At 68.4% G+C, this 115343-nt stretch carries 89 protein-coding genes, 2 tRNA genes and 8 pseudogenes (2 of these 99 running past the window's edge); 31 read left to right on the top strand and 68 right to left on the bottom strand.

Features of this window, described 5'->3' with window-relative positions:
* The 3 genes in view from HUX88_RS13835 to HUX88_RS32370 are tightly spaced (at most 28 nt apart) and all read left to right on the top strand, a layout consistent with a single transcriptional unit that may run on beyond the window.
* A protein-coding gene (locus HUX88_RS13835; protein WP_176362135.1) for a methyltransferase domain-containing protein crosses the window boundary here: on the top strand, positions 1 to 2694 show its 3' portion. 477 nt of this gene lie to the left of the window's left edge; the window shows 2694 of its 3171 coding nt (coding positions 478–3171); its start codon lies beyond the left edge, outside the window; it ends in the stop codon at positions 2692 to 2694.
* Between the two features lie 4 nt (positions 2695 to 2698).
* Entirely contained in the window at positions 2699 to 3796 is a 1098-nt protein-coding gene (locus HUX88_RS13830; protein WP_176362134.1) for a hypothetical protein, read from the top strand.
* A 28-nt stretch (positions 3797 to 3824) separates the two neighbouring features.
* On the top strand, positions 3825 to 6821 hold the full coding sequence (locus HUX88_RS32370) for a glycosyltransferase (protein ID WP_229219334.1): 2997 nt from the start codon (positions 3825 to 3827) through the stop codon (positions 6819 to 6821).
* Positions 6822 to 6825: 4 nt separating this feature from the next.
* Here HUX88_RS32370 and HUX88_RS13815 read toward each other — a convergent pair whose 3' ends face one another.
* Positions 6826 to 7389, bottom strand: a complete 564-nt coding sequence (locus tag HUX88_RS13815; protein ID WP_176362133.1) for a PEP-CTERM sorting domain-containing protein — start codon at positions 7387 to 7389, stop codon at positions 6826 to 6828.
* Positions 7390 to 7685: 296 nt separating this feature from the next.
* Here HUX88_RS13815 and rfbF point away from each other — a divergent pair, with 296 nt between their 5' ends.
* Genes rfbF through HUX88_RS13780 form a run of 7 tightly spaced genes read left to right on the top strand, consistent with a single transcriptional unit; the run spans position 7686 to position 13740 of the window.
* Positions 7686 to 8459: a glucose-1-phosphate cytidylyltransferase gene (rfbF, locus tag HUX88_RS13810; protein ID WP_176362132.1), complete on the top strand. Its 774-nt coding sequence runs from the start codon at positions 7686 to 7688 to the stop codon at positions 8457 to 8459.
* Entirely contained in the window at positions 8456 to 9532 is a 1077-nt protein-coding gene (rfbG, locus tag HUX88_RS13805) for a CDP-glucose 4,6-dehydratase (protein WP_176362162.1), read from the top strand. The genes rfbF and rfbG overlap by 4 nt, the downstream gene beginning before the upstream one ends.
* Positions 9533 to 9542: 10 nt before the next feature.
* Positions 9543 to 10868 carry a lipopolysaccharide biosynthesis protein RfbH gene (rfbH, locus tag HUX88_RS13800; protein WP_176362131.1) on the top strand — a complete coding sequence of 442 codons (1326 nt, stop codon included), beginning with the start codon at positions 9543 to 9545 and terminating at the stop codon, positions 10866 to 10868.
* A 7-nt stretch (positions 10869 to 10875) separates the two neighbouring features.
* Positions 10876 to 11493, top strand: a complete 618-nt coding sequence (locus tag HUX88_RS13795; protein WP_176362130.1) for a hypothetical protein — start codon at positions 10876 to 10878, stop codon at positions 11491 to 11493.
* Positions 11490 to 12266 (top strand): hypothetical protein, encoded by a 777-nt coding sequence (locus HUX88_RS13790; protein ID WP_217916323.1) that lies wholly within the window; start codon positions 11490 to 11492, stop codon positions 12264 to 12266. Before HUX88_RS13795 ends, HUX88_RS13790 begins: the two co-directional genes overlap by 4 nt.
* Positions 12267 to 12271: 5 nt before the next feature.
* Positions 12272 to 12838, top strand: coding sequence for a dTDP-4-dehydrorhamnose 3,5-epimerase (gene rfbC / locus HUX88_RS13785; RefSeq protein WP_176362128.1), 567 nt, complete (start codon positions 12272 to 12274; stop codon positions 12836 to 12838).
* Entirely contained in the window at positions 12835 to 13740 is a 906-nt protein-coding gene (locus tag HUX88_RS13780) for an NAD(P)-dependent oxidoreductase (RefSeq protein ID WP_176362127.1), read from the top strand. Before rfbC ends, HUX88_RS13780 begins: the two co-directional genes overlap by 4 nt.
* Here the strand turns inward: HUX88_RS13780 and HUX88_RS13775 are convergent, their stop codons facing one another.
* The 12 genes and pseudogenes from HUX88_RS13775 to HUX88_RS32340 form a co-directional block, all read right to left on the bottom strand.
* Positions 13741 to 14526 (bottom strand): glycosyltransferase family A protein, encoded by a 786-nt coding sequence (locus HUX88_RS13775; RefSeq protein ID WP_176362126.1) that lies wholly within the window; start codon positions 14524 to 14526, stop codon positions 13741 to 13743. It abuts the gene before it with no gap.
* A 21-nt stretch (positions 14527 to 14547) separates the two neighbouring features.
* Positions 14548 to 15915 (bottom strand): HlyD family type I secretion periplasmic adaptor subunit, encoded by a 1368-nt coding sequence (locus HUX88_RS13770; RefSeq protein ID WP_117015362.1) that lies wholly within the window; start codon positions 15913 to 15915, stop codon positions 14548 to 14550.
* Entirely contained in the window at positions 15888 to 18038 is a 2151-nt protein-coding gene (locus tag HUX88_RS13765; protein WP_176362125.1) for a peptidase domain-containing ABC transporter, read from the bottom strand. Before HUX88_RS13765 ends, HUX88_RS13770 begins: the two co-directional genes overlap by 28 nt.
* 170 nt (positions 18039 to 18208) lie before the next feature.
* Entirely contained in the window at positions 18209 to 18904 is a 696-nt protein-coding gene (locus HUX88_RS13760) for a hypothetical protein (RefSeq protein WP_147330534.1), read from the bottom strand.
* Positions 18894 to 19427 (bottom strand): excisionase family DNA-binding protein, encoded by a 534-nt coding sequence (locus tag HUX88_RS13755; protein WP_176362124.1) that lies wholly within the window; start codon positions 19425 to 19427, stop codon positions 18894 to 18896. The genes HUX88_RS13760 and HUX88_RS13755 overlap by 11 nt, the downstream gene beginning before the upstream one ends.
* Positions 19428 to 19544: 117 nt before the next feature.
* Positions 19545 to 25514, bottom strand: a complete 5970-nt coding sequence (locus tag HUX88_RS13750; RefSeq protein WP_229219333.1) for an S-layer family protein — start codon at positions 25512 to 25514, stop codon at positions 19545 to 19547.
* 455 nt (positions 25515 to 25969) lie between these two features.
* Positions 25970 to 30223: a beta strand repeat-containing protein gene (locus HUX88_RS32365; RefSeq protein ID WP_373886789.1), complete on the bottom strand. Its 4254-nt coding sequence runs from the start codon at positions 30221 to 30223 to the stop codon at positions 25970 to 25972.
* Positions 30224 to 30269: 46 nt separating this feature from the next.
* Positions 30270 to 30317: pseudogene (locus HUX88_RS33275) on the bottom strand (hypothetical protein); the annotation flags it as partial.
* A 62-nt stretch (positions 30318 to 30379) separates the two neighbouring features.
* Positions 30380 to 30592 (bottom strand): annotated as a pseudogene (locus HUX88_RS32355) (hypothetical protein); the annotation flags it as partial.
* The gene (locus HUX88_RS32350; protein ID WP_373886795.1) at positions 30520 to 30723 is read right to left on the bottom strand and encodes a hypothetical protein; all 204 of its coding nucleotides are present in this window, start codon (positions 30721 to 30723) and stop codon (positions 30520 to 30522) included. The gene HUX88_RS32350 and the pseudogene HUX88_RS32355, both read right to left, overlap by 73 nt.
* Positions 30724 to 30921: 198 nt before the next feature.
* Positions 30922 to 31005 carry a hypothetical protein gene (locus tag HUX88_RS33270; protein ID WP_373886794.1) on the bottom strand — a complete coding sequence of 28 codons (84 nt, stop codon included), beginning with the start codon at positions 31003 to 31005 and terminating at the stop codon, positions 30922 to 30924.
* A gap of 139 nt (positions 31006 to 31144) precedes the next feature.
* Positions 31145 to 33202: pseudogene (locus tag HUX88_RS32340) on the bottom strand (beta strand repeat-containing protein); the annotation flags it as partial.
* A gap of 466 nt (positions 33203 to 33668) precedes the next feature.
* Between HUX88_RS32340 and HUX88_RS13740 the strand changes: the two are divergent.
* Positions 33669 to 34418 carry a class I SAM-dependent methyltransferase gene (locus tag HUX88_RS13740; protein WP_176362123.1) on the top strand — a complete coding sequence of 250 codons (750 nt, stop codon included), beginning with the start codon at positions 33669 to 33671 and terminating at the stop codon, positions 34416 to 34418.
* Positions 34419 to 34428: 10 nt separating this feature from the next.
* Here the strand turns inward: HUX88_RS13740 and HUX88_RS13735 are convergent, their stop codons facing one another.
* Both HUX88_RS13735 and HUX88_RS13730 read right to left on the bottom strand, forming a co-directional pair.
* Positions 34429 to 34821: a hypothetical protein gene (locus tag HUX88_RS13735; RefSeq protein WP_176362122.1), complete on the bottom strand. Its 393-nt coding sequence runs from the start codon at positions 34819 to 34821 to the stop codon at positions 34429 to 34431.
* 22 nt (positions 34822 to 34843) lie between these two features.
* Positions 34844 to 35842 carry a GlxA family transcriptional regulator gene (locus tag HUX88_RS13730; protein WP_176362121.1) on the bottom strand — a complete coding sequence of 333 codons (999 nt, stop codon included), beginning with the start codon at positions 35840 to 35842 and terminating at the stop codon, positions 34844 to 34846.
* An 81-nt stretch (positions 35843 to 35923) separates the two neighbouring features.
* Between HUX88_RS13730 and HUX88_RS13725 the strand changes: the two genes are divergently transcribed.
* The gene (locus HUX88_RS13725; RefSeq protein ID WP_176362120.1) at positions 35924 to 36526 is read left to right on the top strand and encodes a DJ-1/PfpI family protein; all 603 of its coding nucleotides are present in this window, start codon (positions 35924 to 35926) and stop codon (positions 36524 to 36526) included.
* A complete protein-coding gene (locus HUX88_RS13720; RefSeq protein ID WP_176362119.1) occupies positions 36523 to 36834 on the top strand; it encodes a cupin domain-containing protein in 312 nt (103 codons plus the stop codon). Before HUX88_RS13725 ends, HUX88_RS13720 begins: the two co-directional genes overlap by 4 nt.
* Positions 36835 to 36844: 10 nt before the next feature.
* Here HUX88_RS13720 and HUX88_RS13715 read toward each other — a convergent pair whose 3' ends face one another.
* The 4 genes from HUX88_RS13715 to HUX88_RS13700 form a co-directional block, all read right to left on the bottom strand.
* The gene (locus tag HUX88_RS13715) at positions 36845 to 37156 is read right to left on the bottom strand and encodes a hypothetical protein (RefSeq protein ID WP_176362118.1); all 312 of its coding nucleotides are present in this window, start codon (positions 37154 to 37156) and stop codon (positions 36845 to 36847) included.
* Positions 37153 to 37473 (bottom strand): hypothetical protein, encoded by a 321-nt coding sequence (locus tag HUX88_RS13710; protein ID WP_176362117.1) that lies wholly within the window; start codon positions 37471 to 37473, stop codon positions 37153 to 37155. The genes HUX88_RS13715 and HUX88_RS13710 overlap by 4 nt, the downstream gene beginning before the upstream one ends.
* Positions 37470 to 40133, bottom strand: a complete 2664-nt coding sequence (locus HUX88_RS13705; protein ID WP_176362116.1) for a polysaccharide deacetylase family protein — start codon at positions 40131 to 40133, stop codon at positions 37470 to 37472. Before HUX88_RS13705 ends, HUX88_RS13710 begins: the two co-directional genes overlap by 4 nt.
* Before the next feature lie 99 nt (positions 40134 to 40232).
* Positions 40233 to 41531: a cytochrome-c peroxidase gene (locus HUX88_RS13700; RefSeq protein ID WP_117015375.1), complete on the bottom strand. Its 1299-nt coding sequence runs from the start codon at positions 41529 to 41531 to the stop codon at positions 40233 to 40235.
* A 137-nt stretch (positions 41532 to 41668) separates the two neighbouring features.
* Between HUX88_RS13700 and acpA the strand changes: the two genes are divergently transcribed.
* Positions 41669 to 43795 (top strand): acid phosphatase, encoded by a 2127-nt coding sequence (gene acpA / locus HUX88_RS13695; protein ID WP_176362115.1) that lies wholly within the window; start codon positions 41669 to 41671, stop codon positions 43793 to 43795.
* A gap of 127 nt (positions 43796 to 43922) precedes the next feature.
* Here the strand turns inward: acpA and HUX88_RS13690 are convergent, their stop codons facing one another.
* Positions 43923 to 44138 carry a hypothetical protein gene (locus HUX88_RS13690; protein ID WP_147330535.1) on the bottom strand — a complete coding sequence of 72 codons (216 nt, stop codon included), beginning with the start codon at positions 44136 to 44138 and terminating at the stop codon, positions 43923 to 43925.
* Positions 44139 to 44486: 348 nt separating this feature from the next.
* Between HUX88_RS13690 and HUX88_RS13685 the strand changes: the two genes are divergently transcribed.
* The gene (locus HUX88_RS13685; RefSeq protein WP_229219332.1) at positions 44487 to 45116 is read left to right on the top strand and encodes a TIGR02281 family clan AA aspartic protease; all 630 of its coding nucleotides are present in this window, start codon (positions 44487 to 44489) and stop codon (positions 45114 to 45116) included.
* Positions 45117 to 45132: 16 nt separating this feature from the next.
* On the opposite strand, the gene HUX88_RS13680 is transcribed toward HUX88_RS13685, so the two are convergent.
* The 5 genes and pseudogenes from HUX88_RS13680 to HUX88_RS13665 form a co-directional block, all read right to left on the bottom strand.
* A complete protein-coding gene (locus HUX88_RS13680; RefSeq protein ID WP_176362114.1) occupies positions 45133 to 48258 on the bottom strand; it encodes a CusA/CzcA family heavy metal efflux RND transporter in 3126 nt (1041 codons plus the stop codon).
* A 14-nt stretch (positions 48259 to 48272) separates the two neighbouring features.
* Positions 48273 to 49595 (bottom strand): efflux RND transporter periplasmic adaptor subunit, encoded by a 1323-nt coding sequence (locus tag HUX88_RS13675; protein WP_176362113.1) that lies wholly within the window; start codon positions 49593 to 49595, stop codon positions 48273 to 48275.
* On the bottom strand, positions 49588 to 50115 hold the full coding sequence (locus tag HUX88_RS33095; protein ID WP_308937126.1) for a TolC family protein: 528 nt from the start codon (positions 50113 to 50115) through the stop codon (positions 49588 to 49590). Before HUX88_RS33095 ends, HUX88_RS13675 begins: the two co-directional genes overlap by 8 nt.
* A 142-nt stretch (positions 50116 to 50257) precedes the next feature.
* A pseudogene (locus HUX88_RS33090) lies at positions 50258 to 50812 on the bottom strand (TolC family protein); the annotation flags it as partial.
* Between the two features lie 75 nt (positions 50813 to 50887).
* Positions 50888 to 51232 (bottom strand): hypothetical protein, encoded by a 345-nt coding sequence (locus HUX88_RS13665; protein ID WP_176362112.1) that lies wholly within the window; start codon positions 51230 to 51232, stop codon positions 50888 to 50890.
* A gap of 114 nt (positions 51233 to 51346) precedes the next feature.
* On the opposite strand from HUX88_RS13665, the pseudogene HUX88_RS13660 reads away from it, so the two are divergent.
* Together HUX88_RS13660 and HUX88_RS13655 are read left to right on the top strand one after the other, a co-directional pair.
* Positions 51347 to 53281: pseudogene (locus tag HUX88_RS13660) on the top strand (phosphatase PAP2 family protein).
* A 91-nt stretch (positions 53282 to 53372) separates the two neighbouring features.
* Complete coding sequence (locus HUX88_RS13655; protein WP_117015380.1) at positions 53373 to 53963, top strand: hypothetical protein; 591 nt, start codon at positions 53373 to 53375, stop codon at positions 53961 to 53963.
* 13 nt (positions 53964 to 53976) lie between these two features.
* On the opposite strand, the gene HUX88_RS13650 is transcribed toward HUX88_RS13655, so the two are convergent.
* Together HUX88_RS13650 and HUX88_RS13645 are read right to left on the bottom strand one after the other, a co-directional pair.
* Positions 53977 to 54759, bottom strand: a complete 783-nt coding sequence (locus tag HUX88_RS13650) for a transporter substrate-binding domain-containing protein (RefSeq protein ID WP_176362111.1) — start codon at positions 54757 to 54759, stop codon at positions 53977 to 53979.
* Positions 54756 to 56804, bottom strand: a complete 2049-nt coding sequence (locus tag HUX88_RS13645) for a sensor histidine kinase (RefSeq protein ID WP_176362110.1) — start codon at positions 56802 to 56804, stop codon at positions 54756 to 54758. Before HUX88_RS13645 ends, HUX88_RS13650 begins: the two co-directional genes overlap by 4 nt.
* Before the next feature lie 159 nt (positions 56805 to 56963).
* On the opposite strand from HUX88_RS13645, the gene HUX88_RS13640 reads away from it, so the two are divergent.
* The 3 genes from HUX88_RS13640 (at position 56964) to HUX88_RS13630 (ending at position 59248) form a co-directional block, all read left to right on the top strand.
* A complete protein-coding gene (locus HUX88_RS13640) occupies positions 56964 to 57938 on the top strand; it encodes a GlxA family transcriptional regulator (RefSeq protein ID WP_176362109.1) in 975 nt (324 codons plus the stop codon).
* Between the two features lie 96 nt (positions 57939 to 58034).
* Complete coding sequence (locus HUX88_RS13635) at positions 58035 to 59024, top strand: SLAC1 anion channel family protein (protein ID WP_176362108.1); 990 nt, start codon at positions 58035 to 58037, stop codon at positions 59022 to 59024.
* Positions 59025 to 59038: 14 nt separating this feature from the next.
* On the top strand, positions 59039 to 59248 hold the full coding sequence (locus tag HUX88_RS13630; RefSeq protein WP_117015417.1) for a DUF2783 domain-containing protein: 210 nt from the start codon (positions 59039 to 59041) through the stop codon (positions 59246 to 59248).
* Here HUX88_RS13630 and HUX88_RS13625 read toward each other — a convergent pair.
* The 6 genes from HUX88_RS13625 to ssb form a co-directional block, all read right to left on the bottom strand.
* Positions 59170 to 60360 carry a hypothetical protein gene (locus HUX88_RS13625; RefSeq protein WP_176362107.1) on the bottom strand — a complete coding sequence of 397 codons (1191 nt, stop codon included), beginning with the start codon at positions 60358 to 60360 and terminating at the stop codon, positions 59170 to 59172. The genes HUX88_RS13630 and HUX88_RS13625 overlap by 79 nt on opposite strands.
* Positions 60361 to 60381: 21 nt before the next feature.
* The gene (locus tag HUX88_RS13620) at positions 60382 to 61092 is read right to left on the bottom strand and encodes an ABC transporter substrate-binding protein (protein ID WP_176362106.1); all 711 of its coding nucleotides are present in this window, start codon (positions 61090 to 61092) and stop codon (positions 60382 to 60384) included.
* Positions 61093 to 61136: 44 nt separating this feature from the next.
* On the bottom strand, positions 61137 to 61865 hold the full coding sequence (locus HUX88_RS13615; protein WP_176362105.1) for an ABC transporter substrate-binding protein: 729 nt from the start codon (positions 61863 to 61865) through the stop codon (positions 61137 to 61139).
* A 7-nt stretch (positions 61866 to 61872) separates the two neighbouring features.
* Positions 61873 to 62613, bottom strand: coding sequence for an ABC transporter substrate-binding protein (locus tag HUX88_RS13610; RefSeq protein WP_176362104.1), 741 nt, complete (start codon positions 62611 to 62613; stop codon positions 61873 to 61875).
* A gap of 12 nt (positions 62614 to 62625) precedes the next feature.
* The gene (locus tag HUX88_RS13605; RefSeq protein WP_217916321.1) at positions 62626 to 62910 is read right to left on the bottom strand and encodes a hypothetical protein; all 285 of its coding nucleotides are present in this window, start codon (positions 62908 to 62910) and stop codon (positions 62626 to 62628) included.
* Positions 62911 to 63464: 554 nt separating this feature from the next.
* Positions 63465 to 63968 (bottom strand): single-stranded DNA-binding protein, encoded by a 504-nt coding sequence (gene ssb, locus HUX88_RS13600; RefSeq protein WP_117015390.1) that lies wholly within the window; start codon positions 63966 to 63968, stop codon positions 63465 to 63467.
* Positions 63969 to 64200: 232 nt separating this feature from the next.
* Here ssb and uvrA point away from each other — a divergent pair, with 232 nt between their 5' ends.
* Positions 64201 to 67047, top strand: coding sequence for an excinuclease ABC subunit UvrA (gene uvrA, locus HUX88_RS13595; RefSeq protein WP_117015391.1), 2847 nt, complete (start codon positions 64201 to 64203; stop codon positions 67045 to 67047).
* Between the two features lie 103 nt (positions 67048 to 67150).
* Here the strand turns inward: uvrA and HUX88_RS13590 are convergent, their stop codons facing one another.
* From HUX88_RS13590 to HUX88_RS13565, 6 genes are all read right to left on the bottom strand, one after another.
* Entirely contained in the window at positions 67151 to 68959 is a 1809-nt protein-coding gene (locus HUX88_RS13590; RefSeq protein WP_176362102.1) for a DUF885 family protein, read from the bottom strand.
* Positions 68960 to 69095: 136 nt separating this feature from the next.
* Entirely contained in the window at positions 69096 to 70616 is a 1521-nt protein-coding gene (locus HUX88_RS13585) for a carboxylesterase/lipase family protein (RefSeq protein WP_176362159.1), read from the bottom strand.
* A 116-nt stretch (positions 70617 to 70732) separates the two neighbouring features.
* Positions 70733 to 71350, bottom strand: a complete 618-nt coding sequence (locus tag HUX88_RS13580; RefSeq protein WP_117015394.1) for an HAD hydrolase-like protein — start codon at positions 71348 to 71350, stop codon at positions 70733 to 70735.
* Between the two features lie 7 nt (positions 71351 to 71357).
* Positions 71358 to 72359: a hypothetical protein gene (locus HUX88_RS13575; RefSeq protein ID WP_117015395.1), complete on the bottom strand. Its 1002-nt coding sequence runs from the start codon at positions 72357 to 72359 to the stop codon at positions 71358 to 71360.
* A 208-nt stretch (positions 72360 to 72567) separates the two neighbouring features.
* On the bottom strand, positions 72568 to 73185 hold the full coding sequence (locus tag HUX88_RS13570) for a TetR/AcrR family transcriptional regulator (protein ID WP_117015396.1): 618 nt from the start codon (positions 73183 to 73185) through the stop codon (positions 72568 to 72570).
* 100 nt (positions 73186 to 73285) lie between these two features.
* Entirely contained in the window at positions 73286 to 75154 is a 1869-nt protein-coding gene (locus HUX88_RS13565) for a phosphoenolpyruvate carboxykinase (GTP) (RefSeq protein WP_117015397.1), read from the bottom strand.
* A gap of 283 nt (positions 75155 to 75437) precedes the next feature.
* Between HUX88_RS13565 and HUX88_RS13560 the strand changes: the two genes are divergently transcribed.
* Positions 75438 to 76454 carry a D-2-hydroxyacid dehydrogenase family protein gene (locus HUX88_RS13560; RefSeq protein ID WP_176362101.1) on the top strand — a complete coding sequence of 339 codons (1017 nt, stop codon included), beginning with the start codon at positions 75438 to 75440 and terminating at the stop codon, positions 76452 to 76454.
* A gap of 59 nt (positions 76455 to 76513) precedes the next feature.
* Here the strand turns inward: HUX88_RS13560 and HUX88_RS13555 are convergent, their stop codons facing one another.
* On the bottom strand, positions 76514 to 77281 hold the full coding sequence (locus HUX88_RS13555; RefSeq protein ID WP_176362100.1) for an L-asparaginase: 768 nt from the start codon (positions 77279 to 77281) through the stop codon (positions 76514 to 76516).
* Positions 77282 to 77409: 128 nt separating this feature from the next.
* Between HUX88_RS13555 and HUX88_RS13550 the strand changes: the two genes are divergently transcribed.
* On the top strand, positions 77410 to 77895 hold the full coding sequence (locus tag HUX88_RS13550; RefSeq protein WP_176362099.1) for an asparaginase domain-containing protein: 486 nt from the start codon (positions 77410 to 77412) through the stop codon (positions 77893 to 77895).
* A 26-nt stretch (positions 77896 to 77921) separates the two neighbouring features.
* Here the strand turns inward: HUX88_RS13550 and HUX88_RS13545 are convergent, their stop codons facing one another.
* The 11 genes and pseudogenes from HUX88_RS13545 to dinB form a co-directional block, all read right to left on the bottom strand.
* Positions 77922 to 81134 carry a hypothetical protein gene (locus HUX88_RS13545; RefSeq protein ID WP_176362098.1) on the bottom strand — a complete coding sequence of 1071 codons (3213 nt, stop codon included), beginning with the start codon at positions 81132 to 81134 and terminating at the stop codon, positions 77922 to 77924.
* A 127-nt stretch (positions 81135 to 81261) separates the two neighbouring features.
* Positions 81262 to 83943 carry a hypothetical protein gene (locus HUX88_RS32335; protein WP_229219331.1) on the bottom strand — a complete coding sequence of 894 codons (2682 nt, stop codon included), beginning with the start codon at positions 83941 to 83943 and terminating at the stop codon, positions 81262 to 81264.
* A 151-nt stretch (positions 83944 to 84094) separates the two neighbouring features.
* Positions 84095 to 85954 (bottom strand): annotated as a pseudogene (locus HUX88_RS32330) (hypothetical protein); the annotation flags it as partial.
* Between the two features lie 365 nt (positions 85955 to 86319).
* Positions 86320 to 86523, bottom strand: a complete 204-nt coding sequence (locus HUX88_RS32325; RefSeq protein WP_229219330.1) for a hypothetical protein — start codon at positions 86521 to 86523, stop codon at positions 86320 to 86322.
* Between the two features lie 142 nt (positions 86524 to 86665).
* Positions 86666 to 86725, bottom strand: a pseudogene (locus tag HUX88_RS32320) (hypothetical protein); the annotation flags it as partial.
* Positions 86726 to 86816: 91 nt separating this feature from the next.
* A complete protein-coding gene (locus HUX88_RS32315; protein ID WP_229219341.1) occupies positions 86817 to 86891 on the bottom strand; it encodes a hypothetical protein in 75 nt (24 codons plus the stop codon).
* A gap of 20 nt (positions 86892 to 86911) precedes the next feature.
* Positions 86912 to 86962, bottom strand: coding sequence for a hypothetical protein (locus tag HUX88_RS32310; RefSeq protein ID WP_229219340.1), 51 nt, complete (start codon positions 86960 to 86962; stop codon positions 86912 to 86914).
* A 513-nt stretch (positions 86963 to 87475) separates the two neighbouring features.
* Entirely contained in the window at positions 87476 to 87652 is a 177-nt protein-coding gene (locus tag HUX88_RS32305) for a hypothetical protein (protein ID WP_373886793.1), read from the bottom strand.
* A gap of 241 nt (positions 87653 to 87893) precedes the next feature.
* A pseudogene (locus HUX88_RS32300) lies at positions 87894 to 88742 on the bottom strand (hypothetical protein); the annotation flags it as partial.
* 436 nt (positions 88743 to 89178) lie between these two features.
* Positions 89179 to 90075, bottom strand: a complete 897-nt coding sequence (locus HUX88_RS13535) for a recombination-associated protein RdgC (protein WP_117015403.1) — start codon at positions 90073 to 90075, stop codon at positions 89179 to 89181.
* A gap of 81 nt (positions 90076 to 90156) precedes the next feature.
* Entirely contained in the window at positions 90157 to 91308 is a 1152-nt protein-coding gene (gene dinB / locus HUX88_RS13530) for a DNA polymerase IV (protein ID WP_176362097.1), read from the bottom strand.
* Positions 91309 to 91412: 104 nt separating this feature from the next.
* Between dinB and HUX88_RS13525 the strand changes: the two genes are divergently transcribed.
* Positions 91413 to 92246: an ABC transporter substrate-binding protein gene (locus HUX88_RS13525; RefSeq protein ID WP_176362096.1), complete on the top strand. Its 834-nt coding sequence runs from the start codon at positions 91413 to 91415 to the stop codon at positions 92244 to 92246.
* Here HUX88_RS13525 and HUX88_RS13520 read toward each other — a convergent pair.
* The 3 genes from HUX88_RS13520 to HUX88_RS13510 form a co-directional block, all read right to left on the bottom strand.
* A complete protein-coding gene (locus HUX88_RS13520; protein ID WP_176362095.1) occupies positions 92243 to 93094 on the bottom strand; it encodes a helix-turn-helix domain-containing protein in 852 nt (283 codons plus the stop codon). The two genes, HUX88_RS13525 and HUX88_RS13520, sit on opposite strands and share 4 nt — an antisense overlap.
* Before the next feature lie 38 nt (positions 93095 to 93132).
* Complete coding sequence (locus tag HUX88_RS13515; protein ID WP_176362094.1) at positions 93133 to 93489, bottom strand: nuclear transport factor 2 family protein; 357 nt, start codon at positions 93487 to 93489, stop codon at positions 93133 to 93135.
* A gap of 70 nt (positions 93490 to 93559) precedes the next feature.
* The gene (locus tag HUX88_RS13510) at positions 93560 to 94834 is read right to left on the bottom strand and encodes an MFS transporter (protein WP_176362093.1); all 1275 of its coding nucleotides are present in this window, start codon (positions 94832 to 94834) and stop codon (positions 93560 to 93562) included.
* Between the two features lie 178 nt (positions 94835 to 95012).
* On the opposite strand from HUX88_RS13510, the gene HUX88_RS13505 reads away from it, so the two are divergent.
* The 6 genes from HUX88_RS13505 (at position 95013) to HUX88_RS13480 (ending at position 98680) form a co-directional block, all read left to right on the top strand.
* Positions 95013 to 95088, top strand: a tRNA-Val gene (locus tag HUX88_RS13505).
* Between the two features lie 22 nt (positions 95089 to 95110).
* A tRNA-Asp gene (locus HUX88_RS13500) sits at positions 95111 to 95187 on the top strand.
* Positions 95188 to 95287: 100 nt separating this feature from the next.
* Positions 95288 to 96415 carry a hypothetical protein gene (locus HUX88_RS13495; protein ID WP_176362092.1) on the top strand — a complete coding sequence of 376 codons (1128 nt, stop codon included), beginning with the start codon at positions 95288 to 95290 and terminating at the stop codon, positions 96413 to 96415.
* Entirely contained in the window at positions 96406 to 97023 is a 618-nt protein-coding gene (locus tag HUX88_RS13490; protein WP_176362091.1) for an ATP-binding cassette domain-containing protein, read from the top strand. Before HUX88_RS13495 ends, HUX88_RS13490 begins: the two co-directional genes overlap by 10 nt.
* Before the next feature lie 53 nt (positions 97024 to 97076).
* Positions 97077 to 97559 (top strand): cyclic nucleotide-binding domain-containing protein, encoded by a 483-nt coding sequence (locus HUX88_RS13485; RefSeq protein ID WP_117015420.1) that lies wholly within the window; start codon positions 97077 to 97079, stop codon positions 97557 to 97559.
* Positions 97556 to 98680 carry an AI-2E family transporter gene (locus tag HUX88_RS13480; protein ID WP_176362090.1) on the top strand — a complete coding sequence of 375 codons (1125 nt, stop codon included), beginning with the start codon at positions 97556 to 97558 and terminating at the stop codon, positions 98678 to 98680. Before HUX88_RS13485 ends, HUX88_RS13480 begins: the two co-directional genes overlap by 4 nt.
* A 164-nt stretch (positions 98681 to 98844) precedes the next feature.
* On the opposite strand, the gene ahpF is transcribed toward HUX88_RS13480, so the two are convergent.
* The 10 genes from ahpF to HUX88_RS13430 form a co-directional block, all read right to left on the bottom strand.
* Positions 98845 to 100440, bottom strand: coding sequence for an alkyl hydroperoxide reductase subunit F (gene ahpF / locus HUX88_RS13475; protein ID WP_117012161.1), 1596 nt, complete (start codon positions 100438 to 100440; stop codon positions 98845 to 98847).
* Between the two features lie 97 nt (positions 100441 to 100537).
* Positions 100538 to 101101, bottom strand: coding sequence for an alkyl hydroperoxide reductase subunit C (gene ahpC, locus HUX88_RS13470; protein WP_117012162.1), 564 nt, complete (start codon positions 101099 to 101101; stop codon positions 100538 to 100540).
* A 161-nt stretch (positions 101102 to 101262) separates the two neighbouring features.
* A complete protein-coding gene (locus HUX88_RS13465; RefSeq protein ID WP_176362089.1) occupies positions 101263 to 101775 on the bottom strand; it encodes a hypothetical protein in 513 nt (170 codons plus the stop codon).
* Positions 101775 to 102299 (bottom strand): hypothetical protein, encoded by a 525-nt coding sequence (locus tag HUX88_RS13460; RefSeq protein WP_176362088.1) that lies wholly within the window; start codon positions 102297 to 102299, stop codon positions 101775 to 101777. Before HUX88_RS13460 ends, HUX88_RS13465 begins: the two co-directional genes overlap by 1 nt.
* A 67-nt stretch (positions 102300 to 102366) precedes the next feature.
* Positions 102367 to 103392, bottom strand: a complete 1026-nt coding sequence (locus HUX88_RS13455; protein WP_176362087.1) for a PoNe immunity protein domain-containing protein — start codon at positions 103390 to 103392, stop codon at positions 102367 to 102369.
* Between the two features lie 95 nt (positions 103393 to 103487).
* Positions 103488 to 103568 (bottom strand): hypothetical protein, encoded by an 81-nt coding sequence (locus tag HUX88_RS33265; protein WP_373886792.1) that lies wholly within the window; start codon positions 103566 to 103568, stop codon positions 103488 to 103490.
* 4 nt (positions 103569 to 103572) lie between these two features.
* Positions 103573 to 104253: a putative type VI secretion system effector gene (locus HUX88_RS13445; RefSeq protein WP_176362086.1), complete on the bottom strand. Its 681-nt coding sequence runs from the start codon at positions 104251 to 104253 to the stop codon at positions 103573 to 103575.
* A gap of 98 nt (positions 104254 to 104351) precedes the next feature.
* Positions 104352 to 107174 carry an EAL domain-containing protein gene (locus HUX88_RS13440; RefSeq protein ID WP_229213106.1) on the bottom strand — a complete coding sequence of 941 codons (2823 nt, stop codon included), beginning with the start codon at positions 107172 to 107174 and terminating at the stop codon, positions 104352 to 104354.
* Positions 107175 to 107316: 142 nt separating this feature from the next.
* Entirely contained in the window at positions 107317 to 108732 is a 1416-nt protein-coding gene (locus tag HUX88_RS13435; RefSeq protein WP_117012163.1) for a hypothetical protein, read from the bottom strand.
* Between the two features lie 234 nt (positions 108733 to 108966).
* Complete coding sequence (locus tag HUX88_RS13430) at positions 108967 to 111243, bottom strand: YgiQ family radical SAM protein (protein WP_217916320.1); 2277 nt, start codon at positions 111241 to 111243, stop codon at positions 108967 to 108969.
* Between the two features lie 234 nt (positions 111244 to 111477).
* Here HUX88_RS13430 and HUX88_RS13425 point away from each other — a divergent pair, with 234 nt between their 5' ends.
* On the top strand, positions 111478 to 111987 hold the full coding sequence (locus HUX88_RS13425; RefSeq protein ID WP_229213104.1) for a DUF1269 domain-containing protein: 510 nt from the start codon (positions 111478 to 111480) through the stop codon (positions 111985 to 111987).
* Positions 111988 to 112046: 59 nt separating this feature from the next.
* Here the strand turns inward: HUX88_RS13425 and HUX88_RS13420 are convergent, their stop codons facing one another.
* From HUX88_RS13420 to HUX88_RS13405, 4 genes are all read right to left on the bottom strand, one after another.
* Positions 112047 to 112325: a DUF4404 family protein gene (locus HUX88_RS13420; protein ID WP_117012742.1), complete on the bottom strand. Its 279-nt coding sequence runs from the start codon at positions 112323 to 112325 to the stop codon at positions 112047 to 112049.
* Positions 112326 to 112333: 8 nt separating this feature from the next.
* A complete protein-coding gene (locus HUX88_RS13415; RefSeq protein ID WP_117012165.1) occupies positions 112334 to 112543 on the bottom strand; it encodes a VF530 family DNA-binding protein in 210 nt (69 codons plus the stop codon).
* A gap of 88 nt (positions 112544 to 112631) precedes the next feature.
* Positions 112632 to 114758 carry a M3 family metallopeptidase gene (locus HUX88_RS13410; RefSeq protein WP_176362084.1) on the bottom strand — a complete coding sequence of 709 codons (2127 nt, stop codon included), beginning with the start codon at positions 114756 to 114758 and terminating at the stop codon, positions 112632 to 112634.
* 26 nt (positions 114759 to 114784) lie between these two features.
* On the bottom strand, positions 114785 to 115343 hold the end of the coding sequence (locus HUX88_RS13405; protein ID WP_176362157.1) for a M3 family metallopeptidase. It continues 1553 nt past the right edge of the window; only the last 559 of its 2112 coding nucleotides appear in the window; its start codon lies off the right edge, out of view — the gene reads right to left on this strand; its stop codon occupies positions 114785 to 114787.

Below are 115343 nucleotides of genomic sequence, written 5' to 3'. Positions count from 1 at the left end.
GCGCAAAGCCTGACCGTGGAGCCGGACCAGCCGCACGTGATGACGCACTGGGTGCACCTGCGCCAGAAGCAGTGCCACTGGCCGACCTGGAGCGGCCTGCCGCACATCAGCCGCCGCCAGATGGAGGACGGCGCCTCGGCGCTGGCGATGCTCAGCCTGACCGACGACCCGGCGCTGCAAGCGGCGGCCGCCGCCCGCTTCGTGGCCGAGAAGCTCGACACCACGGTGCCGTCGCTGACCGGCCCCGCCGGACAGGGTTCCCGCTACGGCCATGAGCGGCTGCGGGTCGGCTACCTGTCGTCCGACCTGTGCTCGCACGCGGTGTCTATCCTCACCGCCGAGCTGTACGGCCTGCACGACCGCAGCAAGTTCGAGGTCTACGCCTTCAGCTGGAGCCGCGAGGACGGCTCGCCGCTGCGCGCGCGCGTGGTGGCCGGCATGGACCACTACATTCCGATTCACGCGCTGAGCGACGAGCAGGCCGCACGCCTGATCCGCGCCCACGAGATCGACATCCTGGTCGACCTGCACGGCCTGACCTCCGGCGCGCGCCCGCAGATCCTGGCCTGGCGCCCGGCGCCGGTGCAAATGACCTGGCTGGGCTTCCCCGGCAGCACCGGCCTGCCCGGCATCGACTACGTGATCGCCGACGAGTTCCTGATCACGCCGGAGATGACCAAGGACTTCACGGAAAAGCCGCTGTACCTGCCGGACACCTTCCAGATCAACGACCGCCAGCGCCTGATCGGCAACAAGCCGACCCGCGCCAGCGTCAAGCTGCCGGAGGACGCCTTCGTCTTCTGCTCGTTCAACAACAGCTACAAGCTCAAGCCCGAGCTGTTCGCGCACTGGATGAACATCCTGCGCCGCGTGCCGGGCAGCGTGCTGTGGCTGGTGGCCGACACGCCGCTGGTGGCCGAGAACCTCAAGCGTCACGCCGCCGAAGCCGGCATCGACGCCGAGCGCCTGATCTTCGCCGAACGCGCGCTGCCGGCCGACTACCTGGCGCGCTACCAGCTGGCCGACCTGTTCCTGGACACCTACCCGTTCAACGCCGGCACCACCGCCAGCGACGCCTTGTGGGCGGGCCTGCCGCTGCTGACCTGCGCCGGGCCGACCTTCGCCTCGCGCATGGCGGGCAGCCTGCTGCGCGCGGTGGACCTGCCGCAGCTGATCACCTACAACTTCACCGACTACGAAGAGAAAGCGGTGGCGCTGGCGCACGACCCGGCCGCCATCGCCGCCATGAAGCGCCAGCTGGCCGACAACCGCCTGAGCTGCGCGCTGTTCGACACGCCGCGCCTGGTGCGCAACCTGGAAGCGGCCATGCGGCGCGTGGCGCTGCCCGCAACCGCAGCCGACGCAACCCACACGACGAAAGCCCCCATGAATATCGACCAGATTCCGATGATCGCCGTGTCCTACAACGCGCCCGACCTGATCGCCTCGCTGCTGGGCACCTTCCGCCAGTTCTACCCGCACAACCCGGTCACCATCATCGACGGCTCCACGCCGGAGATCGCCGCGCAGATCGCGCCGATCGCCGCCCAATACCCGGGCGTGCGCTTCATCCCGTTCGGCTACAACATCCACCACGGCCCCGGCATGGCGTGGGCGATCGAGAATCTTGAATTGTCCGGCCGGGTGCTGTTCCTCGACTCCGACGTCGAGATCCTCAAGCGCGGCTTCCTCGAATCGCTGGCGGAGAACCTGGAGCCGCACATGTACGGCGTCGGCAACGTCACGCCGGTCAACGCCGACGGCCAGCCGCACGGCGAGGGCAGCATGCCCTACCTGCACCCGGCCTGCATGCTGACCAACATCGAGGTGGTGCGCCAGTGGCCGCTGCCGGTCAAGCACGGCGCGCCGATGCTGCCGCCGATGGTGGCGATGGCGCAGGCCGGCCAGAGCGAGCGCCTGATGCGCAACATCGCCTGGGTCAACAACGATTTCAGCGACCAGCCGGCGCAACGCATCTTCATCCGCCACGACTGGCAGGGCACGGTGCGCCGCACCGGCGGCTACCACTACGACAAGCCGGCCGCCAGCGTGCAAATCAACCAGCAGCTGCTGGACTTCGCGCCGGCCGCAGTCAAGGTGGTGCAGCTGGGCTGCGGCGACGGCGCCTTCGCCAAGGCCTACAAGCAGCGCCACCCGCTGTGCAACTACACCGGCATCGAGCGCGACGCCATCGCCGCCGAGCAGGCGCGCGCGCACTGCGATTTCGTCTACAGCCAGGACATCGAGAGCCCGGACCCGCAGCGCGAGCGCCAGGTGGCGCAGGCCGACCTGTGGGTGCTGGACGGCGCGCTGGAGCGCGTGCGCGATCCGCTGGCCGTGCTCAAGTCCATCCGCGCCGGCATGGCGCCGGGCGGCACGCTGGCGCTGTCGGTCCGCAACCTGCAGCACTGGAGCGTGCAGGTGCGCCTGAACATGGGCGACTTCCGCTACCGCGCCGACGGCGTCATGCAGCCGGACGAGCTGCACGGTTTCACGCGCGGCTCGCTGCTGGAGCTGCTGCAGCAGGCCGGCTTCCGCATGAGCGGCGGCGTGCCGGTGATCTTCAACGAGCCGGGCCGCGAGGCCTTCATGCCCATCCTGCGCCAGCTGGCCCAGGCCAGCGGCAGCGATCCCGAGCTGGCCGCGCAGGACGCGATGGCGCAACGCTACCTCATCACCGCCGTGCCGGCCTGACGCCATGCGAGTCCTCATCATCGGCGGCTCCAACTCGCTGCTCAAGGACGGCTACGTCACCCACCTGGCGCACTCGCTGCAGGGTTACACCGAGGCCGACATCGTGCAGATCTCGGTGGGCGCCACCACCTCGCTGTCGGCCATCGGCCGGCTGTACGAGACCTACGACGGCAGGCCGGTGGACGTGGTGCTGTACGAGTACTCGATCAACGACACCGGCCACTTCGCGCCGCGCCCCGGCGGCGCCGAGTCGTGGCTGTTCTGCTTCCACCTGCTGCTCAAGGCCGCCGCCCAGCTGTACCCGGCGGCCCACTTCGTGCCGCTGGTGCTGGCGCAGCAGCAGCACTTCTCGTCGGCCGCGCCGCACCCGATCTACGACGCCCAGCTGCGCGCCTTCGAGCAGCTGGCCCTGCCGGTGATCGACGTGCGCGCCGCGCTGTCGTCGCTGTTCCTGGGCCGCGCGCCGGCCTGGCTGTACCGCGACCCGGCCCACTACGACACGCCGCACGCCACCTCCATCGTCGGCGCCATCGTCGCCCAGCGGCTGCTGACGCTGGCGGCGCAGCACGCCGAGCCGCTGTCGGTCACGGCCGCGCGCTTGCAGGCGGTGTCGCCGTTCGCCAAGTTGCAGGCGATGTACCTGCCCGGCCTGAACCTGCAACAGTTCACCACCGGGCCGGTGCAGCCCGGCCACACCGGCAACCGCCTGATGCAGCTGGACTACCTGCGCATGCTGCCCGGCAGCCGGCTGGAGCTGAACAGCGAGATGTTCCCGCTGGCGCTGTTCCTCAAATCCGATCCGCACCACGACGCGCTGCAACTGGAGCTGAGCAGCGACGACGGCCTGGCCTTCAACGCCCGCGTGGCCACCCGCCACGCCGACACCGAGACGCTGCCCTTCGTCTACTCCAGCATACCGCTGCCGCTGCTGTGGAGCCACAGCCTGCTGCGTCCGTACGGCGCCAGCCGGCTGGCGGTGTCGGTGCCGGAGCAGGCCGGCGGCGCGCAGACCGGCTTCGACTGCTACGCCCCCGGCCTGCCGGACGCGCCCGAGCGCTACCTCGACCTGGTCGGCGTGCTGATGCTGGCCGAGCAGCACTAACGCCACACTACCCGACCGGAGCCCGCCCATGTCCCAGCAACTGCAGCAGGCGATGGCGGCCGGTAACCTGGCCGAGGCGGGCACGCTGGCGCTGGCCCTGGCGCGGCTGGGCGAGCTGGCCATCATCGACCTGATCGGCCTGACCGGCCTGCTGACCGCGCAGGGCCGGACCGAGCAAACCATCTCGCTGTACCAACTGTGGCTGGAGCATTGCGACTCGCCGCTGGAATACGTGGCCTGGTACAACCTGGCCGTGGTGCAGCTGCAGGCGGGCGACGAGGCCGGCGCCGAGCGCGGCTACCGGCAATCGCTGCGGCTGCGTCCCGGCTTCACCGAAAGCCAGCTGGGACTGGGCGCGCTGCTGGAGCGCCAACGCCAGCCGGAAGCGGCGCTGGCGCAGTGGCGCGCCGCGCTGGACGATCTCGACACGGCGGCGGCCGCGTCGCCGGTGCTGCAGATCCGCTTGTACAACAACATCGGCCGGCTGGCCGAGGCGCAGGGCGATCTGCCGCAGGCCGAGCAGGCGCTGCTGCACAGCCTGCAACTGGACCCGCGCCAACCGCTGATCGCGCCGCAGTGGCTGAACCTGCGCCGGAAGCTGTGCGCGTGGCCGGTGGTCGGCTTCGTGCCCGGCCTGAGCGAAAGCGCGCTGCGCCATGCCACCTCGGCGCTGGCGATGCTGGACCTGAGCGACGATCCGGCGCGCCAGCTGGCGGCCGCACAGCGCGAGGTGCGCGCCACGCTGCCGCCGCCCCCCGCGCCGCTGGCCGACGGCGACGGCTACGGCCACCGCAAGCTGCGCGTCGGCTACCTGTCTTGCGGCTTCGGCGCGCAACCGGTGGGGCGGATGGTGGCCGAGGTGTTCGAGCTGCACGATCGAGGATTGGTCGAAGTCTACGGCTTCTGCTGGAGCCCCGAGGACGGCTCGGCCCTGCGCCAACGCCTGCTGCGCGGCATGGACTTGCACGTGCCGATCGCCACGCTGAGCGACGCCGAGGCGGCGCAGGCGATCCGCTCGCACGAGATCGACATCCTGGTCGACCTGCACGGCCGGCTGCCGGGCGCGCGGCCGGGGATTTTGCAGCATCGCGCCGCGCCGGTGCAGATCGCCTGGCTGGGCCAGCCCGGCACCAGCGCCATGGCCGCCATCGACTACGTGCTGGCCGACGCCGTCACGCTGCCGCCGGCGCTGGCGCCGCACTACACCGAACAGCCACTGTACCTGCCGCACTGCTTCCAGCCGCAGGATCGCCGGCGGCCACTGGCGCCGCTGCCGTCCCGGCCCGCCATGCCGTCGCGGCACGGTCCGCTGTCCTGCTCTGCGTCGGCTGCCCCGTCCGCGCCGTCGTCCCGGCCCACAGCGCCCTCCTGGTCTGCGTCGCCCTTCCCGCCCGCGACGCGCAAGGCCGCGCTGACTGCGCCCGCGCCGTCCGCCCGCGCCGCTCTAGGCCTGCCGGAGCCCGGCTTCGTCTACTGCTGCTTCAGCGCACCCGAGCACATCACGCCGGAGCGCTTCGCCACTTGGATGCGCATCCTGCATCAAGTGCCGGACAGCGTGCTATGGCTGCAATCCGCCAGTGAAGCGGTGCGCGACAACCTGCGCGTGGCGGCCATGCAGCGCGGCGTCCCCAGCGAACGCCTGTGCTTTGCCGAGCCGGCCTCACCGGACCAGCAAGCCGCGCGCTGGCTGGCCGCCGACCTGTTCCTCGACACCGCGCCGCACGCGTCGGCCGACATCGCCGGCGAGGTGCTGTGGGCCGGCCTGCCGCTGCTGACCAGCACGGGCCGGGGCAGCGCCAGCCGCACCAGCGCCAGCCTGCTGCTCGCGGCCGGGCTGCCGGAACTGGTCACGGCCAGCGAGCAAAAATACGAGGCGCGCGCGGTGCGCCTGGCCGAGCGTCCCAAGGAACTGGCGCGGCTGCGCAACCGCCTGCGCAAGCACCGCGACAGCGCGCCGCTGTTCGACACCCCGCAACTGGTGGCCGACCTGGAGCAGCTGTACCTGCGCGTCGCCAAAGGTGTCAGCCCCGCCCTCGCGAACGCAGCACGCGCCGCAGCCGCTGCAACGCGCCCCGGCCCGCCGGGCACGGCCCACGACGGCGCAGCGTCCGGCGTTCGCGGCGCAGGGCTGGTCAGCATCCTGATCCCGGCCGACGATCCGCTATCGCTGGAAACCACGCTGCTCAGCGCACTGGCCCAAACCTACGCCCACTGCGAAATCATCGTCGGCGACAGCAGCCCCGGCGGCGCCTGCCTGCCGCTGCTCAAACCGCACCTGAAAGCCCACCGCCGCCTGCGCTACGCACCCGCGCCCGGCCTGACGCCGCTGGACAACCTGAACCACTGCCTGGCCCTGGCGCTGGGCGCCTACATCGCGGTGGCGCCGGCCGGCGACACGCTGGCGCCGGACAAGATCGCCGTCATGCTGCCCTATTTCCTCGATCATCCACAAGTGAGCCTGGTGGCCTGCTGGCGCCAGCCGCGCGCGCCGGACGGCCAGGCGCTGCCGGCGGCGCCGCTGTTCGCCGATGAAATCGCCGTCGGCGGCGGCTCGCTGGCCGAGCTGCTGCTGAGCGGCGACAGCGGCGCGGCGGCCGCCGTGTGCGCGCCGGGCGCGCTGCTGTACAAGCGCGCCGGCATCGGGCCGGCGTTCGGCCACTATCATGATCGTCCCTACCTGGACCGCGCCGAGATCGCCACCGCGCTGACCGCGCTGGCCGGCGGCGACTATGTCTACCTGCCGCGACCGCTGTCGAGCTACCGCGCCGCGCCGGCCGCGGCGGCCACGCCGCTGGCCCGGCTGGAGGCCGGCATCGAGGCGCTGGAGCTGCTGTTCCAGGCGCGCACGCACGGCCATCGCTTCGAACCGCCGGAACGCTTCCGGCAACTGCTGTCGGCCCGACTGGCCGAATTGAATACCCTCGTCGTCACCCACTACGTCCAGCTGGCGGCCGACGCCGCCCATCGGGTCGACGCGCTACAGCGCACGATGCGCGTCGGCTACCAGCTGCTGCTGACCGCCTGAGGCGCTAGGCGCGCTTGCGGCGGGCCATCAGGCCGACGACGGCCAGACCGCCCAGCAACATGCCATAGGTCTCCGGCTCCGGCACGGCGGTGACCGAGCCCCGCGTGTCGAGGCCGAGCGCGATCGAGCCCTGGCCGGAGGGCACATTGTTTTTCACCACCAGCGCCAGCGAATTGAATTCGCCGCCGACCGCGCCGAAGTTCAGGCTCAGATGGTTGATCCCGGTGCCGCTGCCCTGGGTGACGTTCCAGTCGCCGACATCCTGGCCGTTGACCAGCACATCCCACTGCACGCTGGCGCCGCTGCTCAGGACGTTCCTGGTGACGTTCAGGTCCAGCTCAAGGTTGGTCGTGCCGAACACGCCGCTGCCCACATAGCTTTGCGAGACGGCGTCGCCACGGGTCATCGACCAGAAATAGCCGATCTCGGTCGGCGACACCGAGCCGATCGACGCAACCACCGTCGAACTCGATGTCGGGAAACTGAAGCTGTACGTGCTGGCCTGCGCCGAGGCGGCCAACGCTGCACTGATCAAAACAACTGACCGCAGGAAATTCTTAGCTTTCATTTTGTAGTTCCTTTTGGGTGAATGATTCAGTATGAAAATTGCACGTCGAAAGTGAATATTACCCCGCCGCCACGCATATTTTGTTGTAATTTTGTACTTTATATTTCCCATTGTTTTTATCATTCGAGAACCGGCGGCGCCCCTTGAAATGGCTATCGACAGCCGGCCGCGCAATAACTGTGGTAAATCGCCATCGCCCGGTCTGTGGCACCAAACAGCCCCTGCTTTTCGTTTAAAATAGCCCGGGCGCAATAGACAATATGGTCTGCGTCAACTCATAACAATCCGGGGATAGCATGAAAGCAGTCATACTGGCTGGTGGACTGGGCACACGGCTCAGCGAAGAGACCACGGTCAAGCCGAAACCGATGGTGGAAATCGGCGGCAAGCCTATCCTATGGCACATCCTGAAGAGCTATTCCAGCCACGGCATCAACGACTTCGTCATCTGCTGCGGCTACCGCGGCTACGTGATCAAGGAATTCTTCGCCAACTACTTCCTGCACACGTCGGACGTCACCTTCGACCTGCAGCAGAACAGCATGGAAGTGCACGAGCGCCACGCCGAACCGTGGCGCGTCACGCTGATCGACACCGGCGCCGACACCCTGACCGGCGGCCGCCTCAAGCGCGTGCGCAAGCACCTCGAAAACGAGGAGGCGTTCTGCTTCACCTACGGCGACGGCGTGGCCGACATCGACATCACCGCCTCGATCGCCTTCCACAAGCAGCACGGCAAGCTGGCCACCATGACGGCGGTGCAGCCGCCCGGCCGCTTCGGCGCGGTCGAGATCGACGGCCAGCGCATCGTCAGCTTCATGGAAAAACCGCAGGGCGACGGCGCCTGGATCAACGGCGGCTACTTCGTGCTCTCGCCCAAGGTGATCGACTACGTCAGCGACGACGCCACCATCTGGGAAAAAGAGCCGATGGAAAACCTGGCCAAGGACGGCCAGATGGACGCCTACCGCCACCACGGCTTCTGGCAGCCGATGGACACGCTGCGCGACAAGATCCACCTGGAGGACCTGTGGGAAAGCGGCAAGGCGCCGTGGAAGCGATGGCCATGACGCCCGGTTTCTGGCGCGGCAAGCGTGTCTTCCTGACCGGGCACACCGGTTTCAAGGGCAGCTGGCTGAGCCTGTGGTTGCAGCAACTGGGCGCGCACGTCACCGGCTACGCGCTCGAAGCGCCAAGCCAGCCCAGCCTGTTCGAGACGGCCCGGGTGGCCGACGGCATGACCTCCATCATCGGCGACATCCGCGACGGCGCCGCCCTGCGCGAGGCCATGCTGAAGGCGCGCCCGGAAATCGTCATCCACATGGCGGCGCAGGCGCTGGTGCGCCATTCCTACGCCCATCCGGTGGAGACCTACGCCACCAACGTCATGGGCCTGGTGCATTTCTTCGAGGCGGTGCGCAACACGCCCGGCATCAAGGCGGTGGTCAACGTCACCAGCGACAAGTGCTACGAGAACAAGGAATGGGCCTGGGGCTACCGCGAGAACGAAGCCTTCGGCGGCTACGACCCGTACAGCAACAGCAAGGCCTGCGCCGAGCTGGTGACGGCCGGCTACCGCTCGTCCTTCTTCAATCCCGAACAATACGCCGAGCACGGCGTGGCGCTGGCCTCGGGCCGCGCCGGCAACGTGATAGGCGGCGGCGACTGGGCCGAGGACCGCCTGATCCCGGACATGGTGCGCGCCATCGGCGCCGGCAAGCCGGTGCGGATCCGCAGCCCGCACGCGATCCGCCCGTGGCAGCACGTGCTGGAGCCGCTGTCGGGCTACCTGACGCTGGCCGAACACCTGTACCAGCAAGGCGCGGCGTTCGCCGAGGGCTTCAACTTCGGCCCGCACGACATCGACGCCCGCCCGGTCGAGTGGATCATCTCGCGCCTGTGCGAGAGCTGGGGCCAGGGCGCCTCGTGGGAACTGGACAGCGCGCCGCAGCCGCACGAGGCGCACTACCTCAAGCTGGACTGCTCCAAGGCCCGCGCCCGCCTGCGCTGGCAGCCGCGCTGGCACCTGGGCCACACCATCGACATGATCGTGGCCTGGCACCAGGCGCACGCCCGGGGCGAGGACATGCGCGCGCTGACGCTGGCGCAGATCGACACCTATCAAAACACCGCACATATCTAAGGCAGCAATCATGAGTGAAGCAAAAACCAAAGAACAACTCCGCGCGCAAATCAACCAGCTGGTGGCCGAATACGGCGCGCTGGCCAGCGTGCCCAAGGCCTTCGAACCCGGCGTGACGGTGATACCGCCGGCCGGCAAGGTGGTGGGCGCGCCGGAGATGGAACTGATGGTCGAGGCCTCGCTGGACGCCTGGCTGACCACCGGCCGCTTCAACGACCAGTTCGAGGCCAAGCTGGCCAAGCTGATCGGCGTGGACTTCCTGATCACCGTGAACTCCGGCTCGTCGGCCAACCTGGTCGCGTTCAACACGCTGACCTCGCCCAAGCTGGGCGCCCGCGCGATCCAGCAGGGCGACGAGGTGATCGGCGTGGCGGCCGGCTTCCCGACCACCGTCAACCCCATCATCCAGTTCGGCGCGGTGCCGGTGTTCGTGGACGTGGAGCTGGGCACCTACAACATCGACGTCACCCAGCTGGAGGCGGCGATCTCGCCCAAGACCAAGGCCATCATGCTGGCCCACACGCTGGGCAACCCGTACAACCTGGACGTCATCACGGCGATCTGCAAAAAGCACAACCTGTGGCTGATCGAGGACTGCTGCGACGCCCTCGGCTCCACCTACCACGGCAAGATGGTCGGCACCTTCGGCGACATCGGCACCATGTCGTTCTACCCGGCGCACCACATCACGATGGGCGAAGGCGGCGCGGTGTTCACCAACAATCCCGAGCTGAAGATGATCGCCGAATCGTTCCGCGACTGGGGCCGCGACTGCTACTGCGCGCCGGGCAAGGACAACACCTGCGGCAAGCGCTTCTGCCAGTGCTTCGGCACGCTGCCGGAAGGCTACGACCACAAGTACACCTACAGCCACCTGGGCTACAACCTGAAGATCACCGACATGCAGGCCGCCTGCGGCCTGGCGCAGATCGACCGCGCGCCCGGCTTCATCCAGGCCCGCAAGGACAACTTCGCCTACCTGACCGAGCGCCTGCAATCGTGCGCCGAGTTCCTGATCCTGCCGCAGGCCACCGAGCATTCCGACCCGTCGTGGTTCGGCTTCCCGATGACGCTCAAGCCCGAGGCCAACGTCTCGCGGGTCGACCTGCTGACCTACCTGGACCAGCACAAGATCGGCACCCGCCTGCTGTTCGCCGGCAACCTGACGCGCCAGCCCTACATGATCGGCCGCAACTACCGCGTCTCGGGCGAGCTGACCAACACCGACCGCATCATGCACGACACCTTCTGGATCGGCGTGTTCCCCGGCCTGACGCGCGAGATGCTGGACTTCGCGGTCGAGAAGCTGGAAGCCTTCTTCGGCGTCAACTTCTGAGGCGGCCATGAGTCTAGCGGAGGCCGCAACGGCCCACGTCGCGCCGCTGGCCAACCTGTTGCCGCCGAACGCCCGCCTGCTGGTGCAGGCCGGCGCCGGCGACGGCGAACTGGCGCGCCACTACCACGCCCTCTATCCGGCCTCGTGCCTGCTGGTGGTCGACCCCGAGGCGGCCGGCGCCCAGCGCGCGCGCGCCTACGCCGAGCGGGTCTACCAGGCCGACCTCGACACCGCCGGCCAGGGCTTGTACCAGCAGCTCACCTGGGCCGACGCCTGGATCTTCGACGCCACGCTGGAACAGTTCGCGCAGCCGGCGCGGGTGCTGGCGCAGCTGCGCCGGGCGATCCAGTACGACGCCTGCGTGGTGGCCCGCGTCGCCAACGGCGCCCACTGGCAAGCGCCGGAGCGGCCCCCGCGCCACCAGCTGGAGATCGACGCCATGGTGGCGCTGTTCGAGGACAACGGCTTCCGGGTGGTCAACGGCATCATGCTCAATCCGGGCCCGCTGCCGGCCGACGTCGAAACCGCGCTGCGCCTGCAAGCGCTGCGCAGCGGCGTCGCGCCCGAGCCGCTGATGGAGGCGGCGCAGCCGTCCCACTACCTGATCAAAGCCATGCCGGCATGAGCACCATGAACGACACCCTGCGCTACTATTGCATCGCCCACGCGCCGTTCGGCTGGGAGATGCCGGACTTTATGACCATGGTCGGTTCCGGCGACTACGTGCCGGAGCGCGGCCTGGCCATGAGCGAGCTGCTGACGCCGGAAAAGGCGCTGGCCAACCGCTACCTGGGCGAATACCTGGCGCTGTTTGAAATCCGCCGCCGCCTGATCGCCGAGAAGGCCACCGGCTTCGTCGGCTTTTGCCACTACCGCCGGTTCGCGCTGACCGAGCCGATCGGCGTGCTGACCGGCTTCAACTACCACGCCCACCCGGACATGCTGGCGCGGGTCAAGCCCGAGCATTTCTACGGCGACGGCCAGACGCCGATCGTGCCGATCTCGGTCACCTTCGGCGGCAACGTGCTGCAGCAATACGAGGCCAACGGCGTGGCGCGCGACATGCTGATGTTCTTCGGCGACGCCATCGATTGCGGCGTGATCACCAACCTGGAGGCGGTCAACTTCCTCAGCAACCCGTCCTTCATCACCGCGCCCACCGTGGCGTACATCCCGGTGCAGTGGTTCGTCGAGATCGTGCACGACCTGGAGCTGGTGATGTCGCGCTACTACCGCCACCACTACGCGCAACGGCCCGGCTACGCGGACCGCAGCATGGCTTACTGCTGCGAGCGCCTGCAAGCCTTCCTGCTGTCCAAACGCATCGCCGAATGGGGCGCCGACAAGGTGATCTCGCGCGCGCTGGTGCTGCTGAACGCCGCCTACCCCAACACCTGAACGCCATGAACATCGTCCCCACCGTCATCCCCGGCTGCTTCCACATCATCCCCGACGTCCGCCACGACGAGCGCGGCAGCTTCGTCAAGGTGTTCCACGAAGAGATCTTCCGCCAGCACGGCCTGGCCACCGATTTCGCCGAAGAGTATTACTCGGCCTCGCACCGCGGCGTGGTGCGCGGCCTGCACTTCCAGACCCCGCCGCACGAGCACGCCAAGCTGGTGTACTGCGTGCAGGGCGCGGTGCTGGACGCGGCGGTCGACCTGCGGCGCGGCTCGCCCACCTACGGCCGGCACATCACGCTGGAGCTGAGCGCGGAGAACGGCCACATGCTGTACCTGCCGGCCGGCCTGGCGCACGGCTTCTGCTCGCTCGGCGAGCCGTCGCTGATGGTGTACAAGGTCACCACCACCTACGCGCCCGACAACGACAGCGGCCTGCTGTGGAACTCGGCCGGCATCCCGTGGCCGGTGCAGGACCCGGTCATGTCGGCGCGCGACCGCCAGTTCGCCACGCTGGCCGAGTTCGACTCGCCGTTCGTGTACGACGGCGCCGCCGGAGCGCAGGCATGAGCGCGGCCGCGCGCCGCGCGCTGGTCACCGGCGCCTCCGGCTTTGTCGGCGCCGCGCTGACGCGCCGCCTGCTGGCCGACGGCTGGGAAGTCCACCTGCTGCTGCGCGAGGGCTCGTCCACCGCCGGCCTGCCGCCGGAGGGCGGACAGCTGCGCCTGCACCGGCACGATGGCGGCATCAACCAGCTGATCGAGATCATGCGCGCCGCCGCGCCGGAAGCCGTGTTCCACCTGGCCTCGCTGTTCCTGGCGACGCACAAGCCGGAGGACGTCGAACGCCTGATCACCTCCAACCTGCTGTTTTCCACCCAGCTGGTGGAAGCGATGGCGGCCTGCGGCGTGCAGCGCCTGGTCAACACCGGGACCTCGTGGGAGCACTACAGCGGCGCCGGCTACAACCCGGTCTGCCTGTACGCGGCCACCAAGCAAGCCTTCGGCGCGCTGCTGCGCTACTACGTCGAGGTGCACGGCCTGCGCGTGGTCACGCTCAAGCTGTTCGACACCTACGGCGCCGGCGACACCCGGCCCAAGGTGCTGAACCTGCTCAAGCGGGTGGCGCTGGAGGGCAGCTCGCTGGAGATGTCGCCCGGCGAGCAACTGGTGGACCTGGTGTATATCGACGACGTCATCGACGCCTACCTGCTGGCCTACCAGCAGCTGGCCGACGGCACGCAGCTCAACGCGCTGGAGGAATACGGCGTCTCAAGCGGCCATCCGCTGCCGCTGCGCGACATCGCCGCGCTGTACGCGCAGGTCAGCGGCAAGCCGCTGGACATCGTCTGGGGCGGCCGCCCCTACCGCGCGCGCGAGGTGATGGTGCCATGGCAGCACTACCGCAGCGTGCCCGGCTGGCGGCCCAGGGTGGACCTGCCGCAGGGCCTGGCCCTGTTCCATGCCAGCTAGTCAGAAGTAGGCCAGCTCCAGCACCACGCCGGCGCTGCCCATCAGCGCCTGGCGCGCCAGCCGCGTGGCCATGTTGGGCGCCGGATGCTTGCGGTACAGCTGCAGCATCACGTCGACGATCTGGTCGTCGCGCGAATTCCCCCGCCGCATGTTCTCCGGCGCCGTCGCGGCGCTCTTGTGGATCACCACGCCGTCCAGCGGGTGGTGCACCAGCCGCCGCCCTTGCAGCGCGGCCAGCAGGAAATCCCAGTCCTCGTAGATGATCAGGTCGGTCTCGTTGCGCACGCCCTCCAGCACGTCGCGGCGGTAGGCCACGCAGCTGTTCGGGATGCGGTTGCGCACGTAGACGCTGTCCTGCGTGACGTCGGCGATCGACACCGTCTGCCCGCCCGGCAGCAGGGCCGGCGGGAACACCGTGCGGTCCTCGTTCTGGATCTGGAAGTCGTGGAACAGCAGCTCCGGCTTGTCCCGCAGCAGGCGCGCCTTCAGCCTGGCCAGGTGGTCGGGCCGGTAGGTGTCGTCGTCGTCGAGGAACAGGATGTATTCGCCGTCGGCGATCGCCAGCCCGAGGTTGCGGCTGGCGGCCGGCCCCGGCTTGCCGCTGCAGCGCAGCACGTAGTCGAAGCGGCCGGCCAGCTGGTTCAGCTGGTTGTACGGCGGCAGGTAGCCGGCCGTGTCGGACACGATCACCACCTTGAAGTCCTGGCAGGTCTGGGCGATCAGCGATTCAAGCGTGCGCGTCAGCAGCAGCGGCCGGTCGTGGGTCGGGATGATGATGGAGAACACGGGCAGCCTCCGCTTCTGATTTTAGGGTTCGCGTATCGATTCGTCCATCGCCCGCGTCAGCGGGTACAGCAGGTAGGACATCACCGTGCGGTGGCCCACCACCACCTCGGCCGACACCGTCATGCCCGGCAGCAGCTGGGCGCCCTCGGGCAGCTTGCGCAGCTTGCCGGTGTAGGGAATGCGGCTCAGGTAGTAGGCGTCCAGGCCGCCGCCGTTCTTGTCGGTGGTCTCGCGCTTGAAGGCGTCCTGGCTGATGGTCCGCACCTTGCCCTCCAACATGCCGTGCTGCTGGAACGAAAAGGCGTCGACCTTGATGTGGACCGGCGCGCCCTGCTTGATGTAACCGATGTCGAGCGAGTCGATCTGCACCTCGGCCTCCAGCTGCGCGCCCAGCGGCACCAGCGTGAACAGCGGCTCGGCCTCGCGCACGATGGAGCCCACCGACAGCTTGCCGATCTCCAGCACCACGCCGTCGGCCGGCGCCACCATGTTGATCGCCTTGTGGCGCTTGTCGGCCTTGGCCAGCTGCTCGTTGATGCCGTCGCGGTCGCGCGTGGCGCTGAGCAGGTCCTCCATGGTCTTCTGGCGCCAGCTCTTGTCGAACGCGGAGCGCTCGGCCTGGGCCGAGGCCAGCTCGCTGGCCATCTCGATCGCCTTGTTGCGCTGCAGGTCCATGTCGCGCTCGACCTCGAGGCGGCGGTCGCGCGCCTCCAGCAGGTGCATCTTGGCGCCGAACTGCTCGGCCATCAGCTGCTCCTGCATCGCCTCCACCTCGCGCAGCGACTTGACGCGCTGGGCCAGGATCACCTGGTCGTGCTTGTTGGTTTCCAGGCCGGCCTTCAGGCGCGCGATGTTCTGGTCCATCTTGTTCTTCTGCGCCTCGAAGTTGGCCTTGCGCTCGGTCGACAGCTGCGCCTGCAGCAGGCTGTCGGCGGAGGAGCCGCTGCCGGTGACGGCGCCCGGCTGACCCGCCAGCTCGGCGCGCAGGCCGGCGGCCTGGGTGTTGAGGCTGTCCAGGCGCACGCGCAGCTGCTGCTCGTCGGCGGCGGTGAAGGTCGGGTCCAGCCGCGCCAGCACCTGGCCTTTTTTCACCACCTGGCCGACCCGCACCTCGATGCTCTGGATGATGGAGGTGTCGAGCGGCTGCACCACGATGTTGGGCAGCGGATTGACCAGGCGGCCGTGCGCCACCACGATCTTCTCCACCGGCGAGACGCTGGCCCAGACGATGAAGAACACGAAGGCGGCCAGCATCACGTGCAGCGTGAGGCGCACGAACTTGGGCAGCGGGCCGCGCTCGATGGCGTCGGCGTCCGGCAGAAACGCGATTTCGGTTTCGTCCTTGCGGCGGCGCTTGAGGCTTAGAGGTGACTTGTTTGCTGGTTCCATAAGTGCTGGTAAGTGTCGCTACGGGTGAGCAGTTCTTCGTGGCGGCCGGCGTCCATCAGCCGGCCCTGTTGCATGACCATGATCTTGTCGGCGTTGACCAGCGTCGACAGGCGGTGCGAGATCATCACCACCGTGCGGCCCACCGCGATGCGCGACAGGTTGCTGATGAAGATGGCCTCCGATTCCGGATCCAGCGCCGAGGCGGCCTCGTCCAGGATCAGGATGCGCGGCTTGGCCACCAGCGTGCGGGCGATCGACAGCCGCTGCTTCTGGCCGCCGGACAGGTTGGAGGCGTTCTCCTCCAGCACGGTGTCGTAGCCCATCGGCAGGCGCTCGATGAACTCGTCGGCGCCGGCGGCGGCGGCCGCCTCCACCAGTTCCTCGAAGGTGGCGTCCGGCTTGGTGACGGACAGGTTCTCGCGCACGGTGCCGCGGAACAGGAAGTTCTCCTGCAACACCACGCCGATCTGGCGCCGCAGGTGCGACAGCTCGATCTCGCGGGCGTCGATGCCGTCGAAGCGGACGATGCCCTCCTGCACCGGATACAGGCCCTGGATCAGCTTGGTCAGGGTGGTCTTGCCGGAGCCGGAGCGGCCGACGATGCCGACCACCGTGCCCGGCTCGATGGTGAAGCGGGCCTTGTCCAGCGCCATCGCCTGCGCGCCCGGATAGCGGAAGGTGACGTCGTCGAAGCGGATCTCGCCCTGCAGAATCGGACGCAGGCCGTTGGCGCCGGCGCGGCCCTCGGGCGCGCGGTTCATCACCTCGCCCAGCATGCGTACCGACAGCGCGGTCTCCTGGTATTCGTTGACCAGGCCGACGATGGAGATCAGCGGCTGCGTGACGCGGCCCGACAGCATCTGGAAGGCGATCAGCGCGCCCACCGACAGCGTGCTGTCGAACACGTCGGCGGCGCCCACCACGATCAGCGTGACCGGCAGCAGCTTGCCGAGGAAGTCGGTGACGGCGTTGCCGGCGATCGAGATCTGGCCGACGCGGAAGTGCATGGTGATGGCTTCGGCCGAGCGCTGGTCCCAGATGCGGCGCTGCGACGGCTCGATCGCCAATGCCTTGACGGTGCGCATGCCGTGGATGGTCTCGACCAGCATGCCCTGGCGCTGGCCCTCGGCCGAGTACAGCGCGTTGAGGCGGCGCTGGAAGGTCGGCACCATGGCCATCACCACGCCGGCGATCATGGCGGCGAACAGCAGCACGATCATGGCCAGCTTGAACGAGTAGCTGAACAAAATCGGCACGAACACCAGCAGCGCGATCAGGTCCAGCGCGGTGAAGAACAGGCGGCCGGTGAGGAAGCTGCGGATCTTTTCCAGCTGCTGCATGTGGCGCGTGACCACGCCGGCGCTGGTGGTCTCGAAGAAGTCGATCGGCAGCGACAGCAGGTGGCTGAACACGCGGCGCGTCAGGCGCATGTCGATCTTGTTGGAGGCGGCCAGGGTCAGCGTCTGGCGCAGGAAGCCGAAGGTGGCGTCGAACACCAGCGCGGCGATGATGCCCACCGCCAGCACCTGCAGCGTGGTCACGCTCTGGTGCGTGAGCACCTTGTCGATCACCAGCTGGAAGAAGATCGGCGAGGCCAGCGCCAGCAGCTGCATGGCGATGGCGGCGATGAAGATGTCGCGGAACGCGGCCTTTTGTTTCAGGATCTCGGGGATGAACCAGCGCAGGCCGAACGGCTGGTTGGGGTCGTTCAACTTGTGCTGGCGTTTGATGAACAGCACGTCGCCGTGCCAGCGCTGCTCGAAGTCGGCGCGGCCGACCATCACCACGGCGGCGTTGGCGTTGACGGGATTGAGCACGGCCACCTGGTCTTCGGCACCGTTCTCGCCGGGCTTGACGCCGACCGCGATCACCATGTTGCCGTCGACCAGGCGCGCCATCAGCGGGAACACGCCGCCCTGCGCCATCAGGCGCGACCAGGTCAGCTTGTCGGCCTTGGCCTTGAGGCCGATGTCCGAGGCGATCCGCAGCAGCGCGCCGGTGCCCGGCTCTTCCGCGCGCAGCGCATAGTCGTCGATCAGGCGTTCAGGATTGATTTGCAGACCGTGATGCTGCGCGATCGCTGTCAGACACTGGATCGCGGTGTGGGGAAATTTATCGTGCATAGGCCTGATGAATGGGTAAGAGCTGGGAAAAGCTTGCATTAGCGCACTATCGTGCCAGCCTTCGGATTCTAACCCAGCGCAGTGTTTCCGGGAGGTTTTTGTGTGGCGCAAACACAGCGCAATTTACCTTGTTGTTCGGCGCCTGCAACGGCCACGGTGCTGTCCCGAAATTAATATATCTCCACATGCCAACGCGAGGAATAGAACTTCGCGGTCTTGTTGGCGCCGTGTGTCATTAAAAGCGACAGCATATCTGCTTGAGTATAGGGCGGAGCGGTCAGATCATTAATGGTTTTCAATAAGGCAGTCTCGACTCTGGCAGGCGCGACCGCATTCAATTTGTCGACGAAGTCTCCGGGAGAAATGACATCTATGCCGATCGCCGCCATTTTCTTGACGGCGAGGTGCTTCAGATTGTTGGACACAATGAACACTTTGTCTGCGGCGCCCTCTTGCTGAGCAAGGATGTGCAGAACCAACGCCGCCGAAGCCACATGAATATCGCCGGCATGCACATTTGGCGGGACCAGGCCTTGGTAGATGGGCTTGTCGTAAAGAAGCACCTCATGCTCCGGCCCTACCGCCGAGCGAAAGCAATGCAGCCGGTGTTCGGCCTTGGCGTTATGTTCCGGGTTCGGCGCAGCGGCTTTGATCGACTTGCTTTTCTTCGCGCCTTCCGCCAAGACAAACGCTCCGAAATTCTTGATGAATTCGCCTTCGATGGCCGCTGTCCAGCGAGGGTGATACAGACCAACCAGGAACAGATCGAAAAGAAGATCGGACAATCGCGGCGGAAGAAGCACGTTGGCGTCCAGGACAGCTAGCGTGCCGCCGCCTGGAGACAGCGGGTGATCATCAACCGGCACGTCGACCGCTCCGCTTGGCGGCCTTCACGTAGGCCTCGTCGGGAACGGCGTACATGCCGGCGTCGGCCGCAGCCTTCCGGTAGTTCGTGTCACCGGCTAAAGCTCCCTTGGCGGCCTGCGTGGTCTCTATCCATCGCAACACCGACGATTTGGGAACTTTTCGATGGCCGCCCTTGGACCTCACTCCGCCGGCCAATTTTTCGGCATCGATCAGCATCGCCACGTACGGCCGGCTGCATTCCATGAGTTGCGCCGCCTCTTCCGTGCTGAGCATCTCTTCGTTGTTGACTTCGGCTGCCGTCGTAACAGAACTCTCGTTCGACACGATGGCCAAATGAATCTGGACGGCCGCCCGCAACGCCTTGGTGGCTTGATCTTGTCCATCGAGCAGCTCGCGCAAAGCCCGTGCAATCAGGTCCGATGCGGCCGGTTGCCCCCAGGCCGCCAATTTGTCGGCCAGGCTGGACGCCATCGTCACCAACGGGTCCGACGCCGGCCGGCGCCGCTTAAGTGTCGCAGTCATACAAGCTCCGTTTCGATTTTTTAGATTAATCGAAAAACGAAAAAGATTCAAGGGTAAAAAAAAACGGCAAGGCCCGCAGGCCTTGCCGTTCTTGCTTACGCTATGAAAGCTGCTTGCTTACTTGGCAGCCAGGAAGCCCTGGTGGTTGCCGCTCTGCAGAGCCTTCAGGCGCAGCGTCTCTTCGCTCGCTGCCGAGTTGGTCGTCGCGGTCAGCTTGTTGTCGTAGCTGCCGATCGCGTCGGCCATCGCCGCCACCGCCGTGTTCACGCTGTTCGGCACTTCCAGCTTGGCCGTGGTGGTGGTCGCTGCCGCCGCCGCGTCAAAGCTCGACATCGCCGAGGCCAGGCCGCTCACCGAGGTGGTCAGGCTGGTCGTGGCCGCGCCGGTCTGGAACCAGACGTCCGCTGCCGCGTGGCTGGCGCCGTCGGCGGTCTCGTAGGTCGAGGTGATGCCGACGATGTTGCCGTTGTTGGCCGAGGCGTTCTGCTTGGCATCCAGGTTCAGCTTGGTGATGCCCAGCGATGCCAGCGATTTCAGCTCGTCGGCCTGGCTGACGCCGTCCGCGTTGCCATCGACCCACACGCGCAGGTCGCCGAACGCGCTGTCCTTGGCATCGATGACGCCGTCGCCGTTGGTGTCGAGCTCGTTCAACGCGGTGTAGCCGTTGGTCGCCTTCTGACCGTTGGCCAGCGTGGTGCCGGAACCGAACAACTCGCCGCCGTCGTTGATGACGCCGTCATGGTTGCGGTCCAGGGCCAGCAGGCCGTCGCCGCCGCCCACCCAGCCGGTGTTGACCTTGGTGCCGTTGGCGTTCAGGTCGAAGTTCACACCGGCCGACAGGCCCAGGGTGGTGATGCCGTCGTTGTTCAGGTCCAGCACGATCGGCGTACCCAGTGGCGAAGGCAGCGCCGCGATCTGGTCGGTCGTCAGGCCCGGTACCTGGGCGCTGGTGATCGCGCAGACTTGCTGGCTGTTCAACGAGTGGATCTGGTCGGTCGTCAGCGCGCGGATCTGGGTGGTGCTCAGGGCCGCGATGGCGTTGGTCTTCAGGCCCGCCAGGTCGGCGGTCTCGATGGCCACGATCTGGTTGGTCGACAGCGCCTTGACCTGGTTGGAGCTCAGCACCGCGACCTGCTGGCTCGACAGCGCGACGATCTGGTCGGTCGTCAGCGCGGCCACCTGGGCGGTCTGCAGGGCGGCGAACACCGAGGTCTTCAGCACGGCAACGTCCTCGGTGCCCAGCGCGGCGATGTCGTTGGTGGTCAGCGAGCTCACCTGGGCCGTGCTCAGCACAGCGACCTGGGTCGTGGTCAGCGCCACCACCTGGTCGGTGCTCAGCGCCGACGACAGGTTGGCGGTGCTCAGGGCCATGACCTGGGCGGTGGTCAGCGCCGCCACCTGGTCGGTGGTCAGCGAGGCCACCTGGGCCGAACGCAGCGTGGCGATGATCGAGGTCTTCAGCGAACCGACATCGGCCGTTTCGATCGCGGCGATGGCGCCGGTGGTCAGCGCGTTGACCTGCGCCGTGCTCAGGGCGCCCAGTTGCAGCGAGGTCATCGCCACCACCTGGTCGGTGGTCAGGCCGGAGGCCAGGTTGGCGGTGCTCATCGCGGCGATCTGGGCGGTGCCCAGCGCGCCGATCTGGTCGGTCGTCAGCGCGGCCACTTCGGCGGTGCGCAGCGCGGCGATGGCGGCGGTTTTCAGCGAACCGATGTCGGCCGTCTCGATGGCGGCGATGGCGGCGGTGCCCATCGTGCTCACCTGCAGGCTGGTCAGCGCGCCGACCTGGCCGGCGGTCAGCGCCACCACCTGGTCGGTGGTCAGCGCGGACGCCTGGTTGGTCGACAGGGCGGCGATGACCGAGGTCTTCAGCGCGCCGATGTCGGCGGTCTCGATCGCGGCCACGGCCTGGGTGCTCAGCGCGGCCACCTGGGCCGAGCTCAGCGCGCCGATCTGCAGCGAGCTCAACGCCACCACCTGGTCGGTGGTCAGCGCCTGCATGCTGGCGGTGGTGATCGCGCTGATCTGGCCGGTGGTCAGGCTGGACAACTGGTCGGTCGTCAGCGAGGCCAGCTGCGCGGTCTTCAGCGAGGCGATGATCGAGGTCTTCAGGCCGACGATGTCGGCCGTGCCGATGGCCGCCACGTCGCCGGTCGTCAGCGCGCCGAACTGGTTGGTGCTCAGGGCGCCCAGTTGCAGCGAGCTCATCGCAACGACCTGGTCGGTGGTCAGGCCGGAGGCCAGGTTGGCGGTGGTCAGCGCGGAGACCTGGGCGGTGCTCAGCGCGGCGATCTGGTCGGTGGTCAGCGCGGCGGTCTGCTGCGTGGTCATGGCGCCGATGGCCGAGGTCTTCAGCGCGCCGAGGTCGGCCGTTTCGATGGCGGCGATCTGGCCGCTGCTCATCGCGCCGATCTGGACGCTGGTGAACGCGCCGATCTGGCCCGAACCCAATGCGACGACCTGGTCGGTGGTCAGCGCCTTGGCCTGGCTGGTCGACAGGCCGGCGATGGCCGAGGTCTTCAGCGCGCCGATGTCGCCGGTTTCAATGGCGGCGATGTCGTTGGTCGACATCGCGGCCACCTGTGCCGAGCTCAGCGCGCCGATCTGCAGCGAGCCCAGTGCCACCACCTGGTCGGTGGTCAGCGCCTGGATGTTGGCGGTGGTGATCGCGGCGACCTGGCCGGTGGTCAGGCTGGACAACTGGTCGGTCGTCAGCGAGGCCAGCTGCGCGGTCTTCAGCGAAGCGATGATCGAGGTCTTCAGGCCGACGATGTCGGCGGTCTCGATGGCCGCGATGTCGCCGGTCGACAGCGCGCCGAACTGGTTGGAGCTCAGGGCGCCGAACTGGGCCGAGCTCATCGCCACGATCTGGTCGGTGGTCAGGCCGGAAGCCAGGTTGGCGGTGGTCAGCGCGCCGACCTGGGCGGTGCTCAGGGCGACGATCTGGTCGGTGGTCAGCGCGGCGGTCTGCTGCGTGGTCATGGCGCCGATGGCCGAGGTCTTCAACGCGCCGAGGTCGGCCGTTTCGATGGCGGCGATCTGGCCGCTGCTCATCGCGCCGATCTGGGCGCTGGTCAGCGCGCCGATCTGGCCCGAGCCCAGCGCGACAACCTGGTCGGTCGTCAGGGCCTTGGCCTGGCTGGTCGACAGGCCGGCGATGGCCGAGGTCTTCAGCGAACCGATGTCGCCGGTTTCAATCGCGGCGATGTCGTTGGTCGACATCGCTGCCACTTGTGCCGAGCTCAGCGCGCCGATCTGCAGCGAGCCCAGCGCGACGATCTGGTCGGTGGTCAGCGCCTGGATGTTGGCGGTGGTGATCGCGCCGATCTGGCCGGTGGTCAGGCTGGACAACTGGTCGGTGGTCAGCGAGGCCAGCTGCGCGGTCTTCAGCGAAGCGATGATCGAGGTCTTCAGGCCGACGATGTCGGCGGTCTGGATGGCCGCGATGTCGCCGGTCGACAGCGCGCCGAACTGGTTGGTGCTCAGGGCGCCCAGCTGGTTCGAGCTCATCGCCACGATCTGGTCGGTGGTCAGGCCGGAGGCCAGGTTGGCGGTGGTCAGCGCGGAGACCTGGGCGGTGCTCAGGGCCACGATCTGGTCGGTGGTCAACGCGGCGGTCTGCTGCGTGGTCATGGCGCCGATGGCCGAGGTCTTCAGCGCGCCGAGGTCGGCCGTTTCGATGGCGGCGATCTGGCCGCTGCTCATCGCGCCGATCTGGGTGCTGGTCAGCGCGCCGATCTGGCCCGAGCCCAATGCGACGATCTGGTCGGTCGTCAGGGCCTTGGCCTGGTTGGTCGACAGGCCGGCGATGGCGGAAGTCTTCAGCGAACCGATGTCGCCGGTTTCAATGGCGGCGATGTCGTTGGTCGACAGCGCGGCCACCTGGGCCGAGCTCAGCGCGCCCACTTGCAGCGAGCCCAGCGCGACGATCTGGTCGGTGGTCAGCGCCTGCATGTTGGCGGTGGTGATGGCGCCGATCTGGTTGGTGGTCAGGCTGGACAACTGGTCGGTGGTCAGCGAGGCCAGCTGCGCGGTCTTGAGCGAGGCGATGATCGAGGTCTTCAGGCCGATGATGTCGGCCGTGCCGATGGCGGCCACGTCGCCGGTCGACAGCGCGCCGAACTGGTTGGTGCTCAGGGCGCCCAGCTGGTTCGAGCTCATCGCGACGACCTGGTCGGTGGTCAGGCCCGAGGCCAGGTTGGCGGTGGTCAGCGCGGAGACCTGGGCGGTGCTCAGCGCGCCGATCTGGTCGGTGGTCAGCGCGGCGGTCTGCTGCGTGGTCATGGCGCCGATGGCGGACGTTTTCAGCGCGCCGATGTCGGCGGTCTCGATGGCGGCGATCTGGCCGCTGCTCATCGCGGCGACCTGGGCGCTGGTCAGCGCGCCGACCTGGCCCGAGCCCAATGCGACGACCTGGTCGGTGGTCAGCGCCTTGGCCTGGTTGGTCGACAGGCCGGCGATGGCCGAGGTCTTCAGCGCGCCGATGTCGGCCGTCTCAATCGCGGCGATGTCGTTGGTCGACATCGCGGCCACCTGGGCCGAGCTCAGCGTGCCCACTTGCAGCGAGCTCAGCGCGACGATCTGGTCGGTGGTCAGCGCCTGCATGTTGGCGGTGGTGATGGAGGCGATCTGGTTGGTGGTCAGGCTGCTCAGCTGGTCGGTGGTCAGCGAGGCCAACTGCGCGGTCTTCAGCGAAGCGATGATCGAGGTCTTCAGGCCGACGATGTCGGCCGTGCCGATGGCGGCCACGTCGCCGGTCGTCAGCGCGCCGAACTGGGCGGTGCTGAGCGCGCCCAGCTGGTTGGAGTTCAGTGCGACGACCTGGTCGGTGGTCAGGCCCGAGGCCAGGTTGGCGGTGGTCAGCGAGGCGATCTGGGCGGTGCTGAGCGCGCCGATCTGGTCGGTGGTCAGCGCGGCGGTCTGCTGCGTGGTCATGGCGCCGATGGCCGAGGTCTTCAGCGCGCCGATGTCGGCGGTTTCGATGGCGGCGATCTGGCCGCTGCTCATCGCGGCGACCTGGGCGCTGGTGAGCGCGCCGACCTGGGCCGACGCCAACGCGACGATCTGGTCGGTGGTCAGGGCCTTGGCCTGGTTGACCGACAGGCCGGCGATGGCGGCGCTCTTGAGCGCGCCGATGTCGGCCGTTTCAATGGCGGCGATGTCGTTGGTCGACAGCGCGGCCACCTGGGCCGAGCTCAGCGCGCTCACTTGCAGCGAGCTCAGCGACACGATCTGGTCGGTGGTCAGCGCCTGCAGGTTGGCGGTGGTGATGGCGGCGATCTGGCTGGTGGTCAGGTTGGACAGCTGGTCGGTGGTCAGCGCCGCCAGCTGGGCGGTCTTGAGCGTGGCGATGATGCTGGTCTTGAGCGCGACCAGGTCGGCCGTCTCGATGGCGGCCACGGCGTTGGTGCCCAGGGCGTTGAACTGGTTGCTGCTCAACTGCGACAGCTGGTTCGCGCTCATCGCGACCACCTGGTTGGTGGTCAGGCCGGACGCCAGGTCGTTGGTGCTCAGCGCGGCCACCTGGCCGGTGGTCAGGCTGGTGATCTGGTCGGTGCTCAGCGAGGTGAACTGGGCGGTGGTCAGCGCGGCGATGGCGGAGGTCTTGATGGCGACCAGGTCGGCCGACCCCAGCGCGGTGACGGCGCCGGTGCTCAGGCCCATCACCTGGGTGCTGGTCAGCGCGCCGGCCTGGGCGGTGGTCAGCGCGACGATCTGGTCGGTCGTGACCGCGGCCATCTGGCTGGTGCTGATGCCGGCGATGGTGGCGGTGCGCAGCGCGGCGAAGTCGGCCGTTTCGAGCGCGACGATCGAGTCGGTGGCCAGCGCGTTGAACTGCGCGGAGTTCAGCACGCCGACCTGGGTGGCGGTCAGCGCGACCACCTGGTCGGTGGTCAGGCCCACCGTCAATTGCTTGGTGGTCAGGGCGGAGATCTGGATGGTGGTCAGCGCGGCGGTCTGGTCCGTCGTGAGCGCGCGGGTCTGAGCCGAACTGAGCGCAACAATATCGGAAGTCGCGAGCGCAGCAATTGTTTGGGTCGACAGAGCTGCGATCTGGTCGGTACTCATGCTTGTTACGAGGCTCATTTCCATTCTCCTTGGGGCGCTGCACAGTTCTAGACGGACGAAGGTTGGAGCCCACAGGGACCATTCCCCCGGCTCCAACATCAAATTGGGTGTTACTTGCGATTTTGCTACGGAATTGCTTGAGTTAAACGCGAGAAAAGCGCTGGACTTTAGTTCTTAACGTCAATATCCAAGCCAACTTTAGGATACCAGCCCTAGGATTTTTCCTACCGTTAACATTTTTATTGCTTGGCACCATCACATAGTCTGGGTTAATCGGCGACGGCAAGCCCTGCGGCGGCAGCCGTCCTGAACGTACAAAGCGACAAATTTACTGACGGCATTAAAATTTTTTGTTTACTACACGCAACGCGTATCGACATCACAACACTTGCATTTCGCTACGAAAAACCGGGTCCAGAGGGCAAAACGGCAGGGCCTAAGCCCTGCCGTTCCTGCCTTACTGCTGTGTGGTCTTACTTGGCCGGCGAGGCCAGGAAGCCGTGTCCGCCCTGCGATTGCAGCGCTTTGAGGCGCAGCTCGCTGTCGGTGGCGGCCTGGGTCTCGGCGCCCAGCGGCTTGTCGCTGAACTGCTTGATGGCGTCGGCCATCTGCGCGACGTTGCTGCCGACCGCGCCAGGCAGGTCCAGCTTGGCGGTGGCCGGCGCCGCCGCGGCGTTGCCGGCGAAGCTGGCCAGCGCCTGGGCCAGGCCGCTGACGCTGCCGCTGACGCTGGCGGTCGGCGTGGTGGCGAACCACACGTCGGCCGCGGCGTGGGTGGCGCCGTCGGCGGTCTCGAAGGTCGAGCTCAGACCCAGGATGTTGCCGTTGTTGACCGCGCCGTCCTGCTTGACGTCCAGGTTCAGCTTGGTGATGCCCAGCGCCTGCAGCGACTTGAGCTCGTCGGCCTGGCTGACGCCGTCGGCGTTGCCGTCGACCCAGACGCGCAGGTCGGCGAAGGCGGCGTCCTTGGCGTCGATCACGCCGTCGCCGTTGGTGTCCAGTTCGGCCATGGCCTGGTAGCCGGTGGTCGCCTTCTGGCCGTTGGCCAGCGTGGTGCCCGAACCGAACAGCTCGCCGCCGTCGTTGATCACGCCGTCGTGGTTGCGGTCCAGCGCCAGCAGGCCGTCGCCGCCGGCGGTCCAGCCGGTGTTGACCTTGTGGCCGTTGGCCAGCAGGTCGAACTGCACGCCCTGGCCCAGTGCGGTGGTCTGCACGCCGTCGCCGTTCAGGTCCAGCACGATCGGGGTCGTGAAGGACAGCGCCGGCACCTGGCTGGTGGTGAAGGCGTGGGTCTGGTCGCTGCTCATCGCGTGCAGCTGCATCGACGTCAGCGCGTGCACCTGGTTGGTGGTCAGCGAGGAGATCTCGGTGGTGCGCAGGCTGGCGATCTGACGGGTGGTCAGCGCGGCGATCGCGGTGGTGCTCAGCGCCACCAGGTCGGCGGTGTCGAGCGCGGCCAGGGCGTTGGTCGACAGGCCCGCCACTTGCGCGGTGGTCAGCGCCGCGACCTGGGTCGAGGTCAGCGCCACACCCTGGTCGGAGCTCAGCACGCCCAGCTGGGCGGCGGTCAGCGCGGCGATCTCGGTGGTCGAGAAGGCGGCCACGCTGGAGGTCGCCAGCGCGGCGACGTTGCGGGTCGACAGCGCGGTCACCTGCTGTGCGCTCAGCGAGACGGCCTGGCTGGTGGTCAGCGCGCCGATCTGGCTGGTGGACAGGCCGCTGGCGAAGGCGGCGGTCGACAGCGCGGCGATCTGCGCGGTCGTCAGCACGCTGACCTGGGTGGTGCTCAGGCCAGCCAGCTGGTTGGTGCGCAGCGCGGCCATGTCGGCGGTGGACAGGCCGGCCAGGTCGGCGGTCTCGATCGCGCCGATGCTGGTGGAGCTCAGCGACACCACTTGCGCGGTGCTCAGCGCGGCCACCTGGGCCGAGGTCAGGGCCACCACCTGGTTGGTGCTCAGGGCGCCGATGCCGCCGGTGCTCAGCGCGGCGACCGAGGCGGTCGCCAGCGAGGTCACCTGGCCGGTGGTCAGCGCCGACACCTGGGCGGTGCTCAGGGCGGCGATGGACGCCACCTTGAAGGCCGACAGGTCGGCCGTTTCCAGCGCGGCGATGTCGTTGGTGCTCAGCGCGGCCACTTGCGCGGTGCTCAGCGCGGCGGCTTGGTTGGTGGTCAGCGCCACGACCTGGTTGGTGGTCAGGGCCTTGACCTGGTTGACGCTCAGCGCGGCGATCGCGTTGGTCGACAGCGCGGCGAAGTCCGAGGTTTCCAGCGCGGCCACGCCGTTGGTGGTCAGGCCGGCCACTTGCGCGGCGCTCAGCACGCTGGCCTGGCCGGTGGTCAGGGCGACGATCTGGTTGGTGCTCAGGCCGGACACGGCGGCGGTGGTCAGCGCGACGATCTGGTTGGTGCTCAGCGCGCCCACCTGGTCGGTGGTCAGGCCGGCCAGCTGGTTGCTGCGCAGCGCGGCGATGTCGCCGGTCGACAGGCCGGCCAGGTCGGCGGTCTGGATGGCGCCGATGGCGTTGCTCGACAGGGCGGCCACTTGCGCGGTGCCCAGGCTGTTGATCTGGTTCGAGCTCAGCGCGACGACCTGGTTGGTGCTCAGCACCGAGATGGCGGCCGTGCTCAGCGCGGCGATCGAGGCGGTGGCCAGCGAGGCGACCTGGCCGGTGGTCAGCGCCGACACCTGCGCGGTGCTCAGGATGGCGATGGCGGCCAGCTTGATCGCCGACAGGTCGGCCGTTTCCATGGCGGCGATGTCGTTGGTCGACAGCGCGGCCACTTGGGCGGTGCCCAGCGCGGCGGCTTCGTTGGTGGTCAGGGCGACAACCTGGTTGGTGGTCAGGGCCTTGACCTGGTTGGCGCTCAGCGCGGCGATGGCGTTGGTCGACAGCGCGGCGAAGTCGTTGGTCGACAGCGCGGCCACGCCGTTGGTGGACAGGCCGGCGGCCTGGGCGGCGGTCAGCACGCTGGCCTGGCCGGTGGTCAGGGCGACGATCTGGTTGGTGCTCAGCGAACCGATTTGTGCCGAGCTCAGCGCGGCAAACTGGTTGGTCGACAGCGCGCCCACCTGGTCGGTGGTCAGGCCGGCCAGCTGGCTGGTGCGCAGCGCGGCGATGTCGTTGGTCGACAGGCCCGACAGGTCGGCGGTCTCGATCGCGCCGATGCTGTTGGCGGTCAGCGCGGCCACTTGCGCGGTGCTCAGGCTGGCGATCTGGCCCGAGGTCAGCGCGACGACCTGGTTGGTGCCCAGGGCGGCGATGCCGCCGGTGCTCAGCGCGGCGATCGAGGCGGTCGCCAGCGAATTCACCTGGCCGGTGGTCAGCGCGGCCACTTGCGCGGTGGTCAGCGCGGCGATGGCGGCGGTCTTGACGGCCGACAGGTCGGCCGTTTCCATGGCGGCGATGGCGTTGGTGCTCAGGGCTGCCACTTGCGCGGTGCTCAGCGCGGCGGCTTCGCCGGTGGTCAGCGCCACCACTTGCGCGGTGGTCAGGGCCTTGACCTGGTTGACGCTCAGCGCCACAACAGCGTTGGTCGACAGCGCGGCGAAGTCGTTGGTCGACAGCGCGGCGATGGCGTTGGTGGTCAGCGCGGCCACCTGGGCGGTGCTCAGCACGCTGGCCTGGCCGGTGGTCAGGGCGACGATCTGGTTGGTGGTCAGGCCGGACACGGCGGCGGTGGTCAGCGCGACGATCTGGTTGGTCGACAGCGCGCCCACCTGGTCGGTGGTCAGGCCGGCCAGCTGGTTGCTGCGCAGCGCGGCGATGTCATTGGTGCTCAGGCCGGCCAGGTCGGCGGTCTGGATCGCGCCGATGGCGTTGCTCGACAGGGCGGCCACTTGCGCGGTGCCCAGGCTGTTGATCTGGTTCGAGCTCAGCGCGACGATCTGGTTGGTGCTCAGCGCGCCGATGGCGGCCGTGCTCAGCGCGGCGATCGAGGCGGTGGCCAGCGAGGCGACCTGGCCGGTGGTCAGGGCCGACACTTGCGCGGTGCTCAGGATAGCGATGGAAGCCACCTTGATCGCCGACAGGTCGGCCGTTTCCAGCGCGGCGATGTCGTTGGTCGACAGCGCGGCCACTTGCGCGGTGCCCAGCGCGGCGGCTTCATTGGTGGTCAGCGCCACGATCTGGTTGGTGGTCAGTGCCTTGACCTGGTTGGCGCTCAGCGCGGCGATGGCGTTGGTCGACAAGGCGGCGAAGTCGTTGGTCTCCAGCGCGGCCACGCCGTTGGTGCTCAGGCCGGCGGCCTGGGCGGCGGTCAGCGCGCTGGCCTGGCCGGTGGTCAGGGCGACGATCTGGTTGGTGCTCAGGGCGCCGACTTGCGCCGAGCTCAGTGCGGCGAACTGGTTGGTCGACAACGCGGCGACCTGGTCGGTGGTCAGGCCGGCCAGCTGGCCGGTGCGCAGCGCGGCGATGTCGTTGGTCGACAGGCCCGACAGGTCGGCGGTCTCGATCGCGCCGATGCTGTTGGCGCTCAGCGCGGCCACTTGCGCGGTGCTCAGGCTGGCGATCTGGCCCGAGGTCAGCGCGACGACCTGGTTGGTGCCCAGGGCGGCGATGCCGCCGGTGCTCAGCGCGGCGATCGAGGCGGTGGCCAGCGAATTCACCCGGCCGGTGGTCAGCGCGGCCACTTGCGCGGTGGTCAGCGCGGCGATGGCGGTGGTCTTGACGGCCGACAGGTCGGCCGTTTCCATGGCGGCGATGGCGTTGGTGCTCAGGGCTGCCACTTTGCGCGGTGCTCAGCGCGGCGGCTTCGCCGGTGGTCAGCGCCACCACTTGCGCGGTGGTCAGGGCCTTGACCTGGTTGACGCTCAGCGCCACAACAGCGTTGGTCGACAGCGCGGCGAAGTCGTTGGTCGACAGCGCGGCGATGGCGTTGGTGGTCAGCGCGGCACCTGGGCGGTGCTCAGCACGCTGGCCTGGCCGGTGGTCAGGCGACGATCTGGTTGGTGGTCAGGCGACACGGCGGCGGTGGTCAGCGCGACGATCTGGTTGGTCGACAGCGCGCCCACCTGGTCGGTGGTCAGGCCGGCCAGCTGGTTGCTGCGCAGCGCGGCGATGTCATTGGTCGACAGGCCGGCCAGGTCGGCGGTCTGGATCGCGCCGATGGCGTTGCTCGACAGGGCCGCCACTTGCGCGGTGCCCAGGCTGTTGATCTGGTCGAGCTCAGGGCGACGATCTGGTTGGTGCTCAGCGCGCCGATGGCGGCCGTGCTCAGCGCGGCGATCGAGGCGGTGGCCAGCGAGGCGACCTGGCCGGTGGTCAGCGCGCTTACGCGCGGTGCTCAGGATGGCGATGGCGGCCACCTTGATGGCCGACAGGTCGGCCGTTTCCAGCGCGGCGATGTCGTTGGTGCTCAGCGCGGCCACTTGCGTGCCCAGCGCGGCGGCTTCGTTGGTGGTCAGCGCGACAACCTGGTTGGTGGTCAGGGCCTGACCTGGTTGGCGCTCAGCGCGGCGATCGCGTTGGTCGACAGCGCGGCGAAGTCGTTGGTCGACAGCGCGGCCACGCCATTGGTGGACAGGCCGGCGGCCTGGGCGGCGGTCAGCACGCTGGCCTGGCCGGTGGTCAGGGCGACGATCTGGGTTGGTGCTCAGGGCGCCGACTTGCGCCGAGCTCAGCGCGGCGAACTGGTTGGTCGACAGCGCGCCCACCTGGTCGGTGGTCAGGCCGGCCAGCTGGCTGGTGCGCAGCGCGGCGATGTCGCCGGTCGACAGGCCCGACAGGTCGGCGGTCTCGATCGCACCGATGCTGTTGGCGCTCAGCGCGGCCACTTGCGCGGTGCTCAGGCTGGCGATCTGGCCCGAGGTCAGCGCCACGACCTGGTTGGTGCCCAGGGCGGCGATGCCGCCGGTGCTCAGCGCGGCGATCGAGGCGGTGGCCAGCGAGGTGATCTGGCCGGTGGTCAGCGCGGCCACTTGCGCGGTGGTCAGCGCGGCGATGGCGGCGGTCTTGACGGCCGACAGGTCGGCCGTTTCCATGGCGGCGATGGCGTTGGTGCTCAGGGCTGCCACTTGCGCGGTGCTCAGCGCGGCGGCTTCGCCGGTGGTCAGCGCCACCACTTGCGCGGTGGTCAGGGCCTTGACCTGGTTGACGCTCAGCGCCACAACAGCGTTGGTCGACAGCGCGGCGAAGTCGTTGGTCGACAGCGCGGCGATGGCGTTGGTGGTCAGCGCGGCCACCTGGGCGGTGCTCAGCACGCTGGCCTGGCCGGTGGTCAGGGCGACGATCTGGTTGGTGGTCAGGCCGGATACGGCGGCGGTGGTCAGCGCGACGATCTGGTTGGTCGACAGCGCGCCCACCTGGTCGGTGGTCAGGCCGGCCAGCTGGTTGCTGCGCAGCGCGGCGATGTCATTGGTCGACAGGCCGGCCAGGTCGGCGGTCTGGATCGCGCCGATGGCGTTGCTCGACAGGGCCGCCACTTGCGCGGTGCCCAGGCTGTTGATCTGGTTCGAGCTCAGGGCGACGATCTGGTTGGTGCTCAGCGCGCCGATGGCGGCCGTGCTCAGCGCGGCGATCGAGGCGGTGGCCAGCGAGGCGACCTGGCCGGTGGTCAGCGCGCTTACTTGCGCGGTGCTCAGGATGGCGATGGCGGCCACCTTGATGGCCGACAGGTCGGCCGTTTCCAGCGCGGCGATGTCGTTGGTGCTCAGCGCGGCCACTTGCGCGGTGCCCAGCGCGGCGGCTTCGTTGGTGGTCAGCGCGACAACCTGGTTGGTGGTCAGGGCCTTGACCTGGTTGGCGCTCAGCGCGGCGATCGCGTTGGTCGACAGCGCGGCGAAGTCGTTGGTCGACAGCGCGGCCACGCCATTGGTGGACAGGCCGGCGGCCTGGGCGGCGGTCAGCACGCTGGCCTGGCCGGTGGTCAGGGCGACGATCTGGTTGGTGCTCAGGGCGCCGACTTGCGCCGAGCTCAGCGCGGCGAACTGGTTGGTCGACAGCGCGCCCACCTGGTCGGTGGTCAGGCCGGCCAGCTGGCTGGTGCGCAGCGCGGCGATGTCGCCGGTCGACAGGCCCGACAGGTCGGCGGTCTCGATCGCGCCGATGCTGTTGGCGCTCAGCGCGGCCACTTGCGCGGTGCTCAGGCTGGCGATCTGGTTCGAGGTCAGCGCCACGGCCTGGTTGGTGCTCAGCGCGGCGATGGCGGCGGTGCCCAGCGCGGCGATCGCGCCGGTCGCCAGCGAGGTGATCTGGCCGGTGCTCAGCGCGGCCACCTGGGCGGTGCTCAGCAGGGCGATCGAGGAAGTCTTGATGGCGGCCAGGTCGCCGGTCTCCAGCGCGCCGATGGCGTTGGTGGTCAGCGCGGCGATCTGCGCCGAGGTCAGTTGCGCGGCCTGGTTGCTCGACAGCGCCACCACTTGATTGGTGGTCAGGGCCTTGATCTGGCCGACGCTGATGCCGCCGATGGCGGCGGTCGACAGCGCGGCGATGTCGTTGGTCGACAGCACGGCGAAGCTGGCGCTCTGCAGGGCGCCGACCTGGGTCGAGCTCAGCGCGCCGATCTGCTGCGTGGTCAGGAACGCGGCCTGGGTGGTGGTGATGCCGGACGCGAGCTGGGCAGTAGTGAAGGCCGGGATTTGCGAAGTCGTGAACGCCCCCAGCTGGTCAGAATTGAATGCCGCGATGTCGGCAGTCGCCAGGGTGAGGATCTGGGAAGTGCTCAGGCTGGCGATCTGCGCAGTGGTAAAGGTGGTCGCGAAACTCATTCTAATTTCTCCTGGAGGTACTGCTGTCAGCTCAGAAAGCAACCCGACCGCTAGGCGGACGCCCGCGTTCGAGCCCTGTCATGGAATATATTGCTATTTTGTATATCTTTTTTGATGCCGCCGAGAAAAAAACCGGCTGGTACTGTACATAACGACGGAATTTGGACTTTCATTAAGTAAACTTTTTTCCAGCCATCATTTACCGTCGCTCCGGCCGCAGGCGGCGGAGTTTCAGTGGAGCATTATATCTTATTTAATTTCTCAAAAGAATTTTTTTACGCGTTGTCGCGGCCCCGCAACCTGTCGTCCCGACATGCTTAATCAATAAGACAGTTATCGGATCGGGATATCAAGAGCGCTATTTGCGTGAGAGAAATGTATCCACAAGGATATTTTGCATCGGCTGTGTGACAAGCGCGTGACCGGCGCATAATCGCCACTCCCCCACCGATATGGAGACCGCCCCATGAAGCCATTCCGCCCCCTCATCCTGCTGAGCCTGACCGGCGCCCTGTGCCTGGCCGCCGGCCCGGCCGCCGCCCAGGCACCGCTGGCCGCCGCCGCCGTGGCCGACGCCGGCCGCCCGGACGCCGACAAGGCGCGCGACGCCGACCGCAAGCCGGCCGAGATGCTGGCCTTCGCCCAGGTCCAGCCGGGCCAGACCGTGGTCGACTACTTCCCCGGCCGCGGCTACTTCACCCGCCTGTTCAGCGCGGCGGTCGGGCCGCGCGGGACGGTGTACGCGGCGGCGCCGCAGGCGTGGGTGGACAAGCTCCAGGGCAAGCCGCTGCCGCCGCCGGTGTCGGCCGAGCCGGGCCGCGGCAACGTGCACGAGACCGTCGCCGCGGCCTCGCTCAACGTGCCGGTCAAGGCCGACCTGGTGTGGACCTCGCAGAACTACCACGACATCCGCATCTGGGGCGGCGCCGCCGCCACGGCCGAGCTGAACAAGGCCGTGTTCGACGCCCTCAAGCCGGGCGGCCACTACATCGTGCTGGACCACGCGGCCCGGCCGGGCCTGGACGAGGCCGGCATGGCCAGGCTGCACCGCATCGACGAGGCGCTGGTCAAGCGGGAAGTATTGGCGGCCGGCTTCGTGCTGGACGGCGAATCGCAGGCGCTGCGCAATCCCCAGGACGACCGCGGCGCGCAGGTGTTCGAGACCGGCATCCGCGCCCACACCGACCAGTTCATCCTGCGTTTCCGCAAGCCTTGAGAAGGGACGCTCAGGCCGGCGGCGCGCGCCGCCGCCAGGCCAGCACGGCGGCGGTGGCCGCCAGCAGCGCCAGCGCCACCATGTTGAGCACCACCACCGCGCCGTGGAAGCGCAGCACCAGGCCGACGCTGACGCCGGCCTTGACCGCGAACTGCCGGCCGCCGTCCAGCGGGTAGACGGCCACCAGCTGCAGCGCGTAGTACAGCAGGCCGCCCCACAGGCCGGCCCGCCGGCGCTTGAGCGACAGCACCGCCGACAAAAAGCCCAGCAGGGCCGCGCCGTACAGCACCGGCAGCGCGTCGGCCGGCTGCGGCTCGCCGAGCAGGCCCAGGCTCACGCCCAGCGCCAGCGCGCTGTTGAGCAGCAGCACCCGCGCCACCCACTTCTCGAATTCCCGCATCATCTATTAAGTCCGTTCATCCGGTTCAGCCGAAGCGCGCCTGGTAGTCGCTGGGCACCACGCCCAGCTGGGCGGCGAACGCGCGCCGCAGATTGTACTCGCTGCCGAAGCCGCTCTGGCTGGCCGCGCGCTTGACGCTCATGCCGGGCCGCTCCAGCAATCCGCAGGCCGCCTCCATGCGCAGCCGCAGCAGCAGCTGCGCCGGCGACACGCCCGCCTCCTGCCGCAGCCGGCGGTGCAGCGTGCGCACCGACAGCGCGCACGCCGCCGCCATCTGCTCGACATCGATGTCGCGCCGCAGGCGCGGGCGCAGCCAGGCGGTCAGCCGGCCGTGCAGGCCCTGCGGATCGGCCTGCGCCAGCAGCTCCGAGCTGAACTGGCGCTGGCCGCCGGGCCGCTTGAAGAACACCACCAGCCGCTTGGCCGTGTCGAGCGCAGCGCCGCGCCCCCGGTCCTCCTCGACCAGGCTCAGGGCCAGGTCCATGCCGGCTGCGATGCCGGCCGAGGTGTGGAACGGGCCGTCCTTGACGTGGATCGCGTCGTCCAGCACCCGCAGCGCCGGATACTGGGCCCGCAGCGCGGCCGCGTCCATCCAGTGCGTGACGGCGCTGCGGCCGTCGAGCAGGCCGGCGCGCGCCAGCACGAAGGCGCCGCTGCACACCCGCGCAGCAGCGCCGCAGGCCGCCGGCGGCGCCCGCCAGAGCGCCGCGCGCCGCACCCAGCGCACCGCGGCCGGCTCCAGCGCCGGGCTGTCGCCGCGTTCGAGGCCGCGCCCGCCGGCGACGATCAGCGTGGCGCCGGCCAGCTGGCGGCCGGTGCGCGGCAGCGGCGCGGTCATCACGCCCACGCCGGCGGTGGACGCCACCAGCCCGCCGCCCGGCGACACCATGCGGATGCGGTAGGGTTCGGGCAGGCCGGCGTCGCGCGCCTCGTCGTTCGCGGTGGAGAACACCTGCGCCGGGCCGGTGGCGTCCAGCAGCACGAAGCCGGGATAAACCAGCAGCCAGATATCGATGGGTTTCATGTGGCAGATATTCAACCATGAACGTCATTTGTGTCAACCCACGCGCGGGCATGATGGACGCTTCCACCAACAGGAGCCACCATGACACGCACCATAGGCATTTATGTGTTCGACGACGTTGAAGTGCTGGACTTCGCCGGCCCGTACGAAGTATTCACCTGCGCCACGCGCATGGCCGCCAAGCTGACGCCGGGGGCGCCGGCGCCGTTCCGCGTGCGCACCGTCGGCCAGCGCGGCGCCATGCTGCGCGCGCGCGCCGGCCTGAGCGTGTTCCCCGAGGCGCACTTCGGCAACGCCGGCCCGCTCGACGTGCTGATCGTGCCGGGCGGCGTGGTCGACGCCGAGCGCGGCAAGCGCGAAGTGATAGGCTGGATCGCCGCCGCCGCGCCGGCGTGCGAGCTGGTGGCGTCGGTGTGCACCGGCGCCTTCCTGCTGGCGCAGGCCGGCCTGCTGGACGGCCAGCAGGCGACCACGCACTGGGAGGACATCGACGAGCTGCGCGCCGCCTTCCCGCAGGTGCGGGTGACGGGCGAGCGGCGCTGGATCGACAACGGCCGCACCGTCACCAGCGGCGGCATCTCGGCCGGCATGGACATGTCGCTGCACCTGGTGGCGCGGCTGGCCGGGCGCGAGCTGGCCGCGCGCACCGCGCTGCAGATGGAATACGACTGGAACGAGGCATGAGGGTGGTGCGCAGCAGGGACTACCGCGCCGGCCGCGCGTGGGGCGCCGACCTGATCGCCGCCATGCGCGACGCCACGGTGCGCCTGCACTGGACCGACCAGCCCTACGGCTGGCACGTCAACGACGGCCAGGAGGTGTTCGCGGTGATGGACGGCGAGGTGGACATGCACTACCGCGACGGCGGCGTCGAGCAGGTGGTGACGCTGCAAGCGGGCGACATCTTCTTCGCCGACGAAGGCGACGCCCACTCGGCCCGTCCGCGCGGCCAGGCGCGCATACTGGTCATCGAGCGCGCCGGCAGCGTCTGAAAGGCCCACGCTACAGGTGGAGCAGGTGGGCCAGGAGACTCAAGCCGCACACCGCGAGGATCGGCGCGTTGAGCAACACGCCGATCCAGGCGGTCCACGTCCGCGCGCCGCCGCGCGTCAGGGCCAGCAGCGCGGCAAACAAGCCCCCCGCGCAAACGCCCAGGCCCACCATAAACGCCTTCAACACGCACAGGGAACCAACGTCGCCGCAATCGGTCAGGCTGACGGAAAACCTGCCGTCCAGGGCCAGCAAGGACAGCGCCGGCGCACCGAGTCCGGCGACGATGCTCAGCACACCCAGCGCACGCGGCGACAGGCTCACGGCGCCGCCCGCGCCACGAACACCAGCAGCAGCCAGCCGCACAGCGCCAGCGCCGGCAGGCCGTTGAGGAGCAGGCCGATCCAGCCGCACCACGAGCGCCAGCGCGCCAGGATCAGGCCCATGAGCGCCGTGACGAAACCGATCAGGGTGCCGAGCATCAGCACGATGAAGGCGTTGCCCAGGCAGGTGAAGCCGAAGTCGCCGCACTGCGACTGCCCGCCGCTCAGGGCCCCCGACATGACGAGCGCCGCCAGGATGAAGGTGAGCACCGCGATGGCGATGCTGATCACGTCGAGATCGGCCCTGGATTGGTTCATAGCTTTTTCAACTGCTCTTTCGCGTAGGCCGCGTTGGCGTGGTTGGGCGCCAGCTCGAGGAAGCTGGTGTAGGCCTTCCTGGCCTTGTCGCTGTCGCCCAGGCGCAGGCGGGCGTCGGCCAGGTTCAGGTAGGCGATCGCGCGCGAGGTGTCGATCTGCAGCGTGTTCTCGAACCAGCGCGCGGCCTCGGCGTACTTCTCCTGCTTGTAGTAGACGAAGCCCAGGTTGTTGGCCGCCAGCCCGAAGTCCGGCCGGTACTTCAAGGCCTCGGTGAACGCCGCCTCGGCCTGCGCGTACTGCTTCTCCTTGTACAGCTGCAGGCCGCGGTCGTTGGCGCGCTGCGCCAGCTGCCGGCTCGACGCGTCCACCGGCTTGGGCGCGGCGATCTTCTGCTCCTCGCCCTGCAGGTTCTTGACCACCACCGTGTTGCCGTCGGCCTTCAGGTCGCGGCCCTTGTCCAATTTGCTGTTCAACGCGATCGCGTCCGGCGACAGCTGCGCCGATTGCGCGCTCAGGAACTCGGCCTCGGCCGGCAGCTGGAACACGAACTCGCCGCCCTCCGAGCCCGGCAGGCTGCCGAACGCCGGCGTCTGCTGCGACACGCTGGCCACCGCCGGCGCCACGTAGGCCGCCAGCTCGGTGGCCGTGATCAGGCCGTCGCCGTTCAAGTCGGCCTTGCCGTTCAGGGCCTGCAGCAGGGTCCAGGTGAACACCGAGTGGCCGTTCGGGCCGCCGTCGGCCACCATCTGGTCGGCGCCGCCGGCGGTCAGCATCTGCCGGCCCAGCCTGCGCGCGTTGTCGCGCAGGAAGGCGCCGCTGCCGCCGCCGCGCGTCAGGCCCAGGCCGCTGTAGCAGGCATCCATGACAAAGAACACGTGCTTGGCGTTGAGGCTCTCGGCGATGTTCTGCAGGTCGGTCATCGGGATGGCGTCGAAGCTGACCTGCTGCGGGTCCGAGTCCACCGGGATGATGTAGCCCAGGTTGCGCCCGGAGCTCAGCTGGCGGGTGGCGCCGTGGCCGGCGAAGAACACGAAGATGCGGTCGTCCTTCTTCAGTTGGGCGTCGGCCAGCTTGTCGTGGAACAGCGCCAGGATGTTGTTGCGCGTGGCCTCGCCGTTCGACAGCGTGTACACCCGCTCATTGGCGAAGCCGAAGCGGTTGACCAGCGTGTCGCGGATGGCGCGCGCGTCCTGCACCGCGTACTGCAGCCTGGGCCACTTCTGGTAATCGTTGATGCCGATGACCACGGCGTAGCTGTTGGCGTAGCCGGTGCTGACGGCGATCTTCTCCGGCTCCGGCTTGCCGCCGCGCGCCACCTTGAACTCCTGGCCGTCCCAGGCCGCGAAGCTGTAGCCGTCGGCGATCAGCTTGTCGAGCACCAGCGGCAGCGCCTTGACGCTGCGCTCGTGGATGTCGTGGAACAGGATGATGCCGCGCTGCTCCTTGCTCAGGGTGGTCAGCACGCGGTTGGCGATCGAGCTCGGCACCGGGTCGGCCCAGTCCAGCGAGTCGATGTTCCACATCACCGAGCGCAGGCCCAGCTTGGACAGGATGGCCAGGCCCTCGGCGTTGTGGGCGCCGTACGGGAAGCGGAACAGGTCCGAGCGGCGCTTGTCGGTGGCCTTGAGCAGCGCGTCGGCGTTGGCGATCTCGCCGTACAGCTGCTCGCCCTTCTCCTTCGACAGCAGCGCGTGGCTGAAGCTGTGGTTGCCCACGGTGTGGCCGGCGTCGATCAGGCGCCGGCTCTCGGCCGCGTTGGCGCTCAAGGTCTGCTTGCCCTGCGCGTCGAGCTTGCCCAGGTTCTGGCCGACCTGGAAGAACACGCCCGGCACGTTGTACTGCTTGAGGATGGCCGCCACCTCCTCGGTGTAGCTCTTGTGCGGGCCGTCGTCGAAGGTCAGCACCACGGTCTTGGGCGGCAGCGTGTTGCCGAAGATTTCCCTGGCCTGCGCCTCCTGCTCGGCCGTCTTCGGCGGCTCGGGGTACGGCACGATGACGCCGTAGTCCTTCATGATCTGCTCGCGGCCGTACAGCTTGCGCAGGTGGGCGACGTAGTCGTCCCAGCGCTCGCGCTTGGGCGCGATGGCGCGCGTGTCGAAGCGCGAGAAGATGTCGCTGATCTCCTTGTCGTACTGCTTCTCGATGTCCTCCAGCGCGGCCAGGTCCTCGCTGACGCGCTTGTGCAGCTTGATCGCCGGCAGGGTCTGGTCGGCCGCCGCCAGCTTCTGCAGCGACAGCAACACTTCGCGGAAGGCCAGGCGGTCGGCGTCGAACAGGTCGCCGGCCGATTCGATGTAGGTCAGCAGCGTGTCGGCGGCGGCGTCGCGCCGGGCCGGCGGCAGCGCCTGGGTTTGCGCCAGCAGCGCCTGCACCTTCGCCAGCCGTTCCAGGTTCTCGTGGAACAGCGACTGCCCGACCTGGCCGGCGGCCTTGCGGTCGGCCTCGGACAGCGTCTTCTCGTCGGCCAGCAGCACGATGATCTTGCGGTAGGCGGCCAGCATGTCGCGCAGCGCCGGCATGACGTCGGGCGCGGGCACGGCGGCGGCAACGGCGGCGCCGGACGGCTCGGCCGGATGCTTGCCGCGCAGCGCGAGATAGGCGCCCGCGCCGGCCACCGCCACCACCACGGCGGCTATGCTCAACTGCTTGATGTATTTCATGTGCGGAGTCTGGAAAAAACGAATCCCGCATTCTATGCCACTTTGGCAACATTGGGGTCAAGTCTGACATTCGGACACGAGCTCTGCCCTAAGCGCCGACTACGGCCGGGTTCGTGTCCGAATGTCAGACTTGACCCCATCGTAGCCGTCGGTCAATGTGCGCAGGAAGGCCACCACGTCGGCGATCTCGCGCTCGCTCAGCGCGGCCTTGCCGCCGGCACGGCCGCCGAACGGCGCCTCCATGTTGACGTTGCCCTCCAGCCCGGCCGGCAGGTCGTCGAACTTGTGCACGCCGCCGTCGGCGTTGCGCGGATACCATTTCTGCGGCGCGCTGTCGCGCTGCGCGTAGAAGCGCACCACCTGCGCCAGGTCGTCGAAGCCGCCGTTGTGGAAGTACACCCCGCGCAGCGCGACGTTGCGCAAGGACGGCGTGCGGAAGCGGCCGCAATATTCCCGATGGTCGCGCAGGTCGGCGCGGTCCGGGCCGCACAGGCCGAGGTCGAAGTACGCCGGGTCGGCGTTGACCGCCAGCCTGCCGTTGCGCGGCACGCCCAGGTTGATCAGGCCGTAGTCGGTGAACTGCGGGAAGGCCCCGCCCTGCCCGATCTTGCTGATGTGGCAGGACGCGCAGTTGCCCTTGTGCTCGTCGTTGAACAGCGCCAGCCCGCGCGCCTCCTGCGGCGTCAGGACGGCCTGCTTGCGCAGGTAGGCGTCGTACTTGCTGGTGTAGGGGTAGAAGTCGGCCGGGCTTTGCTGGAACACCTCCAGCGCCATCAGCACGCCGCGCATCGCCGCGTCCGGATGGTCGAAGATGGCCTCGCCGAAGGCGCTGCGGAACCGCGCCGCCAGCGGTCCGGCGCGCAGCCGCGCCACCACCGCCGCGTCGTCCTTGTTGCCCATCTCGCGCGGCGACAGCAGCGGCCCGCGCGCCTGCTCGTGCGCCGACTGCGCGCGGCCGTCCCAGTCGTAGCCGCCGGTCGGGCCGGCGTCGACGCTGTCGTCGCCGTCGTCGTCGTGGTAGTGCTCGGTGAACGGCGGCACCGTCTGCAGGTACTTCAGCGACGGCGCCGCGCGCGTGCCCTGCGTGGCGCCGTCGGCGCCGCCCAGCTGCGCCGCCAGCCGGTTGGGCGGACCGTAGGCGTGCTCCGGGCTGTGGCAACTGGCGCAGCTGCTGCGCCCGGACGCCGACAGGCTCGGCTCGCTGAACAGCGCGCGACCCAGCGCGGTCAGCTCTTCCACCGACGCCCGCCGTTGCTGGCCCGGCGCGTAGGCGGCGGTGGCGCCGGCCGAAGCGGCGGCCGGGGTAGCGGTCGGGGTGGCGGGAATGGCGGCGGCGGGCGGCTGCCGGTGGCAGGCGGCCAGCAATACGGCGGCCAGGGCGAGTGGGATCCTTTTCATGCCGCAAGCCTAGCAGCGCGACATGACCGCTACATGACAGATAGGAAAGGATACATGACGAAACATGAAAATTCATCATCCTGAAATATTTCAACCCTAGCATGGGTCGCTTCGATACCCACCCACAAGGCAAGAACATGAAACTGAACCCGATGCGCCCGCTGCCCCTGATGCTGATGTCGATCGGCCTGGGCGCCGGCCTGATCGCGTGCGGCAGCTCGTCCGACGGCGTGCCCGCGCTCAAGGGCCAGGTGGTCGGCAGCTACTATGAAAACGCGGTGGTGTGCCTGGAAAGCACGACCGTCAAGCTCAGCTGCGACAGCGGCGCCTCGCCGGTGCGCACCGGCGCCGACGGCAGCTTCGCGCTGACCGGCACCGACAAGGGCGCGCTGCTGGTCACCGTCGGCACCGACGCCATCCGCCACGACGCCGTCGGCGACGCCGGCGTCAAGGTCGCGCAGAAGCTGGTGTTCCGCGCGCCGGACGGCCACAGCGCCATCGTCGGCGCCCTGTCGACCGAGCTGGCCGCGCTGATGGACGCCAACGGCGGCGACTTCGCGGCCGCCAGCGCCAAGCTGGCCGCCAAGCTGGGCGTGTCGGAGGCCAACCTGCTGGCCGACCCCAACAAGGTGACCGGCGACGACCAGGCCAAACTGAAGGCCGAAAGCGCCGGCGTGACCGACGTGGTCGCCGCCGCCAGCGCGCAGGCCGCGCCGGCCGACATCGCCGCCGCGCTCAACAGCGGCCTGGCGCTCAACAACATCAAGACCATCGTCGTCATCTACGCCGAGAACCGCGGCTTCGACAACCTGTACGGCCTGTTCCCCGGCGCCAACGGCGTGCCCGGCGTGAACCCGACCTCGACCAGCGCCTACGTGCCGCAGAAGGACTTCGACGGCAGCACGCTGCCCACGCTGCCGCCGACCTGGGGCGGCATGACGGCGGCCGGCCAGAGCGTGGTGATCTCGCAGGCGCAGACCGTGGGCATGGCCAACAAGCCGTTCCAGATCGACGACGCCGCCAGCCCGCTGTTCCTGGCGCCGACCACCATCACGCGCGACCTGGTGCACCGCTTCTACAACAACCAGATGCAGATCAACGGCGGCGCCAACGACAAGTTCGCCGCGTACTCCGACGCCGGCGGCCTGACCATGGGCTACTACGACGGCAGCAAGATGAAGATGTGGGACATCGCCAAGCAGTACGCGCTGGCCGACAACCTGTACATCGGCGCCTTCGGCGGCTCCTTCCTGACCCACCAGTACCTGATCTGCGCCTGCGCGCCGCAGTACCCGAACGCCGACACCTCGGTGGCCAAGGGCTCGATCGCCAAGATCGACGTCGACGCCAAGGGCAACTTCGTGCGCCTGACCCCGTCGGCCACCGCGCCGTCCAGCGTGTTGAACGGCGCGCCGGCCTACGCCAACGACGGCGCCATCACGCCGGCCGACGCCAGCGGCATGTTCTACGCGGTCAACACCATGCAGCCGCCGTACCAGCCGAGCAGCAACAGCTACGCGGCCGACGACGGCACCCGCCTGTACGCCGACACCACCAAGGCCAACACGCTGCCGCCGCAGACGCAGAAGAACATCGGCGATCTGCTGAGCGGCAAGAACATCGACTGGGCCTGGTACGCCGGCGCCTGGAAGGACACCACCGCGGCCGCCACCGCCGCCCCGCGCGGCGTCAACGGCAATCCGCCCAACTTCCAGTACCACCACCAGCCGTTCAACTACTTCGCCAACATGGATCCGGTGAAGAACGCGGCCTACCGCGCGGCGCACCTGAAGGACTACGACAGCCAGTTCGTGGCCGACGCCGCCAACGGCACCTTGCCGCCGGTGGCCTTCTACAAGCCGCAGGGTAATCTGAACCAGCATCCCGGCTACGCCAGCGTGGCCGACGGCGACGCCCACATCGCCGATGTCATCGCCAAGCTGAAGAAGAGCCCGCAGTGGAAGAACATGCTGGTGATCGTCACCTACGACGAGAACGGCGGCTTCTACGACCACGCCAGTCCGCCAAAGGGCGACAAGTGGGGTCCGGGCACGCGCGTGCCGGCGATCATCGTCTCGCCGTACGTGAAGAAGGGCGTGGACCACACGCAGTACGACTCGGCCTCGATCCTGCGCGCCATCACCCGCCGCTTCAGCCTGCCGGTGTTGGACGGCCTGAGCACCCGCGACAAGGCGCTGGCCGCCAACGGCGCCAAGCCGATGGGCGACTTCAGCTCCGCGCTGGCCTTGACGCCGCAGGAATAAGCGCCAGCCGCCGCCGCGCCGACGCCAGCCCTCGCGGCTGGCGTTTTTACGTCGGCGGCTAAGCTAAGCGGTTACGCCGGCGGCCGGCATCTGTGCGCGAGCTTCCATGTCGATTCGCCGGGAAATCTCAGCCAGATGTTGTGCCAGGCGTTGCGCGTGCCGCAGCCGCTGGCGCGGCGTCTGGCTCGGGGTGGCCCGGCGCGCCGGACTGCTCGGCGACCCAGTCGCGGATCAGCTGGCACAGCACGGCCTCGGTCTTCGGGCCGAACCAGCCTTCGCCGACTTGATCCACCAAGCTGATGAAGACGTCGTCCGGCAAATGCAGGGGGATAGGGTGGGGCATATTTTTTCTCCGGCTCTAAAAGCTCTAAATCGCTATAGATCGATAGATTTCGCTAGATTTCGCGCTAATTTCTCTAATTTCGGCTCTAAAAACTCTAAAAAAGAGCACGGAGGGCTCTAATTTCTCTATTTTTTCTGTGCCGCGCTCCTTTTTTAGAGCGATTTCTAGCGATTTAGTTCGATCTCTATAGATTTAGAGGGTTTAGAGCTTTTAGAGCCCCTCCAAAAATACACCCCCTATGTACTCCTCCGGCTTTCGCCTTGCGTGAGGATTAGCGTATTTTGAGCCAGCTTAAAATGTTATGCTCAGCGGCAATTGATTAATTCCTAAGATTTTCCGCCGATGACCATGCGCCACCCACTTTGTGCCTTCGCGGCCGGCTTGCTCCTTGCCGGCGCAAACGCCCGCGCCGCCGATATCAACCTGGTGGGCGTGATCCGCGACCGCGCGCTGCTGACGGTGGACGGCGGCGAACCGACCAGCTACGCGATCGGCAGCACCATCGTGCCGGGCTCCCGCCTGCTGGCCGTGCACAACGACGGCGCCACCATCACCGAGCACGGCAAGCCGGTGACGATCGCGATGGGCCGCTATCCCGCGTCGAACGGCGCGAGCCGGCCGCTGGTCTTGCGCGCGGACGCCGCCGGCCAGTTCTACACCAACGGCAGCATCAACGGCATGAGCGCGCGGATGCTGATCGACACCGGCGCCAACATCATCGCGCTGCCGGCGGCGGACGCCAGCCGCTTCGGCATCGACTACCGCAAGGGCCAGCCCGGCACCGCATCGACGGCCAACGGCGTCGCCAACGTCTTCCGCGTGCACATCGAGCGGCTGCGCATCGGCGAGACGGAGCTGCGCGACCTCGAGGCCATGGTCCATGAAAGCGGCCTGCCCGTCATCCTGCTGGGCAGTAATTTCCTGGACCGCTACAGCATGCGGCGCGTGCTGCAGGAAATGACATTGACCCCGAGGTGAACACCGCGGCCGGCCGCTAAGGCGCCGCCGCGCGCGCCCGCCGGTACGCCAGCCGGTACAGCAGCGGCAGCACCAGCAAGGTCAGCGCGGTGGACGACAGGATGCCGCCGATGACCACCGTCGCCAGCGGGCGCTGGACCTCGGCGCCGGTGCCGGTGGCGAGCGCCATCGGGATGAAGCCCAGCGACGCCACCAGCGCCGTCATCAGCACGGGACGCAGGCGGCCCAGCGCGCCCTCGCGGATCGCCTGCTCCACCGTGCGCCCCTCCTCGCGCAGACTGCGGATGAAGGAGATCAGCACCAAGCCGTTGAGCACCGCCACGCCCGACAGCGCGATGAAGCCCACCGCCGCCGATATCGACAACGGAATGCCGCGCAGCGCCAGCGCCGCGATGCCGCCGGTCAGCGCGAACGGTATGCCGCTGAACACCAGCAAGCCGTCCTTCAGATTGCCGAACATCGCGAACAACAGCACCATCACCAGCAGCAGCGCCACCGGCACCACCACCTGCAGGCGCCGCGACGCCGACTGCAGCTGCTCGAACTGTCCGCCCCAGCTGGTCCAGTAGCCGGCGGGCACCCGCACCTCCCGCAGACGCTGTTCAGCCTCCGCGACGAACGAGCCGATATCGCGCCCGCGCACATTGGCGCTGACGACCACGCGCCGCTTGCCGTCCTCGCGGCTGATCTGGTTCGGGCCCGGCGCGATGTCGAAGGCCGCCACCTCGCCCAGCGGGATGAAGTTGGCCGCGCCGCCGCCCGCGCGCGGCAGCGGCACCGGCAGGCGCCGCAGCGCATCGAGGTCGGCGCGCAGCGCGTCGGGCAGGCGCACCACGATGTCGAAGCGGCGGTCGCCCTCGAACAGGGTGCCGGCCTGCTGGCCGCCGATGGCGGTGGCGATGGTGTCCTGCACGTCGGCCACATTGAGGCCGTAGCGCGCGGTGCTGGCGCGGTCGATCCGCACCGTCAGCACCGGCAGGCCGCCGGTCTGCTCGACCTTGACCTCGGTGGCGCCGTCGACCTTGCCCAGCGCGGCGGCGATGCGCGCGGCGGTCTCGCCCAGCACCGCCATGTCGTCGCCGAACAGCTTGACGGCGACGTCGCTGCGCACGCCCGATATCAGCTCGTTGAAGCGCAGCTGGATCGGCTGCGAGAACTCGTAGGCGTTGCCCGGCAAACGCTCGGCGGCCTGGCGGATCGCCGCCACCAGCTGCGCGTGCGACTTCTTCGGCGCCGGCCACTGCGCCTCCGGCTTGAGCATGATGTAGCCGTCCGAGACGTTGGGCGGCATCGGGTCGGAGGCGATTTCCGCGGTGCCGGTGCGCGCGAACACGCGCTCGATCTCGGGGAACTGGCGCTTGAGCGCGAGCTCGAGCTGCTGCTGCATCGCCACCGACTGCGTCAGGCTGGTGCCGGGGATGCGCAGCGCCTGGATGGCGATGTCGCCCTCGTTCAGGCTGGGCACGAACTCGCTGCCCAGGCGCGTGGCCAGCAGCGCCGACAGCGCCACCGCGATGCCGGCGAAGGCCAGCACCACCGGCGTGGCGGCCAGCGCGCGCTCGAGCAGCGCGGCGTACCACGCGCCGACGCGGCGCTGCTCCTTCTCCACCACGTGCTCGCCGATGAACAGCGCCACGGCGGCGGGGATGAAGGTGACCGACAGCAGCATGGCGCCGGCCAGCGCCAGCACCACCGTCAGCGCCATCGGATGGAACATGCGGCCCTCGACGCCGGTCAGCGCGAAGATCGGCAGGTAGACCACCATGATGATCAGCTGCCCGAACAGCAGCGGCCTGCGGGCCTCGCGCGCGGCGGCGAAGACTTCGTCGAAGCGCTCGGCGCGCGTGAGCACGCGGCCGTGGCGCACCTGCGCGTGCGCCAGGCGCCGCACGCAGTTCTCGACGATGACCACGGCGCCGTCGACGATGATGCCGAAGTCCAGCGCGCCCAGGCTGAGCAGGTTGGCGCTGACCTGCCACGTCACCATGCCGGTGAAGGTGAACAGCATCGCCAGCGGGATCACCAGCGCGGTGATCAGCGCCGCGCGGATGTTCCCGAGGAACAGGAACAGCACCGCGACCACCAGCGCCGCGCCCTCGAGCAGGTTGCGCTTGACGGTGCCGATCGCCTTGTCCACCAGCGTGGTGCGGTCGTACACGGTGACCGCGTGCACGCCGGCCGGCAGGCTGCGGTTGATGTCGGCCATCCTGCGGTCGACCGCCTGCGACACGGCGCGGCTGTTCTGGCCGACCAGCATGAAGACGGTGCCCAGCACCACCTCGCGGCCGTTCTCGGTGGCGGCGCCGGTGCGCAGCTCGCGCCCGAGCGCCACCTGGGCGACGTCGCGCACGCGCAGCGGCACGCCGCCGGCGTTGGCCAGGATGATGTCGCCGATGTCCTCGAGCGAGCGCACCTGGCCGGGCGCGCGCACCAGCAGCTGCTCGCCGCGCTTCTCGATGTAGCCGGCGCCGGCGTTGCCGTTGTTGCGCTCGAGCGCGGCCACCACGTCGCGCAGCGTCAGGCCGTGGGAGGCCAGCCGCAGCGGGTCGGGCGCCACGTGGTACTCCTTGGCGTAGCCGCCGATGGTGTTGATCTCGGCCACGCCGGCCACGTTGCGCAGCTGCGGCTTGACGATCCAGTCCTCGATCTCGCGCAGGTCGGCCGGCGTGTAGGGCGTGCCGTCGGGCTTTTTCGCGCCCGGCTGGGCCTCCACGGTCCACAGGTAGATTTCGCCCAGGCCGGTCGACACCGGCCCCATGGCCGGCGCGACGCCGGCCGGCAGCTGGGCGCGCGCCTGCTGCAGGCGCTCGCCGACCAGCTGGCGCGCGAAGAACAGGTCGGTGCCGTCCTTGAACACCACGGTGACCTGCGACAGGCCGTAACGCGACAGCGAGCGTGTCTGCTCGAGGCCGGGCAGGCCGGCCATCAGCGTCTCGATCGGGAAGGTGACGCGCTGCTCGGTCTCCAGCGGCGAGTAGCCGGGCGCCGGGGTGTTGACCTGCACCTGCACGTTGGTGATGTCGGGCACGGCGTCGATCGGCAGCCGCTGGTAGTTGTAGACGCCGAGGGCGGCCATGGCGGCCACCGCCAGCAGCACCAGCCAGCGCTGGGCGATGGCGAAGCGGATCAGGCGTTCAAACATGGTGTTCTCCTTTTTCAGTGGGCATGCTCGGCGCCGTCCTTGCCCAGTTCCGCCTTGAGCACGAAGCTGCCGGCGGCCGCGTAGCGCGCGCCGGCCGGCAGGCCCTGGACGATCTCGGTCAGCTTGCCGTCGCTGCGGCCGGGCGTGACCGGCTGCGCGCGGAAGCCGCCCGCCTGCTTGACGAACACCACCGGCTTGCCGTCCACGGTCTGGATGGCGTCGGCCGCCACGGCGACGGCGACCGCACCGTCGCCGTCGCTGGCGCTGGCGCTGGCGCTGGCGGCGTTGGCGGCGGCGCGGCCGGACGGCACGTCGACGCTGACGAACAGGCCGGGGCGCCAGGCGCGGTCGGGATTGGCCAGCGCCACGCGGGCCTTGGCGGTGCGGGTCTGCTCGCCCAGCAGCGCGCCGACGTAGGTGATCTTGCCGCTGGCCTGGGCGTCGAAGGCGGAGGCCTTGACCAGCACCGTCTGGCCCACGCGCACCAGCGCCAGGTCGCGCGGCGGCACGGCGATCTCCGCCCACACGGTCGACAGGTCGGAGATGGTGAAGACGGCGGCGTCCTCCTTGACCGCCTCGCCCAGCGCCAGGTGCTTCTCCATCACCACGCCGTCGAACGGCGCCCGCAGTTCCAGGCGGTTCAGCTGCGCGCCGCCGGCCGTGGCGCCCACGCCCGCGCCGGCGCCGATGGCGTCGAGCTTCTGGCGCGCGTTGCGCAGCGCGATCTCGGCTTCGCTCTGCGCTTGTCTGGCTTGCAGGTAGTCCTGCTCGGCGGAGATCTTGTCCTGCCACAGCCGGCGTTCGCGCTCGAAGGTGGTGGTGGCCAGCGCCAGCCGCCGCTCGGCCGACAGCAGCTCGCTGCGCTGCTCGGACAGGCCGCTGCTGGCGATCACCGCCAGCACCTGTCCGCGCTTGACGTTCTGCCCCAGCTCCGCGCGCACGCTGGTGACCACGCCGGCCAGCTTGGGCACGACGTGCGCGGTGCGGTCCTCGTTGAAGCGGATCTCGCCCGGCAGCGTGACGACGACATCGATCCGCGCAGGCGCCGCCACCGCCAGCACGATGCCGGCGGCCTTGGCCTGCGTGTCGTCGAGCGCGATTTTGTCCGGCTGCGCGTCCGCGTGGGCGCCCTGTTCCGGCGCCGCGTGGCCGCCGTGCGCCGACGGGGCCAGCTCCGAGTGCTCCGTGGGCGCCGCCTGGCCCGACTGGGCGTCGCGGGCGGCCGCTGCGGCCTGCGCGGCCGGCGCCGCGCCGCGCCGGGGCGTCAGCATCAGCGCCGCCAGCAGCAGTCCGATGACCGCCATGACGGCGATGGTGATCTTCTGCGTTTTATTCATGGTCTTCTCCGAGGATGCGGTCGATGGCGGCCAGCGCGCGGTGCGCGTCGGCCAGGGCGTTCAGGTGCAGCGTCTGCGCCTGCAGCAAGGTGCGCTGGGCGTCGAGCACGTCGAGGAAGCCGAACTTGCCGTATTCGAAGCCGGTGCTGGCGGCGTCGTAGGCGCTTTGCGCGCCGGGCAGGATGTCGTCGCGCAGGGACTGCGCCTGCCGGCGGGCCACCTCGAAGTCGCCGCGCGCCAGCGCCAGCTCGGTCTCCAGCCGCAGCGCGGTGGCGGCCAGCTCGTCGCGCGCCTGGTCGACGCGGCGCGCCGATTCCAGCACGCCGCCCTGGTTGCGGTCGAACAGCGGCAGCGGCACCGAGATGCCGACCATCGCCTGCGAGCGCCCCGCCTCCTCCGAGCGCTTGCTGCCGACGCTGAGCGTGAGGTCCGGCGCGCGCTTGCTGAGCTCCACTTGCGCCAAGGCCTGGCGCCCCGCCAGCTCGGCGCGCGCCAGCGCCAGCGCCGGCGCGCGTTGCAACCGCGCGCGCAGGGCCTCGTCGGACGGCGGCGCCGGCAGCGTCGATGGCGCCGTCGACCCGCTCGAAGCGCGGCGCCGGATTGCCCCACAGCGCCGCCAGCCGCTGGCGCGCGGCGGCCAGCGCGGCATCGGCGCGGACCAGCTCCAACCGCACCGAGGCCGCGGCCACGTTGGCGCGGGTCTCCTCCACCGGCGACACCTTGCCGGCCACCACGCGGCGCGCGGTGGCGCCGGCCGCCCGGCCGGCCAGCTCGGCGGCCTGGCGCGCCAGCCGCACCTGCTCCTGCGCGGCCAGCACGGCGAACCAGGCGTCGATCACGCCGGCGCGCAGCTCGGCCCGGCGCAGCGCCAGCGAGGCCGCGGCGCTGTCGCGGCCACGCCCGGCCGCCAGCACGCGGGCCGCGCGCTTGCCGCCCAGCTCGAGCGGCTGGCTCAGCTGGAAGGTGGTCTCGCGCGCGGCGTCGCCGCGGCGGGCGCCGACCCGTTCGGCCGACAGCGTGGGATTGGGCGGCAGGCCGGCCTGCAGCACGGCGCCGTCCTGCGCGCCCAGCTCGTGGCGGGCGGACGCCAGCTCGGGGTTGGCGCCGGCGGCCAGCGCCAGCGCGGCCGGCAGCGTGAGCGGCGCGGACGGCTCGGTTTCGGCCCGCGCATGGGCGGACCATGCCGCTACGACGAGCGGCAACACATACTTGAACATCGAATTCTCCAGAAAGGAACAGGAATTCGACGAGACTCAGGCGTCTAAGAAGAAGGGGGCGAGGGCCTCGTCGCGCTAGGCGACGAGCAGCCAGTCGGGCCGCGCGGGCCCGTCGGCGATGTGGGACAGGTAGCGCGACGGCGGCGGCGGCGCGTGGGCGCAGGGCGCGGCGGCCAGCGCGAGCGCGGCGCCGGCCGGCGCCGAGGCCTGCAGCGCGTGGTGGCAGACCTCGCAGTCGCTGTGGACCTTGGCCGGCTTGCCCTGGTCGGCGTCGTCGCCGGCCTGCGCCTGGTGCTGGTGGCCGTGGTGGCCGAAGTGCGCCACCTTGGCCGGCTCGTGCTGGCAATACACGGCCGCCATCGACCAGGCGTACTGGATCGGCAGGATGGTGAGCAGCACGATGAGCAGGATTTTCTTCACGCGGCCATTGTAGCAGCCCGCGCGGTTTTTTTCCGCCGGCGGGGCTTGTGTAATTGGCATGTCATACGACGTCATTACTCTATGGCCTCCTTCATCTCATTCCAGGAATCGCCCATGCACCGCCTCCCCGCCCGCCCGCTGCTGCTGGCCGCCAGCATCGCCCTCGCCCTCGCCGCCTGCGGCGCCGGCTCCGAAGACCAGGTGCTGGCGATCCCGCCGGCGCCGGCCGACCAGGGCGCGGCCGAGGTGGTGGCGGTGCCGGCCGTCGCCGCCTTCGTCGACACCGCCGCCAGCAACCAGCGCGGCGACGCCCGCTACGCCACCCTGGCGACCAACGCCGGCGTGCGCGTGCTGGGCGGCTTCCTGCAGGTGTGGAAGCCGCTCACCGAGATCGTCGACGCCGGCGTCGGCGCCGACGCGGCGGCCGGCTTCCCGGCGGTGGTCCCCTCGGCCTGGTCCGGCGTGCCGAACGACGGCAGCGACGGCGGCACCGTGGTCAACGCCGCCGTGCACGCGGCCAACATCGACTACGTGGTGCGCGCCACCGCCGCCCGCACGCCGGCGCAGGCGCTGCAGGCCTACCTGGACGACCGCCGCGCCAAGGGCTACAGCGTGACCGACGGCCTGGGCCCGCTGACGGCGGCCTGGCGCGCGGCCGCCCAGCAGAGCACCACCATCACCGCCGTCGCCGACGACGCCACGACCAGGTTGTACAACGACGGCGGCAACAACACCGGCGTCGGCGGTGCGGCCAACCCCGGCTTCGGCGCGGTGGTGGACCTGGTCAACCTGGTCGGCACCAACGGCTCGACCGAGCCGGCCAAGCGCTTCTACAAGTACGCCCGCCCCTACCGCTGGAGCGGCGCGGTGCAGGTGCTGCCGGCGCTGGTGCCGGCCAAGAGTTCCACGCCGGCCACCGACGGCGGCTTCACCAGCGGCCACGCGGCCGAGGCGATGCGCGACGCGCTGGCGATGGCGTACGCGCTGCCGGAGCGCTACCAGGAACTGATCAGCCGCGGGCTGGAGCTGGGCGAAGCGCGCATCTGGGCCGGCATGCACTCGCCGCTGGACGTGCTGAGCGGACGCATCCACGCCACCGCCGTGGTGGCGGCCAACCTGGCCGACCCGGCCAACGCGGCGAAAAAGAGCGCGGCGGTGGCCCAGGCGCACGCCACGCTGATGGCCGCCACCTCGACCACGGCCGACGGCTTCCTGGCCTACGCGCAGTCGGGCGCGGGCGGCGACCGCTTCGCCGACCACGACCTCAACCGGGCCAACTACCTGCGCCGCAGCACCACGGCCTGCCGGCCGTCGGCGCCCCGGCGCGCCGGCCGTGGTGCCCAAGGGCGCCGAGGTGCTGCTGGAGACGCGCCTGCCCTACCTGAGCGAGGCCCAGCGGCGCGCGGTGCTCAAGACCACGGCGCTGCCGTCCGGCGCGCCGGTGATGGACGACCCCGAGGGCTGGGGCAGGCTGAACCTGTTCGCCGCGGCCGACGGCTACGGCGCCTTCAGCGGCAACGTGGTGCTGGTGATGGACGCGGCCAGGGCGGCTTCCACGCGGCCGACCGCTGGCGCAACGACATCGGCGGCACGGGCAAGCTGGTCAAGCAGGGCAGCGGCACGCTCAGGCTGGCCGGCAACAACAGCTGGAGCGGCGGCACCGAGCTGGCCGCCGGCGCGCTGGCGGGCGACAGCGCCGCCGCCTTCGGCAGCGGCGACGTCTATGTCGGCGGCGGCACGCTGATCGCCAACGCCCCGGCCGCGCTCAGGCTGGCCGGCCGCTACACCCAGCTGGCCGGCGCCACCACGCTGGAGCTGGACCTGGGCGGCGGCGCGCGCGGCAGCCTGGCGGTGGCCGGCGACGCCGTGATCGCCGGCGGCACGCTGCACATCAAGTTCGCCGGCGGCTACCAGCCCAAGGCGGGCGAGGTGCTGACGGTGCTGACGGCCGGCCGCCTGAGCGGGCGCTTCGCCGCCATCGAGGTCGACGGCCGCAGCGCCACGCCGAGCTACAGCGGCAGCGCGCTGACGCTGACCATCGGCGGCTAGGTGGGACGGCGGCGGCGGCCGGCCATGGCCGGCCCCACAAGGCCGCCGCTTGAAACTACAATAGGGCTTCCCGGTTATCGAGAGGCAGCGCATGAATCCAGACGAGCAGCCCGCCGCATCGCAAGGCGACTTCTTCAACACGCTCAACGACAAGGTCGACGCCCACGGCGCGCTGGTCGACCGCTTCCATGCCGACCTGCAGAACTTTTCCAAGCAAATCGCCGGCTGCGACAAGCTGGTCCGCATGGCCCACATCAGCCTGAACCAGATCGACGCCCGCATCGCCGAGGCGGTGCGCATCGAGGCGCAGGCCGCCGTGCGGCTGGAGGCGACCGGGCGCGAGGCGGCGCGCGCGGCCACCGAGGCGGCCGACGCCGCCGTGGCCGGGCTGGTCGGCCAGCTGCGCGCCGCCACCGGCGAGGCGGCCCAGGTGTGCCAGGCGCTGCACCGCGCGCGCGGCCGGACCGGCCTGTGGCTGGGCGCCTACGCGGCCGGCACGCTGGCGCTGTGCCTGCTGTCGGCGTGGCTCGCCTACCAGCTGCATCCGGACACGCCGGTGCCGCCCGAGGTGGCCGCGTACGCCGAGCAGGGCCGCAGGCACGCGGCGCTGCTGGAGAAGGCCAGCGACAAGGAGCTCAAGCTGATCAGGGAAATCCAGGCGCGCCGGGCGCGGCCGAAGTAGGCGCGGCCGCGCCTCAGTTGGGCGTCAGGCCGTATTTGCGCAGCAGGCGCGCCTGCGTGCCGTCGGCGCGCATGGCGTCGAGCGCGGCGCGCCAGGCGCGGCCCTCGTCCTCGCCGATGTCGCGCGAGCCGGCCAGCCAGATGTCGCCGCTGCGGAACACCGGGCCGAAGTCGAAGTCGGCCTCGCGGAAGCCGTCCAGCCGGGCCGCGTGGCGGTGGATGTCCTCGCCGCCGTAGGTGGCGTCCACCACGCCCTTGCCGACCATGCGCATGCACTCGCGCACCGACGCGCACTCGGCCACCGCGCCGAAGTGCAGCGACTCCAGCAGGCGCTTGTGCGGCGAGCCGCGCAGCACCGCCACCGGCCGCCGCGCCAGCGCCGCCGGGTCGCGCAGGTCGACGCCGCCGCCGCGGCGGCCGACAAACACGAAGTCCTGCCGGCGCAGCCGCACCAGCCAGCGGTACTGCGCCTCGCGCTCGGGGGTGCGGGTCAGCGGCACCACCAGCGTGCGCGGCTGCACGCCGGTCAGCGCCAGCGCCCGCTGCCACGGATAGAACGCCAGCGTGACCGGCGCGCCCACGCGGCGCGCCATCTCCTGCGCCAGCTCGACCAGCGCGCCGGGGCTGTCGCCGCCCGGCGCCACCGCGTACGGCGGCAGGTCGGCCGCCAGCAGGCGCAGCGGCGCCGGCGGCGCGGCGCCTGCCGGCGCCCAGGCCAGCGCCAGCGCCAAGGTCCATGCCAGCGACCGCGCCAGCGACCGTCGCAGCGTCGAGGCCCGCACCGTCCGGCCGCTCACGGCGCGTCCCCGCCGCTGGGCAGGCTCAGCGACACCCGCGTGCCGCGCCGCGGCGCGCTGTCGAGCGCGACCTGGCCGCGCATCAGGCCCACCACCATGCTGTGCACGCTGGCCAGCCCGAGCCCGGCCCCGGTCAGGCCCAGCTGGGTGGTGTAGAACGGCTCGAACACCCGCGACACATGCTCGGGCGCGATGCCGACGCCGTCGTCGCGCCAGTCGATGTGGATGGCGTCGTCGGCGGCGCGCGCCTCGACCACGATGGCGCCGCCGGCGCGCCCGGCGAAGGCGTGCAGCAGGCAGTTGTCCATCAGGTGCTGGAACACCTGCTGGCAGGCGTCCGGATAGCCGTGCAGCCACAGCCGCTCCGGCAGCGCCAGGGTCAGCGTGACGGCGCGCGCGCGCAAGCCCTGCTCCCACACGCCGGCGCAGTGGCGCAGCCGCTCGGCCAGGTCGAAGCGGCTGGCCGGCTCGTGGGTCGGCTGGCCGGCCAGGCCCTTGAAGCGCTCGACCAGGCCGCCGATCTGGCCCCGCGCCCGGGCGACCAGCGCGCCGCCCACCGTGACGCTGGCCAGCAGCCCGGCCACCTCGCTGCGGCGCAGGCGGCCGGCGTCCAGGCCGCGCCGCAGCGCCTCGGCCTGGGCCGTGACGGCGCTGGCCGCCACCCGGGCGTTGCCCAGCGGCGTGTTGAGCTCGTGCGCCATGCCGACCACCATGCGCGACAGGCCCAGCTGCTTCTCCTGCTGCATCAGCGCCCGCATCGCGTGGCCCAGCGCGTCGGTGCGTTCGCGCACCTGCTGCTCGAGGCGGTCGTGCGCGGCCTGCAGCGCCTGCTCGGCGGCCTGGCGCACCGCCACCTCGCGCCGCAGCGTGGCCAGCGCCTCGCCCAGTTCCTGATTGCGCTGCATCAGCGAGTTCTCCAGCACCGTGCCGTGCTGCGCCAGCAGGGCGTTCTGGTGCAGCAGCTGCGGGCGCTCCATGACCGCGCTCAGCGTCTCGCCCAGCGCCGCGCACAGCGCGCGCTTCTGGCCGCGCTCGGCCGCCACCTGGCCGATGGCGGCCTGCAGCGCCGCCTCCATGTGGCCCCAGCGCCGGCCGTAGCGGCGCAGCGCGTGCAGCGTGATCTCGCGCAGGCGCGGGCCGTGCGGGGTGTCGGCGTCCAGCCCGGCCTCGTAGGCGCGCAGCGCGGCCCAGGCGCGCGCCGGGTCGCCGTCGGCGCAGTCGGCCAGCAGCGCCGACAGCGTCGCCCACGGCGTCCAGTAGCCGTCGCGGCCGAACTTGGCGTGCAGCTGGCCGAGGTGGTCGCGGCAGGCGCCGGCCTGCCCGCAGCTGGCGCTGACCACGGCCAGGTTGAGCAGCGCCAGGCATTCCTGCGCCGCCAGCCCGTACTCGCGGGTGCGGCGCAGCACCAGCTGGCGCCGCGCCAGGCAGTCGCGCCACAGCGGCGCGGCGGCGTCCTCGTCGGCCTCCTCCAGCGCCAGGTAGTAGGCGCCCGAGGCGGCGCTGTCGAGCAGCATGACGTCGATGGCCGGGCTCAGCTCGTCCGGCCGGGCCAGCGCGGCGGCGCAGAACTGCAGCAATTCCGGGTACATCTCGGCGCCGAGCAGGACGCGGCAGCGGGCGGCGCGCATCTGGGCCGCCAGCCGCGGCAGCGCGCAGCGCGCGTACAGCTCGGCGGCCCGGGCCAGGCTGTCGAGCGCGGCGTGGTGCAGGCGCAGCCGCGTCTGCACCGCGTGCAGCGCCCGCAGCGCGGCGGCCTGGGCCAGCGGATGCTGCTCGGTCTGGGCCCGCAGCTGCAGCGCGCGGGCCGGCAGCAGCAGGGCGTCGGCCGCGCAGGCCGGATCGGCCGCGCGCGCCACCAGCGCGAACCCCTCCAGCTCCAGCGCCTGCGAGCCGTTGAGCCGGCGCGCCGCCAGCTGGCGCAGCGTGGCCGCGTGCTGCGGCATCTCGTGCGCCATCAGGCAGGCGCGCAGCAGCTGCAGCAGCGGCTCGGCCGCGGCCACCTCGCCGTCGCCCGCGGCGACCGGTCGTGTTTCAGATGCGGACATGGCACTGCCCCCGTAGCCAACTCGTGTCGGTCCAGTATTACACGAAGTCGCTTGCAGCTGAACAGGCGATCGTCGCGCTGTTGCAAATCCGTTGCGCCCCGGGCGGCCACGTTCCCGCGCGGTCTGGCCTATCATGAGGGATTTGAACGGGCGGCGGCGATGAAACTCACCCTGGTGGTGCTCGATGGCGTGCAGGCGCTGGACGTGGCCGGTCCGCTGGACGTGTTCGCCGAGGCGAACCGCTTCCTGCCCGAGGCGCGGCGCTACGCCGTCACGCTGGTGGGCGGCCGCCCGGACGGCGTGGCATGCTCGAGCGGCATCGAGTTCAAGGTCCATCGCGGCTACCTGGACCACGACGCCGACAGCGACACGCTGCTGGTGGCCGGCGGCCCGCGCTTCCCGGACTACCGGCCGGAGCCGGCCCTGGTCGACTGGCTGCGGCGGCGCGCGCGCGGCGCCCGCCGCTACGGCGCGGTGTGCAACGGCGTGTTCCTGCTGGGGCACGCCGGCCTGCTGGGCGGGCGCGAGGTCACCACCCACTGGGACCACGCGCGGCGGCTGGCCGACCAGTTCCCCGGCGCCAACGTGCGGCCCGACAAGATCTTCGTGCGCGACGGCAACCTGTTCACCTGCGGCGGCGTGGCGGCCGGCATCGACCTGTGCCTGGCGCTGGTGGCCGAGGACTGGGGCCACGCGCTGGCCATGAAGGTGGCCAAGCGCCTGATCGTCTACATCCGCCGCGACGGCGGGCAGTCGCAGTACAGCCCCTACCTGGCGGCCGGCCCGGACGCGGACTCGCTGGTGGCCCGGGTGCTCCGGCACGTGACCGAGCACATCGGCGACGCCCTGACCATCGAGGAGATCGCCGACGCGGTGGGCGTGAGCCGGCGCACCTTCTCGCGCGTCTTCGCCAAGCACGCGCAGGTGACGCCGTCGGTGTTCGTCGACCAGCTGCGCATCGACGTCGCCCGCAAGCTGCTGGAGGAGACCGACGTGCCGCTCAAGACGGTGGCCTTCCGCTGCGGCTTCGGCAGCGCCGCCCGGATGCGTATGATCTTCGCGCGCCAGCTGGGCACCACGCCCAGGCTGTACCGCGAACGCTGCCGCGCCGGCGACCAGGGCCGGACTGCTTAGCGGATTTGGGGACATCCGGCGTCGCTTTTGGGCCAGGGCGCGCGCGGGCGGGCGGCGCCGGGGCAGAATGGCCGCACGCAAACCACCCCTGGAGTCATGATGGAAACCGCCCGATCCTCCCCCGCCGCCGCGCGCGCCACGCCGTCCGTGCGCCACCTGCCCGTCAGCCTGTTCGGCGCCGTGATGAGCGTGGCCGGGCTGGCGCTGGCCTGGCGCCTGGCCGGCAAGACCTACGGCACCGGCGACGCGGTGCCGAACGCGCTCGGCGTCGCCGCGCTGGCGCTGTTCGCGGTGCTGGCGCCGTGCTACCTGGCCAAGCTGCTGCGCCATCCCGAACTGGTCAAACAGGAATTCGCGCACCCGGTGAGCGGCAGCTTCTTCGGCACGGTCGGCATCAGCGTGCTGCTGCTGTCGAGCGTGATCGGCGGCTACAGCGCGCCGGCCCAGCTGGTGGTGTGGAGCGTCGGCGCGGCGGCCACGCTGGCGCTGAGCGCGGTCATGGTCTCGCGCCTGCTCAACGGCGACGCCGCGCCGGCCAGCGTGGTGCCGGCCTGGCTGATCGCCGGCGTCGGCAGCCTCGACATCGTGGTGACCGGCGGCGCGCTGCCGGCCGGCTGGACGCACGAGGTCAACCTGCTGGCGGCCGCCGTCGGCGGCGGCAGCGCGCTGGTGTTCTTCGTGCTGATCTTCTCGCGGCTGGTGCACCAGGCGCCGCTGGCCGCGCCCATGCGGCCGTCCAAGATGATCCTGGTGGCGCCGTTCGCGGTCGGCTTCATCGCCTACGTCAACCTGGTGCGCCGGGTGGACATGTTCGCGGCGCTGCTGTTCTACTTCGCGCTGTTCCTGTTCGTGATCGTCGCCTGCCGGCTGGCCGCGCGGCCGGCGCCGTTCTCGCCGGCGTGGTGGGCGATCGGCTTCCCGCTGGCGGCGCTGTCGAACGCCGCGCTGATGTACGCCGGCGCGGTCGGCGGCGCCGGCCTGCAGTGGATCGCCGCGCTGCTGCTGTCGCTGCTGACGGCCGCCGTGCTGGTGCTGGCCGTCCGCACGCTGTGGGACCTGGCCGCCGGCCGCCTGCTGACCGCCTAGGAGCCGCCATGGACCTGCCACTGAACCTCGGCCAGAACCTGGACGACTACGACGATTTCTACGAGATGCTCAGCGATTCGCACCGGGACCTGGACGCGCGCCAAAGCCGGATGCTGAGCGAGCAGTTGATCCTGCTGCTGTCCAATCACATCGGCGACCTGGCGGTGCTGCGGCAGGCGTTCGCGCTGGCGCGCGTCCATGTCGAGCGGACGCTGCCGCGTTGAAGCGCCGCGCTCAGTCGCGCTTTTTGTAGTGGACGTAGAGCGCGTAAGGCGCGCCGACCAGGATCGCCAGCCATGGGAAGCGGACGACGACGTGGGCGCAGGCCACCACGAACAGGCAGCCCGCCGCCAGCGCGACGGCGAAGGCCAGCCGGTCGCGCCATGTGCCGATGCCGCCGCTGCCGGCGACCGGCGCGGCGGACTCCGCGCCCCCGGCGTCGCCAGCCGGCGGCCGCTCCGGCGGCGGCACCTCGGACCGGCCGGTGCAGGCGCGTCGGCGGCGCGCCGCGTTCCAGGATGGCGCTGGAACGGCACTCGTTGGCGCAGCGCAGCTCCGCCTCGATGATCCAGCTGTCGAGGCGCCGGCCCCAGTTCTCCAGCGCCACGGCGCCGGCCTCGTCCATGTGCTGGAAGGCGCTGTTTTCGTTCTTCGGGTTCATCTCGTTGGCCAACCTCGCCTGTTCCGCATACAGCGTCGCCAGCAGATGGTGCGCGGGCGCGGCCGCCGCCGACCTGGCGAACAGCGGCAGCTTCTCCCACGATGCCGGCTCCCCGCCGGGCAGGAACAGCGGCCCCGCCGGCACCAGGCTGGACGGCACGCGGATGGCGAGATCGGCCGAGATGGCGGCCGCCAGCTGCTTCCAGTCGGTGTCGGGCACCTCGAGCGCGCCCGGCCGCTCGGCGACCCGCCAATAGTTATCGAGCTCGCCGCCCCAGTGGGCCGCGTTCGGAAAGGCCGGGTGGCGGCCGTCGTCGGGCAGCAGCGGATGCGCGTGCCACGCGGCGCGCTCCCGCCCCACGATCCAGATCTCGTGGCGGTCGGCGAAATGCACCGCCACCGCGTACCCGCCGCCGAGGATGGTGCGCTCGGTGTCGAGGTCGAATTCGGCCGGCAGGTGCAGCGACAGCCGCAGCGCGCCGCACCGCCGCAGGATGCCCAGCCACCAGGTGAAGTCGTCGGCCAGCAGGGCGTTGCCGTCCGGCGCACGGAACTGCAGGCGGGCGCCGAAGAAGATGCCGTGGCGGTACCAGTCCTCCAGTTCCGCGTGGCCGCGCAGGAACTGCGTGCCGTAGCTGACCAGCGCCACCTGGCGCGCTATCGATGTGTGACGCAAGCGTCCTCCCCTGGTTGTGCGCTAGCGAAAGCGCGTGAGCATGGCGGCCAGGCTGCCGTCCCTGGCCGCCCGGCCGATCGCCTGGTCGATCTCCCGCAGCGCCACATGGCCCTTGCGCGACACCGCGCAGCGCGTGGCGAAGGACATCACCGGCAGCGGCGGATGGATGAGCAGCGGCGGCTGGCGCAGGCGCTGGTAGTAGTCCAGCACCACCCGCGTGATCAGGATGTGGTGCACGCGGCCGTGCCCGAGCTTGGCCATATTGCTTTCCATGTTGGGCGCGTTGTCGCGCACGAAGTCCTTGCCCAGCAGCGCCTCCATCTCGGGATGGAAATAGCCCAGGATGGTGCCGACCGGCCGGCCGCGCAGCTCGCCGAGCGCGCGCACCGGCGGCACGCTGGCGTCGGTCACCAGCACCTCCTCGGTGGTGAAGACGACGCGGCTCCACAGATAATCGCCGCCGAGCCACTCCGGCATGTAGGCGCACAGGAGGTCGGCTTCGCCGTTCTGCAGCGCGCGTTCCAGGCGCTTACGGGGCAGCATCACGAAGCGCGCCCGGCGCCCCATGTGGCGCGCGAGGATCTCGCCGATGTCCTTGTGCACGCCGTCGACCAGCCGGCCGTCCTCGACCCGCGCCATCGGCATGTTGGCGGTGCTGTCGACCATGACCACCAGCTCGGCCGAGCGCGCGACGCCCAGCAGGCAGGCCATCAGCAAAAGGATACAGCGCATCGTCACACCACCCGAGAACGTTCAACCGGCGTTCATTGTACAGGTCATGGCCCGCCCGGCTTCTGCCGGATCTCCTTGTCCAGCCGGCGCACGATGTCGTCGCTGACATCCCTGCTGCACATGATGTGGCGCCGCTCGCCGGTGGGCACGTCGCTCAGGCGCAGCACGCGCAGGCCCTTGTCGCGCAGCTCGGCCCGCCGCAGCAGATAGTCGGCCTCCTCCGAGGCCAGCAACACCACGTCCGCCCGGTGCGCGCCGATCATCGCCACCATCGCCATGCTCTCGGCGGTGGTGGCGGTCCGGACCGGCCGGGTCTCGGCCAGCGCGGCGTCGACATAGCCGCCATAGGAATACTGCTCCTTCACCAGCACCACCAGGCCCGGCATGGCGACCAGCTGGCGCAGCGTGGCCGCGCCGCGCAGGGCGAACTCGTCGCGCACCACCGCCACCAGCGGCAGGTCGCGGTAGATCGGCAGCGTGAACTTGGCGTAGCGCTCGCGCTCGGCGTTCCTGAACCAGCCGACCGCGCAGCGCTGGCCGCCCTTCCGCAGCAGCGCCAGCTGGCGGTTGCTGGGCATGCGCATCCAGCGCGCCGGCACGCCGGCGTCGGCGAACGCCGCGGCCGCCGGGTCCGCCGTCAGGCCGTGCACGCCGCCGTCCGGCGCGCTCATCAGGTACGGCGGGCGTTCGTTGTAGTACAGGACCACGGGGCCCTGGGCCCGGCACGCCGGCGCCAGCAACAGCCACAGGAACAGGAACAGGACGCGCAACATGGCGCCGCTATTTTTTGCTCTTCTTCGCGCCGATCGCCTTGTTCAGCCTGCCGATGACGTCATCGGAAACGTCCTTGCTGCACATGATGTAGCGCTCGTCGCCGGCGGGCACGTCCGGCATCCTGATCTGCTTGAAGTTGCCCGCCCCGATGCCGGACTGCTCCACCAGGTAGCTGGCCTCCTCCTCGGAGGCGAACATGAAGTCGACGGAATGGGCGTTCACCAGCTGCAGCATCTGGGTCGAGGTGCCGTTCGACTTGGTTTGCGCGGCCTTCACCTTGTCCAGCGCGGCGTCGATGTACGGGCCGTAGCTGAAATTCTCCTTGACCAGCACGCGCACGCCCTGGGCCGCCAGGATCTCGCCCAGCTTGGCGTGCTCGGCCGCGACGAACTTGGGATGGGCGATGATCACCGTCGGCTTGTCGCGATAAATCGGCTTGGTGAATTTGGCGAACTGCTCGCGCTCGGCGGTCTTGTACCAGCCGATCGCGCAATTGGGGCCGCCCTCCTTGATCACCACCAGTTGCCGGTTGGGCGGCACCTTGCTCCACGCGACCTCGATGCCGGCGGCGTGGAAGGCCTCGGCCGCGGGCGTGCCGGTCAGGCCGCTCGCCGAGCCGTCGGCGCCGGCCACCAGGTAGGGCGGGCGCTCGTTGAAGCTCAGCGTGATCTTGTCGTCGGCCATGGCCAGCGCCGGCGCCAGCATGGCCAGGCAGGCGGACAGGCGGCGGAAGGTAGGGTGTCTCATGATGGGGTCCGATCAGAATTTGTGGAAGATGCCGGCGCCGTGGAAATCGAGCGGCTGGCTGGTGTAGCCCGCCACCGTCAGGTCGATCTGGAAGCCCGCCGTGCTGGGCACGCCGCGCCACGGCTCGAACGCGCTGGACGAGTCCCGCAACGCGGTCAGGCCGCAGCCGAGGCGCACGGTGCCGAGGGCGCCCTGCAGGCCGACCCGGCGCTGGCCCTGGAACAGCGGCCGCGTCTTGCCCTCGATCGTGCCGATGTCCGAGTCGTAGCGTATCTCCAGCTGGAACAAGGCCCTCACCTGTGAGTGATGGTTGCGAGTGGTTCAGCATAAAGCGGTGGGAAAAGATTCTGGGAATATTTCGTTCTGCTGAGCACTATTCTTCGGCGATAGGCGGCCTTTTGTGTCGTTGAAGACACGAACCGGGTACAAGATTTATCAATCCGCAACGAGGTATCGGATGGCGAGCGCCCCCCAATAGCTACCGGGAGAACTCAATTCGCTCGCGCGGCGGGAGCAAATGGGCTGATGCCCATAGACGGGAGAAAGTGGGTTGACTGATGTCAAGTTCCCTCAGAATGGAAGACGTTCTTGCAGGCCCATTCTTGAGAAAATGTTGCAATTTTTCAATGTTTTGGATTTTAGCCACGATATTTTCAAAATTCAGCGAATAGAAAAATCCCAGCTGTCTTCCATAGGCGAGAATCAATTTCTGAATACTAAAATGAATAGTATTCCGAATAGAATTATCGTATCACATAAGACAGCGTGCGCCCATGCTGGGCGCACCAACAAAAAACCCCATAACTACGGGAGTTATGGGGTTTGGTGTAGGGCGTTGCAGCAGGTACGCTTTAGAACGGGATGTCGTCATCCATGTCCGAGAAGTTCGGCGCCGGGCGCGGGGCCGGGCGTGGAGCCGGTGCCGGCGCCGCCATCTGCGGGCGCGGAGCCGGGGCCTGGCGCTGCGGCGGGGCTTCGTAGCCGCCGCCGTCGTCCATGCCGGCGTCGCCGCCCATGCCTTGACGGCCGCCCAGCATTTGCATCTGCTCGGCGATGATGTCGGTCGCGTATTTCTCGACGCCATCCTTGTCGGTGTACTTGCGGGTCTGCAGGCGGCCTTCGACGTAGACCGACGAGCCTTTTTTCAGGTACTGGCCGACGATTTCAGCCAGGCGGCCGAAGAACGAGATGCGGTGCCATTCGGTGAGCTCTTTCTGCTCGCCGGTGTTGCGGTCCTTGGATTTGTACGATGTCGCCACAGCAATGTTGGCGATCGCGTCACCGCTGGGCATGTAGCGAATTTCCGGGTCGCGACCCAGATTGCCGACGATGATGACTTTGTTGACTGATGCCATGTATAAAACTCCTGAGTAACGGCGGCCGCCTCAAGCGGGCTGTTTATGTAGTGCGCAAACAGCGATTATAGTCGAACGGGCCGGCCACCCGCCAACATTTGCATTGCAACCGCTCAAGAAAATACTGGTATTATATACAGTGCCGCGACGCCCAAGTTCGATCTGGCGCAAGGTCGGCGCATATATTCAAACCCAGCTATAGTAGCGGGTTGACCCGAAAGGCAAAAAATCCATGGAACAGATCCGCATCCGCGGCGCACGCACGCACAACCTCAAGAACATCAACCTCGACCTCCCGCGCAACAAGCTCATCGTGATCACCGGCCTGTCCGGCTCCGGCAAGTCCTCGCTGGCGTTCGACACGCTGTACGCCGAGGGCCAGCGCCGCTACGTGGAATCGCTGTCGGCCTACGCCCGCCAGTTCCTGCAGCTGATGGAAAAGCCGGACGTCGACCTGATCGAGGGCCTGTCGCCGGCCATCTCGATCGAGCAGAAGGCCACCTCGCACAATCCGCGCTCGACGGTGGGCACCGTGACCGAGATCCACGACTACCTGCGCCTGCTGTACGCGCGGGTCGGCACGCCGTACTGCATCAACCACCCGGACCACGCGCTGGCCGCGCAGACCGTGTCGCAAATGGTCGACGCCGTGCTGGCCATGCCGGAAGGCACCAAGCTGATGATCCTGGCGCCGGTGGTGGCCAACCGCAAGGGCGAGCACTCCGACCTGTTCGAGCAGATGCAGGCGCAGGGCTTCGTGCGCTTCCGCGTGCAGAGCGGCACCCACGACGCCAAGATCTACGAGGTGGACGACCTGCCCAAGCTGAAGAAAACCGAGAAGCACACCATCGACGTGGTGATCGACCGCGTCAAGGTCAGCGCCGACATCAAGCAGCGCCTGGCCGAGAGCTTCGAGACCGCGCTGCGCCTGGCCGACGGCCGCGCCGTCGCGCTGGAGATGGATAGCGGCGCCGAACAGGTATTCTCCAACAAGTTCGCCTGCAACGAGTGCGGCTATTCGCTGCAGGAGCTGGAACCGCGCCTGTTCTCGTTCAACAACCCGATGGGCGCCTGCCCCGAATGCGACGGCCTCGGCCACATCGAGTTCTTCGATCCCAAGCGCATCGTCGCCTTCCCGAACCTGTCGCTGGCCTCGGGCGCGGTCAAGGGCTGGGACCGCCGCAACCAGTTCTACTTCCAGATGCTGTCCAACCTGGCGGCCTACTACGAGTTCGACCTGGACCTGCCGTACGAGCAGCTGCCCAAGACCGCGCAGGAAGTGATCCTGCACGGCTCGGGCAAGACGCAGATCCCGTTCACCTACGTCAACGAGCGCGGCCGCACCGTGGTCAAGGAGCACGCCTTCGAGGGCGTGGTCACCAATCTGGCGCGCCGCTACCGCGAGACCGACTCGATGGCGGTCAAGGAGGAGCTGGCCAAGTTCATCAACGAGAAGAAGTGCCCGTCGTGCGACGGCGCGCGGCTGCGCGTCGAGGCGCGCTACGTCAAGGTCGGCACAGGCAAGCAAGAAAAGGCGATCTACGAGATCGCCGAGAAGCCTTTGCGCGACACGCTGTCCTTCTTCGAGCAGCTCAAACTGAAGGGCGCGAAAAAAGAGATCGCCGACCGCGTGGTCAAGGAAATCATCTCGCGCCTGCAGTTCCTCAACAACGTCGGCCTCGACTACCTGTCGCTGGACCGCAGCGCCGACACGCTGTCCGGCGGCGAGGCGCAGCGCATCCGCCTGGCCTCGCAGATCGGCTCCGGCCTGACCGGCGTGATGTACGTGCTCGACGAGCCGTCGATCGGCCTGCACCAGCGCGACAACGACCGCCTGATCGAAACGCTCAAGCACCTGCGCGACATCGGCAACAGCGTGCTGGTGGTCGAGCACGACGAGGACGCGATCCGCACCGCCGACTACATCGTCGACATGGGCAAGGGCGCCGGCGTGCACGGCGGCGACATCATCGCCCAGGGCACCTTGCAGGACATCCTGAAGAACAAGAATTCGCTGACGGCCCAGTACCTGAAGGGCACGCTGAAGATCGCCGTGCCGAAGAAACGCCACGTGGCCGATCCGGACAAGCAGCTGGTGATCACCGGCGCCACCGGCAACAACCTGAAGAAGGTCAACCTGCACCTGCCGGTCGGCCTGATGACCTGCGTGACCGGCGTGTCCGGCTCCGGCAAGTCCTCGCTGATCAACGACACGCTGTACCCGGCCCTGTCGCGCCACCTGTACGGCTCGCAGACCGAGCCGTCGCCGCACGACGCCATCAGCGGCCTGGAGCACTTCGACAAGGTGATCGCGGTCGACCAGGCGCCGATCGGCCGCACGCCGCGCTCGAACCCGGCCACCTACACCGGCCTGTTCACGCCGATCCGCGACCTGTTCGCCACCGTGCCGACCGCCAAGGAGCGCGGCTACAGCGCCGGGCGCTTCTCGTTCAACGTCAAGGGCGGCCGCTGCGAGGCCTGCCAGGGCGACGGCGTGATCAAGGTCGAGATGCACTTCCTGCCGGACGTGTACGTGCCGTGCGACGTCTGCCACGGCAAGCGCTACAACCGCGAGACGCTGGAAGTGCAGTACAAGGGCAAGAACATCACCGAGATCCTCGACATGACGGTGGAGGACGCGCACGAGTTCTTCAAGCCGGTGCCGCTGATCGCGCGCAAGCTGCACACGCTGCTGGACGTGGGCCTGGGCTACATCAAGCTGGGCCAGAGCGCCACCACCTTGTCGGGCGGCGAGGCGCAGCGCGTCAAGCTGTCGCTGGAGCTGTCCAAGCGCGACACCGGCCGCACGCTGTACATCCTGGACGAGCCGACCACCGGCCTGCACTTCCACGACATCGACCTGCTGCTGAAGGTGATCCACCGCCTGCGCGACCAGGGCAACACGCTGGTCATCATCGAGCACAACCTGGACGTGATCAAGACGGCCGACTGGATCGTCGACCTGGGACCGGAAGGCGGCGCGGGCGGCGGCAAGATCATCGCCGCCGGCACGCCGGAGGAAGTGGCGGCCAACCCGGCCAGCGTGACCGGCAAGTACCTGGTGCCGCTGCTGAAGTAAGCCGCCGTCGCAAATTTGTCATTCCCGCGCAGGCGGGAATCCATGCAACGCCTCTGACCATGCGGCGTATGGATTCCCGCGTACGCGGGAATGACGGGTGCGCTTACTGCGCGGTGACGCGGGTTTGCTTCTGCTTCTCCGCGCCCACCCAGTCCTTGATGTGCGACTCCAGCACGTCCATCGGCAACGCGCCCGCGCCCAGCACCTGGTCGTGGAAGGTGCGGATGTCGAAGCCGCTGCCCAGCTCCTTGCGGGCGTAGTCGCGCAGCTCAAGGATCTTCAGCTGGCCGATCTTGTAGCCCAGCGCCTGGCCCGGCCACACGATGTAGCGGTCGGTCTCGCTCTGCACTTCCACCTCCTCGATGCCCGAGTGGTCGTGGAAGAAGTCCACCACCTGCTGGCGGTTCCACTTCTTGTAGTGCAGGCCGGTGTCCACCACCAGGCGGATCGCGCGCAGCATCTCGTCCTGCAGGTGGCCGTAGTAGCTGTACGGATCCTTGTAGAAGCCCAACTCCTCGCCCAGCCGCTCCGAGTACAGCGCCCAGCCTTCGGCGTAGGCGGTGTAGTTGCCCTGCTGGCGGAAGGTCGGCAAGCCTTCGATCTCCTGCGCGATGGTCAGCTGCATGTGGTGGCCCGGCACGCCTTCGTGCAGCGCCGTGGTCTCGATGTCGATGGTCGAGCGGTGGGCGAAGTCGCCGGTGTTGACCATCACGCGGCCGGCCCGCTTGCCGTCCGGCGAACCGGGCATGTAGGCCGCGGCGGACGCGCCCTTCTCGCGGAACTCCTCGACCGGCTTGATCTCCACCTTACCCTTCGGCAGCACGCCGAACTGCTGCGACAGCTGGGTGTACATCTGGTCCGTGTATTTCTGGTACAGGTCGATGATCTCCTGGCGCGATTTCGGATGCAGCTCCGGCTTGGCGGCCACCGCTTTGTTGAAGCTCTTCAGGTCCTGGTAGCCCAGCTTCTGCGCGGTCGCCAGCATCTGTCCTTCGATACGCTTGACCTCGGACAGGCCCAGTTGATGGATCTCCTCCGGCGACATGTCGGTGGTGGTCGAGGACTTGGCCTTGTAGGAGTAGCGCGCCGCGCCGTCCGGCAGCGACCACATGCCGACGTCGGTGCGGCCGTACGGCGCGTACCTGGTCTTGGTGTAGACCGCCAGCTTCTTGTAGGCCGGGATCACGTCCGTCCGCACCGCCGCCAGCACCTCCTTGCTCAGGCGGGCCTTGTCGGCGGCCGAGAACTCTTTCGGGAATTTTTTCAGCGGTTCGGCGAACGGCGAATCGGCCGGCTTCATGGCCGCCACGTCCTCGCACTGCTTGACGATTTTCGGGATCAGGAATTTCGGCGGCATCAGCTTGTCGTGCACGCCGTGCTCCATCTGCACGCGGGTCTCGTCGAACAGCTTGGGCAGCGCGTGCAGGCGGGCGATGTAGTCCTCGTAGTCCTTGACGGTCTCGAACGGCAGCGCCGACACCAGCTGCGGCGTGTCGATGTGGATGCCGGAGTTCTGCGCCAGCGGCATCTCCCATTCCTTGAAGCGGCCGCCTTCGACGTTCTGGCGCAGCTGGCGCACCATCAGGTCGCGGTTCAGCTGTTCCTGCAGCGGGAAGCCGGTGGTGTCGATCGCCTCGAAGCGCTTGAGGAAGTCGGCGCTCATCTTGAGGTCGGCGTCGATGCCGGCCTGCGAGAAGTCCGACCATTTGTCGTTGTAGCGCTTGTCGCCCAGCAGCGACGCCCATTCCGGGCTGGAGCGCATCGTGTATTCCCACTGTTCCTTGATCAGGGAGTTCAGCGCCTCGCGGCGGCCGGCCAGGTCGGGTGCCGGGGTGTCGGCATGGGCCACGCCCAGGATCAGGGAAAACAACAGGGCGCTGGCGACGCCGATACGGGTGGTTGCAGTTGTCATGTCTAGAGGCCTATCGGAAAAATGTTGAACATGCACTGTATGCCGCCCCGCCGCGCCGGGCGCGCGGATTGAGACGGAATGTTAAAACACGGTCATGGAATGCATTTTTCGCGGATCGGCACGACAGGCCGACCAGCTAGTCCCTGCGCAGCGGTCCGGTCTCGCCCAGGTCCGGCAGCGGATGGGCCTGGAGCTGCGCCGCGCCGCCGATGCGCAGGATGGACGCGGCGCCGCCATCGTAGGCCGGCCAGGCCGGCAAGCCCTTGCCGTTCGGGCTGCCCGTGCGGGCGAAGGCGACCCAGGTGTCGGCCAGCCTGGCCGCCAGTTGCCGGTCCGCCGCGCTCCACGTCCGCTTATCGGTGTGGAGATTGTCGAACACGTAGGGGATCTCCGCGCCATGGCCGGCGCCGCAGCCGTAGCCGCACGGCGTGGCCGGCTCGGCAGGCTGGTGGGCGAAGAAGTAGGCATAGGCCTTGGAGCGGCCGTGGCGCGCCTGCAGCCCCGCCCAGTGCGTCATGCGCCATCCCCACCAGTCGTTGGTCAGTTGCACGATGGAGGCGCGGGCCTGGGCGTCCGTGGCGCCGGGATAGGCGGCCAGCAGCGCGGCCGACGGTGGATGGCCCACCAGCTTGGCCACCAGTTCACGGTGGCCGGCCGCCGTGAAGTCGCCGGTGCCGAGGATTTCCGGCGCCAGGTCCTTGCCCTCCTCGGCGTTCCATCCGACCAGCAGCGGCACGTCGTTCTGGCGGTGGTTGCGGTAGATCGTGGTCAGGTCTTCGCGCAGCACGTGGCCGTCGACCAGCGTGCGCGGCGACCAGGGCAGCTTCTGCAAGGCGGCGGCGTCCATCGCGCGCAGGTCGGCCAGATGCGGCGCCAGGGCCGCGCCTTGCGCCTCGGCGGTCTTGCGGTCGAACTGGGCGTTTTCGGCGGGTTCGATGGGCATGGCGTCGTTGCCGCTTTCCGCGATGGCGCGCTGGAACAGGCCCTTCGCCAGCGGCGACGCCACCAGGATGGCGACCGACTCGCCGCCGGCGGATTCGCCCACGATGGTCACGCGGGCCGGGTCGCCGCCGAAGGCCGCGATGTTGTCGCGCACCCAGCGCAGCGCGGCGATCTGGTCCTGGATGCCCTGGTTGCCGGAGGCATGGTCCGGCGATTGCGCCGACAGCTCCGGATGGGCCAGGAAGCCGAAGATGCCGAGCCGGTAGTTCAGCGTGACGACGATGGCGCCGCGCCGGGCCAGGTTGGCGCCGTCGTACAGCGGCTGCGCGGCCGTGCCGCCGTAGTAGCCGCCGCCGTGGATCCAGACGATGACCGGCAGCCTGGCCGCGTGCGCGGGCGCCCACAGGTTGAGGTAGAGGCAGTCTTCGCTTTTCGGATTGGTGACCCAGGGCGCGGATTGCGCGCACGCGGCGGAGAACTCGCGCGCCTGTCGCACGCCCGTCCACTGCGGCACCGGCTGCGGCGCCTGCCAGCGCAGGGCGCCCACCGGCGGCGCGGCGTAGGGTATGCCGAGGTAGCTCCGCATGTCGCCGTCGCGCAGGCCGGCGATCGCGCCGCCCGTCACGCTTACCGGCGCGGTGGTGGCTTGGGTGGCATGGGCAGGCAGGGCCGCCGCACACACGGCGGCAAGGGCGATCGCACGAAAAGGCGTCATCATCGTTCTCCAGGTTGCCGTGCCGCGCACGGGGGAGTGCGCAAGACTACCTGCTTTCCGCGCCGGCGCAGGTACGAATTTCCCCAACCGGGGTTTCGAAATTTAACAACGCCGGCCTAGGCGAGCAGTTCGTCCACTTGCCGGAACACGCGCGCCGGCCGCTCGGCGACCAGTGCCTCGATGTTGTTGAAGCCCCAGGCCACGGCGCCGAAGTCGATGCCGGCTTCGGCCGAGACCTTGGCGTCGCGGATCTCGTCGCCGATCATCAACGTGTGCTCGCGCGCCACGCCGGTGGCGGCCAGCACCTTGCGGATCTTGGGCAGCTTGCCGAACAGCGAGGCGCCGCATTCGAAACGGCAAAACAGCGCGGCCAGCTCCGGTCCCAGCACGTTGACCACGTTGTCGCGCGAGTTGGAGCTGACCACGGCCAGCAGCACACCGCGCGCCTTCAACGCGCGCAGCACCTCGGCCATGCCGTCGAACAGGCGGATGTCGGCCACGCTGCGCCCCATCGCCGAGCGCATGAAGGTGGCGATGGCCGGCACCTTCCACAGCGGGATCTCGTGCAGCGCCATCATCTGGCGGGCGTCGAGCTGCCGCAGCGCGTGCTGGCGGTCGCGGTCCATGCGCCGGAAGCCGTACTTGTCGGCGGCCTGGTCGAACACGTCGACGAACACCGGCAGGGTGTCGGCCAGCGTGCCGTCGAAATCGAAGATGATCAGTTGGCGATTCAAACCTGCGCTACGCAATCTCGAGGTCCGACAGCGGAAAGTCGCGATGGCCGGTGTGCAGTGGTTCGGCGCGGACTGGCGCGACCGGCGCGCCGGCGCCGCCGTCGCTCATGCGGCGCACCTTGTCCACCAGCGCCAGCGTGGCCGCCGGCGCATGCTCGCTTTCGAGGATGGCTTCCATGGTGCGCAACATGATCCAGGGATCGATGTCTTCGCGCCGTCCGGCCGCGTCCTCCGGCGCCACGGTCTTGACGCGGAAGTGGTATTGGCCCTGCTGCAGCTGGTGCTTGACCAGCGCGGTGATGTAGCCGGCGTCGGCGCGCGCGGCGCGCGGCTTGACCAGGTTGAAGGTCGGCAGCGCCTGGCGCGCTACGTCATGCAGCAAGGCGGCCTGCCAGATATCGTTGGGCAAGGTGGCGAAGACATGGCGCGGATCGTAGCGCTCGCGCATGCGCTCGAGCACATCGCGCGACAGCACCGCGCTGGCGCCGCTGACGAAGGTCAGGCCGTTGAAGGCTTCGGGCGCGTTGAGCCGGCCCAGCGGTCCGGCGTAACAGTTGGCGGCGTCGAGCTGATCTAGCACCGTGCACAGACCGCGGAAATCGATCACCGAGGTCACCGTGGTCTGGTACAGGAAGAACGGCCCTTCGCGGTTGCGCAGCACGTAGTCCTGCGCCAGCACCTGCCGGTAGATCCAGCGCGCGTTCTCGGATTGCGACCAGACCCCGCTGTTGCTGTAGCCGGCATCGCCCTGGAAGCCGTCGCCGATACCGACCAACAGGTCGCGGCCTTCGGAGACGACCTCGCCGCGCCTGAGCTTGCTCGACCAGCGCGGGAAAATGATTTCGACGCCGGGGAAGTGCGTCGCGTAAAACTCCCACAGCGCGCGGGCGCGCCGGAACACCGGCAGCTCGTCGCCATAGCCCATCATGACGACCAGGTCGGGACGTTGGGTTTGCTCGATGCGCGCCAGCAAGCGGGCCTGATCGCCCATGTCGGTTTTGATTTCCATCGGCCGATTGTAATCAAATTCGCAGGCTTAAAACAGCATAAAGTCGTCGTTGTTATTTGGCAGCGACCTGAGCGTGCGGCTGAAAGGCCGGCACAGCAGGTAGAGCGCGAGGGGCACCAGGAACAGGATGGTTTTCATAGCGGGCTCCGTTTTCGCACATGTGTGCGAAATTAGTTTCAAGAAAACCGCAGACGGGCTGCGGCAGGGTTTATTCCATGTCGTTGAAGCTTTTGTAGGTCGAGATCAACCGGCTGAAGGCGCGCTGCATGTGGCGCCTGGCCTGCTCGTCGCGCAGGAAACGGGTGTCGTGGATCAGCCCCACGATCAGGCTGTAGATTTCGTAGACCAGCTGGCCGGCGTCGGTGTCGGGCCGCAGGTGACCCAGCTCCATCGCCTGCAGGATGGTCTTGCGCAGCGCGGCGCGCCAGGCCGCCACGCCCTGCTGCAGGCGGTCGCGCAGCGGGCCGTCCTGGTCGTCGAACTCGAAGGCGCCGGCGCTGTACAGGCAGGCGTTGCGCAGGCTCTCGTCGCAGGCGCGCTGCGACCAGGCGCCGACGATGGCCAGCAGCCGCGGCAGCCCCTTGGGCTGCTGCAGCGCCGGCAGGAACACCTGCTGCGCAAAGCGGCGGTCATATTCGTCCAGCACGGCGGCCTGCAAGGTCTCCAGCGAGCCGACCCGCGAGAACACCCCGCTCTTGCTGATGCCGGTGCGCTTGGCCAGCTCGCCCAGCGACAGCTTGCCGATGCCCTCGGCCGCCGCCATGTCCAGCGCGGCGTCGATGATGGTGGCGAAGGTAGCTTCGCTTTTTGCGGTCAGGGTGTCCATGGACCGAACTTTAGCACACCTGTGCGAAATCGCAAGCAAAAAAATCCCCGTGTGCCATTGCATGCGCACACGGGGCTTTTTTCGGTCTCCTCCGGCCGGCTTATCGTGCCAGGCGCTTCTCCAACTCAGCCTTGACGGCGGTCAGTTCGGTCGGCAGATGGTAGGCCAGTTTGGCGAACAGTTCATCGTGCAGTTTCAATTCTTCGCGCCAGGCGTCCTTGTCGATCGAGGTGATCGTTTCGAACTCTTCCGGCGAGAACGGGATGCCGTCCCACTTCAGGTCGCCGAAGCGCGGGGTGGTGCCGAAGATGTTCTCGATGCCGCCCGCCTTGCCTTCGATGCGTTCCAGCATCCACTTCAGCACGCGCATGTTGTCGCCGAAACCAGGCCAGACGAAGTGGCCCTGCTCGTCGGTGCGGAACCAGTTCACGCAGTAGATCTTCGGCAGCGCGGCGGCGTTGAGCTTGCCCAGCTGCTCGCCCATGTTCAGCCAGTGCTGGAAGTAGTCGCTCATGTTGTAGCCCATGAACGGCAGCATCGCGAACGGATCGCGGCGCACCACGCCCATCTGGCCGGCGGCGGCGGCGGTGGTTTCCGAACCCATGGTCGCAGCCATGTACACGCCTTCGACCCAGTTGCGCGCCTCGGTCACCAGCGGCACGGTGGTCGAGCGGCGGCCGCCGAAGATGAAGGCCGAGATCGGCACGCCGGCCGGATCGTCCCAGGCCGGATCGATCACCGGGTTCTGGGTGGCGGCCACGGTGAAGCGGGCGTTCGGGTGGGCGGCCTTGGTGCCGGAGGCCGGCGTCCAGTCCTTGCCCTGCCAGTCGATCAGGTGCGCAGGCGCTTCCTTGGTCAGGCCTTCCCACCAGATGTCGCCGTCGTCGGTCAGCGCGACGTTGGTGAAGATGGTGTCCGAGCCCAGCGAGGCCATGCAGTTGGAGTTGGTGCGGGTGTTGGTGCCCGGCGCCACGCCGAAGTAGCCCGCTTCCGGGTTGATCGCGTACAGGCGGCCGTCGGCGCCCGGCTTGATCCAGGCGATGTCGTCGCCGATGGTGGTCACTTTCCAGCCGTCGAAGGTCGCCGGCGGGATCAGCATGGCGAAGTTGGTCTTGCCGCAGGCCGATGGGAAGGCGGCCGCGACGTAGTGCTTCTTGCCTTCCGGCGATTCGACGCCGAGGATCAGCATGTGTTCGGCCAGCCAGCCTTTGCCGTCGACGGCTGCGGCCTGGTGGCCCATGTTGGAGGCGATGCGCAGCGCGAAGCACTTCTTGCCCAGCAGCGCGTTGCCGCCGTAGCCGGAACCGTAGGACCAGATCTCGCGGGTCTCGGGGAAGTGCACGATGTATTTGGTGGCGTTGCACGGCCAGGCGACATCCTTCTGGCCGGCGGTCAGCGGCGCGCCGACGGTGTGCACGCACGGCACGAACTCGCCGTCGGTGCCCAGCACGTCGTACACGGCCTTGCCCATGCGGGTCATGATCCGCATGTTGACCGCGACATATGGCGAGTCCGACAGTTCGACGCCGATGTGGGCGATCGGCGAGCCCAGCGGGCCCATCGAGAACGGCACCACGTACATCGTGCGGCCGGCCATGCAGCCGTCGAACAGCGGGTTGAGCGTGGCGCGCATGTCGGCCGGGGCCATCCAGTTGTTGGTCGGGCCGGCTTCTTCCTTGCTGTTGGAGCAGATGAAGGTGCGGTCTTCCACGCGGGCGACGTCGGTCGGGTCGGAGCAGGCCAGGTAGGAATTCGGACGCAGTTCCTGGTTCAGCTTTTTCATGGTGCCGGCTGCCACCATCTCGCCGCACAGGCGGTCGTATTCTTCCTGCGTGCCGTCGCACCAGTAGATGCGCGCCGGCTTGGTCAGGGCGGCGATCTCGGCCACCCAGTTGATCAACTTTTGCTGCTTGATGTAAGCTGGGACGTTGAGCAGTGCTGCAACGCCACCCATGACGGGTTGATTCATACTACCTCCAATGCTAATTAAAATTCTGCGGTGCGGCAGGATCGTCGTCAGCTTTTGGCTTGCGCTCAGGGGCCCATTCGAAATGGGTCGGCGGGGTCACGGCGGTCTTGCGCGGCCCGGATTCATGATCGACAGGCCTGTTTTTTGAGGCGATTGTACACCCGTCAATAGCCGTTCCAGTCAAAAATGTAGGAGAATTAGTTGAGTAAAGTAGTAAGCTATTCAGGTTCTCTTGCAAGCCGTTATTTCCCTACGAAATTCCCTATAAGATCGGTTATCTCCCATGAAAATTGCGATTCTCGACGATTACCAGAATGCCACGGCCACGCTCGGATGCTTTGATTTATTGCGTGGACACGACGTTAAAGTGTTCAACAACTCGGCCCGCGGGCTGGGTCAGCTGGCCATCCGGCTGGCGCCGTTCGACGCGCTGGTGCTGATCCGCGAACGCACCGCCCTCAACCGCGCGCTGCTGGCCAAGCTGCCCAACCTCAAGCTCATTTCGCAGACCGGCAAGCTGGCCGGCCACGTCGACGTCGAGGCCGCCACCGAGCTGGGCATCGCGATCGCCGAGGGCGTCGGCTCGCCCACCGCGCCGGCCGAGCTGACCTGGGCGCTGATCATGGCGGCGGCGCGCAAGATCGTGCCCTACGCCGCCAATTTGAAGGACGGCTTGTGGCAGACCGCGTCCATCAATCCGCAGTTGAACGGGCTGGGCGTGGTGCTCAAGGGCCGCACGCTGGGCATCTGGGGCTATGGCAAGATCGGCCAGATGGTGGCCGGCTACGGCCGCGCCTTCGGCATGAAGGTGGTGGTGTGGGGCAGCCAGTCCAGCCGCGACAAGGCGGTGGCCGACGGCTACGCGGCGGCGGCCTCGCGCGAGGCGCTGTTCGGGGAATCGGATGTGCTGAGCCTGCACCTGCGGCTGCATCCGGACACGCGCGGCATCGTCACCGCCGAGGACCTGGCGCGCATGAAGCCGACCGCGCTGTTCGTCAACACCAGCCGCGCCGAGCTGGTGCAGCCGGACGCGCTGGAGCAGGCGCTGCCGCAGGGCCGGCCCGGCTACGCGGCGCTGGACGTGTTCCCGTCCGAGCCGCTGGCGGCCGACAGCCCGCTGCTGCGCATGCCGACCGTGCTGGCCACGCCGCACCTGGGCTATGTGGAGCGGGACAGCTACGAGCTGTATTTCCACCACGCGTTCCAGAACATCGTCGATTTCGCCGCCGGCGGCTGCGACAAGATCAACAACCCGGATTATGCGCAACACCGTCATTCCCGCGCAGGCGGGAATCCATAGGGCGCTAGCTGGTCTGCTCAGCATGGATTCCCGCCTGCGCGGGAATGACGGGGTAGGGGTCAATCCGCCTGCTCGGGCACTTCCGGCAGGCCGGTCAGGTTGATGCGCGGCGCGGGCATGGCGTGCACCTTGCTCCACAGCCCGGCCCAGCCGGGCGGCCAGGCGATGTCCGGCCCGGCGTACGGCGGCAGGGTGGCGCGCACCGGCACCACCGGCACCGGCGGCATGTCAAGCAGCGGGCCGCCGTCGGGCCGCTGCATGTCCAGGCTGTACATATAGCCCGGCAGCAGCGCGTCGCACACGTTGGCGAACCAGGCGGTGTGGTCCTCGTCGCGGCCCAGCGCCTGCGCCAGGCCCTGCGGGTCGAAGCGGGCCAGCGCGTGCACCAGCTCCTCGGTGGTGGCGCCGGGCGAGTCGCCCCAGCCCATCACCGGATTGACGTTGTAGTCCGCGCCCGAGCCGTACCAGCCCTCGCGCCACGAGCGCTGCATCCAGTCGCGCTGGCCGGTGAACAAATGCCAGCGCCAGTGCAGCCCGGACGGCTTGGGCCAGGAATACAGGTACAGCCGCTGGTAGCCGGCCTGGTGCAGCGCGCGCACCAGCGCCATCAGGCGCGCGTGCGGCATGCGGTCGGGCGGCGCGCGGCGGAACAGGATGGCCTCGCCGTCGGCGAACTGCACCTCGTCGGTGGACAGGTTCAGGTCCAGCGTCCGCGCCTCGCTGCCGAAACGGGCCGAGATCCAGCCGGTCAGCAGGTTGACCGACGTGATGACGCCGTAGCCGCGATGGCGGTGGAAAATGACGGTTCCGGGGGCAAGGGCTTTCATGGGATCGAAACGAACAAAGAAACCAGTGTAGACATAGTATGCCCAAGTTTCCAGCCCATGGCGGGACTCTTTTCAGCTTGCGGTTTGGGTTATGATGCAGATCATTTTAATCAGCTTGAGCTTTCATCATGACCCTGCGCATCCTCGCCACCGGCGGCACCTTCGACAAACACTACAACGAACTGAACGGCACCCTGGGCTTTGCCGACAGCCATGTGCCGGCCCTGCTGGCGCGCTGCCGCCTGACGGTGGACGTGGCGCTGGAACAGTTGCCGCTGATGGATTCGCTGGACATGGTGGACGCCGACCGCGCGCGCATCCTGGCCTCGTGCCGCGCCGCCAGCGAGAAGGCGATCGTCATCATCCACGGCACCGACACCATGCCGCAGACCGCCGCCGTGCTGGGCCCCGCCGGCCTGGGCCAGACCATCGTGCTGACCGGCGCCATGATTCCCTACGAAATCGCCAATTCCGACGCGATGTTCAACCTGGGCTTCGCGGCCGGCGTGGCGCAGACGCTGCCGCCCGGCGTGTACGTGGCCATGAACGGCAAGATCTTCGCGTGGGACAACGTGCAGAAAAACAAAGCGGCTGGAGTGTTCCAGCCGCTTTGAGGTAACACCGCAATCCGGAGCCGCGTTTATTTGCGCGGCGCCGCCAGCAAGTCCTTCGCTTCCGGCGACAGGCTAGCCACACGCAAGCCATCCGGCGCGGCCAGCATGCCGGCCCCCTCCTTCAACGGCCCCGGCATCGACAGCGCGGACGATTGCGCCGCCTGCGCCTGCTGCCCGGCGGCGCCGAAGGCCGCCAGCGCCTCCACCATGCCGCCCACCCGGGTGCGCAGCGTCGGCGACGCCTGCGCCGCCGGGTGCGGCAGCTTGGCCGCCGCCAGCGCGGCCAGCTGCGCCGTGCTCAGGCCGGCCGTCTGCGCGGTCGTGAACACCACCGCCTGCGCCGTCGTCAACGCGCCGATCTGCGTGGTCGACAGCGCCGCCAGCTGCGCGCTGCCCAGCGCCAGCAGGTCGCGCGTCTCGATCGCCGCCAGGTCGTCCGAACCCAGCGCCGCCAGCAGCGGCTTGCTCAGCGCGGCCACCTGGCTGGACGTCAGCGCCACCATCTGATCGGTGGTCAGCAGGTCGACGCCGGCCAGGTGCGCGGTCGGCAGCGCCGCGATCTGGCGCACCGACAACGAGGCGATCTGCGCCGTGCCGAACGCGTGCAACTGCTCCGGCACCAGCTGGGCGATCACGGCGGTGTTCAGGGCGCCGACCGCCGCCGTGGTCAAGGCCGCCAGGCCGTCGCTGCCCAGGCCGCGCAGCTGGGCCGCCACCAGCGCGGCCGCCTGCGCCGCGCTCAGCGCGCCCACCTGCGTGGTCGACCAGGCCGCCAGCTGCGTCGGGTTCAGGCTGGCGATCACCTGCGACGACAGCGCCGCCAGGTGGGCGGTGTCGATGGCCGCCACCTCGTCCTCCCGCAGCGCCTGGTACTGGCGCGAGCTCAGCACGCCGAACTGCGTGACCGACAGGCCGGCGAATTGTTCCAGCGTCAGGCCGGCCAGCGCGGCGGCGGTCAGCGCCGCCACCTGGCGCCCGGCCAGCGCGCCGATCTGGCGGCTGGTCAGGGCCGCCAGGTTGGCCGGCGACAGGCCGGCGATCACCGAGCTGTTCAGCGCGGCCAGGTCGCTCAGCTGCAGGTTGGCCACCACCTCGGCCGACAGCGCGGCGAATTGCGCGCTGCTCAGCATGGACGCCTGGGCGCCGGTGAACGCGTTGATCTGGTCGCTGCTCATCGCTTGCAGCTGGTCGGTGCGCAGGCCGGGGATGGCGGTGATGCGCAGCGCGGCGATCTCCGCCGTGTGCATCTGGGCCAGCACCTCGCCCGACAGCGCGGCGATGTGCTGGCTGCCCAGGCCGGACGCCTGGGCCGTGGTCAGGCCGAGGATCTGCTCGCTGCCCAGCACCGCCAGCTGGGCGGTGCTCAGGCCGTAGATGGCGGCCGCGCTCAGCGCCGCGAAGTCCTGCGACTCCAGCGCCGCCACCGCCGCCAGCGACAGCGCCGCCATCTGCGCGCCGCTCAGCGTGGCCGCCTGCGCGGTGGTCAGCGCGATGGCCTGCTCGACCGTCATGCCGGCCAGCGCGGCGGGCTTCAGCTGGGCGATCTGCGCCGTGCCGAGGGAGCCGATCTGATGCTCGGCGCCGCCCAGCGCGGCGAACTGCGCCGAGTTCAGCACGCCGAACATCGCCGCCGGCAGCGCAGCCAGCGCGGTGGGCGACAGCTCGGCCAGATGGGCGATCGACAGGCCGCCGGCCGCGGCCGGATTCAGCTTGGCCAGCTGCGCCGTGGCTAAGGCCTGGAACTGCTCGGCGCTCAGCGCGTTCAGGCTGGCCGAGCCGAGCGCCGCGACCTGGCGCGCCGTCAGCGCGGCGATGCGCTGCGCGTCCAGCACCGCCAGCAGGCGGGTCGACAGGCCGGCGACCGCGCCCTGGGCCAGCGCGGCCAGGTCGGCCGTCTCGATGGCGGCGAAGGCCGCGCCGTCGAGCGCGTTGATCTGGCTGCTCGTCAGCACCGCCACCTGCGCCGTGTTGAGCGCGGCGAACTGCTCGCCGTTGAGCGCGGCGATCTGGCGCGTCTTGAGGCCCGCGATGCTGGCCGCCTTCAGCGCCGCCAGGTCGGCGCCGTCGAGCTGGCCGATGGCCTGGGTGCTCAGCGCGCCGAGCTGGACCGCGTTCAGCGCGGCGGCCTGGGCGCTGGTCAATTGCGACGCTTGGTGCGCGCTCAGGCCGGTCAGCGCGGCGCTGCCCAGGGCCGCCACCTGGGCGGTCGAGAAGCGGCCGAAATCGCCGTCGTCGCCGGCGCCCAGCGCGGCCAGCTGGGCCGAGTTGAGCGCGGCCATCACGGCCACCCGCAGCGCGGCCAGGCTGTTGCCGTCCAGCGCCGCGATGTCGGCGGTCGACAGCACACCGAACTGGCGCGCGGTCAGCGTCTGCAACTGGGCGCTGGTCAGCGCGTGCAGCTGCTCGGCCTTGAGCGCGTGGATCTGCGCCGTGCTCAGCGCGCCGATCACGGCCGCGCCCAGCACCCGCAGGCGTTCGGCGTCGAGCGCCTGGATCTGGCCGGTGCCCAGCGCGGCCACCTGGCGGCTGTTCAGCGCGTGCAGCTGGTCCAGGCTCAGCGCCAGCAGCTGATCCACGCTCAGCACGCCGATCTGGCGCGAGGTCAGCGCGGCGAAGTCGGCCGTTTCAATCGCGCCCAGTTCGGTGGCGCTCAGTTGCCGCAGCAGGCCGGTGCCCAGCGCCGCCATCTGCTGGGTGGTGAAGGCGGCGATCTGGCCGGCGCTGAACAAGTCCTCGCCCTCCTTGCGCCGCAGCGGCAGGGCCGCCACCTGGCCGGGCTTGAGCGCGGCGATCTGGCCGGTGCCCAGCGCCTGGACCTGCTCCGGCCGCAGCGCGGCGATCACGGTGTTGGCCAGCAGGCTGACCTGCCTGGTGCGGATCGCCGCCAGCGCCTCGGACGACAGGCCGCCGATGCCCTTGGCGTTGAGCATGCCGGCCTGGGTGGCCGTCAGCGCCGCCAACTGTTCCGGCGCCAGCGCCGCCATGAAGGCGCTCGATTGCGAGACCGAGCCCAGGTTGTTGGCGCGCAGCGCCGCGAAGTCTTCCGGCCGCAGGGCGCCGACGCTGGCGGCCGGCATCGCCCCCAGCTGCGCGGCGCTCAGCACGCCGGCCTGGGCGGTGGTCATGGCCGCGATGTACTCCGTGCCAATGCGAGGGATGTCGGCGGTGGTGAGCCGGATGATCAGGCGCGTGCCGCCGGCGGCAAACTGCGCCGGGGTCAGGCTGCTGTCGAAGGTCATGTCGTTTCCTTTTTGATGAAGTGGTCCAGGCGCAAAGTTGGGGGAAGATGAAACATTGAGGAAATGCTATGCCCGCGCAGCAAAAAAAGCCCGCGCAATGCGGGCTTTCCCGAGGTGTCCAGGCGGGCTATTTGGGCACCGCCAGCACGCCGTGGCTGGCGCCGCTTTGCAGCGCCTTCAGGCGCAGCACATCGCTGTCGGCTTGGGCGCCGGCCGCGTCCTGGCCCAGCTCGCGCACCTGGCGCAGCACGTCGGCCATGCGCGCGGCGTTGGCCGCCAGCGCGCCGGCCTGCGGCTGGCCGAGATCCAGGCCGGCCGGCTGCCGCGCTTCGGCGCCGAACGCGGACAAGGCTTGCGCCAGGCCGCTGACCTGGGCGCTGACGCCCTGCTGGAACCAGACGTCGGCGGCCGCGTGTTGCCGGCCGTCGGCGGTGGTGTAGCTGGAGGTCAGGCCGACGATGTTGCCGTGGTCGACCGCCCCGCCCCGTTGCACGTCCAGGTTCAGGCTGGTGATGCGCAGGTCCGCCAGCGTCTTGAGCTCGCCGGCCTGGCTGACGCCGTCGGCGTTGGCGTCCACCCACACGCGCAGGTCGCCGTAGCCGGCGTCGAGCGCGTTGACCACGCCGTCGTGGTTGCTGTCCAGTTCGGCCAGCGCCTGGTAGCCGTTGTCGGCGGTGCCGCCGCCGGCCAGCCTGGTGGCCGAGCCGAACAGTTCGCTGCCGTCGTCGATGACGCCGTTGTGGTTGCGGTCCAGCGCCAGCAAGCCGTCGCCGTGGCCGACCCAGCCGGTGGCGCGCCGCTGTCCGCTGGCCGCCAGGTCGAACCGCACGCCCGCGTCCAGCCCCAGCGTGGTGATGCCGTTGCCGTCCAGGTCCAGCATCAGCGGCGTGACGAAGGTCATGGCGTCTCTCTGCGCTTGGCTGAAGGCGGCCCGCTGGGTGACGTCCAGGCCGTTGTACTGGGCCGAATTCATCGCATGGGTCTGCGTGGTGCTCAGCGCCGACAGCTGGCCCGGCAGCATCGCCTGCATCTGCGCCGGCGTCAGCGCGACGATCTGGCGCGTGCTCAGGCCGCGGATGTCGCGCGTCTCGATGGCGGCCAGGTTGGCCCCGGTCAGGTCGGCGATCATGGTGGTGCTCAGCGCGCCCAGCTGGGCCGACGACAGCGCCACGATCTGGTTCGAGGTGAACTGGTCGGTAGCGGCTGCGCTCGGCCGCAGGGCCGCCACCTGCGCCACGGTCAGCGCGGCGATCTGGGCGGTGTCCAGCGCCAGCAGCTGGTCGTTGCTCAGCGCGCCGATGGCGGCCGTGCTGAGCGCGGCGATGCCGGCGGTGGTGAGCATGCCCAGCGCGCCCGCCTGGATCTGCGACATGGTGGACGATCCCAGCGCGGCGAACTGCGCCGTGGTGAGCGCGCGCAACTGGGCGATGCTCAGGTTGGCCAGCAGATTGGCCTCGCGCGCGACGGCGTTGAACAGCAGCGGATTGATCGCGGCCAGATCGGCCGTGGTCAGCGCCGCCACCTGGCCGGCGTTCAGGATGCTCAGCTGCGTGCTGTTGAGCGCGGCCACCTGGGCCGTGTTCAGCGCGCCCAGCTGGCCGGCCGTCAGCGCCAGCACCTGCTGGGTCTTGAGGCCGGCGATGGCCGAGGTCTTCAGCGCGGCGACGTCGGCCGTTTCCAGCGCCGCCACCACCGTCAGCTGCAGGCCGCTGAGCTGGGCGCTGCTCAGCGTCGCGGCCTGGGCCGTGGTCAGCGCCGCCGCCTGGGCCGCGCTCAGGCCCTGCAGCGCGCTGCTGCGCAGGGCGGCGATCTGCGCCGTGCTCAGCAAGGAGACCAGTTGCGGATCGCTGCCGAGCACGGTCATCTGCGCGGCCGTCAGCCCGGCCAGCGCCGACGTGCTCAGCGCGGTCAGGTTGGCCGAGCGGATCGCCGCCACGTCGTCCGCCGACAGGCGGGCCAGCTGCTGCGACGCCAGCGCGTGGATCTGCGCCGAGTTGAAGCCGGCGATCTGTTGCGTGCCCAGGCCGTCGATCTGGGCGCTGCGCAGCGAGGCCACCTGGGCCGTCGTCAGGCCGGCCATCTGGGCCGAGCCGAGCGCGCCGAGGTCGTCGCCGGACAAGCCGCCCAGCGCCGCGGTGCTCAGCGCGCCGAGCGCGGCGCTGCGCAGGCCGGTCAGCGCGTCCGAACTCAACGCGGCCACCTGGGCGCTGTTCAACACGCCGGCCTGGGCCGTGGTGAGCGCCGCCAGCTGGCCGCTGCCCAGCACGGCCGCCTGGGCCGTCTTGAGGCCGGCGATGGCGGCGGTGCGCAGGGCCGTCACGTCGCCCGCCGCCATGCGCGCCATCAGCGTCGGCGACAGCGCCCCCAGCTGCGCGCTGCCGAGCGCGCCCGCCTGGGCCGTGGTCAGCAGCAGCATCTGGGTGGTGGTCATGCCTTGCAGCGCGGCCGTGCCCATGGCCGCCACCTGCGCCGTGGTCAGCGTGCCGAACAGGCCGGGGAAGCCGTTCGCGTCGGTGCCGAGCGCGGCCAGTTGTTCCGGACGCAGGCTGGCGATGGCCGCCGTGCCGAGCGCCATCACATGCAGCATGTCGAAGGCGCCGAAGTCGGCCACCGACAGGCCGGCCACCTGGCGCGAGCCGAGCGCGCCGATCTGCGCCAGCGTCAGGCCGCCCAGCTGGGCGCTGCCGAGGGCGGCGATCTGCTGGCTCTGCAACGCCGCCACCTGGCGCGTGCCCAGGCTGTTGAGCTGGGCCTGGCTCAGGTTGGACAGCAGCGCCGCGTCCAGGCCGGCCAGCGCCTGCAGGCTCATGGCGGCCAGGTTGGTGGTGGACAGGCCGACCAGGGTCTGACTGCTCAGGGCGCCGATCTGCGCGCTGCTCAGGGCGCCGAACTGCGCGGTCGTGAGCGCGCCCGGGCTGGGCGCTGCCGAGCGCGGCCAGCTGCGTGCTGCCGAGGCCCGCGAGGGCGGCGGTCTTCAACGCGGCCAGGTCGGCCGCCTCCAGCGCCGCGACCTGCGGCGCCGACAAGGCCGCCACCTGCTGGCTCGACAGCGCCGCCGCCTGCGCCGTGCTCAGCGCAACGATCTGGCGCGTGCTCAGGCCGGCCAGGCCGGTGCTGCGCAGGGCGGCGATCTGCGCCGTCGTCAAGACATCGATATGGCTGGCGCCGGCCGCGTCGTTGGCCAGCGCGGCCACCTGGTCGGAGCCGAGCGCGGCGATCGCGGCGGTCTTCAGCGCGGCCAGGTCGGCGCTTTCCAGCGCGGCGATCTGCGCGGTGCCGAGCGCGGCCAGCTGGCCGCTGCCCAGCGCGGCGGCCTGGCCGGTGGTCAGGGCGATCAGCTGGGCGCTGCCCAGGCCGGCCAGCGCGGCCGTGCTCATCGCGGCGATCTGCGCGGTCCGCAGCGAGGCGAACTGGGCGCTGGCGGCGCCGCCGCCCAGCGCGGCCAGCTGGGCCGAATTCAGCGCCGCGATGATGGCCGTGCTCAGGCCGGGGATGCCGCGGCTGTCGAGCGCGGCCAGGTCGGCGGTCGACAGGCCGGCCAGCTGGCGCGTGCCGAGCGCGGCCAGCTGCGCCGAGCTGAAGGCGACCATCTGCTGGCTGCCCAGCGCGGCGATCTGGTCGCTGCTGAGCGCCGCCACCTGCTGCGATTTCAAGGCCGCCAGCTGGGCCGGCATCAGTTGCGCGATCAGCGCGGTGCTCAACGCGCCGATCGCGGCCGTGGTCAGGCCCGACAGGTTGGCGGTCGACAGTCCCGCCAGCGTCTGGCTGGACAAGGCGCCCAGCTGCAGGCTGCTCAGCGCGGCCAGCTGCTGGCTGGTCAGCGCGGTCAGCTGGGCCGCGGTCAGCGCCCGCATCTGGTCGGCCGACAGGCCGGTCAGCGCGGCGGTGCGCAGGGCGGTCACGTCGGCCGCCTCCAGCGCGACGATGCCGTTGGTGTCCAGGCTGGCGATCTGCGCGCTGCCGGGCGCGGCCGCCTGGGCCGTGCTGAGGGCGGCGATCTGGCGCGTGCTGAGGCCGGCGAAGACGGCGCCGCGCAGCGAGGCGATCTGCTGCGTGGACAGCAGGTCGATATGGCTGGCGCCGGCCGCGTCGTTGCCCAGCTGGGCCAGCTGGGCCGGGTCAGCGCGGCCAGCGCGGCGGTTTTCAGGCCGATCAGCGCGGCCGGATCGAGCGCGTCCACGGCGGCCGTGGACTAGCGCGCCGATCTGGCGCGAACCGAAGGCGCCCAACTGGGCCGAGGTCAGCGCGGCCAGTTGCAGCATGCTCAGGCCGGCCAGCTGGTCGGTGTTCAGCGCGGCGATCTGGCGCGTGGCCAGCGCCGCCACCTGCGCGGTGCTCAGGCCGCCCAGCACGGCGGCCGGCAGCGCGGCGATCACCGCCGTGCCCAGCGCGCCGATGTCGTTGGTCTGCAGGCCGGCGATGGCGGACGACCGCAGCGCCAGGATCTGGCCGCTGTTCAGGGCGGCCACCTGGGCGCTGGTCAACGCGGTCACCTGGTCGCTGTTGAGCGCGGCCATTTGCTGGGCGCTCAGGCCGGCCAGCGCGGCGGTCTTGAGCGCGGCCAGGTCGGCCGTCTCCAGCGCGGCGATATCGTTGGTGGACAGCGCGGCCAGCTGGGCGCTGGTCAGCGCCGCCGCCTGCGCGGTGCTCAGCGCGACGGTCTGGGCGCTGGTCAGGCCGGCCAGCGCGGCCGGGCGCAGCACGGCCACCTGCGCGGTGCCGAGCGTGCCGAACAGGCTGCCGGACGGATCGTTGGCCAGCGCGGCCAGCTGGTCGGCGCGCAGCGCGGACAGCGCCGAGCTGCCCAGCGCCGGCAGCACGGCGGCGTTCAGCGCGGCCACGTCGGCGCTCGACAGGCCGGCGATGTTGCGCGAGCTCAGGCCGAGGATCTGCTGCGCGCCCAGGCCGGCGACCTGCGCCGTGCGCAGCGCGGCCAGCTGGTCGCTCGACAGCACGGCGAACTGGCGCGAGGTCAGGCTGGACAATTGCAGCGCGCTCAGGTTGGCCACCGACGCCGGATTGAGCGCGGCGATGTAGGCGGTGCCGAGCGCGGCCAGGTTGGCGCTGGAAGCCGGCGATGGTGTCGGACGACAGCGCGCCCAGCTGCGCGGTGTTCATGGCGAGGTTGCGCCATCGTCAGCGCGGCCAGCTGGCTGCTCGACAGCACGCCGACCTGGAGCCGCGCTCAGGCCGGCGATGGCGGCGGTGCGGATCGCGGCCAGGTCCAGCGGTTCCAGGGCGGCGATGGCTGCGTGCTCAGCGCGTGCAGCTGGGCGCTGCCCAGGGCGGCGACCTGGCCGGCCGTCAGCGCGACGGTCTCGGCGGTGGTCAGGCCGGCCAGCGCGGCGCTGCGCAGCGCGGCGATCTGCGCCGTGGTCAGCAGTTGCACCGGGCCCAGCGCGGGCCAGCTGGTCGGAACCCAGCGCGGCGATCGCGGCGGTGCGCAGCGACGACAGGGTGGCCGAGCCGAGGTCGGCGATTTCCGTGGTCGACAAGCTGCCGAACTGCTGCGAGCTGAACGCGCCGACCTGGGCGGCGTTCAGGCTGTGGATCTGCGCGCTGCTGAGCGCGTTCAGTTGCGCGGTGCTCAGCGCGGCGATCTGGCTCGTGCCCAGGCCCGACAGCTGGCCGTGGTCAGGTTGGCGAAGCCGGCGGTGCCGAGCACGCCGATCGCGCCCGGATTCAGCGCCCCAGGTCGCCGGTGTCGAGGCCGGCCAAGCCGTCGGTGCTCAACGCGCCGAACTGGCGGCTGCTCAGCGCGGCGATCTGCGCGGTGGTCAGCGCCGCACCTGCGCGCTGCTCAGCGTGGCGATCTGCTGGGTCGTCAGCGCGGCGATGGCGGAGGGTTTTCAGGAACGGGATATCGTTCGTGGTGAACCAGAAAATTTGTTCCGTGGACAGGCTGCTCGAATTGCGTCGCGCTCAGGGCGCCCGCCTGCGCGGTGGTGAGCACGCTCAAAGCGCCACCAGTCAAGCGCGGTCAGGGCTGTCGTGCGCAAGGCGGCGATCTGCGCGGTGGTGACGTTGGTGAAGCCATGCCGAGACTGATGCCGCCCAACTGCGCCGACGACAGCGCGGCGAAGATCGTGGTGCTCAACGCTGCCCCATGGTGCCAGTCGTAACCGAACACTTCGGCGAGATCGCCCGGCGTCACCGCCGTGAGCTGGGTCGTAGTGAGCGCGCTGAGCTGGGTCGTACCCAGGCATCCAAGTTCCCCGATGCCACCGCCCCGATCTGGTCCGTCGTGAGTGCGGCGAATTGGCGTGAACTCAAACTGTAGAGTTGGTCCGTTGTGAGGAGGGCGACCACAGCTGGGCTCAGCGCGGCGATGGCGGCCGGACTCAGGCAGCCACGTTGGCCGCTGGCAGGTAGCCGATCGCATCGCTCGACAGCGCGCCCATCTGCCTGCTGCTGAGCGCAGAGAACTGCGCGGAAGTCAGCGTGCGCAGCTGGTCGCTGCTCAGCGCCACCATCTGCTGCGTGGTCAATCCGGCGATGGCCGCGGTCTTGAGCGCCACCAGGTCGGCCGTGCCGAGCGCGGCGATCGTCGATCGCCAGGCTGCCCAGCTGCGCGCTGCTCAAGGCGCTGGCCTGGGCGGTCGACATCTGCGCGACCTGCGCCGTGCCCATCCCGGCCAGCGCGGCCGCCCGCAGCGCGGCGATCTGCGCCGTGCCCAGCATGCCGAACAGGCTGCCGTTGGCGCCGCCCAGCAGCGCCAGCTGGTCGGAAGCCAGCGCGCCGGCGGCCGCCACACTCAGCGCCTTGATGGCGGCGCTGCCGAGGGCGGCCACGTCGTCGGTCGACAAGCCGGCCACCTGGCGCGAACCGAGCGCGCCGATCTGCGCCGTGCTCAGCGCCTGCACCTGGGTGCTGCTCAGCGCGGCGATCTGCGCGCTGCCCAGCGCGGCGATGTGGCGGGTGCCGAAGCCGCCGAGCTGCGCCGTGCTCAGCGCGGCCAGCAGCGCCGCGTTCAACTGCGGCACGACGGACGGATTCAGGGCGCCCAGGTCGGCGGCCGGCAAGCCGGCCAGCGCGTCGGTGGACAGCGCGCCGATCTGCGCGCTGCCGAGCGCGGCGAAATCGGCCGTGGTCAACGCGCCCAGCTGGCTGCTGCCCAGCGCCGCCAATTGGCGGGTGGTCAGCGCGGCGACGGCGGCGCTTTTCAGCGCGGCGACATCGGCCGTTTCCATGCCGGCGATGGCGTCGGTGGACAGGGCGTTCAATTGCGCGCCGCTCAGCGCGGCGGCCTGCGCGGTGCCGAGCGCGGCCACCTGGGCGGCGCTGAGCGCGGCCAGCTGCGACGAGCTCAACCCGGCGATCGCCTGCGTGCCGAGCGCGGCGATGCCGCGCGTGCCGATGGCGACGATTTCATCGGCCGTCAACGTCGCCAGCTGGCGTGTGCTCAGGGCGCCCAGCTGGCCGGTGCTCATCAGGGCCACCTGGCCGGACGACAGGCTGGCGATATTGGCCACGCTCAGCGCGGCCACGTCGGCCGTTTCAAACGCGGCGATGGCGTCGGTGCTCAGATAGCTGAAGGCCCGGGTGCCCAGCGCGGCCACCTGGGCGGTGGTCAGCGCGGCGACCTGGGCGCTGGTCAGCGCGCCCATGAAGCCCGACGGCAGCGCGCCCACCGCGTTCAGCGTGGCCGCCTTGATGGCGGCCAGGTCGCGCGTGGTCAGCACCGCGACGTTGCTGGTGGCCAGCCAGGACAGCTGGGAGCTGCTCATCGCGGCAAGGTGGTCGGTGCGCAGCGCCGGCACCTGGAGCGAACTCAACGCGACGATGTCCTCGCTGGTCCACGACAACACATCCTGCGTGCTCAGGGCATTGGCGATCTGGTCGGTGGACAGTATGGGGACGAGGGTGCTCATCGCGTGTTCCTTATTTGATAACACCTTTCACTATAGCAGAATTCGCTCTAATTTCTACAAAGCAACGAATTTATTTTACTGATTTTTATCAAAAATTACATGAAAAATGCCGCAAAATCAAAGACTTTGCGGCATCCTTAACCAACAGGCAACGGCTTGTGTGGCGCGGCGGTCAGGCCTTGGCTTCGCCGCCCAGCGCCTCGACCACGTCGGCCATCAGCTTGGCCAGTTCGCCGGTCATCAGCATGAAGTCGCCGTCGAAGCGTTCCTCGTCGTTGCGGGTGCTCGATTCCTTTTCCGCGATCACGTCCAGCGGCTTGATGCCCTTGATCGCCAGCGACTCGGTCAGCACGAAGGAGATCTTGCTGTCCCAGGTCATGGCCAGGCGGGTGCACTGCTTGCCGGCCGCGATGTGGCGGCGCACCTCGTCCGCCTCCAGCGTGTGGCGCACATAGCGCACCGCCGCCTTGCTCTCGCCGGTGGCGCGCAGCTCGGTGTCCATGTCGACCGTGAAGCCGGCCGGCGCGTCGTCGGCCTGCAGCCACTCGGTCATCACGCCCACCGGCGAGCGCTGCACGCGCAGGCTTTCCAGCGGCAGCTTGTCGACCGCCTTGAGCAGCAGCTTGATCACTTCGTCGGCCTTGGCCGGGCTGGCCGCGTCCACCACCAGCCAGCCGTTGACCGGGTCGATCCAGGTCCAGACGTTGCTGCGGATCGAGAAGGCGCGCGGCAGCAGCTCGTCGGCCACGCGTTCCTTGAGTTCCTTCATCGCCTTCTTGCCGGGGGCGAAGCCTTGCGCCTCTTCCATCTCGGCGGCGCGCGCCTTGGCGACCTGGTTGATGACGGTGTTGGGCAGCAGCTTCTTCTCGGTGCCCAGCAGGATCAGCATTTGTTTGTTGACCACGTGCACCAGGCCGCCGTTCGGGCGGGGACGGTCCCAGCCCTGGCGCAACAGTTCATTGCTGCTGGCCGGGACGAAGGAGTGCGGCTCCAGCGCCGCTTCCAGTTGTTCGGGGGTAAAGGCCCAAGGGGCCGGCAGACGGTAAATCTGTAGATTCTTGAACCACATGTGTTGAGCCTTGTTTCAGTAATGCCAGGGGAGCGCCATTTTACACGGTGATGGCGGCGCCGGACCGAATCTGTTGCTTGCCTAGGCGAACAATTCGCCTTGCCGGGGCACAGCCATCTGCGCGGCTGTGCCGGGCGGCTCCAGCGTGCTGGCGCGCACGCCCAGCAGGCGCAGCCGGCGTTGCAGCGGCACCCGTTTCAGGCATTCGCGCGCGGCCTGCAGGATGCCGGCCGCGTCCGCCACGGGCTGCGGCAACGTGACGTTGCGGCTGACGATCTGGAAGTCGTCGAAGCGCAGCTTGATGCTGATGGTGCGGCTGACGTAGCCCTTGCGCTTGAGGTCTTCCGCCAGCCGGTCGCACAGCTTGGTCAGGATGGACGACAGCGCGCCCCGATCCTGGCGCGCGTGCAGGTCGCGCTCGAAGGTGGTCTCGCGGCTGATCGACTTGCTCTCCGAGCTGGTGGAGATGGCGCGGTGGTCGATGCCGCGCGCGGCGTCGGCCAGCCAGGCCGAATAGTGGGCGCCGAAATGGTCCTGCAGCAGGCCGGCGTCGGCCGCCGCCAGCTGGCCGATGGTGTCTATGCCCAGCGCCGCCAGCTTCTCGGTGGCCTTGGGGCCGATGCCGTTGATCTTGCGCACGCCCAGCGGCCAGATGCGCGCCGGGATGTCCTCGTGGCCCAGCACGGTCAGGCCGTCCGGCTTTTCCAGGTCCGAGCAGATCTTCGACAGCAGCTTGTTGGGCGTCACGCCGATCGAGCACGACAGTCCGGTGGCGTCGCGCACGGCCTGCTTGATGCGCTGCGCCAGCTCGCGCGTCTCGCCCTCCACATGGGTCAGGTCGATGTAGATCTCGTCGATGCCCCGGTCCTCGAAATCCGGCGCGATGGCGGCCACGGCGTTCTTGAACAGGCGCGACATCTGGCGGTAGGCGTCGAAATTGACCGGCAGCAGGATGGCGTCCGGCGCCAGCTTGGCCGCCTTCATCATGCCCATGGCCGAGCCCACGCCGAGCGCGCGCGCCTCGTAGGTGGCGGTGGTGATGACGCCGCGTCCGACATAGTCGCGCAGCCGCGAAAAGGTGTGGCTGCCGTCCGCCTGCAACACCGGCTGGGCGTCGCGCCCGCCGCCGATCACCACCGGCAGGCCGCGCAGCTCGGGATAGCGCAGCAGCTCGACGGACGCATAAAACGCGTCCATGTCGAGGTGGGCGATGCGGCGCTGGTCTTCAACCATGATGCGGGGAAAATTACTGTGAATGCATACAGTATTCACTAAAACGCATCAGTCCGCAAGACCCCGCCCTATTTGCCGCCGCCGGGGTTACACTGGAGGCCACCATGACCAAGCGCCCGCCCCTCGCATTGTTGAGCCTGTTACTGTCCGTCACCTCGGTGGCGCACGCTGCGCCGGACGCCTGCGCGCCGGCCAGCGCCGGCCTCAGCGACCTGGGCTACGCGTCCTACCGCGACGGCTCGGCCATCCGCGGCATCACGGTCGACCTGCTGGTCGAGATACAGAAGCGCAGCGGCTGCGCCTTCCAGCTGGGCTGGTATCCGCACGGCCGGGTGTACGCGCAATTCTTCAGCGGCCAGCTGGACGTGACCGGCGCCGCGCTGCGCAACACCGAGCGCGACCAGTACGGCGTATGGCTGCCCTACACCTATTCGCAGTTCGAACTGGTGCTGCTCAACCAGAGCGCCGGCGAGTTCCACAGCCTGGCCGATTTCGTCGAGCGCGGCACGGCGCGCCTGAACGTGGTGCGCAGCATCGCGTATTCCCCCGCGACGCAGACGCAGCTGGACCGGCTGCAAAAGCTGGGCCGGCTGGAATACGTCAACGACTACGGCGTGGTGTTCCGCAAGATCCTGGCCGGCCGCGCCGACGGCACGCTGGCGCCGCCGGCCATCCACGTGCTGCACCAGCGCCAGTTCCACCTGCTGGGCAAGATGCGCGCCACCACCTTCGCCGAAGCGCCGCGCGCGATGGTGGGCATCTACGTGTCGAAGCAGGTGCCGGCGGCGCAGCGGCGGCGCTACGCCGAGGCGGTGCGCGCCATCGTCGGCGACGGCACGGTGCAGCAGATCTACCAGCGCTACCTGGACGCCGACGTCACCCGCCAGATCTTCGCCGGCGGCGTGCGCGAGATCCTGGACGCCATGCCGGCCGACTAGCCGTGGCGCGCGCGGAACCACGCGGCGCTGGCCTCGTCGGCCGGGAAGAACGATTCGACGCGCAGCTCGTGCACAGTGACGTCGTGCGGCGTGCCCAGCGTGGCGATGGTGGTGAACAGGTTCAACTCGACGCCGACCTTGCGCAAGGTCACCGGCAAAAAGGGCAAGGCGCGGCGGTCCAGGTTGGGCGACGCCTGGCCGATGCCGGCGACGCCGGGCAGCGCCAGCAACTCGGCCAGCAAGGTGGTGGCTTCGCTGCCGGGACCGTCGCTCATCGCCTCGCGCTGGATCCAGTGCAGCAGGTCGGCGCCGACCTCCTCCCAGTTGTGCAGGTATTGCCGCGCGCCGTGCGGGTCCAGCATCAGCTTGAGCACGTTGACCGAGCCGTCGGTGGGGATGGCCGCGCCGGCGGGCAAGTCCAGCAGCCAGCGCATCATGCCGGCCGCCGGCGCGTTGGCCAGCGCCAGGTTCCACAGCCGGTCGACCACCAGCGCCGGGTACGGCGCCTGCTGCGCCAGCATGAAGTCCAGCGCCCGCCGCACCGCGCCCAGTTCGGGATCGGACAGTTTGCGCTCCTGGTAGGCCGGCGCGTAGCCGGCCGCCAGCAGCATCACGTTGCGCTGGCGCAGCGGGATCTCCAGCACCATGCCCAGCTTGAGGATCAGATCCTTGCTGGGCTGCGAGCGCCCGCTTTCCAGGAAGCTGATGTGGCGCTGCGAAATCGTGCTCTCGGTCGACAGGCGCAGCTGGCTGTAGCCGCGCTTGCCGCGCCAGTACTTCAACGCGGCGGCGAAGTCGCTGAAATAATCGGTCGCGCCGTGGGCGCCGGATGGATGCGATGCGGACATGCGGGTCTCCTTGTCCGGCAATGATAGCCCGGCCGCGCTCACGCCGCGTTCAGGAAGCCGGTGACGCGGGTCAGGCGGCCGTCCTCGCCGAGCTCGGCGACATCGGTGCCGTGCGCCACCGGCGCGCCGCCGGGCACGGCCAGCGTCCACGAGAAGCGCACCACGTCGTTGTGGCCGTCCGGCGTGCCGTCCAGCTCGAAGCGGTAGCCGGGGAACTGGCTTTGCGCGCCGGCGATCATGGCGTCGATGCCGTCGTGGCCGGCGCCGCGCATCATCGGATCGAGGTAGCGGGCGTCCAGCGCGAAGGCGCGCGCCACCAGCGCGCGGCGGGCGGCGGCGTCGCGTTCGTTCCAGACGGCCAGGTATTGGGTAGCGATGTGGGCTGGGGTGTGCATGCTGATCTCCTTGAGTGGTTGATGTCGAATCGACAGAAACCATTCTCCGGAAATCGCTGCGCGGCGGCGATTACGTCCCAGGTAATCGGCGCGCCACCACCAGCACGGCGCCGGCCACCAGGCTGGCCGCCAGCAGGTAGATGCCGCTGGCCGTGCTGCCGGTCGCGTCCTTGATGGCGCCGACCAGGTAGGGGCTGGCGAAGCCGGCCAGGTTGCCGACCGAGTTGATCAACGCGATGCCGGCCGCCGCCGCCGCGCCGCCCAGCATCGCGGTCGGCAGGCTCCAGAAGATCGGGAAGGTGCTCAGGATGCCGGCCGTGGCCACGCTCAGCGCGGCCATCGCGATCACGGTGTTGTCGCTGTAGACGGTGGCCACCACCAGGCCCAGCGCGCCGGCCACGGCGGCGACGGCCGCGTGCCAGCGGCGCTCGCCGCTGCGGTCCGAGTGGCGCGCGGCCAGCACCATCGCCACCGCCGCCACCGAATATGGAATCGCCGTCAGCAGGCCGATGTCGAGCACGTTCTTGACGCCGCTGTTCTTGATCAGCTGCGGCAGCCAGAAGCTCACGCCGTACAAGCCCATCACGAACAGGAAGTACACCAGCGCCAGCAGCCACACCGTACCGCTGGCGAACACCCGCGCCAGCGGCAGGCGCTGCTGATGCTGGCCGTCCTCGGCGATGGCGCGCTCCAGTCGCCGCTTGTCGTCCTCGCTCAGCCACTTGGCGGCGCGGATGCCGTCGTCCAGGTAGAACAGCGTCCACACGCCGATCAGCACCGACGGCAAGCCTTCGAGCAGGAACAGCCACTGCCAGCCACTCAGGCCATGGCGTCCGGCGAAGGCCTGCATGATCCAGCCCGACAGCGGCCCGCCCACCACGCCGGCCACCGCCACCCCGCTCATGAACAGCGCCACCATGCGCGCGCGGCGATGGGCCGGATACCAATAGGTCAGGTACAGGATGATGCCGGGGAAGAAGCCCGCCTCCGCCGCGCCGAGCAGGAAGCGCAGCAGGTAGAACGTCGCCACGCTGTTGGCCAGCATCAGCGCCGACGAGATCAGGCCCCAGCTGATCATGATGCGGGCGATCCAGATGCGGGCGCCGGTGCGCGTCATCAGCAGGTTGGACGGCACCTCGAACAAAAAGTAGCCGATGAAGAAGATGCCGGCGCCCACGCCGTACACGGTGTCGGAAAAGCGCAGGTCGGCCAGCATCTGCAGCTTGGCGAAGCCGACGTTGACGCGGTCCAGGTAGGCGGCCACGTAGCACAGGAATAGGAAAGGCATCAGCCGCCAGCTGACGCGGCGGTACAGGGGATCGAGATGGCGGTCGTCGTGCTGCATGGGAGGGGTCCTTATTCCGGGTGTTCGGCGTGCGGCCATGGTGACACCGGATCGGGGCCGCAAACAAATTTTCTAAATAATTTACAAAAACCCTTGCGGAACGGATTAGGCACCTTGTAGAATACGGCCTCGTTCAGCAGTTGCAACAAAGTAGTGAAGCAAAGCTGATATGTTTTCTGGGTGCTTAGCTCAGTTGGTAGAGCGGCGCCCTTACAAGGCGTAGGTCGGGAGTTCGACCCTCTCAGCACCCACCAAGGAAACAGAAAAACGAAATTTGGAGCGGTAGTTCAGTTGGTTAGAATACCGGCCTGTCACGCCGGGGGTCGCGGGTTCGAGTCCCGTCCGCTCCGCCAAATTCCTTTAAGGGCCCGATTCGTCGGGCCCTTAATCATTTCCGCGCCGATTAATACGCGGTTAAGCTTAGGCTTGCGCATCGGGTGTTATCCTCCCGGCATGATTCTCTCCACCACGTCCCTGCCTCCCTATCTGCGTTTCCGCGTGCGCCTGGCGCGGCAGGCGATGCTGCAGTTCGTGGCCAGCTTCAAGAGTTCGCTCGAATACCTCCTGCTCGGTTTCGGCCAGGTGCTGGTGGGCCTGGTCGCCTGCCTCGCGCTGCCGGGACTGTTCGCGGCGACGCGGCCGTGGCCGCAGGCGCTGGGCCTGTTCGCCGGCCAGGCGTTGATCGCCAGCGCGCCGGTGTGGCTGCTGCGCAAGCGGCTGCTGCCGCAGCAGGTGCTGCAGTGGTGCCGTCCGATGCCGATACCCGCGCGCTGGCAGTGGTGCGCCAACATCGCCGTGGCCGGCATGATCATCGTCCCGCTGAGCATGGCCTTCGCATTGTCCACCGCGATCTGGCTGTTCCAGTGGCCGGACTGGCTGCAACCGGTGGCGCCGCAGGCATTGCTGCTGACCGCCGGCTCACTGCTGCTGGGCTGGATCATCTCGACGCTGGTGCTGGCCCGGCGCTGCCGCATGCCGGCCGCCGCCCCGCTCGATCCCGACCGTCCGCTGCCCGGCCCCTACGCGCCGCGCCTGCCGCGCCACGGCTGGAGCGCCGCGCATCACTGGCGCCAACTGTTCTGGCTCCCCTTCTGGCGCGCGGAAAACCTGGTCGGCATCCAGCAGACCGTGCTGCTGCTGGGCGCCGTGCTGGGCATCGCCGTGTGGCTGTGGCATCCGGCCGTGGTGCCGCCGGCGCTGTGGGGCTTCAACGCCGCCATCCTGCTGATACTGCTGACCGACCGCGGCGACAAGGCCGTCACCGAACAGATCGCGCTGCTGCGTCCCGTCGCGGCGGCTTGGCCGGTGCGCATCGAGCGCCTGTTCCGCTTCGCGCGCTGGTCGGCGCTGCTGCCCGGCTTGGCCGTGATGGCCTGGTTCGCGCTGCTGACGCTGGGCCACCTGGGCCGCGCCGGCAGCGCCGGCTACAGCACCACCGTGGCCACCGTCTGGCTGTGCTTTGCGGGCGCCGCCCAGGCCGCCGTTGTCGTGCTGCGCCGCCTGAGCGTGCGCGGCCGCGTGGGGCTGGTCATCAGCGCCATCATCATCCTCACCGCCATTGGAAGCGAACTATGGAATTGAAGCCCGTGCTGCGCATACAACAACTGACCTTCGAATACGCCAGCCACCCGCTGTTCCGCCGCTTCGACCTGCAACTGGACGCCGGCATCACCTGGCTGCGCGGCGAGAACGGCGCCGGCAAGACCACGCTGCTGAAGCTGGCCGGCGGCGCGCTGACGCCGCACGCGGGCAGCATCGCGCTGGACGGCCTCGACATCCAGGCCCAGCCGCTGGCCTACCGCCTGCAGTGCTACTACTGCGGCGGCGACACGCCGCAACTGCCGTGGCTGACCGTGCAGGAAATCCTCGACCTGCACCTGTCGCTGTATCCCGGCACCGACCCGGCGCTGCTCGACGCCGAGCTGCAAGCGTTCCACCTGCTGCACACGCTGGACCAGCCGGTGACCACGCTGTCGCTGGGCCAGCACAAGAAGATGCAGCTGTCGCTGGCGCTGGCGCTGCCGGTGCGGCTGCTGCTGATCGACGAGCCATTCAACGGCCTCGACGTCGACGCCGTGGCCTACCTGCGCCGGCAACTGTCGGCCCCGCAGCGGCTGGCGCGCCAGTGCATCCTGCTCACCAGCCACCTCGACCCGGCCCTGCCGCTGTCCGCCACCGTGCAACTTTAAGTTATCATGGGAATGATGAGCCGGCCCGGCCCGCATTCCCGCACGGAGTTCCCCTGATGTTTGGTTTCCTGAAATCGCCCACGTTGTCGCCGCGTCTGTTGCGCCTGAAGGAATCGGCGCTGTTCGCCACGCTGACCCCGCTCGAACTGAAGATCGTCGACGGCCTGATGCACGAACGCCGCTACCTGGCCGACGAGATCATCTTCGACGAGGGCGAGGAAGGCCAGGCGCTGTACCTGGTGATGTCGGGGCGGGTGATCATCAGCCGCAAGCTGGGCGAGACGCGCGAAGTGGTGGCCGAGCTGTCGGCCGGTTCCTTCTTCGGCGACCTGGCCCTGCTCGACAACACGCCGCGCAACGCGCAGACGCGCGCGCTGGACAACTGCGAGCTGGCGGTGTTCTTCCGCGCCGACTTCATGGGCCTGATGGAGACCGACGCCGTGATCGGCTACAAGATCTCGCTGGCCCTGGCGCGCCACATCGGCAGCCGGCTGCGCGACTGGATGAGCGGCAAGCCGCAGATCGAAGCGATATGAACTTCCTGCCGACCCAACAGCGCGCCGGGCCGGTGGTGTGGAGCGGCATCATCGCCGCCACCTGCGTGCTGCTGTTCCTGCTGCAGCAGATGCTGTTCCTGGCGATTCCCTTTTTGCTGGGGATCGTGCTGTACTACATTTTGCAACCGCCGATGCAGCGCCTGATCCGCATGGGCCTGAGCCACAACGCCGCCACGATGATCGTCGGCGGCGTATTCCTGCTGCTGCTGGCGATGGCCGGGCTGGTGTTCATCTTCTGGGACAGCGGCCCGTCCGACTCGTGGCAGGACATGCTGGGCAAATACCTGACGGGCGGGCTGGAGTTCGTGCGCCACACGATGCTGTCGCTGGAGCGCGAGTTCCCCATCCTCAAGCAGATCAAGCTGGCGCGCACGGTCAACAGCCGCGTGAGCGCGTTCACCGGCACCTTCGTGCAAAAGCACCTGACCGACATTTTGGTATCGGTGGCGGCATGGCTGCCGTCGCTGCTGCTGGCGCCGTTCCTGACCTTCTTCTTCCTGCGCGACGGCCTGCGCTTCAAAAAGTTCCTGGCTCGCGCCGTACCCAACGCCTTCTTCGAAAAGACCCTGTGCCTGCTGCACGAAGTGGACCAGACCGCGCACCGCTACTTCCAGGGCCTGATCAAGCTCACCATCCTCGACACGGCGGTGCTGGCGATCGGCCTGTGGGCGATCGGCGTCTCGTCGCCGCTGGTGCTGGGGCTGATCGCGGCGATGCTGGCGTGGGTGCCGTACGTCGGCTCCATCGTCGGCTGCATGCTGGTGGTGATGGTGGCCTCGACCGACGCGCCGGCCGACCCTGCGGTGGCCTACATGGCGATCGGCGTGTTCATCGCCGTGCGGCTGCTGGACGATTTCGTCTTCATGCCGATGACGCTGGGGCGCAGCCTGCACATCCATCCCTTGATCACGGTGCTGATGATCTTCATCGGCGGCTCGGTGGCCGGCGTGGCGGGGCTGATGCTGGTGCTGCCGCTGCTGGGCGTGGTGATGGTCATCGGCGAAACGCTGGGCCGGCTGATCACCGACCCGCGCCTGCGCGCGCGCCACCGCAACGCCATGGAACTGCGCACCCGCCAAGCCAGCGCCGACCTAACATAATTGGGGTCAAGTCTGACATTCGGACACGAGCTCTGCTGTAAAACGCGCACTTACAGCAGAGCTCGTGTCCGAATGTCAGACTTGACCCCAATATTGTTCACCCAATGTTGCGAGATAAAAAAAGGGCCGCTGTTGTAGCGGCCCTTGTTCTTTGCTGCGATCGCTTACGCGGTTATTGCTTGCTTCTCGGCGGACTCGGCCACTACTTCCTCGTCGTCCGAGCGGATCAGGTGGTCGAAGGCCGACAGGGCCGCCTTCGCGCCTTCGCCAGTGGCGATGATGATCTGCTTGTACGGCACCGTGGTGACGTCGCCGGCCGCGAACACGCCGGGGATCGAGGTCTGGCCACGCGCATCCACTTCGATCTCGCCGTGGCGCGACAACGCCACCGTGCCCTTCAGCCATTCGGTGTTCGGCACCAGGCCGATCTGCACGAACACGCCTTCCAGCTCGACCTTCTTCGCTTCGCCCGACACGCGGTCGTTGTAGCTCAGGCCGTTGACGATCTTGCCGTCGCCGTGGATCTCGGTGGTCTGCGCCGAGACGATCACGGTCACGTTGGGCAGGCTGTGCAGCTTGCGTTGCAGCACCGCGTCGGCGCGCAGCTCGGCGCCGAACTCGATCAGGGTCACGTGCTTGACCAGGCCGGCCAGGTCGATCGCCGCTTCCACGCCGGAGTTGCCGCCGCCGATCACCGCCACGCGCTTGCCCTTGAACAGCGGGCCGTCGCAGTGCGGGCAGTAGGCCACGCCGTGGTTGCGGTATTCCTTCTCGCCCGGCACGTTGATCTCGCGCCAGCGGGCGCCGGTCGCCAGGATCACCGACTTGGCCTTCAGCGTCGCGCCGCTCGCGGTCTGCACCTCGATCAGCTTGCCCGGCACCAGCTTGGCGGCGCGCTGCGTGTTCATGATGTCGACGTCGTATTCCTTGACGTGCTGCTCCAGCGCCACGGCGAACTTCGGACCGTCGGTGGCGGTGACCGAGATGAAGTTCTCGATCGCCAGCGTGTCGAGCACCTGGCCGCCGAAACGCTCGGCCAGCACGCCGGTCTTGATGCCTTTGCGGGCGGCATACACAGCCGCTGCCGCACCGGCGGGACCGCCGCCGACGATCAGCACGTCGAACACGTCTTTCTTGCTCAGCTCGGCGGCCTGGCGGGCGCCGGCGTTCGTGTCCAGCTTGGCCAGGATCTCTTCGACGCTGGTGCGGCCCTGGCCGAAGTGCTCGCCGTTCAGGAACATCATCGGCACCGCCATGATCTGGCGCGCCTCGACTTCCTGCGGGAACACGCCGCCGTCAATGGTGGTGACCTTGATGCGCGGGTTGATCACCGACATCGCGTTGAGCGCCTGCACCACTTCCGGGCAGTTGTGGCAAGTCAGCGAGATGAAGGTTTCGAATGCGTAATCGCCTTCGAGGTTGCGGATCTGCTCGATCACGGCCTCGTCGAACTTGATGGTGTGGCCGCCGACCTGCAGCAGCGCCAGCACCAGCGAGGTGAATTCATGGCCCATCGGCACGCCGGCGAAACGTACGCCGATGTCGGTGCCTGGGCGGTTGATGCTGAACGACGGCTTGCGTTCGGCATCGTCGGTGCGCTTGACCAGCGTGATCTTGTCGCTCAACAGGACGATCTCCTGGAGCAGTTCCTCCATCTCGCGGGCCTTGGCGCTGTCATCGAGAGAAGCGACGATCTCAATCGGTTGCACCACTTTTTCCAAGTAGGCTTTCAACTGGGTTTTGAGAGTAGCGTCTAACATGATTTTTCTTCCTTTTACAAATATTTAGGCGTATGCCGGGCCGGACGCCCGGACCGGCATCGCGGTATTACTTGTCTACTGCAGTCTGCCTCAAGACTTAGATCTTGCCGACCAGGTCCAGCGATGGGGTCAGGGTTGCGGCGCCTTCGGTCCACTTGGCTGGGCAAACCTGGCCTGGGTGCTCGGCCACGTACTTGGCGGCCTTCACTTTGCGCAGCAGCTCGGAAGCGTCGCGGCCGATGCCGTTGTCATGCACTTCCATCACTTTGATGAAGCCTTCCGGATTGATGACGAAGGTGCCGCGCAGTGCCAGGCCTTCTTCTTCGATCATCACTTCAAAGTTGCGCGACAGGGTGCCGGTTGGGTCGCCGATCAGCGGGTAGTTCACTTTCTTGATCGCATCCGAGGTGTCGTGCCATGCTTTGTGCGCGAAGTGGGTGTCGGTCGACACGCCGTACACGTCCACGCCCAGCTTGGCGAATTCAGGCTGCTGCTCGGCCAGGTCTTCCAGTTCGGTCGGGCACACGAAGGTGAAGTCGGCTGGGTAGAACATCAGAACGGACCACTTGCCCTTCAGGGACTCTTCGCTCAGGTCGATGAACTTGCCGTTGGCGTATGCGGTGGCCTTGAATGGTTTGATTTGGGTATTGATCAGAGACATTGTGGTTTCCTCGTTGGGTTGTGAATCATTGAGACGCCAGTTTAAGGGCTTTTGCCCCATTTGCAAAATTGATTGTTCCAATAGTTTCAATAGCTATCGACTATAGGATTAGCAAACGGAATAGCTATTATCGCCGTTTCGGGGTGGGGGGGCGGGACGGATCATTCACACTTCACAACATTGTTTTTTCCGCCTGCGGCTCTGAAGCAGCGCGCCACAGGTTCGGCGTACTGGCGGGTGGCGGGGTCGTAGGCGAAGTCGTATTCCTTCCAGGCCTGCGCCGAATCGCGCTCCACCGCACGCAGCACGTAGAAGTTATTTTTCTGCTTCTTCAACAGCTTGACGTCGCTGAGCGTGGTGTCCGGCGCGAAGACCATCTTGTACCGGCATTGATCCCGCAGGAAAAGAGCGGAAAAATACTGCGCGCCCTTCCGCACAGGCTCGATCTGGATGCCCTCGGCGCCCGCAGGGCTGAGGGAAACCGTCCTCACGTCAATTTGCCGGGAGAACTCCTCGATGCCGCAAGCGCCATCGTCCACGCAAACATAGCGTGCGATGTCCGGATCCGCGTACAGGGTGCGGATGACCTCGAGCCGCAGGGCGGCTTCCGGCTCGCAGGCAAGCACGACCGGAGAAATCAAACTCAGCAGTAAAATGATGCAACGCTTTCTCACTACGGTCTCCTGAGGGTGAAAAACGCACCGCAGGACACAGCCTTCTTCACCTGCCTTGTGCCTTTGAAAGTGATCTCTTTGCAGGTGGCGGCGTAAAACGCCGTGCGCTCGGCGTTGAGGGAGTAGGTCACCTCTTGCTGCGGCATCCCCGGCGGCGCCTGATCGACCGAAACAAATTCTTGAGGATAGCCCAGCGAATCAAATTTCACTGCCCTCAGCTCCGCCATCATCGACGTGGAAAGTGCGATACAGAATCTGTTTTGTTGGGTTCGCTTAAACAAGACTTCCGCGTGGTTGGTGCCGGGAGTGATATCGGACGCCACGTAAAAACGCTGCTGGCCATAGGTTCTTTCCCTCACGATCAAATTTTCGTCGTCAACGTAGTGGTCGCCGAAGGTCTGGATCATGTATCTTTCAACACTAGGGTAGCATTCCTGTTCCGCAGCGAATGCAGAGCCTTGCATGCCGGCCAGAGCGGCAGCGAATGCGATACAGCATGGGATATTCGGGGTTTTGGCGCTCATGGTAGACCATCATTTGTTAATTGTTTCACGCTCCGTCCATACGCTTGCGAACGCCGCTCGGCGTGGCTTAGTGCTCCCCACTCCACTGCCAAATCGTGCCGCCGTATTCTGAACCGTCAAAAATCGGCAAGATGTCGCCTTGCTTAAAGTGACTACGGCTGTGTAGTTTCGCCGGCGTTTCCCAGAAGCCTGTTCGGGGGCAGGGCTGGCCGCCCTCGGCACGTCCGAAATGGCTTGAGGTCTCGCTTTCCTGGCCGGTGTAGCGGTCTTCCTCCCGCAATTTTCGCGCATAGTCCACCAAGTCTTGGGGATAGACTAAATGATCGATACGGCTGCCGTCCAGGTCAAGGAGGTAGACTGTTGCGGCCGCTTCAAACGCCCAGTAGCCGTAATATGGGGCGTAGCCTTGTTTTTTAATTCTGAGATGTCCGTCATACCAGCGCGGATGATCTTTCATCGCGGGGTACCATTGCCTGAGATACTGCTGAACAAGATCGAGTGCTTGTTGGTCATCCTCTTCATGGAAGACCTGCAGCAGGATGTCGTATGGCTTACCGAGCACGCAGGAAGAAAGCGTCATCTCATCCTCGATATATCCGCCAATCAGTTCTTCAAACAGGCCGTCCTGGCCGCAGTGGCTGCGCAGCATGTGAATTATGCGCTTAATCGAGCGTAGATCACGCAGCAATATCGCGATACTCAAGAGCTGGAGCGTGTTCTCGTAGTCGAAGAGGACGGAGAAATCCGGTGCCGCTTGGTACTCGTAGGGGCCGTACTCAGGAAATTCCAGCGTGGCCTCCTTTTGCAAGGTTTGGTCTACCTCATTCCATGTCTCAAACGTATCGACAATGCCGGATATCCGGGGCGCTAATTCATCAATGGAGACTCCTGCGGTGTAGTCGAGCATCCAGATCCAGAACGCTTCCAAATGTAAAAACTGATGGATGGAAGAATTGTCCAACGCATCATTCGATATTTTCTTGTTCTCGAGCTCTCCCTCTATCAACGCGAGTTGATTCTCACGTGTTTTCTCATACAAATCCTCGTAAAGAAATTGTTGACGGCGGCGCTCATGGAACGGTAGGGTTTTCATATAACTCTTTCAACTCGATCGATTTTGGTTAAATCCTCAAGGAAGCAGCGCAACGAATCCGATACGCCAGAATTTGGCTCCATATACTTTCGATACTAACCCCACTCGGCAAGCGGGAAGTACTGTCGTTCCTCTGCCGGTATCGTGCCATTCCGGTAGCGGCGGTCTTCCCAGATCAGCCTAATATCGATAGCTCCAGGGCCTCACCAAGGGAGGCAAGGTGTTCGTCGATGCAGCAAGTGCTTTCTGCGCCTTCTTATGCAACTGCCATAGGTCGACCTTTTCTGGGTGTTCATATCCAAATGCCCGCATGACTTCGGTTGCCTGGCGCGCGAAACCCTTGAAGCGCAGGCGTATCATCACGGTGATCACAAAAGTCACGCCAAACACGAGGGAATAGAAAAAGAGCTCAGCGGAAAAGCCGTGCGTCCCGTAGTCTTTATCGATAAAAAACTCGGAGATGCCCACCAGGACAACCGCCAAAAACGGATATAAGACGCTCCATCTCATATCGCATATTTTTTGTGCGACATGGCCACGAACCTGATGAGGCCGCATCCAGAGGATGCGCGTGCCGGGGTTTCTCGCGGCGTGAACTGTGGAGAATTTCCCCTCCGGCTCCACCACAAATTCCATGTAGTCGCCGTCATGAAATTCGACCTGGTGAAACGCGCCACGTAATGCCTCCCCATCGATCGTACAAGAAAAGAAATCCATGCCAATCTCATTGCCCGCACTAGCAGTACTCAATATCGCCGCGCTGGCGGCCTGGCCGTCCATCCTGCTGAAAATCAGATCCTGGCAGCCCTTTTCAACGCGCAGGTTTTCTACGAGACCGCTCACTTTTTTTAGAACGCTCATTGAAAGACTTCCTGCAAAGTATTGGCCACGCACCGGTCGTCAAAATATTCCGTGCGGAGGCGCCCTCGGGCGCCTCCTGCTATCGGCCGACTATTGAATCAGGCCGGCTGCTGGCGCAGCAGCTGGTCGAACTGCTCGGCCGGCATGGGGCGGGCGAACAGGTAGCCCTGGCCGTAGTCGCAGCCGGCCGCGGCCAGCAGGTCGCGCTGCTCCGGCGTCTCCACGCCCTCGGCGATCACCCGCAGCCCCAGCTTGTGGGCCATGACGATGATCGCGTCCGACAGCGCCATGTCGCTCGAATCGGGCGCCAGGTTGCGGGTGAAGGAGCGGTCGATCTTCAGGTAGTCGATGTCGAACTTCTTCAGGTAGGACAGCGACGAGTAGCCGGTGCCGAAGTCGTCCAGCGCGACCTGGATGCCGGCGTCGCGCAGCTGCAGCAGCTTGTTGCTGACCGTGGCGTTGGCGTCGAGCAGCAGGCCCTCGGTGATCTCCACCACCACCGACTGGCCCGGCAGGTCCAGCGCCTGCAGGTAACTGAGCCAGGCGTCGTAGGCGCCGTCCTCGCGCGCGAACTCCAGCGGCGACTGGTTGACGCTGACCTGGAACTCCGGATGGTGCTCGCGGCGCCAGCGCTGCACCCAGCGCGCCGACTCGCGGAACACCCATTCGCCGATGTCGACGATCAGGCCGCTCGCCTCGGCCAGCGGGATGAAGTCCATCGGGCTGACCACGCCGCGCTGCGGATGGTTCCAGCGGATCAGCGCCTCGGCCTTGTGGATGCGCCCGCTCTTGAGGTGGACGATGGGCTGGAAGTACAGCGCGAACTGCTCGCCCTTGAGCGCGCCGCGCAGGTCGTTGGTCAGGCGCATGCGGTTGAGCGCGGCCACCTGCAAGGTCGGCGTGAAATAGCTGTAGCGGTTGCGCCCGGCGCCCTTGGCGGCGTACATGGCCTGGTCGGCGTGCTTGAGCAGGTCGTCGATGTCGAGCGCGTCGTCCGGGTACAGCGTGATGCCGATGCTGGCCGACACGAAGGCCTGCTCCTGCCCCAGCGGGAACGGCTGACGCAGGCTGTCGATGATGTGCTGGGCGATCTGCTCGACCCGCTCGGTGCCCTCCAGCTCGGACAGGATCACGGTGAACTCGTCGCCGCCCAGGCGCGCCACCGTGTCCGACTTGCGCACGCAGGCGCCGATGCGGCGCGCCGCGTCCACCAGCAGGATGTCGCCCTGGTGGTGGCCCAGCGTGTCGTTGACCTCCTTGAAGTGGTCGAGGTCGATGAACAGGATGGCGATGTGCGAGCGGTCGCGCTGGCTCTTGAGCATGTCGTGCGCCAGCCGGTCGTGGAACATGCGGCGGTTGGGCAGCTGGGTCAGCGGGTCGAAGTTGGCCTGCTGCCAGATCAGCGCCTCGCTCTGCTTCTTGTCGGTGACGTCCTCGATCATGCACAGGTGGTGCGGATGGCTGCCCTTCTCGGTCTCGATGGCGGTGACCGACACCTCGATCCACACCAGCTCGCCGTCCGGGCGGAACAGGCGGTTGGTGATCTTGAAGCTGCAGACCTCGTGCGCCAGCAGGCGCCCCATCTGCACCTTGATCTGGGCCACGTCCTCCGGGTGGCCGGCCTCCAGCCAGCGCATCGCGCCCAGCTCGACCTGCGAGCGGCCGACGATCTCCTGGAAGCGCGGGTTGATGTCGCGGTATTCGTAGGTGATCGAATCGACCAGCGCGATGCCCAGCGGCGAGGCCTCGAACATGGTGCGGAAGCGCTGCTCGCCGGTGCGGATGGCGGCGTTGGCGCGGCGCCGCTCGCGCGCCAGCAGGCTGAAGTGGATGGCCGCGCCCGCCACCAGCAGCAGCGCGGCCGCGCCCAGCACGCGGTACAGCCACAGCAGGCTGGCGCCGCCGCCGCCGTCATGGCGGTACATGAAGCCGTCGAAGTTGGCGTTCTTGGGCACCATGCCCAGGCCGGCGTAGACGTCGGCGATGTGGCGCCAGCGCTCCGGGTTCTGGTAACCGATCTCGACGAGCACCGGCTGCACCAGCGGCACCATCTGGCGCGCCTCGTACAGCAGGTGGGCGCGGTCGCTGCGCTGCGAATACTTGCTCAGGATGATGTCGGCCATCTCCTCCTGGTGGCTCATGGCCCACTGCCAGCCGCGCATGCTGGCGGCGCGGAAGGCGCGCACCCGGGCCGGATGGTTGGCGATCTCGCGCTCGCTGGTGAACAGGTTGTCGCCGTAGAAATCGATGCCGACCGCGCGCGGGCTGTAGATATCGTAGGGGAAGCCGAGGCGGTCGAAGGTGTCCGGCTCGTTGGTGGTGTAGACCGCGATGGCGTCCACCCGGCCGCTGATCAGGTCGGCCGTGTTGTAGGTCGGCTCGACCCGCTGGAAGCTGGTGGCCGGAATCCCTTCCTTGATCAGGTAGGCCAGCAGCTCGTCCGCGCTGCCCAGCTCGTCGGTGAGCGAGCCGATCATGGCGCGCTTGCCGATGATGCGGCGGATGTCCGGCTCGGCGCTGGTCTGGCGCATCGCCAGCGCGTACGGCGAGTGCTGGAACACCACGCCCAGCACCACCACCGGCTTGCCGGCCAGGCGCGCGAGCATCAGGCTGCTGGCGCCGACGCCGTACTCGGCCTTGCCGGACACGACGTCGCGCTCCGGCTCGTTGCCGTCCGCGCCCTCGAGGATGGACACGTCCAGCCCGGCCTCGCGGTAATAGCCCTGCTCCAGCGCGGCGTAGTAGCCGGCGAACTGGAACTGGTGGCTGTGCTTGAGCTGCAGCGTGATCTTGTCCTGCGCCGCGGCCGGCGCCAGCCACAGCGCCGGCAGCAGCGCCAGCAGCGTCAGGCCGCCAAGGCGCAGCCGGCGCAAGGCGCGGGGGGACGGGGAGGAAGCGGGGGCGGCATCGGGTAAAGACACTAGGGTTCCTGAGGGAAGCGACATAGGTGAAATTGTAGCCGCTTCGGCGTCCGATATCGTCGCTTTCTGGCCATACCCGGGCATAAAACACAACGGACGGCCGGGCTCGCGCCCGCCGTCCGTCGAAACCGCGTAGTACTACTTAGTTCGGCACGCTGACCGGGATCGGCGAGTACGGGATGGTCTGGTTGCTGCCCAGCTGGCCTTCCTGGTTGCGGCCCCAGCCCCACAGCGTGTCGTCCGCCTTCAGGCCGAAGCTGTGGGCGCGGCCGGCCGCCACCGACAGCCAGTTGTTGGCGCTGCCGACCTGCTGCGGCGTGGTGGTGTCGGTGCCGCCGGTGCCCAACTGGCCCTCGGTGTTGGCGCCCCAGCTCCACAGCGTGCCGTCGTTGCGCACCGCGAGGGTGTGCTGGGTGCCGGCCGCGACCTGCGACCAGTTGGTGTCGGTGCCGATCTGCACCGGCGAGGTCAGGTCGACCGAACCGTTGTTACCCAGCTGGCCATAGGTGTTCTGGCCCCACGCGAACAGCATGCCCGAGGTGTTGATGCCGGTGGTGTGGAAGGCGCCGGCCGACACCGAGTTCCATTTGGCCGTGCCGATCTTGACCGGCGCCGGCACGTCGACCTTGAGCAGGTTGCCGACCTGGCCATAGGTGTTGCCGCCCCAGCCGTACAGGTCGTTGCCGGTCTGGATCCCCATCGTGTGGGTTTCGCCGGCCGAGATCGCCAGCCACACCGCCGTGCCGATCTTGGTCGGCGCGGAGCGGTTGTTCGTGTCGCTGAGGCCCAGCTGGCCGCGGTCGTTGCGGCCCCAGCCGTACAGCAGGCCGGTGCTCTTGATCGCCAGCGCGTGGGCCTTGCCGGCCGCCACCATGGCCCAGTCCTTGTCCTTGCCGACCTGGACCGGCGCGGCGCGGTTGGTCTGGGTGCCGTCGCCCAGCTGTCCGTCCTGGTTGTAGCCCCAGGCCCACAGCGTGCCGTCGGTGCGGATGGCCACGGCGAACTGGTCGCCCAGCGCCACCTGTTTCCAGCCGACGCCGCCGCCGGACACCAGCACCGGCACGTTGCGGTTGATGGTGGTGCTGTCGCCCAGCTGGCCCTTGATGTTCTCGCCCCAGCTGTACAGATTGCCGTCGGCCCGGCGGGCGATGGTCTGGTTGCCGCCGGCCACCACGGCGCGCCACGGCGCGGTGACGGTGATGGCCAGCTTGCCGGTCACGCCGTCCTGGGTGGCGGTCAGGGTGTCGGTGCCGACCAGCTTGCCGGTCAGGTTGCCCGAGGTGGAGATCTGCAGCACCGTGGAATTGGCCGGTCCCCACACCAGGCCGCCGGTCGCGGCCAGCACCTTGCTGCTGCCGTCCGAATACAGGCCGGTGGCGGTCATCTGCTTGGCGGCGGCGGCGATCGCGATGGTGGTGGCGTTGTCGGCGCTGCCGATGGTGATGCTCTTCAGCGTGGGCGTGCCGGTGGACGAGCCGCCGCCACCACCGCCGCCGCAGGCGGCCAGGATGGCCAGCACGGGTGCCAGCAGCAGGGTCGAGAATTTAAATTTTTTCATGATCTTCCAGTTCACAGAATGGGGTCTGCGTGCGGGCCGGCCGCAACAGCGGCCAGCTTGCTTGCAAGTGTAGTGGCAAGCGCTCCTCACGCATCGTTGGAGCAAGCCTGAATTATCCACGCAATTGCACCGATCGGGGAATTTAACAACATTTCTTTGTGGGAATAGACGAAAAAAAAGCAGCGCCCCGGGAGGCGCTGCCGATTGGATGCCGACTCGATGCCGGTCGGCGGCTTACTTGCGGCCGCGCGGGGCCGGCTTGGCGCCCTTGGCCGGGGCGGCGGCCGGCCGCTTGACCTTGATGGTGTCGAGGATGGAGGCGCGCGGCTTGGTGTCGAGCGACTGGCGCGCCGTCAGCGAGCCGGTCAGCGCGTTGGCGCGCTGCCCCTGCTGGCGCGCCGGCGGCTGCGCGCTGGCCACCACGCCGGAGCGGGCGCCCTTGGCGCTCGGCGCCGGGCCGGACGGCGCGCGCCGGCTCGGATCGGGCGCGTTGCCCTCGCCCGCCGACCACGACGGGATCAGGTGCTTGTCGCCATTGCCGATCAAGTCGCCACGGCCCATGGCCACCAGCGCCTCGCGCAGGATCGGCCAGTTCTCCGGGTCCTGGTAGCGCAGGAAGGCCTTGTGGGTGCGGCGGATCTTGCCGCTGCGCGCGGTCTCGACCACCTCCGAATCCTCGGTCACCTTGCGCAGCGGGTTCTTGCGCGTGTGGTACATGGTGGTGGCCATGGCCATCGGCGTCGGCATGAAGGTCTGCACCTGGTCCAGCTTGAAGTTGTTCTTCTTCAGCCACAGCGCCAGGTTCAGCATGTCGAGGTCGGTCGTGCCCGGGTGGGCCGCGATGAAGTACGGGATCAGGTACTGCTTCTTGCCGGCCTCCAGCGAGAAGCGGTCGAACATCTCCTTGAACTCGTCGTAGGCGCCGATGCCCGGCTTCATCATCTTCGACAGCGTGTTTTCCTCGGTGTGCTCCGGCGCGATCTTCAGCAGGCCGCCCACGTGGTGGGTCACCAGCTCCTTGACGTACTCGGGCGAACGCACCGCCAGGTCGTAGCGCAGGCCGGACGAGATCAGGATCTTCTTCACGCCGGGGATGGCGCGCGCCTTGCGGTACAGCGAGATCAGCTTGCTGTGGTCGGTGCCCAGGTTGACGCAGATCGACGGGTACACGCACGACAGGCGGCGGCACGATTCCTCGATCTTCGGATCCTTGCAGGCCAGCCGGTACATATTCGCGGTCGGGCCGCCCAGGTCGGAGATGGTGCCGGTGAAGCCCTTGGTCTTGTCGCGGATGTGCTCGATCTCGCGCAGGATGGACGGCTCCGAGCGGCTCTGGATGATGCGCCCCTCGTGCTCGGTGATCGAGCAGAAGGTGCAGCCGCCGAAGCAGCCGCGCATGATGTTGACCGAGAAGCGGATCATCTCCCACGCCGGGATGCGCGCCTTGCCGTACGATGGATGCGGCGCGCGCGCGTAGTTCATGTCGTACACGCCGTCCATCTCGTCCATGCGCAGCGGCAGCGGCGGCGGGTTGAGCCAGACGTCGCGCTCGCCGTGCGCCTGCACCATGGCGCGGGCGTTGCCGGGGTTGGACTCCAGGTGGAACACGCGCGAGGCGTGCGCGTACATCACCGGGTCGGTGCTGACGGTTTCGTAGGACGGCAGCCGCACCACGGTCTTGTTGTGCTTTTCCCTGGCCATGGCCTGGCGCTCTTCGCGGCTCATGATGCGGATAGGCTTGACCACCTCGACCGGCTTGGGCTCGACCATGCCCTCGTCGGCGCCGCCGTTGCTGGTGGCGCAGGACGCGGTGTTCTGCTGCACCATCATGTACGGATCGGGATGGGCGTCGACCTTGCCCGGCACGTCCACGCGGGTGCTGTTGTGCACGCCCCAGTCGGCGTCCGGCAGCCAGCCGGCCGGCACCATGAAGGCGGTGCCGCGCAGGTCGCGGATGGACTTGATGTCCTCGCCGGCCGCCATGCGGTGGGTCAGGTCGACCAGCGCGCGCTCGGCGTTGCCGAAGATCAGCAGGTCGGCCTTGGAATCGGTCAGCACCGAGCGGCGCACCTTGTCCGACCAGTAGTCGAAGTGGGCGATGCGGCGCAGCGAGGCCTCGATCGAGCCGATCACCACCGGCGTGCCGGGGAAGGCTTCGCGCACGCGCTGGGCGTAGACGGTGACGGCGCGGTCGGGCCGCTTGTTCGGCTCGGCGTTGGCGGTGTAGGCGTCGTCCGAGCGGATCTTGCGGTCGGCCGTGTAGCGGTTGACCATCGAGTCCATGTTGCCGGCCGTGATGCCCCAGTACAGGCGCGGCTTGCCCAGCACGCGGAAGGCCTCGGCCGAAGTCCAGTCCGGCTGCGAGATGATGCCGACGCGGAAGCCCTGGGCCTCCAGCAGGCGGCCGACCAGCGCCATGCCGAAGCTCGGATGGTCGATGTAGGCGTCGCCGGTGACGAGGATGACGTCGCACTCGTCCCAGCCCAGCGCATCCATTTCGGCGCGGGACATCGGGAGGAAAGGCGCGGCGGCAGCGCGGGCAGACCGCTTCGGGACGGTCGCAAATAAATTGGTAGGGGAGCTCATATCGGACAGCATTGTACCGGAAATGCCCCCGCTCCGCTTGTGCCAGAAAGAAAAATTCTTTTACTATTCAATCACTTGAGTGAAAACGATGACGGATTCACATTGCTATAGTCCGCAACTTTGCTATAACGGTTAGATACCTATCGCTGGGAGACCATTATGCGACGCAGACTTTATTTCATGCTGCCCGACGTGCCGAGCGCCCGCGCCATGCTGGATGAATTGCTGCTGGCCCGCATCGAGATCGGCCACATGCGCTTCATGGCCAGGGATGCGCTGCCCTCGGACATGCCGGACGTGAACTTCATGCAGAAAACCGACCTGGTCCACGGCGCCCAGCTGGGCGTGGTGATCGGCGCCATCGTCGGCCTGGGCGCGGGGGTGTTCCTCACGCTGTTCCCGGTGGACGGCATGACCTTGCGCACCGCCGCCATCCTGCTGGTGGCGCTGGGCGGGGCGATCTTCGGCGGCTGGGCCTCGGGCATGAACGCGGCGGCCGTGCCGAATTCGCGCCTCAAGCCGTTCGCCCCGCGCATCGAGCAGGGGCAGGTGCTGTTGATCGTCGACGTGCCGGTGCGGCGGGTCGAAGAAATCGAAGAGATGATCGCCAAGCGTCATCCCGAAATCAGCTTTGGCGGTATGGAACCGCCGATGCTGGCGTTTCCGTAACGCCGGCTGCCCGGGGACTTAGGTTCCCCGGGTTCTCCCCGCCTGTTTCACCGCCTGCTTCAGATCCCCATGCTCGACAGGATGTTGCCCAGCTCACGCAGGGCCGGCTCCAGTTGCGGATGCCGCACGGCGAACTTGGCCGAGATTTCCTGCGTGCGCTCGGCCAGGCCATAGGTGGTGCTTTCGTCCGGCTCGGCCTCGGCGGCGCGGCGTTCCAGCAGCTGCTTGATGTCGCCGTCCAGCTGCGTCAGCAACTGCTTCAACTCATCGTCGATCGGGCCGGCGCTGGCCAGGTGGTTGCGCAGGGTACTCAGTGAATCCTTCAGATTGCTGTCCATATACATCCCTAGTCGGTAAATTTCGTGGCGACGTAAAGTTCTTCGACTTTGGCGCGCGCCCACGGGGTCTTGCGCAAGAATTTCAGGCTGGACTTGACGCTCGGATCGCTGATGAAGCAATTGATATCGATCCGTCGGCTCAGCTGTTCCCAGCCGTAATGCGCGTGCAAACGGGTCACGATGGCTTCCAGCGTCACGCCGTGCAGTTCGTTACTCATGGTTGTATCTTACTCATAAAATGAAAGGGCCGGACGCGATTCTTACACAAATCGCGTCCGGCCCCTGCTTCCCTGTCCCGCTATGCGCTTACTTTTCAGTCAAGCCACGGCGCTCCAGCAGCGGTTCGATGCGGGCATCGCGGCCGCGGAAGTTGCGGAACATTTGCATCGCGTCCATGCTGCCGCCGCGCGACAGCAGCATCTTGCGGAACCAGTCGCCGTTCTTGCGCAGCATGCCGCCGTTCTCGGTGAACCAGTTGACGGTGTCGGCGTCCAGCTTCTCCGACCACAGGTAGCCGTAGTAGCCGGCCGAATAGCCGCCCGCGAACACGTGCGAGAAGTAGGTGGTGCGGTAGCGCGGCGGCACCGGCGCGTAGTCGACGCCGGCGGCCTTCAGCGACGCCGCCTCGAAGGCCAGCACGTCGGCCGGGATCTGCGACGCGTCCAGCTGGTGCCATTTCTGGTCCAGGATGGAGGCGGCCAGGTACTCGGTGGTGCGGTAGCCCTCGTTGAATTTCTTCGACGCGATCACCTTGTCCAGCAGCGCCTGCGGCATCGGCTCGCCGGTCTGGTAGTGCTTGGCGTAGTTGGACAGCACCTCGGGCCAGACCGACCACATCTCGTTGACCTGGGACGGGAACTCGACGAAGTCGCGCGGCACGCGGGTGCCGGCGCAACGCGGGTAGTTCACGTCGGAGAACATGCCGTGCAGCGCGTGGCCGAACTCGTGGAAGGCCGTGCGCAGCTCGTCGTAGGTGAGCAGCGTCGGCTCGCCGGCGTTCGGCTTCGGAATGTTGAGGTGGTTGGCGATCACCGGATGCGTGCCCATCAGCTTGGACTGCGACACGTAGGCATTCATCCACGCACCGCCGCGCTTGTTGCTGCGGGCGTAGTAGTCGCCGATGAAGATGGCCAGCTGCTTGCCGTCGGCGTCGAACACATCCCACACGCGCACGTCGGGATCGTAGACCGGCAAGTCCTTGCGCTCCTTGAACGTCAGGCCGTAGACCTTGTTGGCGGCGAAGAACACGCCGTTGGTCAGCACGTTGTTCAGTTCGAAGTAAGGCCTGAGCTGGTTCTGGTCGAAGTTGAAGCGCTCGGCGCGCACCTTGTCGCTGTAGAACGACCAGTCGTGCGCGGCCAATTGGAAGCCGCCGTTTTCCTTGTCGATCACCGCCTGGATCTCGGCGCCTTCCTTCCTGGCGTTGGCGACGGCCGGACGGGCGAACTCGGACAGCATCTTGTTGACCGCTTCCGGCGTGTGCGCGGTCTGGTCCTCCAGCGAATAGGCGGCGTAGTTGGCATAGCCCAGCAACGCGGCTTTTTCCGCGCGCAGCTTGGCGGTCTTCAGCACGACTTGCGTGTTGTCGTACTTGCCGCCGTGGCTGCCGCGCGCCAGCGAAGCGGCCATCAGCCGTTCGCGCACGGCGCGGTTGGTCAGCACCGCCAGGTTGGCCTGGCCGGTGGTGTTGACCACCGGGATGGCGAACTTGCCCGCCAGGCCGCGCTTGGCGGCGTCGGCGGCGGCCGCGTCGATCGCCTTGTCCGACATGCCGGCCAATTCCTCGCGGGTGTCGACGATCAGCGCCGAGGCGTTGGCTTCCTCCAGCACGTTCTGGGCGAAGCTGGTCGACAGCTGCGCCAGTTCGCTGTTGAGCGCCTTCAGCTTTTCCTTGTCGGCGTTGGACAGCTTGGCGCCGGCGCGCACGAAGTCGGTGTTGTAGCGTTCCAGCACATACAGCGACTCGGCGTCCAGGTGCAGCTTGGCGCGCTTGTCGTACAGCGACTTGATGCGCGCGTACAGCTTGGCGTTCAGGCGGATGGCGTCGCTGTGGGCCGCCAGTTTCGGCGACAGTTCGCGCTCCAGCGCCTTGAAGCTGTCGTTGGTGTTGGCGCCGGACAGGTTGCCGAACACGCTGGACACGCGCGACAGCAGCTGGCCGGCCTTCTCCATCGCGACGATGGTGTTCTCGAACGTGGCCGGCTGCTTGTTGTTGGCGATCGCTTCGATCTCGGCGGCGTTGACGCGCATGCCCTCGGCGAAGGCCGGGCCGTAGTCCTCGTTCTTGATCTGGTCGAACGGCGGGTAGCCGAACGGCAGCGTGCTGGCCTTGGCGAAGGCATTGCTGGCCGGCAGCATCGAAGCTGGCTCGGCCGCATGCGCGACGCTGAAGACGGCCGCCACGCCGGCGGCGATAATCAGGTTGGTGTTCATGTGGTTATTCTTATAAACGGTTTATGTTATTTCAGGCCACGACGGTCCAGCAGCGGCTCGATGATCGGATCGCGGCCGCGGAAGTTGCGGAACAAATTCATCGCATCGTCGGTGCCGCCGCGCGACAGCAGCTTGGCGCGGAACCAGTCGCCGTTCTCGCGCTTCAGGCCGCCTTTTTCCTTGAACCATTCGACGGTGTCGGCGTCCAGTTTCTCGGACCACAGGTAGGCGTAGTAGCCGGCCGAGTAGCCGCCGGAGAAGCTGTGCGAGAAGTAGGTGGTGCGGTAGCGCGGCGGCACCGGCGCGAAGTCGACGCCCATGTCCTTGAGCGAAGCCGCTTCAAAGCCCAGCACGTCGGTCGGGATCTGCGCCGGGGTCAGCTGGTGCCAGCGCTGGTCCAGCAGCGAGGCCGACAGGTACTCGGTGGTCAGGAAGCCCTGGTTGAATTTCTTCGAGGCGATGACCTTGTCCAGCAATTCCTTCGGCATCGGCTCGCCGGTCTTGTAGTGCTTGGCGTAGTTGGCCAGCACCTCGGGCCACACGGCCCACATCTCGTTCACCTGCGACGGATATTCGACAAAGTCG

The sequence above is a fragment of the Duganella sp. BJB1802 genome, from assembly GCF_013369445.1.
GTDB lineage: Bacteria > Pseudomonadota > Gammaproteobacteria > Burkholderiales > Burkholderiaceae_D > Rugamonas > Rugamonas vulcania_A.
Note: the sequence above shows the minus strand (reverse complement) of the source record. Positions and strands in the feature narration are given on the sequence as shown.

Coding starts and splice junctions, on each gene's coding strand:
- HUX88_RS13675 (WP_176362113.1), bottom strand. CDS start 49,595: ATGAATAAAACGCAGAAGATCACCATCGCCGTCATGGCGGTCATCGGA.
- rfbG (WP_176362162.1), top strand. CDS start 8,456: ATGACGCCCGGTTTCTGGCGCGGCAAGCGTGTCTTCCTGACCGGGCAC.
- HUX88_RS13415 (WP_117012165.1), bottom strand. CDS start 112,543: ATGAGTAACGAACTGCACGGCGTGACGCTGGAAGCCATCGTGACCCGT.
- HUX88_RS13550 (WP_176362099.1), top strand. CDS start 77,410: ATGACCCTGCGCATCCTCGCCACCGGCGGCACCTTCGACAAACACTAC.
- HUX88_RS13750 (WP_229219333.1), bottom strand. CDS start 25,514: ATGAGCCTCGTAACAAGCATGAGTACCGACCAGATCGCAGCTCTGTCG.
- HUX88_RS13755 (WP_176362124.1), bottom strand. CDS start 19,427: ATGACTGCGACACTTAAGCGGCGCCGGCCGGCGTCGGACCCGTTGGTG.
- ahpC (WP_117012162.1), bottom strand. CDS start 101,101: ATGTCTCTGATCAATACCCAAATCAAACCATTCAAGGCCACCGCATAC.
- HUX88_RS13690 (WP_147330535.1), bottom strand. CDS start 44,138: ATGCCCCACCCTATCCCCCTGCATTTGCCGGACGACGTCTTCATCAGC.
- HUX88_RS13780 (WP_176362127.1), top strand. CDS start 12,835: ATGAGCGCGGCCGCGCGCCGCGCGCTGGTCACCGGCGCCTCCGGCTTT.
- rfbF (WP_176362132.1), top strand. CDS start 7,686: ATGAAAGCAGTCATACTGGCTGGTGGACTGGGCACACGGCTCAGCGAA.
- HUX88_RS32335 (WP_229219331.1), bottom strand. CDS start 83,943: ATGAGCCTGCAGGCGCTGGCCGGCCTGGACGCGGCGCTGCTGTCCAAC.
- HUX88_RS13435 (WP_117012163.1), bottom strand. CDS start 108,732: ATGAAAAAATTTAAATTCTCGACCCTGCTGCTGGCACCCGTGCTGGCC.
- rfbC (WP_176362128.1), top strand. CDS start 12,272: ATGAACATCGTCCCCACCGTCATCCCCGGCTGCTTCCACATCATCCCC.
- acpA (WP_176362115.1), top strand. CDS start 41,669: ATGAAACTGAACCCGATGCGCCCGCTGCCCCTGATGCTGATGTCGATC.
- HUX88_RS13560 (WP_176362101.1), top strand. CDS start 75,438: ATGAAAATTGCGATTCTCGACGATTACCAGAATGCCACGGCCACGCTC.
- HUX88_RS13740 (WP_176362123.1), top strand. CDS start 33,669: ATGAAGCCATTCCGCCCCCTCATCCTGCTGAGCCTGACCGGCGCCCTG.
- HUX88_RS13720 (WP_176362119.1), top strand. CDS start 36,523: ATGAGGGTGGTGCGCAGCAGGGACTACCGCGCCGGCCGCGCGTGGGGC.
- HUX88_RS13445 (WP_176362086.1), bottom strand. CDS start 104,253: ATGAGCGTTCTAAAAAAAGTGAGCGGTCTCGTAGAAAACCTGCGCGTT.
- HUX88_RS13830 (WP_176362134.1), top strand. CDS start 2,699: ATGCGAGTCCTCATCATCGGCGGCTCCAACTCGCTGCTCAAGGACGGC.
- HUX88_RS13510 (WP_176362093.1), bottom strand. CDS start 94,834: ATGCAGCACGACGACCGCCATCTCGATCCCCTGTACCGCCGCGTCAGC.
- HUX88_RS13700 (WP_117015375.1), bottom strand. CDS start 41,531: ATGAAAAGGATCCCACTCGCCCTGGCCGCCGTATTGCTGGCCGCCTGC.
- HUX88_RS13770 (WP_117015362.1), bottom strand. CDS start 15,915: ATGGAACCAGCAAACAAGTCACCTCTAAGCCTCAAGCGCCGCCGCAAG.
- HUX88_RS13410 (WP_176362084.1), bottom strand. CDS start 114,758: ATGAACACCAACCTGATTATCGCCGCCGGCGTGGCGGCCGTCTTCAGC.
- HUX88_RS13430 (WP_217916320.1), bottom strand. CDS start 111,243: ATGTCCCGCGCCGAAATGGATGCGCTGGGCTGGGACGAGTGCGACGTC.
- ssb (WP_117015390.1), bottom strand. CDS start 63,968: ATGGCATCAGTCAACAAAGTCATCATCGTCGGCAATCTGGGTCGCGAC.
- HUX88_RS13420 (WP_117012742.1), bottom strand. CDS start 112,325: ATGGACAGCAATCTGAAGGATTCACTGAGTACCCTGCGCAACCACCTG.
- HUX88_RS13555 (WP_176362100.1), bottom strand. CDS start 77,281: ATGAAAGCCCTTGCCCCCGGAACCGTCATTTTCCACCGCCATCGCGGC.
- HUX88_RS13570 (WP_117015396.1), bottom strand. CDS start 73,185: ATGGACACCCTGACCGCAAAAAGCGAAGCTACCTTCGCCACCATCATC.
- HUX88_RS13585 (WP_176362159.1), bottom strand. CDS start 70,616: ATGACGCCTTTTCGTGCGATCGCCCTTGCCGCCGTGTGTGCGGCGGCC.
- HUX88_RS13640 (WP_176362109.1), top strand. CDS start 56,964: ATGAAACTCACCCTGGTGGTGCTCGATGGCGTGCAGGCGCTGGACGTG.
- HUX88_RS13790 (WP_217916323.1), top strand. CDS start 11,490: ATGAGCACCATGAACGACACCCTGCGCTACTATTGCATCGCCCACGCG.
- HUX88_RS13795 (WP_176362130.1), top strand. CDS start 10,876: ATGAGTCTAGCGGAGGCCGCAACGGCCCACGTCGCGCCGCTGGCCAAC.
- ahpF (WP_117012161.1), bottom strand. CDS start 100,440: ATGTTAGACGCTACTCTCAAAACCCAGTTGAAAGCCTACTTGGAAAAA.
- HUX88_RS13525 (WP_176362096.1), top strand. CDS start 91,413: ATGACCAAGCGCCCGCCCCTCGCATTGTTGAGCCTGTTACTGTCCGTC.
- HUX88_RS13480 (WP_176362090.1), top strand. CDS start 97,556: ATGAACTTCCTGCCGACCCAACAGCGCGCCGGGCCGGTGGTGTGGAGC.
- HUX88_RS13460 (WP_176362088.1), bottom strand. CDS start 102,299: ATGAGCGCCAAAACCCCGAATATCCCATGCTGTATCGCATTCGCTGCC.
- HUX88_RS13495 (WP_176362092.1), top strand. CDS start 95,288: ATGATTCTCTCCACCACGTCCCTGCCTCCCTATCTGCGTTTCCGCGTG.
- HUX88_RS13490 (WP_176362091.1), top strand. CDS start 96,406: ATGGAATTGAAGCCCGTGCTGCGCATACAACAACTGACCTTCGAATAC.
- HUX88_RS13655 (WP_117015380.1), top strand. CDS start 53,373: ATGAATCCAGACGAGCAGCCCGCCGCATCGCAAGGCGACTTCTTCAAC.
- HUX88_RS13455 (WP_176362087.1), bottom strand. CDS start 103,392: ATGAAAACCCTACCGTTCCATGAGCGCCGCCGTCAACAATTTCTTTAC.
- HUX88_RS13520 (WP_176362095.1), bottom strand. CDS start 93,094: ATGTCCGCATCGCATCCATCCGGCGCCCACGGCGCGACCGATTATTTC.
- HUX88_RS13620 (WP_176362106.1), bottom strand. CDS start 61,092: ATGCGCTGTATCCTTTTGCTGATGGCCTGCCTGCTGGGCGTCGCGCGC.
- HUX88_RS13545 (WP_176362098.1), bottom strand. CDS start 81,134: ATGACCTTCGACAGCAGCCTGACCCCGGCGCAGTTTGCCGCCGGCGGC.
- HUX88_RS13610 (WP_176362104.1), bottom strand. CDS start 62,613: ATGAGACACCCTACCTTCCGCCGCCTGTCCGCCTGCCTGGCCATGCTG.
- HUX88_RS13765 (WP_176362125.1), bottom strand. CDS start 18,038: ATGCACGATAAATTTCCCCACACCGCGATCCAGTGTCTGACAGCGATC.
- HUX88_RS13515 (WP_176362094.1), bottom strand. CDS start 93,489: ATGCACACCCCAGCCCACATCGCTACCCAATACCTGGCCGTCTGGAAC.
- HUX88_RS13645 (WP_176362110.1), bottom strand. CDS start 56,804: ATGTCCGCATCTGAAACACGACCGGTCGCCGCGGGCGACGGCGAGGTG.
- HUX88_RS13680 (WP_176362114.1), bottom strand. CDS start 48,258: ATGTTTGAACGCCTGATCCGCTTCGCCATCGCCCAGCGCTGGCTGGTG.
- rfbH (WP_176362131.1), top strand. CDS start 9,543: ATGAGTGAAGCAAAAACCAAAGAACAACTCCGCGCGCAAATCAACCAG.
- HUX88_RS13635 (WP_176362108.1), top strand. CDS start 58,035: ATGATGGAAACCGCCCGATCCTCCCCCGCCGCCGCGCGCGCCACGCCG.
- HUX88_RS13685 (WP_229219332.1), top strand. CDS start 44,487: ATGCGCCACCCACTTTGTGCCTTCGCGGCCGGCTTGCTCCTTGCCGGC.
- HUX88_RS13565 (WP_117015397.1), bottom strand. CDS start 75,154: ATGAATCAACCCGTCATGGGTGGCGTTGCAGCACTGCTCAACGTCCCA.
- HUX88_RS32370 (WP_229219334.1), top strand. CDS start 3,825: ATGTCCCAGCAACTGCAGCAGGCGATGGCGGCCGGTAACCTGGCCGAG.
- HUX88_RS13735 (WP_176362122.1), bottom strand. CDS start 34,821: ATGATGCGGGAATTCGAGAAGTGGGTGGCGCGGGTGCTGCTGCTCAAC.
- HUX88_RS13730 (WP_176362121.1), bottom strand. CDS start 35,842: ATGAAACCCATCGATATCTGGCTGCTGGTTTATCCCGGCTTCGTGCTG.
- HUX88_RS13575 (WP_117015395.1), bottom strand. CDS start 72,359: ATGGAAATCAAAACCGACATGGGCGATCAGGCCCGCTTGCTGGCGCGC.
- dinB (WP_176362097.1), bottom strand. CDS start 91,308: ATGGTTGAAGACCAGCGCCGCATCGCCCACCTCGACATGGACGCGTTT.
- uvrA (WP_117015391.1), top strand. CDS start 64,201: ATGGAACAGATCCGCATCCGCGGCGCACGCACGCACAACCTCAAGAAC.
- HUX88_RS13590 (WP_176362102.1), bottom strand. CDS start 68,959: ATGACAACTGCAACCACCCGTATCGGCGTCGCCAGCGCCCTGTTGTTT.
- HUX88_RS13815 (WP_176362133.1), bottom strand. CDS start 7,389: ATGAAAGCTAAGAATTTCCTGCGGTCAGTTGTTTTGATCAGTGCAGCG.
- HUX88_RS13425 (WP_229213104.1), top strand. CDS start 111,478: ATGCGACGCAGACTTTATTTCATGCTGCCCGACGTGCCGAGCGCCCGC.
- HUX88_RS13705 (WP_176362116.1), bottom strand. CDS start 40,133: ATGAAATACATCAAGCAGTTGAGCATAGCCGCCGTGGTGGTGGCGGTG.
- HUX88_RS13725 (WP_176362120.1), top strand. CDS start 35,924: ATGACACGCACCATAGGCATTTATGTGTTCGACGACGTTGAAGTGCTG.
- HUX88_RS13535 (WP_117015403.1), bottom strand. CDS start 90,075: ATGTGGTTCAAGAATCTACAGATTTACCGTCTGCCGGCCCCTTGGGCC.
- HUX88_RS13615 (WP_176362105.1), bottom strand. CDS start 61,865: ATGTTGCGCGTCCTGTTCCTGTTCCTGTGGCTGTTGCTGGCGCCGGCG.
- HUX88_RS13710 (WP_176362117.1), bottom strand. CDS start 37,473: ATGAACCAATCCAGGGCCGATCTCGACGTGATCAGCATCGCCATCGCG.